Here is a 112,995-nt window from a genome sequence, read left to right on the forward strand (position 1 = left end):
GCCAGCTTCTTGAACGGAACGGCCCCGGTGACCCTCACCCGGACCACGCCCCGCCCCGCGCGGCCAGCGCGCTCGACGACCCGGTCGGGCATGTCCGCGGCCAGCACCACCCGTCGCCGGGGGGCGCCGGGGTCGGCCGCCAGCAGCGCCAGCGACTCCCCCGCGGCGGCGTACATCGCCTCGTACTCCGCCTCCTCCACGTCCTCGTCCGGGCCGGGGTCGGCCGCGAACGCGGTCAGCGGCACGCCCTCCAGCCGCCCCTCCTCCAGCAGGCGAGCCAGGGCGGGGATGGTGCTGGGCAGGAAGACGTACATGCGAGCGGCTCTCCAGGATGTGGGCTGAACACACCAAGTGTGCCAAACCCGGGGCTCAGGCCGCCCGCTCCCCGGGCACCGGGGGCGCGCCGTCGCCGTCCGGCGCCAGGAAGCGCTCCAGCTCCAGCCGCGTGGTGTCCACGTCGGTGTGCAGGATGCCGGTCATCCCGAGCTCCTCGGCCGTGCGGACGTTGTGCTCCAGGTCGTCGATGAACACGCAGTCCTCGGGCCGCAGGCCGATCCGCTCGCAGGTGTGCAGGTAGATGCGGTGCTCGGGCTTGCGCATCCCCACCTCGCCCGAGATGACCACCGCGTCGAAGGTGGTGTCGAAGTGCTCACGGGGATAGCAGTTGCCCCAGGAGTTCGACAGCAGGGCGGTCGCGGCCCCGGCGGTCCTGGCCTCGCGCAGGGCCTCGTACATGTCGTGCACGGGATCGAAATCGCAGAACATGCGGTCGATCAGCCCCTCGGCGACCACCGGACCGCCGTGGGTGCAGCGCAGCAGGGCCGCCAGCTCGCGCTCGAACGCGCAGGTGTCGATCTCGCCCCGCTCCAGGGCGTGCACGAGGTTCTCCCCCTCGACGCTGCCGTCGAAGTAGGGGCGCATGACCTCGTGGTAGTGCTCGACGTCGATGCGGTCGGCGTGCAGCCAGGCCCGGATGCCCACGGGCAGCGGCGGTGTGAGGACACCGCCCCAGTCGCAGATGACCCCTCGCCGGGTGCCGTCCATCCGATCCCCTCCTCCGGTCGTCGGTGACCTCTCCCCCAGACGCCCGCGGGTCGGGCGGGGAAGCGTTCTTCCCGTTCCCCGCCCGTTTCAACCCCCGGCGAAACCCGGCCGGTCAGGTGGTCAGCCCGGTACCGATCTCCACGTCGGCCGCGGGGATGTCCACCGGCAGCTTCCCGGAGGGCTTCACCTGTCCGGCGATGACCCGCGCGGCGGCGGCCCGCGACACGTCCACGGACGAGTACACCGCCACGAACGCCTCCGCCTCCGGGAAGGCCGCCAGGTCGTAGGGCGTGCCCTGGGACACCACGACCACCGGCAGCCCCTCGGCGCGCGCGGCCTGGACCAGGCCGCTCTGCTCCGAGGCCCCGCTGCCGCCCCCGGTGCCCACGACCACGGCGTCGGCCCCGCTCTCCACCACGTCGACGCCGGCCTCGGTGAGCGCGGCCGAGATCTGCTCCGCGCCCACGCCCTGGACGCGGACACCGCTGCCCTCGGCCAGGGGCAGCAGGTCGCCCTCGTTGCGCAGCAGGGTCGCGGAGGCGTCCGCCACGCGCTGGGCGGCCTCGGCGTGCCCGGGGTCCTCCAGGACCGCCGCGGCGCCCTGCGGGTCCACCGGTTCGGCCTCCAGGATCCCGCGCTTCTCCTTGAGCGCCAGGACGCGCAGCGCGGACTCGTCGATGCGCTCCTCGCTCAGGCGGCCCTGCTCGACCGCCTCGCGGATCGCGGACACCGCGGCGGCGGGGTCCGGCGGCATGAGCAGCTGGTCCACGCCCGCCTCCAGCACGCGCACGGCGATCTCGCCGTCGGCGTGGCGCTGGCGCACGCCCTCCATGTTGAGGGCGTCGGTGGTCACCACGCCGTCGTAGCCCAGTTCGCCGCGGAGGATGCCGTCGATCAGCTCCGGGGAGATGGTGGCGGGCTCGGGGTCCTCGCTCCCGTCCAGTTGCGGCATGAGCACGTGGGCGGTCATGACGGCGTCCACGTCCGCGTCGATGGCCGCCCGGAACGGCGGCAGGTGCTCGGCCTCCCACTGCTCGCGCGGCATGTCGATGACGGGCAGGCCGCTGTGGCTGTCCACGTCGGTGTCGCCGTGCCCGGGGAAGTGCTTGACCGTTGGCACCACACCGGCGCCGGAGTAGGCGCCCGACTCGGCGACGGCCATCTGCGCGACCAGGTCGGGGTCGGAGCCGAAGGAGCGGATGCCGATGACCGGGTTGCCGGGATCGGTGTTGACGTCGGCGTCGGGCGCGTAGTTGAGGTTGATGCCCAGGGCGGTGAGCTCCTCGGCGGTGGTGGAGGCGCGCAGCTCGGCCAGTTCGGTGTCGCGGGTGGCGCCGACGGCCATGGCGTCGGGGAAGCGGGTGCCCACGGGCAGCCGGGCCACCAGGCCCTGCTCCTGGTCGATCCCGACGAACAGCGGAACGCCCTGCCCCTGTTCGGCGGCCAGGTCCTGCACGCCCGCCGACATGGTGGCGATCTGCTCGGCGTCGGTGAGGTTGGCGTCGAAGTAGATGAGGCCGCCGGGCCGGTAGGCCTCGATCTGGGCGGCGTTCTCGGCGGCCGAGGTGCCCTGGGCGGTCAGGACGAGGAGCTGGCCGATCTTGTCGTCCAGGTCCATCTCGGAGAGCAGCCGGGGTGCGAGCACGGGCTCGAAGGGTTCGGCCTCGGCCGACGGCTGGGTTTCGCGGTCCTCCTGCGAGGAACCCACCTCCTCTGTGGTGCATGCGGTGGCGATCAGTGCGAGTCCCACGCAGGCCGGGGCCAGGGCGTGCGGAACGGACAGTTTCATGGCGGACTTCATCTCCGGCGAAATCGTGGGTTCGCCGCCGGAGAATACCCGTTGCGGCAGGCCCGGAGACGGAACCGCCGCCACGCGTGCCCGCGTGGCGGCGGTTCGGGGCTCCGTCGAGCGGTGTGCGCGGGTCCGGGTCCGCGCACCCTTCAGGCCCAGGTGAAGAGGGTGTCCCCCCGGTCGACCGACCCGCTGACCACCTCGCCCAGCGCGTCGGGCGAGGCGTCCAGGGCGACCACCGGGACCACCGACGGCCTCCCCTGCGCGGCCACCGAACCCGGCGACCAGCGCACCACCGGTGTGCCCGGCTCGACCCGGTCGCCCTCGGCGGCCAGGAGGGTGAACCCCTCCCCCGCCATCTGGACGGTGTCGATGCCCAGGTGGACGAGCACACCCCGGCGGTGGTCGGGCGCCATCACCACGAACGCGTGGTGGTGCAGCTTGACCAGGGTCCCCGCGATCGGGGACACGGCGTCCTGGACGCCCTCCTGCCCGCCCTCCTGGCCGGGCTCGGGGTGGACGGCGACCCCGGGGCCGACCATCGACTGGGAGAAGACGGGGTCGGGCACCGTTTCGAGGGACAGCGCCGTTCCGGGCACGGGGGAGAGTACGCGCAGCGTACCGATCACATCTGACATGGGGGGTGTCTTCCCTCCCTGGAGGGTTTGATCCTTCCTGGCGGGGCCTGTTAGAGCAGGTCCCGAATGTCGTCGGTGAGGACGTCGGCCTCGGGACCGACCACCACCTGGACGACGTTGCCCGAGATCAGCACGCCGTGGGCTCCGGAGGCCTGGAGGGCCTTCTCGTCCACGAGACCGGGGTCGGCCACCTCGGTGCGCAGCCGGGTGATGCAGGGCTCGATGTCCTCGATGTTGTCCGCGCCGCCCAGACCGGCGATGATCGCCGCTGCCTTGTCCGCCATGTGTCCTCCGTGTTCTGCCGTGGAACGGGGTGTACCCGAAACCTGAGGGCGAGCTTAGGGGCGGCGCACCGCGCGCACCAGGGTCGGGGGCCGGACGGGGTGTTGCGCTCCGCTCAGGAGGTCTGCGTGACCTTGTTCAGGCCGCGCGGGACGTCGGGGTTGTAGCCCAGGCGGCGGGCCAGGCGCTCGGTGAGCAGCTGGGCGGGGACGATGAGGTTCATCGGGGACACCCACTCGGGCACGTCGGGGACCGGCACGGACACGTCGCTGGCGGCGGCCAGGGCGTCGCCGCCGCCGAAGCCGAAGACCGGCGCCCCGGCGGAGCGGACGCGCTCGGCGAGGGAGACCGTGCCCTGGAGGGTCGGGCCGGTGGGCGCGGCCACCAGCAGGGCGGGGGTGCGCGGGTCCACCACGGCGATGGGTCCGTGCAGCAGGTCGGCGTAGGACAGGCCCATGGCGTGGAGGTAGCAGGCCTCCTTGAGCTTGAGTGCGGCCTCCAGCGCGGTGGAGAAGGCCAGACCGCGGCCGGAGATGACCGCTCCCTGCACGGCGACCATCCGCTCGACGATCTCCTCCAGGGCGTCCGAGGGCGCCGCGAGGGTCTCCTCGATGCCCTCGCAGACGCGGGTGAGGTCGCCGGGGTCCAGGTCGGCGCCCAGGCCCAGGGCCAGGACGGCGAGTGCGGCGAGCTGGGTGCTGTAGGTCTTGGTGGCGGGCACCGCGACCTCGCTCCCGGCCCGGGTGACCAGGGCGACGTCGGCCTCGCGGGCCAGCGGGGACTCCGCGCCGTTGGTGACGCCGACGGTGCGTGCGCCGCAGTCGGCGGCCCAGCGCATGGTCTCCACGATCTCCTCGGTCTTGCCCGACTGGGAGATCGCGACGGCCAGGACGTCGGACAGGTCGATCCGCGCCCCGTAGGTGGTGGCGATGGACGGCGAGCCCAGGGTGGCCAGGCGGCCGGTGTGCGCCTGGAGGAGGTAGCTGCCGTAGACCGCGGCGTTGTCGGAGGAGCCGCGGGCGATGAACAGCACGTGCCTGGTGCGGCGGCCCAGGGCCTCGATCTGGGGGCGCAGCGGCAGGAGTTCGGCGAAGGTGCGGCGCAGCGCCTCGGGCTGCTCGGCGATCTCGGAACGCATCACGCTCGTGGTGGTCATGGAGGGCCTTTCCTGTGGGTGGCGCGGGCGGTGGACGCGGCGGAGCGCGTGTCGGGCTGGCGGACGGCGGGCAGGGGTGTCGAGCGGGTGGAGCGGACTCCCGGACGGGCCCCCGGTCCGCCCCGATAACAGGTGCGAACCGCCTGCCCTTGGGTGGATTGACACGCGGTCGGAGCTGTGGTCTAGTCCGGACTATACCAGTCATGTCCGAATCGTCCCGGAGGTACCCGGACCGGGTGCGCCGGACACGCAGGGTCCGTCCGCGCTAAGGTCTGACGCCAACCCACCCGCCGACCGAGAAGGCCGCCCGCTCCATGTCGATCGACCCCAGCAACCCGCTGCCCAAGTACAGCCAACTGCGCGACCTGCTCCTGGACTGGATCACCGCGGCGGGGCTGGGCGTGGACGACATGATCCCCTCCGAGCGCGAGCTCAGCGCCACCTACGGGCTCTCGCGGATGACCGTCCGCCAGACCATCGACCTGCTGGTGGCCGAGGGGCGGCTGTACCGGGTCCCCGGCAAGGGGACCTTCATCGCCCGTCCCAAGATCGAGATGTCCCTGGTGCTGGCCTCCTTCAGCGAGGACATGCGCGCACGCGGCTTCGAACCGGGAGCCCGCGAGCTGATCCGCCAGGTCATCCCGGCGAGCGGGCACACCGCGCGCATGCTCGACATCGCGCCGGGCACGCTGGTGCACCACATCGAGCGCATGCGCACCGCCGACGACGAGCCGATGGCCGTGGAGCGCTCCAACATCCCCGCCGCCATGGTCCCGGGCCTGGAGGACTACGACCTCGCCGAACGGTCCCTCTACGAGGTGCTGGAAAACGAGTTCGACATCCTGTTGGATTCCGGGGAACAGACCATCGAGGCCGGGATCTGCGACTCGGCCGACTCCCGACTCCTCGGCCTGCCAGCTGGGAGCCCGGTGCTGGTGATGCAGCGCCGGAGCTTCGCCAACGGACAGTGCGTGGAACTGGCACTGTCCACCTACCGAGCCGACCGCTACCAGCTGCACTCCCGGCTGGACCCCCGGCGGCACGGCGACTGAAGTCCCGCGCCCACGAGGCGCGTGTCCGAGGAAGGACCCCCCATGAGTTCGGACCAGACCCCGACACCGACCGCGTCGCAGCCCCCGGGCGGCGCGGGCCGGTCCAAGCGCGGCTCGTCCACGCTCGCCGTCCTGCAAAGGCTCGGCCGCAGCCTGATGATGCCCATCGCGGTCCTGCCCGCCGCCGCGATCCTGCTCCGCCTGGGCCAGCCCGACCTGCTCGGCGCGGACGGCTTGGCCGGGCTTTCCGGGATGGGCTGGATGGAGCCGGTCGCGGGCGCCGTCGGCATGGCGGGCGACGCGGTCTTCCAGGCCCTGCCGCTGCTGTTCGCGATCGGTGTGGCGATCGGGTTCGCCAAGCGCGCCGACGGTTCGACGGCCCTGGCCGCGGTCGTGGGCTACCTGGTGTTCGACCGGGTTGCCACGTGGACGATGGTGACCTTCGACGGTGCCACGGGCGACCTGGGGTCGCGGCTGACCACGTACCCGCTGGCGGTGGACCCGGTGACCCGCCAGCCCGTCACCGATCCCGAGGCCGTCAACGCGGTCATGCCGGTGATCAACCACGCGGTGAAGAACCCGACCGACGTGCTCGGCGGCATCGCGGTGGGCCTGGTGGCGGCCGTGCTGTGGCAGCGCTACCACCGGATCAAGCTGCCGACCTGGCTGGGCTTCTTCGGCGGCCGCAGGTTCGTGCCGATCGTGACGGCGCTGGCCGGTCTGCTGATGGGCGTGGCCCTCGGCCTCATCTGGCCGGTCGTGGGCGGATGGATCCAGGACCTGGGCGAGGGCATCATCGGTGCGGGCGCGGTGGGAGCCGGAGCCTACGGGGTGATCAACCGCCTGCTGCTGCCGCTGGGCCTGCACCACGTGGTGAACTCGTTCATCTGGTTCGTGTCGGGCACCTACACCGCTCCCGACGGCACCGTGACGCACGGCGAGATCACCCGTTACTTCGCCGGAGATCCGGACGCGGGCGGCCTGCTGTCCGGGTTCTTCCCGGTGCTGATGTTCGGCCTGCCCGGCGCGGCGCTGGCGATGTGGCTGGCCACGCCCAAGGCCCGGCGGACGCAGATCGGTTCGATCATGATCCCCGCGGCGCTGACGGCGTTCGCGACGGGCATCACCGAGCCGGTGGAGTTCGCGTTCATCTTCGTGGCACCGGCGCTGTTCGCGGTGCACGTGGTGCTGACCGGCGTCTCGATGGCGGTGCTCAACGCGGTGGACGCCCAGTTGGGCTTCGGGTTCTCGGCGGGCCTGATCGACATGCTGTTGAACGCCACGAAGGACAACACCCAGGGGCTGGGGTTGATCCTGTTGCTGGGCCTGGTGTACTTCGCGGCCTACTTCGGGATCTTCTACCTGCTCATCACCCGCCTGAACCTGCCCACGCCGGGCCGCGAGCGCGACCCGGACGAGCCGGGCGAGACCGTGCGGGCGCACACCGAGACCAACACCGGCGAGGACCCGCCGGAGTCCGGAGGTCCATCGAAGGGCGGGACGGGTTCCTCCGGCTGATCCGCCGGGGCGTCCGCGGGCCCGCGGCCCGGAACCCGTGCACGGGTTTCGGGCCGCTCGTGTCAGGGCAGTCCGACGCACCAGACCGGATTCATCGACCTCCCGGGAGGTGGGCGATGTTCAGGAAGGACGTGGCGGAGGGCATCCACTGCGTGCGGGACGGGTACGTCAACTGGTTCATCGTCGAGGACGAAGGGCTGCTGACGATCGTCGACGCCGGGGTGGGCGGCTCGTGGGACTCCCTGCGGCGGGCCCTGATGCTGCTCGGGCGGCAGCCCCGGGACATCCGCGCCCTGGTACTGACGCACGGGCACTTCGACCACCTCGGGTTCGCGGAACGGATCCGGTCCGAGATGGGCGTTCCCGTCCACATACACGAGAACGACGTTCCGCTCACACGGCATCCCCGCCAGTACGGGCACGCGCGTGCCCGCACTCCCTACTTCCTGACGCAGGTGAAGGCCTTTCCGATGGTCGCCTCATTCGTGGGGCGGCGGGCGTGGTGGCCGAAGCCGGTCAGGGAGGTGCACCGCTTCCGTGACGGCGAACTGCCGGTGCCCGGGGCGCCGCGGGTCGTTCCCACCCCGGGTCACACACTCGGCCACTGCGCCCTGCACTTCCCGGACCGCGGAGCGGTCATCGCCGGCGACGCCGTGGTGACCCTCAACCCGTACCGGGGCACGTACGGACCGCAGATCGTGTCGGGAGCGGCGACCGCGGACGAGGAGCGCGCTCTGGCGTCGTTGGGCGCGATCGCGGACACGGGGGCGCGGACCGTGCTCGTGGGACACGGCGAGGAGTGGCGGGACGGCGCGGAGAGGATGGCCGAGTGCGCCCTTCGGCACGGCCCCTCCTGACACCGCGGCGGCGTCGCGGGGACGGTCGGCCCGCGCCCTAGAGGAGGCGTTCGGCCATCAGGCCCACGCCGATCACGATCATGGCCGCCCCCGAGAAGCGGCTGACGGCGCGCGCGGCGGCGGGGCGGGTTCCCAGCACCGTGCGGGCGAGCACGCCCACGCACAGGTAGACCGCCCCGCAGCTGGCCGTGTGCACCAGACCCAGGGTGCCGATCTGCGCGGCCATCGGCCACCCGCCCGCGGGGTCGGTGAACTGCGGCAGCAGGGCCAGGAACAGCAGCAGCGCCTTGGGGTTGAGACCGCTGACGCCGGTACCGGTCAGCACGCGCGAGCCCCAGGAGGAGGGCACCGCGGCTCCGCCCGCGCCGGGCACCGCCGGACGGGCCAAAGTGACCGCTCCGAGCCACACCAGGTAGGCGGCGCCCGCCAGGGTCAGGCCGGTGAGCACGGCCGGTGTGCTGGCCACCAGCGCCGCGACCCCGCCCGCGACGACCCCGGTGAGGGCGACGTAGCCCAGCAGCAGCCCGGACACCGCCGGGAGCACCGAGCGGTCCCTCAGCCCGGCGGAGATGGTGTAGGCCCAGTCCGCCCCCGGTACCAGGATCAGCAGGACCGACACCGTCCAGAACGCCGCGACCGAAGCCGGTTCCACGGCCACTCCTCTCCTCGAAACTCCTGCTCAGAGGGGAAGAGTAGCCATAAAACGCCCGAAAATGGTTCCACTTCTTGCGGCCGAAACCGCCGTTGGTGGAAGAATCTCCTCCATGGACAACGTCGACCGGAAGATTCTTGCCGAGCTCCAGGAGGACGGCCGTCTGAGCGTCACCGAACTGGCCCACCGCGTCGGGCTCAGCGTCTCCCCGTGCCACCGCAGACTGCGCGAACTCGAACGCGCCGGGGTGGTCAGCGGGTACCGCGCGGTCGTGGACGCCGAGGCGGTGGGGCTGGGCTTCCAGGCGCTGGTCTTCGTCACCATGCGCCAGGAGGACCGGGACACCGTCGCGGCCTTCGAGCGGGCGGTGGAGGACATCCCCCAGGTCGTCCAGGCCGAGCGCCTGTTCGGCGACCCCGACTACCTGTTGCGCGTGGTCAGCGCCGACCTGGCCGCCTTCCGCGTGCTCTACGACGAGTCCCTGGCCACCCTGCCCGGCGTCCAGCACCTGAGTTCGACGCTGGTGATGAAGCACGTCGTGCGGGAGCGGCCCCTGCCCGCCTGAGTCCGGGCGCCCGTGTCCGGGCGGCGGTCCGCGGCCGCCCGGGCGCGCCCGCGGAGCGGACGGCGAACGCGCTCGGGCGCGGCCCCCGTGGGAGCCGCGCCCGAGCGCGTCGTGTTCCGGCTGCCGCCGGGGCCTACCGCCCGCCTACTTGGCGGCCGGGTCGCCGTGGCACTTCTTGTACTTCTTGCCGGAGCCGCACGGGCAGGGCGCGTTGCGCGCGGTGCCGGAGTACTCGTCGGCCGTCTCGCTGTGGCGCTCGACGGTGCCGTCCTCACTCGGCGCGGAGTACTGGAGCCGGTTGGGCTGGCCCTCGCCGAAGCCGGGGACGACCACGTCCTCGGCGGGCTCGGCCTCCTCCACCGGGGAGGCGGCGTCCTGGACCTCCTCGTCCTCCTCCACAGCGGTCGCGACGGCGGTCGCGCTGGCGGAGCCGCCGACGGCTGCGGCGGTCCTGGCCGCGGCGGCCGTGGTGAGGGCGGGCTCCTCCTTCTTGCGGACCTGCACCTCGACGTTGAAGAGGTAGCCGACGGACTCCTCCTTGATGGCCTCCAGCATCTGCTGGAACATGTCGAATCCCTCGCGCTGGAACTCGATCAGCGGGTTGCGCTGCGCCATGGCGCGCAGCCCGATGCCCTCCTGGAGGTAGTCCATCTCGTAGAGGTGCTCACGCCACTTGCGGTCCATGACCTGGAGGATGACCCGGCGCTCGACCTCGCGCATGGCCTCCTCGCCCAGCTCGGCCTCGCGGGCCTCGTAGGCGGTGTTGGCGTCCTCCACCACGCGCTCCGAGATCACCTCGGTGGTCAGCGTGTGCAGGTCGCCGTTCTCCTCGATGAACTCGTCGACGGTGAAGCTGATCGGGTAGACCTGCTTGAACGCCCGCCAGAGCTTGTCGAGGTCCCAGTCGCTGGGGTCGCCGTTGGCGGTCTCCTCCACGACGTAGCCGCGCAGGACCTCCTCCAGCATGCTCATGACCTGGTCGCGCAGGTCCTGGCCCTCCAGGACCTTGCGGCGCTCGGCGTAGATGACCTTGCGCTGGCGGTTGAGGACCTCGTCGTACTTGAGGACGTTCTTGCGGATCTCGAAGTTCTGCGTCTCGACCTGGCCCTGCGCGGAGGCGATCGCCTTGCTGACCATGCCGGACTCGATGGGCTGGTCGTCCGGGATGTTCAGCTGGTTCATGAACGCCTCCAGACGGCTGCTGTTGAACAGGCGCAGCAGGTCGTCCTGGAGGGAGAGGTAGAAGCGGGAGATGCCGGGGTCCCCCTGGCGGCCGGAGCGGCCGCGGAGCTGGTTGTCGATGCGCCGCGACTCGTGGCGCTCGGTGCCGAGCACGTACAGGCCGCCGGCCTCGACGACCTTCTCGTGCTCCTCCTCGTAGTCGGCCTTGGCCTTCTCCAGCGCCTCGGGCCAGGCGGCCTCGTACTCCTCGGGGGTCTCCAGCGGGCTCAGAGCGCGGCCCTGGAGCTCCTCGTCGGCGAGGAAGTCGGGGTTGCCGCCCAGCATGATGTCGGTACCGCGACCGGCCATGTTGGTGGCGACGGTGACCGCGCCGAGCTTGCCCGCGCGGGCGATGATCGCGGCCTCACGGGCGTGGTTCTTGGCGTTGAGGACCTCGTGGGGCACGCCCTCGCGCTTGAGCATCCGGGACAGCAGCTCGGACTTCTCGACGCTGGTGGTGCCGACCAGGACCGGCTGCCCGGCCTCGTGGCGCTCGGCGATGTCCTCGGCGAGCGCCTGGAACTTGGCGTCCTCGTGCTTGTAGACGACGTCCTTGACGTCCTGACGGACCATCGGCTTGTTGGTGGGGATGGGCACCACGCCGACGTTGTAGGTCTGGGTGAACTCCGCCGCCTCGGTCTGGGCGGTACCGGTCATGCCGGCGAGCTTCTCGTAGAGGCGGAAGTAGTTCTGGAGGGTGACCTTGGCGAGAGTCTGGTTCTCGTCCTTGATCTTGACGCGCTCCTTGGCCTCGATGGCCTGGTGCATGCCCTCGTTGTAGCGGCGGCCCGCCAGGACGCGGCCGGTGAACTCGTCGACGATGAGGACCTCACCGTCCTTGACAATGTACTCCTTGTCCCGCTTGTACAGCTCCTTGGCCTTGAGCGAGTTGTTGAGGAAGCTGATGAGCGGGGTGTTGACGGCCTCGTAGAGGTTGTCGATGCCCAACCAGTCCTCGACCTTGGCCACGCCGGACTCGGTGATGCCGACGGTGCGCTTCTTCTCGTCGACCTCGTAGTCCTCCTCGCGCTTGAGGCGCGGGGCGATCTTGGCGAACTCGGCGTACCACCGGGAGTTCTGCTCCGAGGGGCCGCTGATGATCAGCGGGGTACGGGCCTCGTCGATGAGGATGGAGTCGACCTCGTCGACCAGGGCGAAGTAGTGCTCGCGCTGGACGGTGTCCTTGAGCGAGAGCGCCATGTTGTCGCGCAGGTAGTCGAAGCCGAACTCGTTGTTCGTGCCGTAGGTGATGTCGGCCTGGTAGGCGCTGCGGCGGTCGGCCGCGGTCATCTGCGGTCCGACGACGCCGACCTCGAGGCCGAGGAAGTGGTAGATGCGGCCCATGTTCTGGGCGTCGCGCTTGGCCAGGTAGTCGTTGGTCGTGATGACGTGGACGCCCTTGCCCGCGAGCGCGTTGAGGTAGACCGCGAGGGTGCCGGTCAGGGTCTTGCCCTCACCGGTCTTCATCTCGGCGATGTTGCCGAGGTGCAGCGCGGCGCCGCCCATGATCTGGACGTCGAAGTGGCGCTGGCCCAGGGTGCGCTTGGCCGCCTCCCGGACGGTGGCGAAGGCCTCGGGGAGCAGGTCGTCCAGGGACTCCCCGTCCTCGTAGCGCTCCTTGTACTCCCCGGTGAGGTCGCGCAACTCCTCGTCGGTGAGGTCGACGTAGTCTTCCTCGAGCGAGTTGACCTGGTCCTTCAGTTTGTTGAGTCGGCGCAGGATCTTTCCCTCACCCGCGCGCAGGAGCTTGTCGAGTATCCCTGGCACTTCCTATGCGCTCCTCGCAGATCGCGGTTGGCTCCACCCACGTGGAGTTCAGATCTAGGCCCGCTGACCGCTTTCCCGTGGCCGCGGAGGGCGGCGGGGGTTCCTGGGCCCTCGGCCCTACATCCTAGAGGACACGAACCCTACGCCCACCCTCTCAGGTGGAGCGGCCCGACCGCACGTTTCCCTGTGCGCAACGAAGAAAACCAACCGATATGTTCCCGCATGTCACAGACCTGACAGCGGGCTCGGAAGGTTTTTCGCGTCGCCCCGGTACCAGGGGGAATCGGATACCGGCGCGGACGGGGCGCCGGTCGCGTACGCCGACCGCCTCCACGCGCTTTCGGCCCGCCTCCCCACGCTTTCGGCGCGGGCACAGGTGGGTCCCGGCTTTCGTGGGTAGGCACGTGGTAGGAGTTCGCACCGCGGCCGAACGGCCGCGGACGGACCGGACGCGAACGTGTTCCCAGGGGGGATCACCATGCGAACGAACCGAGACAAGAAGGGCCGCGGGACACGGGACGGCGGGGGCCGCGAGGCGAGGGACCCGTCGGCGCCCTCCCCGCGTTCTCCCGACGACGTGGCCAAGGAGATCGTCGGGGAGTCGCCCGTCCTGCGGCGCGACCCCGTGGCCGACGACCCCGCGCTGGCCTGGGAGAAGGAGCATCCCGACGGCGACAGCCGTTTCGGGCGCATCCGGGGGTTCCAGCACCAGGGCGGCAGTCTCGCGCCGAGCAACAGCCATCGCGGGCGCGTGTCGTCGTGGGCGGCGGTCCTGCTGGCGTGCGCCGGGTTCGTCGTGGGCGGGGTCGGCGTCGCCATGGGGATGTCCGTGGTCCTGCTGGTGATCGCCGCGGTCCTGCTGGTGGCGGCGGCCGTGGTGGCCCTGGTCTTCGACCTGATGAGCGACGTCGTCCTCGACACGCCCCGGGCCGAGTCCGAGGAACCGCACGACACCCCGCTGCACCGGATCAAGCAGGAGGACGCCGAGCACCGGCCCGAGTAGGCGCGGGCCGACGGCCGGACCGGCGGAGACGGAGGCCGGGCACGGGGAGGAGAGCGCACACCGCCGCGGCGGGTCCGGATGGACCCGCCGCGGCTTCGTGCGGGGGGATCCGTCGAGGGCGGTCGCGGACGTCTAGGGTCTGTTTTTTGAACCGGTCTCAGCTTGTGGGGGTCGGTTCGGGCGCCCACGGGGTTCTGGAGGTGCCGGAGACGGGTTCGCGAGGAACGAGCGAACCCGTCTCCGGCACCGCTTGCCTGCTTCAACCCCATTCCCGTTCTCCGGGCGCCCGAACACGGACCGAAGCGAAGCGGAGGTCCAAAAAAACACTGCCTAGTCGACCAGTCGGAGGACGCCGTAGTTGAAGCCCTTGCGCCGGTAGACGACGCTCGGGGCGTCCTTGACCTCGTCGTGGAAGAGGTAGAAGTCGTGGCCCACGAGTTCCATCTCCATGAGCGCCTGGTCGATGCTCATGGGCTTGGCCCGGTGGAACTTCTCCCGGACGACGACGGGAGCGTCTCCCTGGGTGTCGAGTTCGACGAACTCGTCGGAGAACCTCCCGTCCACCTCGGTGCCGTTGACGTCCTCCTCGCCGCTGCGCCGCTGCGCGGGGGGAGCCTGCGTCGCGGTGGCGGTGGCGGACGAGGGCAGGTCTCCGGGGAGGCCGGCGGTGGCCGACGCGACGGAGACGGGGGCGTGGTTGCCCCGGTGGACCTTGCGCCGGTCCGCGGACTTGCGCAGGCGGGCCTCGATCTTGTCGAGGGCGAGGTCGAGGGCGCCGTACCGGTCCGAGGCGGCGGCCTCGCTGCGAATGACCGGACCGTTGGTCCGGATGGTCAGCTCAACCCGCTCGCAGACGTCGGCGAGCTTGGGGTTGCGCTCTTTGGACACCTCCACGTCGACGGTCATGCCCTTCTTCTCCCACTTGGAGAGCCTGTCGAGCTTGTTGTCGACGTGCTGACGGAACTTCTCACTCACACCGGTGCGTCGACCCTTGACGATGATGTCCATAGGACCCCCTTCATCGCGTGGCCGTCGGAAGACGACGGCCAGGCTGGCTCTGCGTCCCTTCCGCCGTCAGGGGGGCGGGAGGGGTGTCGCGCTAGCCCCCTTCCGCTGGTGCCCCTGTCCGGTAGGGGGCACGGCTCGGTTGGAGATGCGTATACCCACCAGCGGGGGTGTCATCACGCCTACCAGGGGCGTGATTGGCGGAGGCCGCCGCGGTGGAGGAAAGGACTGCCGGGACTGTTGGGACTGACGGGACGGATCGCCCCTCGATGAAACGCAGGTCGCCCGGGGCCACGGCGGGACGCACGCGGCGGGGACGCGGGGGGATCGTCTCCGGGGGTTCGCCGTTGGCGAACCCCCGGACGATGGGATGCCACCCGTCCGGCCGACCTGGTCTTCGTCCCCACATCCGCCTGCTGAGAGTGTCGCCGCTCTTGTACGCGACTACTGCTCTTCTCCCTGTCATGAGGGACATCTGGACCCTCCGCGGGGCAGGGCTTACCTCTAAGGCGCACCGTGATCGGTCGACGAAAAGTCGCCTTACGTGGGCCGTTTCGCCTGCGCCTGGCATCGGCTTGCCGGAGTGGCCCCCCGGTGTTCCCGGGAGCTCACAGACTCCGACGCAACCACGGACCCGGACGGGTGCCATACCGTGACCGTAACCTGTCCTGGCGAGGATGTCAGGTAGCAGCCACCCTCCCAACTCATCGGTAACTGCCTCAAACCCCTTCGTACATGGACTTTTCGCCTGTTCAGGAGGGTTCGTAAAACCTTCTTGCATCACCCGCCTCCTTCTCCCGGGAAGGACCTCCGCCGGAGTCGGGCAGGCGTTCGAGGAGGACCACCGCGCCCGCCACGGGAATCCCGCGGGCCCGCAGGGCGCGGGTCGCCTCGGCCACCGTGGCGCCCGTGGTGAGGACGTCGTCCACCACGACCGCGACTCCCCCGGCTTCCGGGCCGGACCGCGCGCCGGGGGCCCCGTCGAGGGCCCGGGGAAGCGGACGGTCCGCGACGAGGGTGCCCGCCCGGTTGGCCAGGCGCTCGGCCCTCCCCAGACCGGCCTGGCGCCTGGGACGGCTCCGATAGCGCAGCAGGGGCGCCAGCCGCCCGGCGCCCGCTCCGCCCGCCTGCGCCAGGCAGGCGCGCGCCAGCCGGGTGACCGGCGCCCGGGGGTCGCCCGGCGGGCCCCGCCCGGGCACGGGGACGAGCAGGGTGTCCGGGCGGGCCAGGCCGGACGCGGTGTGGGCGGCGGCCAGCCACCCGCCCAGGGGCGCGGCCAGGGCGTCCGCACGGCCCTCCTTGTAGGTGAGCAGCACCCCGCGGTGGCGCCCGGCGTAGGGTCCGACCGCCCAGACTGGCGGGCAGCCGGGCCTGGGCGCGCAGCGGTGGGGGCGGCGCCGCAGCGCGGTGAGGCAGTGCGCGCACAGTGGCCCCGAGGGGCCCGCGCACGCCGCGCAGGGCTGGGGCAGGAGCAGGTCGAGCAGCGCGCCGAGTATCCACCGCAGCACGCCCGTGGGATGTGTCCGTTCGTCCATACCTCAAGGTTGGGCGTCCGGAACAGCCTCCGCCAGCCCCTTCTCGGATCTGTGGACAACGCCCCCGAAGGCCTCCTCCGCGCCCCTCACCGGCTCCCGCTCCGGCCCCGGAACCGCGGTTCCGGCACCGGGAACGGCCCGGACCGACCGGTCGGCGCCCGGGCCGCGACCGGTGCCCGCGAACCTGCGGCCGTCACCCCGGCGTCGCGGCCGCGGTGCGAAGGCGGCACGGGAGGAGCCCCTCAAGGCACGGGGCCGGTCGGCACACGGACCGGCGGCGGCCATCCGGGCCGGTCCGCGCGGTCAGCGGATGATCGACACGATGCGGCAGCAGGCCCGGGCCAGGCCGGGGTCGCCCGAGAGGTCGCCCCCGGCCTCGGCCTCCTCGGGTTCGATCCCCCGCACGCACAGCCGCCAGGCGGTCTCGAAGTCCCAGCGCACGGCCGCCGCGGGCGGGCCGGAGTCCCCCATGGCGTCGGGGGCCAGCGACCACCCGGTCCCGGTGCGGGTGACGGTCCACTCGCCGCCGTCCGGGCCGTCCACGGCCACGCTCACCCGCGTTCCGGTCCGCGCCGGGGCGTCGCGCAGGGTGTGCGGCAGCGCGCGCATGAAGGTGTCCAGCACCAGGGAGCCCGCGGGCCCGGGGTCGGTGGCCCGCCCGGCGGCGTGCCGGATCTGCTGCCGGTGGGCCCAGTTCTCGGTGAGTTCACGGGCGCAGTCCAGCCAGACCGGCGCCGGGTCGGCGCCCGCCCAGGAGACGGCGACGCCCGGGGCGTGCGGGTCCGCTGAGCGCCAGAGCCGCGCGAGCTCGCGTCCGGTCATCTCCAGCGTCTGGACCAGCGCCTGCGGGCTGATCCTGGCGGTGGCCCGCACCCACTCCTGGTTGTTGCGGTGGATGAACGCCGCCAGCGGCTCCCCGGGCGCCGGAGCCGGGGCCGCGCGGTAGCGGTCGCGCATCCCCGCGATGCGCCAGTAGTCGTCGCCGAGCAGGTGGGCGGCCACGTCGCGCGCGCTCCACCCGGTCACGGCCTCGGCCTGCCACTCGTCGGGGGTGAGGCCGCGCAGGAGCGCGAGGAGGTCCTCCCGCTCCCCGGAGAAGTGGGGGCGTGCGTCGATCGGCGTACCCAGCCGCGTCAGGTCGTCCATGGCGCCACCCTTCCAGGCCTCCCCGCCGGGCGCACCCCTGTTTCGTCGCGGGCGCGGCCGGGGTCCGGCCGCGCCCGCGGCGCCTCAGCCCGGGAAGGCCGGTGAGCCGCCCTCCACGACGCTCTGCCAGTTCAGCGGGTCGCTGGACACCCAGATGTTGCCGTCGTCCGAACCGGCCACCAGGGGCTGGCCAGGGGCTCCGGAGACGGTCACCATGCTGGCGACGGGGGTTCCGGCGCTGGCGGGCGGCGTACCGCCGTCCAGCGACACCAGGAGGGCCTGGCTGGTACCGCCCTCGCGGGTGCCGAGCACGACCAGCTGATCGCCCGAGCGCCAGGAGATGTCGGTGACGTCCTCCAGCTCGCGGGCCAGGGTCACGAACGACTCGACGGAGACCTGACCGTCGGCGTCCTCCACCACGCGTCCCACCTGGAGCGAGCGGCGCCCATCCACCTCGGTCACCACCGCGGCGCGGGTGCCGTCCCGGGAGATCTGGAACTGCACCAGCGGCCTGTCGCGCAGGTCGGACACGTCCACGCGGACCACCTCGTGGCCGTCGCGCAGCAGCCACAGGTGCGTCGGGCCCGGGGAGGGCGGCGGCCCGTTGAGGTTGGGGCTCTCGGCGTCGGAGTCCTCCCGCGCCTCCTCGCCTTCCTCACCGTCCTCCTCGTCGACCTCCTCGACCACCCACAGGTCGCCGTTGACGTCCCAGGACAGCTCGGTGAAGACCCCGTCTGCCAGGACCTCCCGGACGGCGGCGCCCGGGGTGGCCTCGCTCGTGACGACCCTGCGGCCGCCCGTGGTGACCCCGGCGATGGTCTGCTCGTCCAGCGACACCGCGAACCTGCCCAGGGGGACCTCGCCCGATCCCAGGGGGCCGGGCACCGGCTCGCCGCTGCCGAAGGTGTCGGTGTCCCAGTCCGAGGCCGCCCACAGCTGGCCCTCGTGGGAGTAGTAGACGTGGACGCCGGGCGAGGTCGCGCCGGGGCTGACCTCCGACCAGTAGGTGCTGCCCGGTCGCGGCCGGTCGGCGCTCTCGCCCTCGGCCCCGGGGAAGTCCACCTCGTTGCCGTTCACCCGCAGCGTGAACTCCTGGATCTCCGGCAGCTGGCGCAGGGTCCAGGCGATCTGGGCGCCCATGCCGAACTCGTCGGCCTGGCCGGGGGCGGTCACGCTGACGGTCGCCCGGTCCTCGTCCACCTCCACCTCGGGATCGGCGTCCTCGGAGAAGGAGGAGTGCACGGAGGGGTCCAGCCAGGCGCTGGGGCCGCGGATGAGCCTGTGCAGCAGGCGCTTGGTGAGCTCGTCGTTGCTGACGGGCAGGTAGACCGGATCCGGGACCAGGGCGTTCTCGTCGGGGTTGAAGTAGTACAGGTTGAACGGGCGGTGGGTGCGCTCCAGGTCGAGCTGGCTGAGGACGAGCTCGTCCGGCAGGCTCTGGATGCGCCACTCGCCCTCGGGGTCCTCGTTCTCCCGGGCCAGGACGAAGGTCTCGTCGAGCAGGCGGCCGGAGTCGCCGGAGACGTACCTGCCGTCCTCGTCGATCGTGGCCACCAGTGAGCTGCGCATCCGCACGGTGGCGGTGAGCCCGTCTCCGCTGATCGTGGTGTCGAGGTCGACGGTGTCGTGGCCGGGGAAGACCTTGACCGTCCCGTCCGGGTTCCACGACTCGTCCGTGCTCGACAGCATGTAGCTGCGGGCGGCCTCGTAGTCCTGCTCGAAGCTGCCCATGTCCTTGAGGAAGTCGCTGACCAGGCCCTCCGGCGCCACGCCCTCCTGGGGTCCGGCGGGCAGCAGGCGCACGTAGCCGCCGTAGGGGTCGCCCTCGGACTCGTTGCCGTCGCTGGCCACGACAGGGCCGGTGGTGGGGACGGTCGCGCAGGCCGCCATGGACACGGCCGCCACGGCCGCGGCCAGGCAGGCGCGCGCGGCGCGGCCGAACCGGTGCGGTGTCCTCACAGCTTCTCCTCGCCCTCGCGCTGCTCGGCGCGGACGGCGGCCGCGCCCTCCTCCGTGGTGTCCGCGCCGTTCCTGGCCGGCACCTTCTCGGCGCGGACGGCGCCGTTGCCGTTCTCGCCCTTGTCGGCCTTGTCGGCGAAGGTGGTGTAGGTACGGCCCAGCGCGAACTCCGGCGGCACCAGCGGCAGGGGGGAGCCGCGCAGCTCGCTGCCGGAGCGGCGCGGCAGGGACAGGCGGAACTGGGAGCCCTGGCCGGGCTGTCCCCACGCCTGGAGCCAGCCGCCGTGCAGGGTGGCGTCCTCCTTGGCGATGGAGAGTCCGAGGCCGGTGCCGCCGGTGGTGCGCACCCGGGCCGGGTCGGCGCGCCAGAAGCGGTCGAAGCACAGGTGCTCCTCCCCCTCCTTGAGGCCCACCCCGTAGTCGCGCACGGCCACGGCGACCGCGTCGCGGTCGCACGCGGCGGTGACCACCACGTCACGGCCCTCGCTGTGCTCGATGGCGTTGACCACGAGGTTGCGCAGGATGCGGTTGATGCGGCGGCCGTCGTACTCGGCGGTGCAGGGGTCGGTGGGCAGGCGCAGCACGACCTTGATGCCGCGCCGCTCGGCGATCTGCTCGGCGTCGCCGACGGCCTTCATGACGGCGTCGCGGATGTCGAGCGACTCGGTGCCCAGGGTGGCGGCCCCGGCGTCGTGGCGGCTGATCTCCAGCAGGTCGGAGAGGAGTTCCTCGAACCGCTCCACCTGGCTCTGCAGCAGCTCCACCGAGCGGCGCATGGTGGGGTCGAGCTCCTCGCGCTCGTCGAAGAGCACGTCCCCGGCCATCTTGATGGTGGTCAGCGGGGTGCGCAGTTCGTGGGAGACGTCGGAGACGAACTGGCGCTGGAGCTTGGACAGCTCCTCCAGCTCCTGGATCTTCTCCTGGAGGTTGCCCGCCATGTCGTTGAAGGACAGGGCCAGCCGGGCGAGGTCGTCCTCGCCGTGCACGGCCATGCGTTCGGTGAGGTCGCCCGAGGAGAGGCGTTCGGCGGACTGGGCGGCCGAGCGGACGGGGCTGACCACCTGCCGGGTGATGACGAAGGCGATCAGGCCCAGGAGGATGACCAGCAGCACGCCCACCAGGCCGACCGTGCCCTGGACCAGGTCGAGGATCTGCTGCTCGTGCTGGAGCGGGAAGATGTAGTACAGCTCGTAGGCGCGCGTGAGCTGCGCGCCGACCACCAGCGCGGGCTCCTCACCCTGGTCGGTGGTGATGCGCGTGTACGTGTGGTACTGCTGCTCGTCCACCTCGGACTCGTGGACCTGGTTGATGAGCCGCTGCGGGACGCTGCCCTCGCCGGTGGCCCAGCCGACCTCGCCGCCCACCGAGGGCAGGATGACCACGCTGTACAGCCCGGTGTCGCCGCTGCGGCTGGTGAGCTCGTTGGCGAGGTTGTACATGAGCCGGTTGCGGTCGCCCGACTCGTTCTCCTGGAGTTCGGCCGACGCGTAGTTGAGCCCGGCGCGGTGGTCGGTGACGGCCGTGGAGATCTTGGCGTCGAGCAGGCCGCCGCGCACCTGGGAGATGAGCACGTATCCCAGGCCCACCATGACCACCAGGGACAGCACCAGGGTGGTGGAGATGACCCGCAGGTGCAGCGAGCGGCGCCAGTTGCTGTGGACGCCGCGCACCAGGGCGCGGGCGGCGCGCTGGGCGAGCGCGTAGGAGCGGGTGAGCCCGGTGCCGCCGTCGCGCCAGCGACCTCGGGCCGCGGGCGGCCCGGAGGGCGGGATCTGCGTGTCGGAGGCGGTCCCCCGCTCCTCCTCTGGTGTGGCTGCGGTCATGTGCGGCTCGGGAGGATCAGGCGGTTCCGGCCTTGTAGCCGACGCCGCGGACGGTCACGACGACCTCGGGGTGCTCCGGGTCCTTCTCGATCTTGGCGCGCAGGCGCTGGACGTGGACGTTGACCAGGCGGGTGTCGGCGGCGTGCCGGTAGCCCCAGACCTGCTCCAGGAGCACCTCGCGGGTGAAGACCTGGCGCGGCTTGCGGGCCAGGGCGACCAGGAGGTCGAACTCCAGCGGGGTGAGGCTGATCTGCTCGCCGTCGCGGCGCACGGCGTGCCCGGCGACGTCGATGGTGATGTCCCCGATCTGGAGCACCTCGGGCGCGGGCTCCTCGGTGCGGCGCAGGCGCACGCGGACGCGGGCGACGAGCTCCTTGGGCTTGAAGGGCTTGACGATGTAGTCGTCGGCGCCCGACTCCAGCCCGAGGACGATGTCGATGGTGTCGCTCTTGGCGGTGAGCATCACGATGGGCACGCCGGACTCGGCGCGGATCTGACGGCAGACGTCGATCCCGTCGGCGCCGGGGAGCATCAGGTCGAGGAGGACCAGGTCGGGCTTGGTCTCGCGGAAGGCCTCCAGGGCCTTGTCCCCGTCGTGCACGAACGAGGGCTCGAACCCCTCTCCACGCAGAACGATGCCCAGCATCTCAGCGAGGGCGAGGTCGTCGTCGACAACCAGTACACGTCCCTTCATCGGTGCGTCCGGCGCCGGGCGTCGGACCCGCGGGCGGGCGGGTACGGCGGCGCCTACTCCTCTCTCTGAAAACACTCAAGCGGCATGAACGTTCGGTGCGCCCCGAGACGCGGGGAACTGCTTCGTCCTCCCCCCACCTTGCCACCTTCGGGCGGGATCGGGAGAGTGGTCGGTGTTTTTCGGTCCGTGGGAACCGTTTCGGCCTGCGGCGCGTCGACCCTGGTGACCTGGCACGCGAACCTTCGCGACTCGGCCGGTTGGTAACAGAAAGCATACAAAAGGAATGAAGTGGGTCGGTTGCGCCCGCATAAGCCCGAACATCGCGGGCACCGGTGGAACCGGCGGGTAGGTTGGTTGACCAGAGGCCGAAAACCGCGGAAGCGTGCTCGCGCAGCGTAACCGAACCCCATGGAGGGCGGGGCAGATGACCCAGGAGGACGACCACCGGGACACGTCGGGGAACCCCCCGGACGGACCGGACGGCGGCGGGGCCCCCGAGGCCGCTCCCCCGCCCGCGTCCGGCGGATGGGCCGCCCCCGGTCAGGAGGGACCGTCCTCCGCCTCCTCCGCGCCCTCCGGTGCGGGTCCGGACTCCGCCCCGACCGGTCAGGCGCCCCAGGGGCAGCCGGGCTTCGCCCCTCCCGAGCAGGCTCCCGGGTACGGTCAACAGCACTACGGGCAGGCGCCCTCCGGGCAGCAGCCCGGATACGGACAGTACGGGCAGCACGCCTCCGGCCAGCAGCCGTCCCAGGGCGGCGGTTACGGACAGCAGCCCGCGTACGGGCAGCCGCCGGGTCACGGCCAGTACGGCCACGGCCAGCAGGCGCAGTGGCAGCAGTCCGGATACGGTCAGCAGCCGGGCTACGGACAGTACGGCCAGCAACCCGGTTACGGACAGCCCGGATACGGAGCACCGGCCGGATACGGCCAACAGCCCCCGTACGGGCAGCCGCGCGCGCCCAAGCCGGGCGTGGTCGCGCTCCGGCCCATGACGCTCGGGGACATCTACAACGGTGCGTTCAGCCTCATCCGCAACAACCCCAAGACCACCGTCGGCCTCACGCTGGTGGTCATGGCGGTCGCGAGCATCATCAGCTCGGTCGGCGCCGGCGCGTACCTGTCCGACTACGGGGCCTTCCTCGACCAGATGATGGCCGACCCCGCGTCGCTCGACCCCGACGACCCGCTCCCGTTCAGCGGCTGGTCCGTCGTCGCCAACTACGCCGGGACCCTGCTGACCCAGGCCGGGATCATCCTGGTCACCGGCCTGCTCACGGCCGTGGTCGGCATGGCGGTCCTCGGCCGCAAGCTCAGCCCGTCCGAGGCCTGGGCCGCCGTCAAGGACCGCATCGGGGCCGTCGTCGGGCTGGCGCTGCTGCAACTGCTGATCTTCTTCGCGCTCTCCATGGTCATCGTCGTGGTGGGGTTCGTCGGCCTGTTCCTGGGCGTCTTCGTGGCCGTCTCCAGCAGTCAGGGGCTGGGGGTCACCATCGTCATCGCCTCGGTGGTGCTGGGCATCATCGGCGGCATCGCCCTGATGGCGTGGATCTACATCCGCATCTACTTCGCCATGCCGATCGTGGTGCTCGAACGCGTCGGCGTGGGCGCGGCCCTCGCCCGCTCGTGGCGGCTGACGCAGGGCAGGTGGTGGCGGACCTTCGGCATCGCTCTGCTGGCCGTGATCCTGATGGGCTTCGTCAGCGGCCTGCTGAGCACGCCCTTCGGCGTCGTCTCCGCCGTCTTCATCCTCGTCGCGCCCGGCGCGACCTGGGCCGCGGTCGCCTCGGGCGCGGTCGTCTACGTGGGGACCGTCATCGCCTCCGCGATCACCACGCCCTTCACCGTGGGCGTGACCACCCTGCTCTACGTGGACGCCCGGATGCGCAGCGAGGGCCTGGACCTGAAGCTGCACCAGGTGGCCCAGGCGGGCTATGAGGCGGGCCCGGAGATCTACCTGCCGGAGCCGCGGACGTGAGTGCGCCCGCCGTCGGGGAGGTGACCCGCGAGGAGGGGCAGCGGCGTGCCGTCGAGGAGCTGAGCGACCCCCTGTACGGGGAACAGGAGCCCTCGCTGTGGGACCGCTTCCTCTCCTGGCTCGACGAGCTCCTCGGGGACCTGGTCTCCCGGGCGCCGGACGCCCTCGGCGGCTGGACGGTCCTCGGGCCGCTGCTGGTGGTCGTCGCGGTCCTGCTGGTCTGGCTGGTGTTCTGGCTGCGCCCGACCCGCGGCCGCCGCGCGGGCGCGCCCGTGCACGAGGGCGCGCCGCTGGACGCGGCCGACCACCGGGCCGCCGCCGACCGGCACGAGAGGGCCGGTGAGTTCGCGGCCGCCGTCACGGAGAGGCTGAGGGCCATCAGCGTGGACCTGGAGGAGCGGGCGATCATCACCCCGCGCGCGGGGCGCACCGCGACCGAGCTGGCCGCGGAGGCCTCCGCCGTGCTGACCGCCGAGGCCGAGGGGCTGAGCGAGGGCGCGCGGATCTTCAACGACGTGGCCTACGGCGACCGCCCGGCCACCGCCGACTCCGCGCGCCTCCTGCGCGAACTGGACACGCGGCTCAGGGCCGCCCGGCCCGTCGGGGAGGTGGGCCGATGACGGCCACCGCTCCCCCGGCCGCGCCCCCGCGCTCCCCCGTCCGCGCGCCCTCCCGGGAGGACTCGCGCGTCCTGCGGGTGTGGCGCTCGGTCCGGGTTCCGGCAGCCGTGGTGGCCGCGCTCGTCACGGTCTCGGTGCTGCTGTCGCTGGGCAGCGAGCAGTTCCCCACCGGCCACCTGGAGCCCGGTTCCATCGACCCGGACGGCACCCGGGCGCTGGTGAACGTGCTGGAGGAGGACCGCGACGTGCACGTGGTGCGCTCCTCCGCCGCCGCCGAGGAGGCCGTGGCCGACGCCGGGGACGACGCCGTGCTCGCCGTCTTCCTGGACCACCGCCTGCTCCCCGAGGAGCTGGAGTCCCTGGCCGCGCTCGACGTGGACACCGTCCTGGTGCAGCCGTCCACGCAGTCCCTGGAGGCGTTCGCCCCCGGGGTGACGATGACCGGCCGGGAGGAACCGGAGAGGTTCCCGAACCCGGAGACCCCCTACGTCCCCGGGTGCGGGCTGTCGGCCGCCGAGGCCGCGGGCGAGGCCTACCTCGCCGGTGAGCTGTACACGGCCGGGTCCGGCGCCCGGGCCGTGGGCTGCTACCCCGGCGGCAGCGGCGACGCCCTGGTCCGGGTGGAGCGGGACGGGTCCGCCACGACCGTGCTGGGCACCGGCAGGCCGCTGACCAACACCGCGCTCTCCGCCGGGGGCAACGCCGCGCTGGTGATGAACCTCCTGGCCGCCGAGGACGTGGTGTGGCTGCGCCCCGACCCGCCCCAGCAGGAGGGCGGCTCCGGGCTGTGGCAGCTGCTGCCGCTGGGTCTGCGCTGGTCGCTGGTTCCGCTGGTGGCCGCGCTGGCGCTGCTCGCCCTGTGGCGGGGACGCCGGATGGGCGCCCTGGTGCCCGAGTCGCTGCCCGTGGTGGTGCGCGCCTCGGAGACCACCGAGGGGCGTGCGGGGCTGTACCAGTCGCGCAGAGCCCGGGACCGGGCCGCGGCCGCGCTGCGGTCGGGGTTCCTGGACCGCGTCGCGCCCAAGCTCGGGCTGGGCGCGGACGCCGCGCCCGACGCGGTCGTGGCGGCGGTCGCCTCGCGGACCGGTGACGACCCCGCCCACCTGCGGGCCCTGCTCCACCCCGGGCACCCCGACCCGTACGCGGGCGACGACGACATGCTGGTCAGGCTCGCCGACGAACTCGACGAGCGCGCCCGGAGGCTCCGGTGACCCTGAGCCGAGGGGACCAGCGACCGACCACTGAGGTATCGAGAGAGGTAGACGGCACGTGAGCGCCTTCACACCCGAGGCACTGCCATCAGCCGACGAGGCGCGCGCGGCCCTGGTCACCCTGCGCCGCGAGGTGGCCAAGGCGGTCGTGGGCCAGGACGAGACGGTGACCGCGATGGTCGTGGCGCTGCTGTGCCGCGGCCACGTGCTGATGGAGGGCGTGCCCGGTGTCGCCAAGACGCTGCTGGTGCGCACCCTCGCGGCGGCGCTGTCCCTGGACCACAAGCGGGTGCAGTTCACCCCGGACCTGATGCCGGGCGACGTGACGGGTTCGCTGGTCTACGACCAGCACACCGCGAAGTTCGAGTTCATGGAGGGGCCGGTCTTCACCAACCTGCTGCTCGCGGACGAGATCAACCGGACCCCGCCCAAGACCCAGGCTTCGCTGCTGGAGGCGATGGAGGAGCGCCAGGTGACCGTGGAGGGCAGGCCGTCCGCGCTGCCCGACCCGTTCATGGTGGCCGCCACCCAGAACCCGGTGGAGTACGAGGGCACCTATCCGCTGCCCGAGGCCCAGCTGGACCGGTTCCTGCTCAAGGTGACCGTCCCGCTGCCCGAGCGGGCGGCCGAGGTGGAGATGCTGGGCCGCCACGCGGCCGGTTTCGACCCGGGCGACCTGGTCGCGGCCGGGGTCACCGCGGTGGCGGGCGCGGCGGAGCTGCGCGCGGCCCGGCTGGCCGTGGAGCGCGTGCGGGTGGCGCCCGAGGTCCTGGGCTACATCGTGGACCTGTGCCGGGCCACCCGGCAGTCGCCGTCCCTCCAGTTGGGCGCGTCCCCGCGCGGCGCCACGGCGCTGCTGCGCACCAGCCGGGCGTGGTCGTGGCTGTCGGGCCGCGACTACGTCACCCCCGACGACGTGAAGGCGCTGGCCAAGGGCACGCTGCGGCACCGGATCTCGCTGCGCCCCGAGGCCGAGCTGGAGGGTGCGACCACCGACGGAATCCTGGACGGTGTGCTCGCCTCCGTCCCGGTGCCGCGCTGATGGTGGTCACCGGCCGGGCGGTGCTGCTGGCGCTGGCGGCCACGGTCGCGGTGGCGCTGTCCGGTCTGATCGGAGCCGGGGCCGCGGCCGCGGCCCTGGGCGTGCTGGCGGCGCTGCTCGCCCTGGACGTCGTGCTGGCGGCGAGCCCCAAGGCGGTGCTGCTGTCCCGGGAGGGCGACACGTCGCTGCGCCTGGGCGACTCGGCGACGGTGTACGTGACCGTCGCCAACCCCACGCGGCGGGGGCTGCGGGGGTCGGTGCGCGACGCCTGGCCGCCGAGCTCGCACGCCGCGCCGCGCAGCCAGCCGCTGCGGGTACCGGCCGGGGAGCGGCGCCGGGTGAGGACCGTCCTGACCCCGACGCGGCGCGGCGACGCCCGGGCCGCGGGCGTGACCGTGCGCAGTCTGGGGCCGCTGGGGCTGGCGGGCAGGCAGCGGACGCTGCCCGCGCCGTGGACCGTGCGCACGCTGCCGCCCTTCCACAGCAGACGCCACCTGCCGGGCAAGCTGTCCCGCCTGCGCGAGCTGGAGGGGCAGCACACGGCGATGGTGCGCGGCCAGGGCAGCGAGTTCGACTCCCTGCGCGACTACGTGCCCGGCGACGACGTGCGCTCGATCGACTGGCGGGCTACGGCCCGCGGCGACGGGGTGGTGGTGCGCACGTGGCGGCCCGAGAGGGACCGGCGCATCCTCATCGTGCTGGACACCGGGCGCACGTCGGCCGGGCGGGTGGGCGACACCCCGCGCCTGGACCACGCCATGGACGCCGCGCTGCTGCTGGCCGCGCTGGCGGGCAGGGCGGGCGACCGGGTGGACTTCCTCGCCTACGACCGGCGCACGCGCGCGCAGGTGCGTTCGTCCGGCAAGGGCGGACAGCAGGTGGGCCGGATAGTGGAGGCCATGGCGCCGCTGGAGGCGGAGCTGGTGGAGTCCGACCCGGCGGGCCTGGTGGGGACCGTCCTGGGCACGCAGGGGCGGGCCCGGCGGCTGGTGGTGCTGCTGACCGACCTGAACGCGGCGTCGCTGGAGGAGGGGCTGCTGCCGAGGCTGCCCGTGCTCACCTCCCGGCACCTGCTGCTGGTCGCCGCGGTCAACGATCCGGCGGTGGAGCTGATGGCCGCAGAGCGGGGCAGCGCGGACGCGCTGTACCGGGCGGCCGCCGCGGAGCGGACGCTGGGCGAGCGGAGGCGGGTGACCGCCGAGCTGCGCCGGATGGGCGTGGAGGTGGTCGACGCCGACCCCGAGCACATCGCGCCCGCGTTGGCGGACGCCTACATCAACCTCAAGGCGCAGGGCAGGCTGTAGGCCCGGTCCTCCCGCCCTCACCGTCCGGGTGCCGCCCCATCGGGGCGGCGCCCGGACGTGCAGTATGGAGGGCATGGTTCCTCCCCCCGACGGCCATGGCAACGCCTCCACCGGCGCCGTCCACGGCCAACTGCTCCAAGTGCGCGACATCCACGGCGGCGTGACCCTCCACGCGCCCGCTCCCGCGCCGCCGCCTCTCGCCGACGTGTCCCTGGACCCGCCGCGCCCGGCGACGGCCGTACGGGGGCGTGAGGAGCTCCTGGAGGCCCTCGGCGGGGCGATGGAGGCCGGTGCGCCGGTTCCGCACGTGCTGACCGGGCCGGGCGGGTTCGGCAAGACCACGGTGGCGGCGGCGCTGGCCGAGCGTGCGCGGCGCGACGGGTGGACGGTGTTCTGGCTCCGGCCCGGGAGCGTGGCGTCGAGCATGGTCGAGGCCGCCGTGGAGGTGGGCGGCTCCCGGCAGGAGGCCGAACGGGTGAAGGGGGCTCGGCGCCAGGCGGCCCGGTGGGTGTGGCGGCATTTGGACGCGGCGGCGCGGCCGTGGCTGCTGGTGATCGACAACGCCGACCGGCCCGAGGAGCTGGACCCGGAGAACCGGCCCGGTGACCAGCTGGGGTGGATGCGGGCGAGTCCGGGCGGGTTCGTGCTGGTGACCAGCCGGGTGGACGACCCCGCGCAGTGGGCGCCCGCGCGGGTGCACCGGATCGGGGAGCTGGAGGGGTCGGCGGCGTCCGAGGCGCTGGCCGACCACGCGGGGGCGGGCGGTGCGGCCGGGCTCGCGGGCGCGGAGGAGCTGGCCCGGAGGTTGGGCGGGGTGCCGCTGGCGCTGTCGCTGGCCGGGCGGATCCTGGCCACGCACCGGGTGCTGTTCCCGGACGCGCACGCGCTGCTGGCGCGGCTCGACGAGGGCGTCGGGGCCCTGGACGAGCTGGCGGCGCCCTTCGTCACCGGTGGCGACGTCGAGCGCGGGCTGCTGTCGGGGGTGTGGGAGCTGTCCCTGCGCCTGGTGGAGGAGCGCGAGCCCCGGGCGGTGCCGCTGTTGAAGCTGCTGTCGATCTTCGGTGGGAAGGGCCGGGAGATCCCCCTGCGTCGGCTGCCCATGTCCAGGATGAGTGGTGATCCCCTCGGTTTCCTGGACGAGGCGGAGCTGGCGCGCGCCGTGAACTCCCTCGTCGTGCAGGGCCTGGTCACGGTGGTGACAGCCCACGGAGAGACCGTGCTGCGCCTCCACCCGCTGGTTTCGGAGACGGTACGCGCCGGGTTCACCACCTCCGAGCTTCCACTGTTGGAGAAGGCGGAGGAGCTGCTCACCTGGCAACAGGATCACGACCCCCTGGTCGAGCTGACCGCCTACACCAACATCATGAAGCTGCGCGCACGGCTTCGTTCGAAGGACTTGTCGGCGATCGAGGCCAATGCCGCGTCCATGGTGCGGGCATCCATGAGCGATACTGCACAGCTCAATCGCAGGCTCATCCATCTGGGCCTCACGGAGTGGGCCGGTGAAAGCGCGACACAGATGTGGAGAGACGCCGAAGAACTCCTCGGTCCCACGCACCCGCTCACGCTCAGAGCGAGGCACCACCGTGCCGAGGCCCAGATGAACCAGGGGCTCGTCGATGAGGCTGAGACCGAGTACCGTGCTCTGTTCGAGCTCAGCGGACTCCACCACGGCCCCGACCACGAGAACACCCTGGACGCGCGCTTCCAACTCGCCCTCATAGCGATCAGACGCGAGGAGTGGGGAACCGCGATGGAGGAGTTCCGTGCCGTGCTCGACGCCTGGCGCCGCGTATCCGGACCGGAGGACGCCAGGGCCCTGGCCGCGTGGGAGAACCTGGCCTACGCCGTGATGCGCAAGGGGGACCCGGTCAGCGCCGGACAGGAGTTCCGCGAGGTACGGCTGATCCGGGCGCGCACCATGGGAGAACGACATCCGCTGACCGCCCAGGCCGACTACTACCTGGGCCGCGCCGCCTTCGAGAGCGGTGACCTCAACGCCGCCCGGAGCTGGTTCGAGGCCTGCCTGAAGGTACGCGAGCAGGCGCTGGGCAGGGACCATCCCGACACCGAACGAACCCGGGAGTGGCGGGACCGGGCCGCACGGGGCGAGCAGCCGGAACCGGAACACTGACGGGCACGCGTTTTCCACCGGCGGCGACACGGGCCGCCATCGACGGCTCCCCCGGCTTACCGTGGAAACAAGGCGCACCACGCGACCGCCGACCTCGTGCTGCCCCGGAGACCATCCCGGGATGGTCAGTCCGCCGCCGCACCCAGCGAACGCACCAGGGCGGACCATTCCCCCCGACTGACCGCCAGGTTCCCGGACCGGGGTACCGAGGAGTCACGCACCCGCACGGAGTTCCCCGTGTGTCCGAACGCCACCTCCACGCAGTGGTGGCTCTCCGCGGAGCTGTGGCTGCTCTTGAACCAGCCCGGGCGGGCGGAGGCAGCCTCCAGACGCGCGCCCTCGAAACCGCTGTGGGAACTCTCGGACCAGTGGAGGGCGTCGGTCTGCATATCCCGGATGATGGCACGGCACCCGCCCACCGGAACAGCCAGTGACCTCAAGCGGCCAGAGAGCGGACGGCTCGGCGCGCGCGGCGGACCGTCCCAGTGCCCTCAGGCCACCGGGACGGCGGCGGGGGCGTTCTCCAGGTCTCCGGTCTCGCCCTCCTGGTAGGCCTTCTTCCCCACGGTGAACACGTAGACCAGGAACAGCGCCTCCGCCAGCACGCCGATGCCCAGCGCCACCGGGATCGGGATGACCCCGGCCGCGGCGTTGCCGGTCACCACGCCCTCGATGATCCCGGAGACGAACAGCACCGCCACCAGCCCCAGGGCCACCGCGATGGCGGCGCGCCCCTCCTCGCCCAGGGCGCGCATGCGGGTGCGGTCGCCGGGCGCGATGATCGTCCACCCCAGCTTGAGGCCCACCCCGCCCGCGACGAAGACGGCGGTCAGCTCCAGCAGTCCGTGCGGCAGCAGCAGACCGAAGAACACGTCGCCCTGGCCGTGGGCGAGCATGATCCCCGCGGCGACGCCCACGTTCACCGCGTTCATCAGCAGCACCGCCAGGGTCGGCAGCCCCAGGGCCACGCCGTAGATGATGGCCTGCGCCGACACCCACGCGTTGTTGGTCCACACCTGGGCGGCGAACGAGCCCCGGGGGTTCTCCATGTAGTAGTTCGCGAAGTCGTGGTCGACGTACTGGGCCATGAAGTCCGGCGTGCCCAGGGCGTGCAGCACGTCGGGCTCGGACACGATCCACAGGGCGGTGACCGCCGCGATCGCGACCATGCCCGCGCTGGTGCCGATCCACCACCACCGCAGCCGGTACAGCACCGCCGGGAAGACGCGGGTGAAGAACCCGCCGACGTCGCGCCACGCGGAGGCGTGCGCGCCGGTCACCGCGGAGCGGGCCCGGGCCACCAGCGCGGACAGCCTGCCCACCAGCGCCGGGTCCTGCCCGGAGGAGCGCACCACCGACAGGTGGGTGGACACCCGCTGGTAGAGCTCGACGAGTTCGTCGATCTCCTCACCGTCCAGCGAGCGGCGCCCGCGCACCAGTCGGTCCAGCCGTTCCCACTCCGGGGCGTGCGCCGCGGCGAACACGTCGATATCCACGCAAGGAACCCTATCCGTTTCGCGCGCGGCCCGGTTCTGGCACCGGTTCGCGGGCCTCCCGGCCCGCCCGTCCGGTGCTCGCTCCCGACTCCGCTGCGAACAGCCGTCCCGTGTGCCGGGTAATGTCGGGACGACGGTTTCAGACAGCCCCGAGGGAGCGAGTGCTGGTGTCCTATCCCGGCAACGGCGACGCCCGCGCCGACGTGTACGGCGTGACACCTCTGGTCACGGGTGACGCCGTGGTCCTGGACCTGCGTCCGGCCGGTTTCGCCACCAGGGCCGCGGCTCTGGCCATCGACGCCCTGGTCCAGGTCATCGCCCTGATCGCGCTGAGCGTCCTGGTCACCTGGATCGGCAGGGACCTGGACCCCGCGATCACCGCGGCCGTGTCGCTGTCGAGCGTGATCCTGATCCTGGTCGGCTACCCGGCCGTCTTCGAGACCGTCTCCCGGGGGCGCTCCCTGGGCAAGATGGCCCTGGGCCTGCGCGTGGTCGGCACCGACGGCTCCCCCGAGCGGTTCCGTCAGGCGCTGGGCCGGGCACTGGCCGCGTTCGTGGAGATCTGGCTGACGAGCGGCGTGGTCGCGCTGATCACGTCCATGATCAACCGCGACGGCCGCCGCGTGGGCGACTTCGTGGCCGGGACGATGGTGGTGGAGGAGCGCGGCGGCAGGCCGCGCGAGGAGGTCGTCCCGATGCCCCCGCACCTGGCGGCCTGGGCGTCCGGCACCGAGCTGTCGCGGCTGTCCCCGGAGACCGCGGCGGCGGCGCGCCAGTACGTGCTCCGGTACGGGGAGCTGGCCGAGCACACCCGCCACGAGATGGGCGTCCGGCTGGCCGACACGGTGGCCGCGCAGATCAGTCCGCCCCCGCCGCCGGGGACCACACCGCCCTACTTCCTGGCCGCGGTGCTCGCCGAGCGCCGGCGCCGCCACGAGGCGGCCGCCCAGCGCGCCCAGCCCGGGCACCCGCAGGGCGGCCCCCAGCAGCAGTGGTACGGACCGCACTCCTCCCGGTGAACCTGGACACGGAAAGACCCGATCCGGTCACTGTATGTTGTGCTCATGCCCCTCAAAGTTCGCGAGGCCATCAAACTGGTCGAAGCGGACGGCTGGTACCTGCACCGCACACGCGGCAGTCACCGCCACTTCGTCCATGACCAGAAACCCGGCGTGGTGACGATCGCTGGTAAGCCCGGTAACGACTTGCCGATCGGAACCGAGAGAAGCATCCTGAAGCAGGCGGGCATCACATGGAGGTAGGGATGAGCACGTTCGCGGTCATCATCGAGCGAGCCGAGGACGGTGGGTACGGAGCCTGGTCCCCCGACCTGCCCGGTTGCGTGGCTCTGGGGCAGACCGAAGCCGAGGCCTTGGCCGAGATGCATGAGGCTGTTCGCGGTCACCTGGAGGTGCTCCGTGAGCGCGGCGAGCCGGTTCCCGTTCCGGCGACGGTCGCCGCGACCACGCTGAGCGCGGCCTGAGGCGACCGGTCGGGCGTGGGACCGCCCGTCAGGCGTGCCAGGAGCGCAGGTAGGCCTCCTGCCCGGGGGTGAGCGCGTCGATGCGCACCCCCAGCGCGGCCAGTTCGAGCCGGGCCACCTCGGTGTCGGTCTCGGCGGGCACCTCCACCACGCCCGGCTCCAGGCCGGAGGCGTTGCGGGCCAGCCAGGCCGTGGTCAGGGCCTGCACGGCGAAGGACAGGTCCATCACGGCGGCCGGGTGCCCCTCGGCGGCGCCGAGGTTGACCAGGCGCCCCTCGGACAGCAGGAGCAGGCGGCGCCCGTCGGCCAGCACGTACTCGTCGGCCTGCTCGCGCACGCCCCGGTTGACCTCCACGGCCCGGCCCTCCAGGGCGTTCAGGTCGATCTCCAGGTCGAAGTGGCCGGAGTTGGCCAGGATCGCGCCGTCCTTCATCAGGTCCAGGTGCTCGGCGCGGACCACGTCGCGGTTGCCGGTGACGGTGACGAACACGTCCCCGGCGGGGGCCGCCTCCTCCATGGTGGTGACGGTGTAGCCCTGCATGACCGCGTCCAGGGCCTTGACCGGGTCGACCTCGGTGACGACCACGCGGGCGCCCATGCCGCGGGCGCGCTCGGCCAGGCCGCGCCCGCAGTAGCCGAACCCGGCGACCACGACCGTGCGCCCGGCGAGCAGCGCGTTGGTGGCCCGCAGGATGCCGTCGATGGTGGACTGGCCGGTGCCGTACCGGTTGTCGAACATGCGCTTGGTGGCGGTGTCGTTGACCGCGACCATGGGCAGCCGCAGTTCTCCCTCGGCGCTCATCCGGCGCAGCCGGATCACGCCGGTGGTGGTCTGCTCGCAGCCGCCCAGCACGCCGTCGAGGAGGTCGGGGCGGGCCAGGTGGGCCGTGTTGACCAGGTCGCACCCGTCGTCGAGCAGCAGGTGCGGCCGCGACTCCAGGACCGTGACCAGGTTCCGGTCATAGGCCGCCGGGTCCATTCCGGCCCAGGCGTGGACCGAAACCCCGTACTCGGTGACCAGGGCGGCGGCGGTGTCGTCCTGTGTGGACAGCGGATTGGACGCCGCCAGCCACACGCTCGCGCCGCCCGCGCGCAGGGCCCGCAGCAGGTTGGCGGTCTCGGCGGTCACGTGCAGGCACGCCGCCACGCGCAGGCCGTCCAGGGGGCGTTCGGCGGCGAAGCGCTCGCGCACGCTGCGCAGCACCGGCATGGAGCGCTCGGCCCAGTCCACGCGGCGGACCCCGGCCCCGGAGAGGCCGAGGTCCGCCACCTGGTGGGAGGGGAGTGTCATGTGCTGCCCGGCTCCTGCTCTCTTGGTCGGCTCGACCCCTGGGGGTTGCGTTCGAGCGCCCACGGGGTGCTGGAGGATTCGTAGGTGGGACTGCGAGGAACGAGCCGTCACACCGGAGAATCCGAAGGTTCCCGTGTTCGAGGCGCCCGAACAGGGAAGGGGCTCCGGCCGCAGGCCGTCCGTTGAGGGTGGTGGCGGGCGACGGGTGGGCGAAGCGGAGCGGAGCCCCGGGGAAACGCCGCCTAGTAGCGGTAGTGGTCGGGCTTGAAGGGACCCGTGACGTCCACGCCGATGTAGGCGGCCTGCTCCTTGGTGAGCTGGGTCAGCTTGACGCCGAGCGCGTCCAGGTGCAGCCGGGCGACCTTCTCGTCGAGGATCTTGGGCAGCGTGTAGACGTCGGTCGGGTACTCGTCGGGCTTGGTGAACAGCTCGATCTGCGCGATGACCTGGTTGGTGAAGCTGTTGGACATCACGAAGCTGGGGTGACCGGTGGCGTTGCCCAGGTTGAGCAGGCGGCCCTCGGAGAGCACCAGGACGGACTTGCCGTCGGGGAAGGTCCACTCGTGGACCTGCGGCTTGATCTCCTTCTTGACGACGCCGGGGACCCTGGCCAGGCCCGCCATGTCGATCTCGTTGTCGAAGTGGCCGACGTTGCCGACGATCGCCTGGTGCTTCATGCGGGTGATCTGGTCGGCCATGATCACGTTGAAGTTGCCGGTGGTGGTGATGAAGATGTCACCGGTCTCCAGGACGTCCTCCAGGAGCGTGACCTGGTAGCCGTCCATGGCCGCCTGGAGGGCGTTGATGGGGTCGATCTCGGTGACGATCACGCGGGCGCCCTGGCCGCGCAGGGCCTCGGCCGCGCCCTTGCCGACGTCGCCGTAACCGCACACCACCGCGACCTTGCCGCCGATGAGCACGTCGGTGGCGCGCATGATGCCGTCCGGCAGCGAGTGGCGGATGCCGTACTTGTTGTCGAACTTGCTCTTGGTGACCGAGTCGTTGACGTTGATCGCGGGGAAGGCCAGGGTGCCCTCGCGGCGCATCTCGTACAGGCGCAGGACACCGGTGGTGGTCTCCTCGGTGACGCCCTGGATCCGCTCGGCGATCTGGGTCCACTTGGTGTTGTCGCGCTCCAGGCTGGCGCTGAGCAGGCGCAGCACGACGCCCATCTCCTCGCTGTCGGCGCTGTCGGGGTCGGGGACCGCGCCCGCCTTCTCGTACTCGGCGCCCTTGTGGACGAGCATGGTGGCGTCGCCGCCGTCGTCCAGGATCATGTTGGGGCCCTCGGCGCCCGGCCAGGTCAGCGCCTGCTCGGTGCACCACCAGTACTCCTCCAGGGTCTCGCCCTTCCAGGCGAAGACCGGGACGCCCTTGGGGTCCTCGGCGGTGCCGTCGGGGCCGACGACGACCGCGGCGGCGGCGTGGTCCTGGGTGGAGAAGATGTTGCAGCTGACCCAGCGCACCTCGGCGCCCAGGGCGACCAGGGTCTCGATGAGGACCGCGGTCTGGACGGTCATGTGCAGCGAGCCCATGATGCGCGCGCCCCGGAGGGGCTTGCTCTCCCCGTACTCGGCGCGGGTGGCCATGAGGCCGGGCATCTCGTGCTCGGCGAGCCGGATCTCGTCGCGTCCGAAGGCGGCCAGGGAGAGATCGGCGACCTTGAAGTCGAAAGCCATGCGTTCCTCACTCGTGATGGTCGTGGCGCACTCGATTCTAGGGCCGCGACCGGGACTACCGTGCGAAATTGACATTTCACTGTCAGGTTCGCGCTCCCCAGTGGGGAGGTTCGGTTAGGGTCGCGTGCATGGCCGCCCTCGACGACGACCCGATCCCCGCCGACCTCCGGCCGCGCGGCCCCGTGCCCATCTCCGCGGCCGCCGAGCGCGTGGGCACCACCGCGCGGATGCTGCGCTACCGCGAGGGCTTGGGCCTGCTGCCCCGCACCCAGGAGCAGCCCACCGGGCGCGGGCACCGGCACCGCCGGTTCACGGAGGAGGACCTGCGCACGATCGCGGTGGGCCTGGAGCTGGAGCGCGAGTTCGACATCCCGCCCGCCGCGCTGGCCTTCGCCCTGCGGGTGCTGGCCGAGCCCGAGGTGCTGGCGCGGGTGCGCTCGCACGGGGAGCGGCTGGGCAGGCTCGCCGCGGCGCCCGCCCGTGCGCTGGACTTCGAGAAGCAGAAGGCGATGCGGCTGCTGCACGGCCGCCGCCCCTGAACACCCCCGGTTTACGCTCCGACGCGTCCGGTAGCGGCCACAGGTCGGGGCCCGTGACAGGTTTTGGCCAACTGTCCACTGGCTACGGAAGACACGTGGATACCCTACGTTGCGGTGCGGATCTGGACCGGGTGCCGGCCCTGGTGCGCGAGGAACTCATGGACGTCGACCGGCTGCGGGCCATCTGGGCCCAGCACCGGCAGAGCCAGCCCCGGCAGGCCCGGGACGCGGCCCGGCGCGAGCTGACCGGCCGCCGGGTGCGGGCGCTGGGCGGCGGGCCCGCCTTGGAGGAGCTGGTGGTCTCCGCCGCGGCGGACGGGGCCTCCGGGCGCCAGTTCACCGCCGCGTTCGTCCTGGAGCTGGCCGAGCGCGCCAGGAACCTGCCTGAGGACTGCCCCGCGCGCTCCCCCCAGCGCCCCGTGGACTCCGAGCAGGCGCTGCGGCTGGCGCGGGCCGCCTCGGTGCCCGCCCATCCGGTGGTGCGCGCCGCCCAGACCTACGCCGAGGGCGTGGCGGTGCTGGCCGAGCTGGACCCCGAGCGCCCCGAGGGCACGCACGCGTGGGCGCTGCCGTGGCTGCTGGCGTCCCTGGTGCTGCGGCGGGCGGACTTCCCGCCGCTGCTGCCCGACCCCCTGGCGCCGCCGTGGAGCGGACACGACGCCGACGAGCGCCTGGCCGGGATGGTCCGCCACTTCGCGCGCCTGGTGACCGGCACGCTGCTCGACGAGCTGAGCTGGACCCCCGAGCACGTCCCCGAACCCCGTTCCCCCGTGTCGCCGCTGGCGGCGGTGACGCGCCGCCGCGTCCTGGACTACGTGCGCTCGCGCCGCAGCTCGCTGGCCATGATCCTGCGGGCGCTGGACCCCGCGGCGCGCACGTCGGTGTACTCGGGCGGTTCGGACGACTCCGAGCCCGGGACCGCCTCGGAGGCGGTGGTGCGCAACCTGCTCACGCCGGGGGCCGCGCACTGGTGGACGGCGCTGGAGCTGACGGTGGGCGGGGCGTCCCTGTCGCTGTTCGTGGTGGTCCAGGAGGTGGGCCGCCCCCGGACGGGGGTGCTCGCGGTCACCGCGGACGCGCGCCTGACCACCCCGGAGGGGGAGCGCGACGCACTGGGCATGTCCGGCACCGACAGTGTGATCGTGATGCCCACGGACTGCGTGGACGACCGCTGGCCCCAGGTGCGCGACCTCGTGGACGAGGCCGTGTCCCGGGCCATGAACGAGCTCACCCGCGTCTGAGCGGTCGGTGCCGCCGGCGGCCGGGCGGTCAGCCGCTGATGGCCAGCAGGAGCAGGATCAGCAGCAGGATGACGATGGTGATGAGCACCGCCGGAATCACCCAGCTCTGCTGGAGCACCGAGTTCTGCTCGACGGGGCGCGGCATGGGCTGCTGCGCCCCGGTGCGGGCGTAGGTCTGGTTGGGGTTCATGCCCGTGAGCATGGGGTTGCCGCCCGCGTGCAGGCCGTGGGGCATGCCGGGCGGCGGGGGCGGGTAGACGGGGGCGCCCGGGCGGGGGTTGGACGTGCCCGGGTGGCCGGGGACCCCGGGCCTGGGGTTGGAGGTGCCGGGGTGGACGAAGCCGTGGCGGGGGTCGGAGCCCATGGGGTGCCCCGGCATGCCCGGACGGGGGTTGGAGGCGCCGGGCTGCGCGTACCCGGCGGCGCCCGCCTGCGGGCCGCTGTGCGGCTGCTGGGGGCCCGTGTGCGGCTGCTGCGGCCCGGTGTGCGGCCGGTAGGGCGTCTGGGCGCCGGTGAACAGGCCGGTCTGGGCGATCTGCTCGCCCTGCTTGACGGCGTCGTCGGTGGAGGGGCCGGAGGCCTCGGGGCCCTCGTGGCCCAGCAGGCGCATGAGGAGCGTCTGGGCGTTGGGCCGGTTGTCCGGGTTCTTGTCCAGGCAGGACTCGACGATGGGGCGCAGGGCCTCGTCCATGTCGGTCAGGTCCGGGGGCGCGCTGACCACGCGGTGGACGACCGCCGGGACGGTGTCGGAGCCGAACGGCGCCCGCCCGGTGGAGGCGAAGGCGATGACGCAGCCCCAGGCGAAGATGTCGCACTTGTCGGTGATGCCGCGGCCCTCGATCTGCTCGGGCGCCATGTAGGAGGGCGTGCCGACGATCGAGTTGGTCATGGTGGCGGTGCCGTCGTCGATCCGGGCGATGCCGAAGTCGATGACGCGGGGCCCGTCCGGGCCGATCAGCACGTTGCCGGGCTTGAAGTCGCGGTGGACGATGCCCGCCTTGTGGATGGCGACCAGGGCGGTGGCGGTGGTGATGGCGAGCCGCTGGAGGGTGGAGCCCTTCTGGGTGGTGCCCTTGGCGATGGTCTCCTGGAGGTCCTTGCCCGGCACGAACTCGCTGACCACGTAGGGCGGGTCGCCGTCGAGCCGGGCCTCGATGATCGCGGCGGTGCAGAAGGAGGCGACCTTCTGCGCCGCCCGGACCTCTTTCTCGAACCGCCTGCGCAGGTCGCTGTCGCGCGACCACTGGTCGTTGAGGACCTTGACCGCGTACTGCTCGCCGCCGGAGTCCTCGGCGAGGTAGACGATTCCCTGGCCGCCCTTGCCCAGCCGCCCTGTCACGCTGTACTCGCCGAACGAGGAGGGGTCGCTCGGCAGTAGCGGTTCGGGACCGGGCATCGGTGTCCTCCGGGAGATAGGGGTGAGGGGGCGCGCAGCACCAGGGTACGGGTTGCGGGGAACGCGGTGGTGCGTCCCGTCGTGCCCCGTTACCCCGGCGCAACCGTTATGACTGCTGGAACGCCCGGGGCGTTCCCGGTCTCACCCGATTTTTCGCGCCTCGTCGACCAGCAGGACCGGGATGCCGTCCCGGATGGGGTAGGCCAGGCCGCTCTCGTCGCAGACCAGCTCGTCGGTCTCGGGGTCGTGGCGCAGCGGGGCCTGGCTCTGCGGGCAGGCCAGGATCTCCAGCAGCCAGCCGTCGATCTTCGTGCTCATGTCCTCGTTCCTCTGCAATGGGGTGTCCCTCTGCCCCCATGATGCCTGGTCAGGCGCGGACGATGGCCAGGACCTCGTCGCGCAGACCGGCCATGGACGCCTCGTCGGGGGCCTCGACGTTGAGCCGCAGCAGCGGTTCGGTGTTGGAGGCGCGCACGTTGAACCACGACCCGTCGGGGAGGGAGACGGTCAGGCCGTCGAGTTCGTCGACGGTGACGCCGTCCCGCCCGGCGAAGGCCTCGCGTACCGCGGCCATCCGCCCGGGGGCGTCGGCGACCTCGGAGTTGACCTCGCCGGACCCGGCGTAGCGCGAGTAGGCCTCGGCGATCCGGGAGAGGGGGCGGTCGTCGTTGCCCAGCACCCGCAGGACGTGCATCGCGGCGAGCATACCGGTGTCGGCGCGCCAGAAGTCGCGGAAGTAGTAGTGGGCGGAGTGCTCCCCGCCGAAGATCGCGCCCGTCTCGGCCATGGTGGCCTTGATGAAGGAGTGCCCGACCCGGGTGCGGACGGGCTCGCCGCCGTTCTCGCGGACGATCTCGGGGACGGCCCGGGAGGTGATGAGGTTGTGGATGACCGTGGCGCCCGGCTCGCGCTCCAGTTCCTGGGCGGCCACCAGGGCGGTGACGGCCGAGGGCGGGACGGCGTCGCCGTTCTCGTCCACGACGAAGCATCGGTCGGCGTCGCCGTCGAAGGCCAGGCCGATGTCGGCTCCGGTCTCGCGGACCTTGGCCTGGAGGTCCACCAGGTTGTCGGGGTCCAGGGGGTTGGCCGGGTGGTTGGGGAAGGTGCCGTCCAGCTCGAAGTAGAGGGGGACGACCTCCAGCGGCAGGCCCTCCAGGACGGCGGGGACCGTGTGGCCGCCCATGCCGTTGCCCGCGTCCACCGCGACACTGAGCGGGCGGATGCCCGAGAGGTCGACCAGTTCGCGCAGGTAGTCCGCGTATCCGGCCAGCAGGTCGCGGTGGGTGACCGTCCCCGCGGGGCCGTCGTGGGCGGGCGCTCCCCCCTCCATAATCTCCTCGGCCAGGCGGCGGATGTCGTCCAGGCCGGTCTCGCCGCTGATGGGCGCGGCCCCGGCCCGGCACATCTTGATGCCGTTGTACTCGGCGGGGTTGTGGCTGGCGGTGAACATGGCGCCGGGCAGGTCCAGGTGGCCCGAGCCGTAGTAGAGCAGGTCGGTGGAGCCGAGTCCGGCGAAGACCACGTCCAGGCCCTGGCCGGTGACGCCCTCGGCGAAGGCGGTGGCGAGCTCGGGCGAGGAGGGGCGCATGTCGTGGGCGACCACCACGGCCTCACCGCCGACCACGCGGGCGAAGGCGGCTCCGATCGCCCGGGCGGTGTCGGCGTCGAAGGTGTCGGGGATCACGCCCCGCACGTCGTATGCCTTGAAGATGCTTGCGAGGTCAGCCACGTCTTCTCCGGCCAGGTCGGTCCTGCTTGGGTTCGGTCCCGCGCGGCCGGGCCGCGCGCGGTACAAAACTAGCAAGGCGTCCCCGCGAACCCCCGCACCACCGCCGGTTCGGGCCCGGGCCGGCTCCCCGCCGCGGCGGGGGCGGCGCCGTCTACCCGCCGGAGTGCCGGGGGGGCTGCTGTTCGCCGCGCCCCGGATCGGATCTGACCACGCGCAGGTGCCCCCGGCGCAGCGTCCCGGTCCCCTCGCCGATCTCGTCGGAGGGGTCCTTGCGGGCAGGCGGGCGGGCCGCCTCACGTACGGCGTCGGCGAGGGCCTCCAGGTCGTCGCTGCCCGGGCCGCCGCCCGTCGTCTCGACCGGGAGTCGGACGACCTCCCAGCCGCGCGGTGCCGTCAGCCGGTCGGCGTGCACGGCGCAGAGGTCGTAGCAGTGCGGTTCCACGTAGGCGGCGAGCGGGCCGAGGACGGCCGTCGAGTCCGCGTAGACGTACGTGAGCGTGAAGACGGCAGGCTGTCTGCAGGCGGTACGGGAGCAGCGTCGAACAGGGCTCACAGCGTTCGACTGTATGCCTTTACTGAGGGACACGCCAGCATCGTTCCATGAGCTGGCCCGTTCGCGCTCGTCGGCGGCCTCCGCGCGCCGCCCTCCCGGGGGTCGGCGCACCTCCTCCGGCCCGTCCCCCGCCGCCGTCCGGCGGCCCGCTCCCCGGGCGCGTGAGCGCTTTCGCCTCGGGAGGACTACGCGCGGGGCCCGTGATGGCTTAGTCTCGAAGTGTGCGACGAGTGCGCCTTTCCAGTGGCCAACCAGACCGAGTGCGGCGCCGGGACCGCCGCGGCCGAGGCATCCGCGGTCCTCTCGTGCCCTCTGACCTGCCGGTTTTCCGTAGCCGGGCGCAGGCCTTCGACGACCTTGTCCTGGACGCCGTCGAACGCCTCGAACGCCTGTGGGCGCGGGAGCTGGCCAATGTCGACTTCCTCGTGGAGGACGTCCCCCCGGTGGAACCCCACGGCCCCCTGACCGAGGCGATCCCCTTCTCCCGCCTGGAGACCGATCCCTCCGGCCGGGCCAAAATCGTGGTGTACCGGCGTCCGGTGGAGATCCGGACGAAGGATCCGGAGGAGATGGCCCTCCTCGTCCACGAGACGGTCGTCGAGGAGGTCGCCAACCTGCTCGGCGTGGAACCGGAGTCGGTGGACCCCGAGGGCTGACCGGCCCGGGGTGCGTCGGGGCGGCTAGGGGACGACCCCCACCATGCTGTCGCGTACCACCGGCAGCTCGGTCCGCACCGGCGCGGGCGTCACCGGCAGCACGCCCAGGCCGTCTCCGCCGCCGCGCAGCACGCGGGCGACGTGGACGGGCTCGGAGCCGTCCAGGACCTCCAGGCGGACCGCGTAGCCGTCCTCTGGCTCGGTGCCCGCGGGCGCCTGCCAGCCGTCGTCCCCGCCGAACACGGTGGTGGTCCCCGCGGCGACCCGCACGCGCACGGCGTCGCCCTGGGTGGCGTCGGCGCCGATGGGGGTGGCCATGAGCGTGGCGTCGCCCCCGACCGCGGTCAGGAGCAGCTCGGTGTCGGCGTCCTCGGGGACGTCGGGCAGGACCGCGGTGGTGTCCAGCGGGAAGCCGAGCGGCGGCACCGCGGAGGTGTAGGCCGCCTCGACCACCTCGACGTCGTCCCCCTCCCCGGTGACCGCCTCGGCGGCGACACCGGCGACCACGGGCGCGTCCGCCTCCACCACGACCGCGCCGGGCTCCCCGGCCAGGACGGTCTCCAGGCTGAGCCAGGCGGAGGCGGCCGGGGGCACGCTGAAGGTCAGCGGGTCGTCGGCGGTCCCGGTGCCCTGACCCTCCCCGTCCCGCCCGTCCTCCTGCGGCGCCTCCTCCGTCCCGTCCCGCGGGGCCGGGGTGACGGTGTGCACGCGCACCTGGACGGGCTCGTCGCCCGGCGCGGCCACGTGCAGGCGGCGACGGCCGTCGCCGCCGGGGACGCCGGGGACCACGTGCTCGCGCGCGGGCGCGGCCGTGGGCGGGACCCAGTCGGCGGTGCCGGAGGAGTGCTCCGCGAGCAGGGAGGCCGCGGCCCGCCCCGTGCTGGTGCGCACGTGGACCCCGACGGCGCTGGTTCCGCCGACCAGGTCGGTCAGGTCCAGTTCGGTCGCCGCCCCCGCGGGCAGGGCGATGCCCCTGCTCTCCTCGGAGGAGGAGGGGCCGCCCTCGGTGTAGACGTCCACGCTGACGGTGGCCCGGGAGTCCTCGGGGTTGGCCAGGTGCACGGTGAGCGCGTCGAGCCGCATGCCCTCGATGCCGTCGCCGCCGGGGAGGGCGAACCAGGTTCCGACGGAGGGTTCGAGGCAGCGGACCTCGGTGGCCGAGCTGTCGGAGAGGGTGGTCTGGGCGGCGTCGAGTCCGGAGGCCAGGGACCCCTGCGCGCGGACGGCGGTGGGGGCGCCGGTTCCGGCGGTGTCGGTGTTCCACACGCGGCCGGGCTCGGTCAGCTCCTCGCCGACGGTGCGGCCCCGGGTGCCGCCTGGGCTCCCCGTGTCCCCGCTGTCCCCGCCGGTTCCACCGGCCTCACCGTCCCCGGTGTCCTCGCCGCTCCCCGCGCCGTCCCCCTCGTCCTCGGGGGCCGCCGGGACCGTCTCGGCCCACAGCTCGCCCTCGTCGTCGCGGCTCACCCTCGGCGCGAACGCGGCCACGGAGCTGTCCCCCGACTCGTGCGGGGCGGGGCACACCCGCACCGCGTGGTCGGGCCGCACGCTCCCGGGCTCGGTGACGCCCAGCTCCGCGGTGATCGGCCCGGTCGCGAACGCGACGCCGAACAGCGCGGCCAGGGCCAGCGAGACCAGCCCGAACAGCGCGAACCGGTTCTCCACGATCAGTCGCACCGCCTGCTCCTCCCGTTCGGTACCGCACGCCCGGCGGGCCCGGTCGGCCCGGCCGTCCCGGCCGTCCCGGTGTCCTCGTCCGCCGCTGCCCGGCGCGTTCTCCTGCCCCGGTCAGCGACCACGGCGCCGCTCCCCCCTGCGCACGCCCCGGGTGCCCCGGCGGCGGCCCCCGCCCCGCACGGCGGACAGCGTGCCTGTGTCCTCCTCGGACGCGGAGCCGGGCGGGACGCCGCCCTCCGGCGCGTCCGCCGCGGCGTCCCCGTCCGCGCGCCCGCCGGGGTCCTCGCCGCCGGGCCGCGAGCGGCCGGGCCGGGCGCGTGCGCCCCGGCGCGAGGACGCCCGGGACCTCCCCGCGCGCCGCAGCCGCTCCGGCCGCCGCGGGCGGGGGGTGGGCGTGGCCTCGATCAGCCGCGTCTCCTCCTCGGTCCGCACACCCGGCGCGGCCAGGACGGCGACCACCGCGAGCAGGACCCCCTGCGTGAGCAGCCAGGCCGCGTGGACGTAGTCGGTGTGCCAGACGCGCAGTTCGCCGCCCTCCACGGGCAGCGCCCAGGCCTGGGTTCCGCTCCGGGTGGGGACGGGGTCCAGTTCGACGCCGTCCAGGCTGGCGCGCCAGCCGTTGTCGGCGGCCTCGGCCAGGGCGAGCCGCCGTCCGGTGCCGCCCTCGGGGACCGGGGCGCTCACCTCGTCCGCGTCCCCGCGCACCGCGAGGACCTCGGCTCCGACGCCGTCCTCGGAGACCACCCGCAGCGCGCCGGTGGGGGCGGCCAGCCGCCAGAGCGCGTAGTGCCGCGACAGCGACTGCCGCTCCAGCCCCGGTGTGCCGTCCAGGGTGTCGACCATGGTGACGTCGGCGGGCCCGCTGATCTCCGGGCGCGGGTAGAGCACGTACTGGATGCCGAGGTCGGCCAGGGTGTACATCTGGTCGCCGCCCTGGCCCACCGTGAGTTCGGCCACGGCCCGGTCCATCACCTCGCGGACCCCGCGCTCGGGCACGAGCTGCTCCTCGCCCAGGCGGGGTTCGCGTCCGCGCACGACCAGGTAGTCCACACCGCCCCCGCCGTCGGCGGTGACCACGAGGGTGCGCGGCCGGGTCTGCGCGCCGTCGGACCCGCCGCCCTCGACGGTCCCGGCCCCGACCAGCGCGCCGGGGACGACGGGTTCGGCGTGCGCGGTGACAGGCCCCCGCACGCCCTCCCACATCCACACGCCCGCGGCGCAGACGGGGGTCGCCAGGGCGAGCAGTCCCACCGCGAGGGCGAAGACCCGCCTCGGCCCGCCCAGGCGCACCATGTCACCGAAGGAGCGGGCGGCGGTCGCCGCCGACAGCAGCACCGCCGTGGCGGCGAAGGCCAGGGCCGCCCCGGGCCAGACCGGCGCCGGGGGGCCGCCGTAGTAGGGCTCGACGACCACCCGGCTGGTCAGGATGGCCAGGAGGATCCCGAACAGGGCGAGCGACCACCCCGCCGCGGCCAGCATCCGGTTGCGGAGCAGCAGCAGGGAGCACAGCGCGGCCACGGCGAACCCGGCCGTGACCCAGAACGGCGGCGTCCCGGGGCCGCCCGGCGAGAGCATGAGCAGCTCCTGCGGGGTGGCGCCCGGCGCCGACAGCTCGGGGCGGTGCAGTCCCGCCTCCAGCAGCCACAGGCTGGGGTGCAGGAGCAGTTCGAGCGTCCACGGCATCAGCAGCACGAGCGGGACGGACAGGCCCAGCGCGACGCTGACGTAGATCCGGCGGCCCAGGTGGCCGAAGGCGACGGCCACCAGCACGCCGGTGACCAGCGACAGGAGCCACACCATCGGCACGAACGCGGTGGCGACCGCCAGGACCAGGCCCACCCCCCAGGCCGCGCGGCGCGAGGGCTTGGGCGGCATCGACACCAGCCGCACCAGCAGCAGGCCCAGCACCGGCAGCAGGACGTGGACCAGGGCGGTGCCCAGTCGGCCCTGGGCGACCGCGCCGGTGGCCACGGGCAGCAGCGCGTAGGACGCGGCCGTCCACAGGCGTGCGGGGCGGAAGCCCAGCACCTCGCGGGCGAGCAGGTAGGCGGTCAGTCCGGACAGGGGCACGCAGCCCAGCAGGACGATCGTGACGGCCAGCCAGGGCTTGCCCAGGGTGAGCGTGGACAGCAGGGCGAGCAGTCCGACGTAGGGCGGGACGGGGTCGGCCGCGCCGAGTCCGCTGTCGGGGCTGCCGGACAGGTACAGGTTCCACAGGTCGCCCGCGCCGCCCGCGACCGGGGGCAGGGCGCCGCCCGCCAGGAGGTCGCCCAGGAGCAGGGAGCGCTCGGCGACGAGTGCCACCGCGGCCAGGGCCAGGACCATCAGCACCCCGGGCCGCAGGAGCACGCTGCGCACGAAGCCGGCCTTGTCCGTGGGGATCTCGTCCTCATCCTCGGCGGCGGGCGGAGCGGTGACGGCCTGGTGGCGGCCGGGGGTGTTGCGCACGGGCTCCCCGGACAGGATTCCGGTGAGCACGTCGTGGACCTGGCGCATGGCCACGCCGCGCGCCAGGAAGGGCCGGATGGCGCTGTAGGTGCGGCGGCGGTCGCGGCGGCGCCGGAAGCGGGCGCGCATCAGCCGGAGCGGCCGCAGGTAGACCAGGGTGATCGCGGCGGCCTCGTCCAGGGCGTTGGCGGGCTGCTTGATGAGCAGGTACCCCGCCACGCGCAGCAGCGAGGCCACGGAGTTGCGCAGCAGCGCGGCCACCATGCCGCCCACGGGCAGGTTGGCCAGCAGCACGAAGACGGCGTGGCGGCGGTCCACGCGGCGCGGGTGGTTGCGGGTGGCGGAGATGGGCCGCCGGCGGCGGGCGGAGGCCTCGGCGTGGTAGGCGACCGCGTCGGTGACGAGCACGGCGCGCAGTCCTGCGCCGCCCACCCGCCAGCAGAAGTCGATGTCGTCGCGGAACAGCGGCAGGGAGGGGTCGAAGCCGCCGAGGCGGTCCCACACGTCGCGGCGCACGAGCATGCCCGCGCTGGAGACCGCCAGGACCTGGCGTGTGCCGTCGTGCTGGCCGTGGTCGAACTCGCGCTGTTCCAGGCCGGTCTCGCGGCGGCCCGCGCCGTCGATGGTCACGCCGGCCTCCACCAGGAGGCGGCGGTCGAACCAGTCGCGCAGCTTGGGGCCCAGGACGGCGGCGCGGGGATCCTGGTCGGCGGCGTCCAGCAGGTGGGCGAGGGCGTCGCGGTCCGGGGTGAGGTCGTCGTGGATCAGCCAGATCCACTCGGTGGCGTCCTCGTCGAAGCCGCGTACGGCGCTGGTGGAGCGCGGCAGTTCCAGGGCGGCGCGGACGGCGTCGCCGTACCCGGTGTCGGCGGGCAGCTCCACGACGGCGTCGGCGGGCAGGAACCGGGCCAGGACCTCGGCGCTGTCGTCGGTGCTGCCGGTGTCGGCGGCGACGGCCCGCTGCACGGGCCAGGACTGGCCGCGCAGCGCCTGCATCGTCTCGGGCAGCCAGCGGGCGCCGTCGTGGGAGACGATGACCGCGGTGACGACGTGTCGGGCGAAATCCTGGTCAGGCACGGCTGTGGTGGGTTCTCTCCGGGAGGGGGCGCGGCCCCGATCGGGTCCGCGGGTCCGGCCGGGCGGGGCCGACGGGCGCGACCGCGCTCCGGACGCGGCCCGCGCGCGGGACGTCACGGCCGACCGCGGCCCTCGTGACCTCGTCGGGGCCGGACACGGCCCGCGCGGGACATCACCCTACGCCACTCGACACCATTACGGGCCTATTCGTCACACGCCGCTGCGGTCGGCCATATCGGAGCATTCCCACCACGACGGGGAGGGCCTATTCGAACACACATCCGAATACGGCCCGGCATATCCGGGCATTGCCACCCCCGACCGCGCCGCGGACACAATCGCCGCGCACCCGGGAAGGGGCCGAACATGAAAAACGCGCGCCCGGGCTCGCGGCCCGGACGCGCGTCTCACACGCGGCCCTAGAGCATCTCCGCCAGGAAATCGAAATCTCCCCCGGCGGCTTTCTTCAGCCTGCGGCGCTCGCGTTCGGAGAGTCCCCCCCAGATGCCGAAGCGCTCATCGTGCTCCAGCGCGTATTCCAGGCACTCCGCACGTACCTCGCACGACTGGCAGACCTTCTTGGCTTCCCGGGTCGAGCCGCCCTTCTCGGGGAAGAACGCCTCCGGGTCGGTCTGCGCGCACAGGGCACGCTCCTGCCAGCCCAGATCCTCATCCGAGCCGTGCGCCAGCGGGATGACCTCGCTCATGCGCACCTCCTGTTGCCCCCCATAGATGTCCCCGGCCCTTTTCGTCCCCCGGGCCGGGTGGAATCCCACCTTGAAATTACACGTGGGTCGCTTGCTGAGAGTCAAGCGCCCTGCGTGGTAATCCACTGAATATCATGTAACGAACCGCCAACGGCAGTCCGGTGATGTCCGTTCTGCGGATTACCACGCAATTCACGACCTTCCGAGGCGGTGGGGAGCGCGGGCCGACGGAGCCGGGTCAGCGCTTGTCCTCGCCGCCGTACCACCCCTGCTGGTCACCGGTTCCGCCCTGTCCCTGCTGGTCAGAGCCGTATCCGGTGCCCGCTCCGTACTGACCCCCGTACGATCCCCCGCCCTGGCCGGGCGTCTGGTTGCCGTTGTTCTCACCGGAGTTAAAGAAAGGATCAAGTTTGCCGTCGGCCGGGGTGTCCTGGGCCTGCTGCCCCTGGTCAGCGCCCTGGTACCAGCCGTACTGGATCGCGTCCTGGGCGGCCTGCTCACCGGAGGCGGGCTGCTGCTCGGTGCCCTGCGGGGCGTACTGGGAGGGGTCGTAGGCGTACTCGCCGGGCTGGCCGTAGGCGGCCTGCTGCCCGGAGGCGTCGGTCCCGTACTGCTGACCGTACGACTGCTGGGCGCCCGTGCCGTACTGCTGCTGCACGGCCGGGTCCGCGGCGTACTGCTGGCCGTAGGCCTGCTGGGCCGGGTCCGCTCCGTACTGCTGGCCGTACTGCTGCGAGGCGTCGTAGCCCTGCTGGACGGGCTGCTGCCCGGAGGCGTCGGTCCCGTACTGCTGACCGTAGGACTGCTGGGCGCCCGTGCCGTACTGCTGCTGCACGGCCGGGTCCGCGGCGTACTGCTGCCCGGAGGCGTCGGTGCCGTACTGCTGGCCGTAGGACTGCTGCGCGCCGGTCCCGTACTGCTGCTGGACAGCCGGATCCGCGGCGTACTGCTGGGCCGGGTCGGTCCCGTACTGCTGGCCGTAGGCCTGCTGCGCGGGGTCCGCGCCGTAGGGCTGGGCGGCGCTCTGGGTCGGGTCGGCGGGCTGGCCCGGGTAGGCCGGCTGGGCGAAGGACTGCTGCGCGCCGGTGGCGGGCGGGAACTGCTGCGGGTAGGCGTTCTGCGGCTGCACCACCCTGGGGACCAGGGTCGGGTCGTTGAAGGCCTTGAGCGCCGCGAAGCCGAAGATGCCGAGCACCGCGCCCTGGGCGACGGTCCCCAGCATCCGGGCGAAGCCGTGGCCGATGTTGATCGCGTCGATGAAGCCGCAGATCACCGTGATCAGGCAGAAGAGCAGGCCCACACCGGTGACGATCATCGCGGTCAGCACGACCGGGGAGGCGCCCGCCCTGGTCCTGTCGCTGGTCAGCACGAGGGCCACCGCGACGGCGACCAGGATCGTGATGGTCACACCGAAGAAGTTGGCGGAGCCCGCGTCGTACATGGCCGTGGCGAAGGACGTCTCCGAGCGCCAGCCGCTGGACCGGACGATGACCTGGATGAGCCCGGAGAGCATGAGCACGCCCGCGGCTGCAAGCAGGACCCAGGCCGCCGGAAGGCGCAGACGTTCTAGCGTTTCGTTCTTCAAGAGAGGTTCCCCATCTACTGCTGCTTCGCCGTCGGGTCGTTGGGAACGGCGTCGGGCTGTCACGTGTGGATCGGCCGCGTCCGGGCATGGATGTGGGGACACCGGGCGGGGCCGAGGAGTGGGATGGCGACCGCAGCCACGGAGTTCACGGACCTCCGATACCGGAACGGTCACGCACGGATCGTGCCCACGGCGGGGCAGACGACCCATACACGCCCCCAGACTGCCAGACTTGGACGCATGCGGATAGTCGTACCGGCTGGCGGTATCGGCGGCGCGCGGTTCCTCCGCGGCCTCAGGGCGGCGCTCGGAACCGTGGCGTCGGCCACCGAAGAGCACACCACAGACAGCAGCGTCACCGTCATCGGCAACACCGGTGACGACATCACCCTGTTCGGGCTGAGAATCTGTCCGGACCTGGACACGGTGATGTACACCCTCGGCGGGGGGATCAACGAGGAGCAGGGCTGGGGCCGGACCGACGAGTCCTTCACCGTCAAGGAGGAGCTCGCCGCCTACGGGATGAAGCCCACCTGGTTCGGCCTGGGCGACCGCGACACCGCCACGCACATCGTGCGGACGCAGATGCTCGCCGCCGGGTTCCCCCTCTCGGCGGTCACCGAGGCGCTGTGCGACCGCTGGCGGCCGGGCGTGCGGCTGCTGCCGATGACCGACGACCAGGTCGAGACGCACGTGGTCGTCGACGACGGCGAGGGGCGCCGGGCCATCCACTTCCAGGAGTGGTGGATCCGACACCGCGCGGCGCTGCCCGCCGAACAGATCGTCAGCGTCGGCGCCGAGACGGCCAAGCCCGCGCCCGGTGTGCTGGAGGCGATCGCCGAGGCCGACGCCGTGATCCTGCCCCCGTCCAACCCGGTGGTCAGCGTGGGCTCCGTCCTGGGCGTCCCGGGGATCCGCGAGGCCATGGCGGCCAAGACCGTGGTGGGCGTCTCCCCCATCATCGGCGGCGCGCCGGTGCGCGGCATGGCCGACGCCTGCCTGGCCGCGATCGGGGTGGAGACCAGCGCGGGCGCGGTCGCCGCGCACCTGGGCGCCGACCTGCTGGACGGCTGGCTGGTGGACGAGGCCGACGCGGGCACCGAGGTGGAGGGGATCGAGGTGCGCTCGCGTCCCCTGTACATGAGCGACCCCGCCGCCACCGAGGCGCTCGCGCGTGCGGCCGTGGACCTGGCCGTGGAGCTGGCGCAGAAGCGGGGAGACGGCGAGTGAGCACCGGACTGAGCGTGCGCGGGCTCGGCGGCATCCCCGAGGTGCGGTCGGGCGACGACCTGTCGGCCCTGGTCGCCGAGGCGGTGGCCGCCTCAGGGACCGCGCTGGCCGACGGGGACATCCTCGTGGTCACCTCCAAGGTCGTGAGCAAGGCCGAGGGCCGCGCCCGCCGCATGGACCGGGAGGAGGCCGTCGCCTCCGAGACCGTCCGGGTGGTGGCCCGTACGGGCAGGACCGGGATCATGCAGACCCGGCAGGGGCTGGTCATGGCCGCCGCGGGGGTGGACGCCTCCAACGTCGAGCCCGGAACCGTGCTGCTGCTGCCCGAGGACTCCGACGCCTCCGCCCGCGCGCTGCGCGCCGGGCTGCGCGAGCGCCTGGGCGTGAACGTCGGCGTGATCGTGTCCGACACCTTCGGGCGGCCGTGGCGGGTCGGGCAGACCGACGTGGCCATCGGCGCCGCCGGGCTGTCGGTCGTGCAGGACCTGCGCGGCACCGCCGACACCCACGGCAACCTCATGGAGGCGACCGTCAACGCGGTGGCCGACGAGATCGCCGGGGCGGGCGAGCTGGTCAAGGGCAAGACGAACCGGGTGCCGGTCGCGGTGGTCAGCGGCCTGGGCGGCCTGGTCACCGAGGAGGACGGCCCGGGGGCGGCGGCGCTGATCCGCCCGCCCGACGCCGACCTGTTCCGGTACGGGTCGCGGGACGTGGTCCACGCCCGGCGGACGGTGCGCTCGTTCACCGACGCGCCGGTGGACCCGGAGCTGGTGCGGCGGGCCGTGGCCGCGGCGGTGACGGCCCCCGCGCCCCACCACACCACGCCGTGGCGCTTCGTGCTGGTGGAGTCGGCGCACACGCGCAAGCGGCTGCTGGACGCGATGCTCGCGGCGTGGGTGGCGGACCTGCGCGGCGACGGGTTCAGCGAGGAGCAGATCGCCCGGCGCACACGGCGCGGCGACGTGCTGCGCGGCGCGCCGTACCTGGTGGTGCCCTTCCTGGTGGCCGACGGGGCCCACCCCTACCCGGACGCGCGCCGGGCCGACGCCGAGCGGTCGATGTTCCTGGTGGCGATGGGCGCCGGGGTGCAGAACCTGCTGGTGGGGCTGGCCGTGGAGGGGCTGGGGTCGGCCTGGGTCTCCTCGACCATGTTCTGCGCGGACGTGGTGCGCGAGGTGCTGGAGGTGCCCGAGGAGTGGCAGCCGATGGGCGCGGTGGCCGTGGGGTACGCGGCCGAGGCGCCCGGCGAGAGGCCGCCGCGCGACCCGGAGGACTTCGTCGCCGTGCGCTGACCCGCTGACCCGCTGACGCGGTGGTCGCCGGGGCCCGTCCCCCGGCGACCGGCGCGTCAGGGCGACCGGCGGGCCCGGCAGCGCCATGCTGGTGCGTGCGGGGGTCGGCGGGGAGGTGCGGGGTGTCCGTCGAGGGGTACGTGGTCGCCACGCTGGTGATCGTGGTCGCGGTGATCTGCGGTCGACTGGTCGCGGGGCGGCTGCGGGTGCCGGGGGCGGTCGTGCTGGTGCTGCTGGGCATGGCCCTGGGGCTGGTGCCCTGGCTGCACTCGCTGTCGATCTCCCCCCAGGTCATCCTGCTGGTGTTCCTGCCCCCGCTGATCTACAACGCCGCCTTCTTCTCCTCGCCCAAGGACATGCGCGAGCTGGCGCGCCCCATCATGGTGATGGCGGTGGGGGTGACGCTGCTGACGGCGTTCGGCCTGGCGGGGATCGTCTACCTGCTGATGCCGTCGGTGGGGTGGCCCGCGGCGATCGCCCTGGGCGCCGCCGTCGCGCCGACCGACGCCGTGGCGGCGTCGGCGATCCTCAAGCGGGTGGGCACCCCTCGCCGGGTGCTGACCCTCCTGGAGGGCGAGTCCCTCATCAACGACGGGGTCGCGCTGACCCTGTTCAGCCTGGCCGTGACCGCCATGGCGCACCCGCTCACGCCCCAGGAGGGCCTGGTCGAACTGGTGAAGGTCGTGGCGGGCGGCCTGGTCTGCGGCGCCGCGGTGGCCCTGGCGGTGTCGTGGTCGCGGACCCGTATGCGGGATCCGTCCCTCCAGCTGATGGTCGTGCTGGTCACGCCGTTCGCGGCCTACATCCCGGCGGAGATGGCGGGGTTCTCCGGGGTGCTGGCGGCGGTGGTCGCCGGGTTCTACCTGGGCACGCGCGGCGAGGGGCTGCTGCCGCCGCGGGTGCGGGTGAACGGGCAGACGATCTGGGGCGCCCTCGTGGGGCTGCTGGAGTCGATGCTGTTCGTGGTGCTGGGGTTGCAGCTGGACTCGGTGGTCACGGCGGTGCGGGACCAGTTCGCCTTCCTGGACCTGGTGTGGGTGGCGCTGGCGACGACGGCCACGGCGGTCGCCCTGCGCATGGGGCTGATGCTGGTGGTGATCCCGCTGCACCGGATCCCGCCGTTCTCGAAGCTGGAGGGCGCCGACCTGCGGGAGCGGCTGGTCATCGGGTGGAGCGGGATGCGCGGGGCGGTGTCGCTGGCGATCGCCCTGTCCCTGCCCGCGACGCTGGGCGGTGAGCCGTTCACCGAGCGGGGCGCGCTGGTGTTCGTGGCGGGGGTCGTGGTGCTCGGGACGCTGGTGGGGCAGGGGATGACGCTGCCGCTGCTGCTGCGCAAGCTGGGCATGGCGCGTGAGGGCGCGCGGCGGATGGAGTTCCTGCGGGCGGACGAGCAGATGAGCTGCGCGGCGCTGAGCAAGGTGGACGAGCTGCTGCGGGAGGGCGAGGTGGACGACCGCACCGCCGACTCGCTGCGCGCGGTGTACACGCGGCGCGTCTCGCAGGTGCGGGGGCTGATGGACGCCGAGGACGGGCGGGCGCGTGAACGGGTGGACAGCGGCAGGGCCGTGCACGCGCAGATCACGCAGGCGCGCAGGGACGCGCTGGTGTCGATGTACCGGGAGGGCGACATCGACCACGCCGTGTTCCAGGAGATGAGCCGGGACCTGGACATCCGGGACACGGGGGCGGGTCCGTACGGCTCGTGAGTCGCGGGGCGGCCGGGCGCGGGACCGCGGGTCCCGTGAGGCCCGGAACGGCCGGGGCCTGGCCCGCCTTCTCCGTGAAGACAGGTGCCCGCCGGGACCGTCCCGCACGCCGCGTGTGAATGTGTGGGAACCGGAGCCAGCGGGGCGCGAACGTCCGCGCGGGCGCGCACGGACCGTGACGAACGGTACGCGAGGCGGTCGTCTCTCCTGGTACTGAAGGGGCCCCTGAGACCTGGGAAAGGCACTGAGGCCACCAGAAAAACTACAAACTTTCCTTACCGTTTTCGTTGACGCAGCCGCGTGACAACTTTAAAGTTTCCTAACAATTAGCGGCTCACAGAGCCCCTTCGTCACCCCCGCTCGACGACAGGAGCAACCCCCGATGCCCGAACACCGCCTCAGGAAAGCCCCCCGAGCCGCGAAGGCCGCGCTGACCGGCGCCCTCGCCCTCCTGACCGCCGGACTCCTCGCCGGTTTCAGCCAGCTCTCCCCCGCTCCCACCGAGGTCGAGACCGTGTCCGACAGCGACTCCGCCCGGGTCCAGCAGACCGGCCAGTGGCTCACCGGGTACTGGCACAACTTCGACAACGGCTCCACCGTGATGCCGCTGTCGGAGGTCCCCTCCGAGTACAACCTGGTGGCCGTCGCCTTCGCCGACAACCACCCCACCCTCGACGGCGGGGTCACGTTCAACCTGGCCAGCCAGGAGCTGAACGGCTACACCGACCAGCAGTTCCGCGACGACATCGCGGCCGTCCAGGCCCAGGGCCGCAAGGTCGTCATCTCCGTGGGCGGCGAGCTCGGCCACGTGAGCGTCACCAACGCCACCCAGGCGAACAACTTCGCCGACACCGTGTACCAGCTGATGCAGGACTACGGCTTCGACGGGGTCGACATCGACCTGGAGCACGGCATCAACGCGCAGTACATGTCCCAGGCCCTGCGCGACCTGAGCGGCCGGGCCGGATCGGACCTGATCATCACGATGGCGCCGCAGACCATCGACTTCCAGAGCCCCGACCGGGAGTACTACAAGCTCGCCTCGGACATCTCCGACATCCTCACCATCGTCAACATGCAGTACTACAACTCCGGCTCGATGCTGGGGTGTGACGACCAGGTGTACCACCAGGGCACCCCGGACTTCGTCGCCGCGCTGGCCTGCATCCAGCTGGAGATGGGGCTGAGCCCGGACCAGGTGGGCCTCGGGCTGCCCGCCGTGCAGTCCGCCGCCGGAGGCGGGTACATGGCGCCCAGCCAGATCGTGCGCGCCCTGGACTGCCTGGAGGCCGGGACCAACTGCGGGTCCTTCTCCCCCGCCACCCCGTACGGCCCCATCGGCGGTGTGATGACCTGGTCCGTCAACTGGGACGCCACCAGCGGCTACGCCTTCGCCGAGACCATCTCGGCGCGCCTGGCCACCGGCCCCGGCGACGGCGGCGGGCCCACCGAGGAACCGACCGAGCAGCCCACCGAGCAGCCCGGCGACTGCACCGCCGCTGCCTGGACGGCCGACAGCACCTACACCGGCGGCGACGTGGTCTCCCACGGGGGCTCGGAGTACCGCGCCCAGTGGTGGACCCGCGGCGAGGAGCCGGGCACCACCGGCGAGTGGGGCGTCTGGAGGCTCGTCGGCACCTGCTGATCCGAGGCCGCGTGGGAGGGCCCCCGCCCCTTCCGCCACACGCGGCTCCCCGGCGGCCCGTCACACACTCCCCACAGGTGACGGGCCGCCGCCCCCCTGGAGGAGGGGGCGGAGCGCCGTCCCCCGGCGCTTCGCCCCCTCCTCCGACCTCTAGACCAGCGGCAGCGAGGGGCGCCGGACGCTGGGGGCCACGCCGTCGCTGGCCTCGGCCGCGCGCTGGCGCTCCTGCGGCACCGGACCGTAGGTCGTGGTGCGCTGGCGGACGGGGCGGCCCGTCGGCTCGACCAGGGCGCGGATGTCGCTGATGGTCTTGAACGACCCCTGCCCCGACCCGGCCATCCGGCTGATGGTCTCCTCCATCAGGGTGCCGCCGACGTCGTTCACCCCGCCCGAGAGCAGCTGGCGGCAGGTGTCCTCGGCGAGCTTGACCCACGAGCACTGGATGTTGTCGATGTGCCCGTGCAGCAGCAGGCGGGCCAGGGCGTGCACGGCGCGGTTCTCCCGGACGGTCGGCCCGGTGCGGGCCAGCCCGGCCAGGTAGATGGGCGCGTTGGTGTGCACGAACGGCAGCAGGACGAACTCGGTGAACCCCCGGCGGCCGTTGCGCTCCACCGACCGCTCCTGGAGGGAGCGCAGCAGTTTGATGTGCGCCACCCAGTGCCTGGGCGAGTCCACGTGCCCGTACATCATCGTGGACGTGGTGGGGATGCCCAGGTCGTGGGCGGACGTGATGACGTCGATCCACTCGGCCGCGGGCAGCTTGCCCTTGGTGAGGATCCAGCGGACCTCGTCGTCGAGGATCTCAGCGGCGGTGCCCGGCACGGAGCCGAGCCCGGCCTCGCGGGCGCGCAGCAGCCACTCGCGGACCGGCAGGTTGGTGCGCGCCGCCCCGTTGACCACCTCCATCGGGCTGAACGCGTGGACGTGCATGTCCGGGACGCGCTCGCGCACGGCGGCGGCGATGTCGAAGTAGGCGGTGCCCGGCAGGTCCGGGTGGATGCCGCCCTGCATGCACACCTCGGTCGCCCCGGCCTTCCATGCCTCCTCGGCGCGGTCGGCGACCTGCTCCAGGGAGAGCGTGTAGGCGTCGGCGTCGGTGCGGCGCTGGGCGAACGCGCAGAAGCGGCAACCGGTGTAGCAGACGTTGGTGAAGTTGATGTTCCTGGTCACGACGTAGGTGACGTCGTCGCCGACCGCGTCGCGGCGCACCCGGTCGGCCAGGTCGGTCAGCGCCTCCAGTTCGGCCCCGTCGGCGTGCAGCAGGGCGAGCGCCTCGTCGTCGGACAGCCCCGCCGGGTCGGACTCGGCGCTGCGCAGGGCCGCCGCGACGTCGGGGTCGAACCTGCGCGGCACGGCCCCCTCGCGGTCCACGCCCGAGCGCAGCTCGTCCCAGTCACCGTAGACGGCGTCGAAGTCGCCGCGGCGGTCGGTCGTGCGCCCCTCCGCATCGATCCCCGTGTGCAGGTCGGTGCGGCCGGAGGAGACCAGCACCGCCTCGGGCTCCTGCCAGGGACGGCCCACCACGGGCGCGTCCTCGCGCGCCAGACCGGTCTCGGGGTCGGCGAGGGCGGCCACGTGCCCGGCCACGCGCGGGTCCAGCCAGGGCTCCCCGGCCAGGACGTACTCGGGGTAGACGGTGAGCCGCTCGCGCAGGGCGAAGCCGTGGGCGGCGGTGCGCGCGGCCAGGTCGTCGATCTGCGGCCAGGGCCGCTCCGGGTTGACGTGGTCGGGGGTGAGCGGGGAGACGCCGCCCCAGTCGTCGATGCCCGCGCGCAGCATCAGACCGTACTCGTCCACGCCCCCGTGCTCGGCGCCGATGAGGTTGGGCGGCGCCTGCACGTGCGCCCTGGGCCCCATGACCAGGCGGGTGACGGCGATGGCGGCGGCCATCTCCTCGCGTTCGGCGTCGGGCCGGTGCATCATCGCGGTCGCGGGCTTGGCCCGGAAGTTCTGCACGATGACCTCCTGGACGCCGCCGTAGCGCCGGGAGGCGCCGCGCATCGCGAAGATCGACTCGGCGCGCTCGGCGGTGTTCTCACCGATGCCCAGGAGGATGCCGGTGGTGAAGGGGACGCTGGAGCGCCCGGCGTCCTCCAGCACGCGCAGCCGCACCGCCGGGTCCTTGTCCGGGCTGCCGTAGTGGGCCTGGCCCTTCTCGGTGAACAGCCGGGTGGAGGTGGTCTCCAGCATCATCCCCATGGACGGGGCGACGGGCTTGAGGCGTTGGAGGTCGGCCCAGGTGAGCACGCCCGGGTTCAGGTGCGGAAGCAGGCCGGTCTCCTCCAGCACCATGATGGCCATGGCCCGCACGTAGGACAGGGTGTCGTCGTAGCCGTGGGCGTTGAGCCACTCGGCGGCCTGCTTCCAGCGGTCCTCGGGCCGGTCGCCGAGTGTGAACAGGGCCTCCTTGCAGCCCATCTGGGCGCCCCGCCGGGCGATGTCCAGGACCTCGTCGGGCGACAGGAACGGGGCGTCGAGGCGGCCCGGCACCGTGGCGAACGTGCAGTAGTGGCAGCGGTCGCGGCACAGGCGGGTCAGGGGGACGAACACCTTGCGGCTGTAGGTGACGACCCCGGGGCGGCCCGCGGCCTCCAGCCCGGCGTCGCGCACCCTTCCGGCGTGTTCGAGGAGGACGTCCAGGTCCTCGCCCCTGGCGTGCAGGAGCACCTCTGCCTCGGTGACGTCGAGGGTCTTGCCGTCCCGGGCGCGGGCCAGGGCCCTGCGCATGGCGGACGGGGTCGGGGAGGGGACGGGGGCCGGGTCGTTCGCACCACTCATAGGGCGCAACCCTACGCCCCGCTCCTCGCGCGCGTGCGGACGCACCACCGGTGGCGCCGCATGTGTGCGGTGCGTCACCGCCGTGTTCCGCCGCTGGTCGGGGGTGCGGGAGGGGCCTCGGTGGCGTGGTGGGGCCTGTGAATCAGTTGTGCACGCTGGGGCCGCTGGTCCGGGGCGTCCACGGGGGCCGGAGGGTGCGCGGGCGGCGTAGGGTCGGCACGTACGGGAGGGAGGCCACGTGCTGAGTCGGCTGCGCAGTAGCCCGTGGGCGCGGTTGGCGCTGTTGCTGGTGGTGTGCGTGTGCGTGGGGCTGGCCCTGCGCGCGAACTGGGAACAGGCCCGGGACGCCGCGGCGGCGCTGCCCCTGTGGGTGCTGCCCGCGGCGGTGCTGACGGGCATGGCGGGGCTCACCGCGCAGATGCTCGCCTGGCGCGCGCTGCTGGCCGGGATGGGCTCCCCCCTGCCCCGCCGCACGGCGGCCCGCGTCATGTTCGTGGGGCAGCTCGGCAAGTACCTGCCGGGTTCGGTGTGGGCCTTCGTGGCCCAGGTCGAGCTGGCCCGGGACTGGAACGTGCCGCGCACACGCGGTGCGGCGGCGACCCTGCTCGCGGTGGGTGTGACGGTCGCGGCCGGGCTGGCGGTCGCGGCGGTGGCCCTGCCGCTGTCGTCGGCGGAGGCGGCCCGCCGCTGGTGGTGGGCGCTGGCGCTGGCACCCGTGCTGCTCGCCGCGCTGCACCCGCGCGTGGTCGGCTGGGGAATCCGGCTGGCGGCCCGCCCCTTCGCCCGGTTCCGCGAGGTCGCCGAGGCCGGGCCCCTGGACGTGTGCGGGCGGTCCATGGCCGCGGCCGTGGGGTGGACCCTGGTGGCCTGGGTGCCCCTGGGCCTGCACGTGTGGCTGCTGACCTGGGCGGTGGGCGGCGAGGCGCTGCGGTCGCTCGGACCGGCGGTGGGCGCCTACGCGCTGGCGTGGACGCTGGGGCTGCTGGTGGTGTTCGCCCCGGCGGGCCTGGGGGTGCGCGAGGCGGTGCTGGTGGTGGCGCTGGCGCCGGTGGTGGACGCCGGGGCCGCACTGGTGGTGGCGGTGCTGTCGCGGCTGGTGATGACCGTGGCGGACGTGGCCTGGGCGGGGCTGTCGGTGCTGCTGTCCCGGCGGGCCGTGCCGGGGCCGGAGGCCGTGCCCGGACCGCGTCCCTGAGGAGGGCCCCGTCCCGTCGGCGGCGCCGGAATCAGGCGGGCCGGGACCGGCGTCTCGGAAGCGCCGAAGCGGAGGCGGCGGCCGGGCACCGGCGTCGAGGGGGCGGGGGCAGCGGCGCGGGAACGACCGGCAAGAGCACTCAGCGTGAGAGTGACGGTCCGGCCCGCGGAAGCGGCGGTCGGGGCCCTCGCGGTCCGGAGGGTGACGAGCGGCGCACCCGGAACGCCGGACGGTCCGCGAACCCTCCCGCCGGGTTCGGGCTAGTAGGAGTGTGAGACCGCCCCCGCCAGAACACGAATCGATGGAATCCCCCATGCCCCGTGCCGTATCCCGGGCCGCCGGAGCCGAGGACGCGGAGACCGACGCGACCGTCATCATGCTGTCGTTGGAGGAGCCGACGCGCTTCGGAGAGGTCTTCCGCCGCCACGCGCCCGCCCTGCACCGCTACGCCGCCCGGCGGCTGGGCGGACCGGACGCCGATGACGTGGTGGCCGAGACCTTCCACATCGCCTTCCGCAAGCGCGACCGCTACGATCCGGCCCACCCGGACGCCCGCCCCTGGCTGTGGCGGATCGCCGCCAACCTGGTGCGCCGCCACCACCGCACCGAGACGCGCCACTACCGGGCCCTGGCCCGGACCGGTGTCGACCCCGTCCTGGAGGGCTTCGCCGACCGGGTGTCCGCGCGGGTGGACGCGCAGTCGGCGTCCAAGCCCCTGGCCGCCGCGCTGGCCGGGCTGTCCGCCCGTGACCGCGACGTCCTCCTGCTCGTCGCCTGGGGCGACCTGACCTACGAGGAGGTCGCCTCCGTACTCAGCGTTCCGGTGGGCACCGTCCGCTCCCGGCTGCACCGCGCCCGCAAGCGCGTGCGCGCCGCTCTGCGCGCCGCCACGCCCCTGAAGGAGGACTCCCGGTGAACGAGCTCGACCACCTGCGCCGCATGCGGGCCGAGGTCCGCGAACCCGCCCCCGAGGAGCTGACCCTGCGCACGGGCTGGCGGCCCGGTGACGGCAGGCCGCCGTCCCGCCCCCGCCCGGTGTCCCTGCTGCCCCTGACCCTGTCCGGAGCAGCCGTGCTCGTGGCCGCCGCCGTGTTCGCCTTCCTCGTCCTGGGCCCTGTCGGCGACCCGGAGCCGGACTCGGTCGCGGTGGGCCCCGGCCCCGGTTCCTCCGAGGGGCCCGGGGACACCCCCGACGTGATGGAGGTCATGGGTCCCGTCATCGAGGCCGCACGCTCCCAGGAGGCCGACGGCGGAGCCTGGTACGTACGCACCGTCCGCGGCAGCTCCCGGAGCGCGGGCTCCGGGGAGGACCGGTACGGGATCTACGGGCTCCAGACCTGGGAGACGTGGACGGTCATGGAGGGGGGGACCACCACGGACCGGGTGGTGTCGACCGACTGGTCCCTGCTGCGGCAGGAGGACCGGGACGCCTGGGAACGCGACGGCCGCCCCACCTACTGGCCCACGGACCACGAGGCCCAGGGCGGGGAGGTCCCTCCGGACGTGTCCGGACTCGGTTCCGCCGACGAGAGCCAAGGCGTGGCGTACGCCCTCGGCACGGAGGTGGTGACGTTCGAGGAGCTCCAGGCCCTGTCCCCGGACCCGGAGGAGCTGTCGGAGCTGCTGCTGTTGTCCCCCTCCGAGGGGGCTACGGTGGACGAGAACATGGGGGCCATCGCGCTCATGCTGGAGTACCCGTTCCCGCCCGAGGTGCGGGCGGGCGTGTACACCGTGCTCGCGCGGCTCCCCGGGGCCCGTCCCCTGGAAGGTGTGACCGACGTGTCGGGACGGCCCGCCGTCGGCCTGGCCTACCACGCCGGATCGGGGGAGTCGGGTGCGTACGAGCAGCGCCTCCTCTTCGACCCGGCAACGGGCGCTCTGCTGTCCGACGAGCTGGTCGTGCTGGAGCCCGCCGCCTCGGACACCGCCTGGCTCGGACCCGGAGACGTGGTCAGCTACCGGCTCCACGAGTCCATGGGCTGGACCGACGAACAGCCCGAGTGACCGCGCGGGCCCCGGGTTCCCCGCCGCTCGGGCCCGGGGCCGCTCCGCGTCCTCCCCGGCGTACGGGATCAGGCCCCGAGCAGCCGTTCGGTGTAGGCCCGCCAGTACGGCTCGGCCTCCACCGGGCGGACCCCGGCGCGCAGCCGCTCGGGCTCCCCCGGCGCGTAGAACTCCCCCAGCGCGCGGGCCAGGTCGGCGGCGTCGCCCGGCGCGCACAGCAGGCCGTCGACCCCCTCGCGCACGTGGTCGGGGAGGGTTCCGGCGCGGGTGGCCACCACCGGAATCCCGTGCTCGTGCGCCAGCCACACGTTCTGGGTGGCGGTGGCGGTGCGGTAGGGCAGCACCACCGCGTCGGCCGAGGCGAACAGCTCCGGCAGCTCACCGGCGGGGACGTACCCGTCCCGCAGCCGCACCCGGTCGGCGATCCCCAGCCCGGCGGCCAGTTCCTCCAGCTCCGCCGTGCCGCCCCAGAACTCCCCGGCCACGGTGAGCGTCACGTCCTCGGGCGCACCGTCGGCCAGGGCGCGCAGCAGCAGGTCCACCCCCTTGTAGGGGCGGACGATGCCCAGGAACAGCAGGTGCCGCCGCTCCCCCGGCGCCGGGGCCGCCGCGCCGCCGGTCTCGGGCAGGTGTGGTGGCATCTGGGCGACCACGGGCCGCCGCGCCCCGGGTCCCCTGAGCCCCTCGGCCAGGCGCGCCTGCTCGGGCGAGTGGGCGACCACGCCGTCCACCCGCCGCAGCAGGGCCCGCACGAGGGAAACGTCCACGGCGCGGCGCTCGTGGGGCAGCACGTTGTGGCACAGCGCCACCACCCGCGCGCCCCCGGAACGCCGTACGGAGCGCACCCCGGCGAGGACGCCGAGGTAGGCGGGCACCTGCACCGGGGAGAACAGGGTGAGCACCACCAGATCGGCCTCGCGGGCCAGGCGCCGCCCGGTCCGCCACCACCCGTCCGGCCGGTACCAGGCCAGCTCGTGGCGGGTGCCGGGGTGGGGTTCGCCCTCGGGGTCCTCGATGGTCTGCCGGCCGGGGTAGAGGGCGGCCGGGTACTGCGCCCGCCAGGACTCCACGGCCGTGGGGTGGCCCAGCGCGCTCAGCCGGTGCGCCAGCTCGGTGGTGTGCCGGGCGCCGCCGCCCTTGTAGGGGTGGGCGGGCCCGATCAGGGCCACCCGCACCGCCGGGCTCACGCGCTGTCCCTGGAGCGCACGATGAGGTCGGCCAGCAGGGCGATCGCCGCGATGATCAGCCCCGTCATGAGGATCATGACGGTGTTGTTGGGGATGTAGAGCGGGTTGCGCACCTGGTCGAAGACGAACTTGGCGGCGCCGACCCCCAGCAGCACCAGGGCGGGCGGCATGAGCACCTTGAGCGGGTTGAAGTACATCACCATGCGCAGCACCTGGAGGATGTAGCGGTAGGCGTCGCCCACGAAGTGGAACTTGGACGTGCCCGCGCGCTTGGCGTACTCGATCGGCACGTACCTGACCGGGTGCTGGTTGGACAGGAAGGCCAGCGTGATGGTGGTGACGCAGGAGAACCCGGGCGGCAGCAGCCGCAGGTAGGGGCGGGCGACCTCGCGGCGGAACACGCGCAGCCCCGAGTTGAGGTCGGGGATGCGGGTGTTGGTGAGGCGTTCGGCGATCTTGCGGATGACCCACTTGGCGGGCACCCGCAGGGCCTTGTGGCTGCCCATCTCCTGGGTGCGCGCGCCCACGACCTGGTCGGTCCCGGGGTCCTCCTCCAGCATGCGGACCAGCTCGGGGATGCGCTCGTTGGGGTAGCTCATGTCGGCGTCGGTCCACACGACGAACTCGCCGCGGGCCCGCTGGCTGCCGATCCGGCGGACGGTGCCCGCCCCGCCGTTGTGCCCGAACGCGATGACGCGCATGTGCGGGTACACGGGCTCCACGTCGCGCAGCCGGGCCAGGGTGGCGTCGGTGGAGGCGTCGTCCACGGCCAGCAGCTCGTAGGAGTACCCGGAGGCGTCCATGGCGCCGCAGATCCGTTTGACCTCGTCGACGACGTGGTCCTCCTCGTTGTAGCAGGGGAGCACGATGGTGACGCGGACCGGCTGGTCCTCGCCGTGCTGCCTGGGTGCGTCGTCGCTTCTGTGGCTCATGGGTTCTTCTTCGGCGGGGTGGGGTGGGTTCGGGAGGGGCCGGGCCGGGCGCTCATCCCCCGTCGGGGAACACGGACACCCACACGTTTCCCCTGAAGGCCCAGGAACCGGTCGGCGGTTCCATGAGGGTACTCGGGTCCATCCGGGCGTTCACGTGGAAGGGTCTCTCGGGCTCGGCCTCGCCGCCCGTGAGGTCCTCCAGGACCTGCCAGTCGGAGGCGGCGAGCACGGCGTCGCGGTCGCGCTCGTGGATCTCGGAGACCACGCGGTCCACGTCGCCGGGGGTCGGCTCGTCCATGGACGCGGTGGGCACCCCGCAGACGTTGCGCAGCAGCGGCATGTAGTTCCCGGCCATGTCGGAGTCGACCACGACCACCGAGGCGTCCTCCGACAGCGCCGCGCAGAGCCGGTGCGTGGCGGCGACGCTGCCGACGTCCTGTCTGTACCCCATGATCCCGGCGGCCGCCGTGGCCGCGGTGGGGACGAGCAGCGCCACCGAGGCGCTGGCGGCGACCACGACGGGGAGGGCGCGGGCCGCCGGAGTGCTCCGGCCGGAGTGGGCTGCGACGGCGCAGTAGCGGGTGAGCCAGGCCAGGAACCAGACGGCGAACAGGATGAACGCCGGGATGACCAGGGCGATCAGCCGTCTGCTGGCCCAGGGGTGGTCGGGGGTGATGGCGGGGCGCAGCAGGGTGGTGCCGACCGTCCACACCAACAGCATGGCGGGCAGCAGCCACTGGAGGTCGCGGCGCTGGAAGAGGCGGCGCAGCACGTGGGCGACGCCGAGCGAGGCGAACAGGACCGTGGCCAGGCCCACGTACCAGCCCACCCAGTACAGGCTCATGTCGTAGTAGGTGCGGCTGCCCTCCACGGGCAGGCCCTCGCGCTGCTGGACGTAGGCGACCCAGCCGTCGGTGAAGTCGCTGCCGTGCCCGTAGTCCGGCCACAGCAGGGGGCGGACGGCGAACAGCGCCATGGCCAGCAGGGCGAGCGCGGCCACCGCGTCGGGCAGCCGGCGCACGCGTTCCACGCGCGGGACGCCGTGGCGCCACAGGGCGGCGGTGGCCGCGACGGTGACGGCGATGACGACGGCGCTGATGAGGAGCAGGGGGTTGAGGGAGTCGGAGAGGTACTCCAGGTAGGGCAGGGACAGCCCGTACCCGGCGTACAGGCCCAGCCCCGCGCCCGCGGCCAGCCCGCCCAGCAGCGGCAGGGCCTGCCCCCGGCGGGCGAGCAGCAGCAGACCGACGAACCCGACCACGGGCAGCAGGTCGCGGATCGCGTCGATGCGCACCACCAGCCCCAGACCGAACGCCAGTCCCGCCACGGCGGCCAGCGTGTGCGCGGACGACCACCGGTCGGTGATCCGGGTCCGCCGCGCGAGCGCGTCGTAGGCCAGGACCAGGCCGCCCAACAGCAGGATCTGGGTGACCGGCTCGCTGTAGGTGAAGCGGCTGACCCACTGCTGGGGCAGGCACACGGCCAGGACCAGGGCGGCCAGGGGCGCCCACCGGATCCCGACCAGGCGCGCGGTGAGCCCGGCGAAGGTGAGCACGCCCAGCGCGCCCAGGACCGGCGTCGTGACGAGCATCCCGTCGAGCCCGCCCAGCCAGTAGCCGATGGAGGTCACCAGGGGCGCACCTGCCATGAACTGCGGCCAGATGACGTCGCCGCGCTGGTAGTGGGCCAGGCTCTGGTAGCTGAGCGAGGGGTCGTCGCCCGCGATGAGCTCGCGCTGCTGCGGGATGGGCAGGAACCCGTTCTCGGCGATCCACGCCGTGTACATGGCGTAGGAGGCCGGGTCGCGGCGGATGACCAGGGCCTCGGCGTGGTAGGCGATCTGCACGGCGGCGAAGGCGACCGTGATCAGCAAGACGAGGACGACCGGCCACCAGGGCGCGTCCTCCTGGTCGGGCGGGTCGGGGATGAGCCGGGGCACCAGGAGGCAGGCCGCGAGCACGGCGGGCGTTCCGAGGACGGCTGCCGTCAGCGGGGTGAGGGAACCCAGGGCCAGGAGGGGGAAGGCCACCAGGAGCCAGGCCGAGACGGCGATCGCGGGGAGCGCGGTGGCACGGGCGAGGAACCGTCCGGGGAGCAAGCGCATGGGGCAACTCTGACAGCTCCCCGGCACCAACGCACACCCGTGGCGGCCCGCGCGGGGGTCCGCGCGGAGCCCCCGTGACGCCCTAGAGTGGCGGTCATGTCCGAAACTCCCGCGCAGCTGTGGCGCGCCCTGGTCTCCGACGACCCGTCCCGACCGTTCGTGACCTCCTACGACGCCTCGGGCGGCCGGGTGGAGCTGTCGCGCGCCACCTTCGACAACTGGGTGTCCAAGACCGCGAACATGCTGGTGGACGGCCTGGGGGCCCAGCCGGACGACCGGGTGGTGCTCGCCCTGCCGGTGCACTGGCAGTCACTGGTGTGGCTGGTCTCGTGCTGGTCGGTGGGGGCCGTGGCGGAGTTCGCGCGGCCCGGCGCGGACCTGCCCGAGGGCGCCCAGGTCGCCGTGGCCGACGCCGACCGCCTGGAGGCCGCCCTGGACAGCGGCGCCGAGGAGGTGGTGGGCACGTCCCTGCACCCGCTGGGGCTGCCGCTGGCCGAGGTGCCGCCCATGGTGCTCGACTACTCGGTGGAGGTGCGCGGACACGGCGACCACTTCTCGCCCTACCCCGTGGACCCCGGGGCGCCCGCGCTGCGCGGTTCCGGCGTCCGGACCGGCGCGGAGCTGACCGCCGAGGCCCGCGACCGGGCGCGGCTGTGGGAGCTGGACGCCGAGGACCGGGTCGCGCTGTTCGCCGAACCCGACGCCCCGCTGACCCTGCTCGGGGAGGGTGCGGAGCTGCTGCTGGCCCCGGTGGCGGCGGGCGCGCCGCTCGTCCTGACGCCACTGGCCTCCGCGGGCCCGGACGAGGTGCTGCGCAGAACCGGCATGGAGAAGGTCACCGTGGCGTTCCGCGGGGCGGAGGGGGCCGGTGGCGCCGCGCTGCCGGACGGGGCGCCCTTCCGGACGGTGGGGCTCTCCTAGGGGACGCGTCCCGAGGGCCCCGCTCCCTTCCCTTCTCCGTGACGCCTCCATGTCGGCTGCGGGCCGACACGCCTGGTCAGCCCGCAGCCCGACCGCTGTCCGTCGGCAGCGGAGCGTCCGGGAACCCCGCGGACCGGGGGCCCGGCGCGGCCGTTCACCCCTCGCGGTAGTAGGCGTCGAGCACGGTGCGCTCGCGCGTGGCCTCGTCGTAGGTGTAGACCTCGCGGCCCTCGACGAACACGCGCAGGGCGCGGCTCATCACGTCCAGCGGGTCGCCCGACCACACGACCACGTCGGCGTCCAGGCCCGGCTTGAGGGAGCCGACCCGGTCGGAGATGCCCATGATCTCGGCGGGGTTGACCGTGAGGGCGCGGATCGCCGAGCGCGGGTCCATGCCCTCCTTGACGCACAGGGTGGCCTGGTGGACCAGGAACTCGATCGGGACGACCGGGTGGTCGGTGGTCAGGGCGACCTTGACGCCCGCCCGGTCGAGGATGCCGGGGTTGGCCAGGGTCTTGTTGTTGACCTCCACCTTGGAGCGGCTGGTCATGAGCGGGCCGGTGATGACGGGGATGCCGCGCTCGGCGATCTCGTCGGCCAGCAGGTGGCCCTCGGTGCAGTGGTTGATGATCAACCGGTAGCCGAACTCGTCGGACAGGCGCATCGCGGTGTGGATGTCGTCGGCGCGGTGCGTGTGCTGGCACCACGGGAGTTCGCCGTCCAGGACCCGGACCAGCACCTCCAGGGTGGTGTCCCGCTCGAACGGGGTGCCCTCCGAGGCCGCGTGCTCGCGCCTGGCCCGGTAGTCCTGGGCCCTGGTGAAGGCGTCGCGGATGACGGCGGCCACGCCCTGGCGGGTGGAGGGCAGCTTGTCCTTGTTGCCGTAGACCCGCTTGGGGTTCTCGCCCAGGGCGCTCTTGACGCTGGCCGGGTGCCGGATCAGGCGGTCCTCCATGCTGCGGCCCCAGCACTTGATCGCCACGGTCTGGCCGCCGATGGGGTTGCCCGAACCGGGCTTGACGACCGAGCTGGTGACGCCTCCGGACAGGGCGTCGGCGAAGCCGCGGTCGGCGGGGTTGATGGCGTCCAGCGCGCGCATGCGGGCGCCGTTGGGGTCGGTCATCTCGTTGGTGTCGTCACCGGCCCAGCCGACGCCCTCCTCGTCGATGCCGATGTGGCCGTGGGCCTCCACGAAGCCGGGGAGCACCCACTTGCCGGAGGCGTCGACGACGGTGGCCCCCTCGGGGACCGTGACGTCGGCACCGACGGCGGCGATCCGGCCGTCGGAGATGAGGACGGTGCCCCCGTCGATGGGGTCTCCGTCGACGGGGACGACGTATCCGGATGTGATCGCGATATCCATGGCGGGCAACCTAGCCCATCACGGGGCGTATCCCCAAGCCCCGCGGGGCTCGGGCGGGCGGCCCGCTACCCCGCCGGCCAGCGGGCGGTGAGCAGCGCCGACCCCGGCGTGAGTTCCTCGGTCGCGGCCTCGATGGCGTCGCGCACCGTGGTGCAGCGGCCCACCTGCTCGGGTTCGGCGGTCAGGTCCCCGCCCTGGGCCGCGAACGCGTAGACCATGCTGGGGCGGTCGGCGAACTCCATCAGGCGGAAGGCGCCGCCCAGGCCGGGGTGGTTCGGGGTCTGCTCGGGGATGACGCCCATGGCGACGATGCCCGCCTCGATCAGGTCGGCGAGGAAGTCGCGCTGTGCGTTGAGGACGGCGGCCCCGCCCTGCGGGCGCTGGAGGGCCGACTCGTTGAGGACCACCCGCAGCACGGGCCCCTCCGTGCCGGTCATCGAGGCCCGGTGGGCCATCTCCTCCTCCACCATCTCCTCGACCTCGTCCGGGGACAGGTCCGGGTGGCGCGGGCGCAGCACGGCGCGCGAGTACTCGCGGGTGCGCAGGAACGCCGGGACCGCCATGGGCTGGTACTCCCACAGGTGGGTGGCGTGGACGCCCAGCTCGCGCTGGTCGCCGAACTCGTTGGGGAAGGCCTCGGCCTGGAGGGTGATCGCCCAGGCGTCCACGAGCTGGTGTTCGGCGCCCAGGGCGGTGTCCACCCGTTCGACCAGCGAGCGGGCCGGCCTGCAGTGCGCGCTCTCCACCTCGCGGAGCTTGTCGTCGGTCACCCCCACCGTCGCGGCGAGTTCGGCGCGTGAGAGCCCCCTGTCGGAGCGCGCGCGCAGTACCCTCGCGGCGAAGGGGAGCCACATCGCGGACGGCAGTGCGGTGTTCAATCCACTTCCCTCCCTCCAGCGCCGGGCGGGGACTCGCCCCCGGCACACCGCCGGCACCCCGCCCCGTCCTCTTCCGACCTTCTCCCGTGCCGGGGTCGCCGGTCAAGCGACCGGACGGGTACGGCGATCCGTGACAAGTCATCGGGGCGTCGCGGCGGGGCGGCCGGAGCGGCCGCGGGGGCGGACCGTGGTCGCGCCATGACGGAAAGCCAACCCGCTGACGAGGGCACTTCCCCCGGCCGAGTAGCCTGTGTGCCGCCCAGCCGCGATCCTCATTCCCGGAAGTGAACCGATGAAGCTTCTGCCCCTCCCGGCGACAGCCCTCCTGGCCTGCACCGCCCTTCTCGCCGCCTCCGCCTGCGCCAACGGCGCCGCAGCCCCGGCCGACCAGGGCGGATCGGAGGGCGGTGGCACGCCGGAGGAGACTACCTCCGAGCAGACCGGCAGCCCCGCCGAGGTGGACGTCACCGGAGTCGAGGGCGCCACGCTGCACACCAGCGAGGGCGACATCGAACTGGAGCTCTTCCCCGAGGAGGCGCCCGTCACGGTGGCCAACTTCGTGGGCCTGGCCGAGGGCGAGGGCGTGCCCAACCCGGCGACGGGCGAGGCCGCGTTCTACGACGGCACCGTGTTCCACCGGGTGATCGACGACTTCATGATCCAGGGCGGCGACCCGCAGGGCACCGGCCAGGGCGGCCCGGGCTACACCTTCGAGGACGAGTTCGACTCCGGCCGCGAGTTCTCCGAGCCGGGCGTGCTGGCCATGGCCAACCGAGGCCCGGACACCAACGGCTCGCAGTTCTTCATCACCGTCGCGCCCACCCCGCACCTGAACGGCATGCACACGATCTTCGGGCACGTCGCGGACGAGGAGTCCATGGAGGTGGTGAACGGCATCGCCAACGCCGAGACCGACATGAACGACCGTCCCGCCCAGGACGTGACCATCGAGTCCGTCACCGTGCACCGCGCGGAGTAGCCGGCCCGTGTCCGGGGCCGCCGCGTCCTCCTAGCGGCGTCTGGCGCGGGCGGCCCTGGCCCGCTCCACGGCCGGTCCGATGGCCCGCCCCAGCGCCGCCACGTCCTCCCGGGTGGAGGCGCGGCCCAGCGACAGGCGCAGACTGCTGAGCGCGGTCCCGGCGTCGGCGCCCATCTCCAGCAGCACGTGGCTGGGCTGGGCCACCCCCGCCGAGCAGGCCGAGCCGGTCGAGCAGGAGATGCCCTTGGCGTCCAGGAGCATGAGCAGCGCGTCCCCCTCGCAGCCGGGGAAGGAGATGTGCGAGATCCCCGGCAGCCTGCGCGCGGGGTCGCCGTTGACGACCGCGTCGGGGACCGCGTCGCGGACCCGCTCCTCCAGCTCGTCGCGCAGGTCCGACAGGTGCTTGGCGTGCTCCTCGCGTTCGGCGACCGCAAGATGGACGGCCGTGGCCAGTCCGCGCAGCAGCGGCGGGGACAGGGTGCCCGAGCGGATGTCGCGCTCCTGGCCGCCGCCGTGCAGGACCGGCACCGGGGCAAGGCCGCGCGCGACCAGCAGCGCGCCCGCGCCCACCGGGCCGCCGAGCTTGTGGCCGCTGACCGTCAGCGCGCTCACCCCGCTCCCGGCGAAGTCGACCGGTTCCACGCCCACGGCCTGGACGGCGTCGGTGTGGAAGGGGATGCCGTACTCGGCGGCGACAGCGGCCAGCTCCCGGACCGGCTGCACCGTGCCCACCTCGTTGTTGGCCCACATGACCGACACGAGCGCGACCGCACCGGGGCCGGAGCCGCCCTCGATCGTCTCCCGCAGGACCCCGGGGTCCACCCGGCCCAGCGCGTCCACGGGCACCTTCTCGTGCACGGCCCCCTGGTGCTCGGCCATCCAGTGCGCGGGGTCGAGGGCGGCGTGGTGCTCGACGGCACTGGTGAGAATCCTGGGCCTGCGGGCGTCCGGCGTGTTGCGCGCCCAGTACAGGCCCTTGACGGCGATGTTGTCCGACTCGGTGCCGCCCCCGGTGAAGACCACCTCGTGCGGGGTCGAGCCGAGCGCCCCGGCAAGGCGCTCGCGCGCCTCCTCCACCGTGCGGCGCGCGGCGCGCCCGTGGCCGTGCAGGGACGACGGGTTCCCGAGGGCGCCGAGCTCGGCCGCGACCTCGGCGGCGACCTCGGGGCGCACGTCGGTCGTGGCAGCGTGATCCAGATACACCATGGCCTGACAAGGATACGTCCGTCCCGGGTCGTCCTGCCTCTCCGGGCCCGTGGCCGCACGCGCCGCCGGGCCGACCGCCGGACCGGCCGCCGCCCCCTCCGACGCGTCGTCCACAGGCGGGAAGGCGTTCCCCTGCGGCCGCGCCGCTCCCGATAACCTTGTGTCATGCCTGAGTCCGCGTCCTCGCAGCCCGTCCAGTCCGGCCAGAACCCCGGCACCGCACCGTCCCCGAGCCCGGCCGGGGCCGCCGACGGGCACTGGCCCGCGCCCACGGCCGAGCGGCCGGTGCGCGCCCGGCTGTCACTGCCGGGGTCCAAGTCCATGACCAACCGCGCGCTGGTCCTGGCCGCCCTGTCGGAGACGCCGTGCCTGGTGCGCCGCCCGCTGGTCAGCCGGGACAGCGAGCTGATGGCGGGCTCCCTGCGCGCCCTGGGTGTGGGGATCACCACCGAGGGGGAGGACATGGCGGTCACCCCCGCCCCGCTGCGCGGTCCGGCCTCCGTCGACGTCGGCAACGCGGGCACGGTGATGCGGTTCGTGCCGCCGGTGGCTGCCCTGGCCTCGGGCACGGTGGAGTTCGACGGCGACCCGCGCGCCCGCGAGCGGCCCGTGGGCGAGCTGCTGGCCGCCCTGCGCGCCCTGGGCGCCGACATCGACGACGGCGGCCGCGGCGCGCTGCCGATGGCCGTGCACGGCACCGGCGCCGTGCGCGGCGGCGAGGTGACCCTCGACGCGTCCGGCTCCTCCCAGTTCGTGTCGGCGCTGCTCCTGAGCGGCGCCCGCTTCACCGAGGGCGTGCACGTGCGCCACTCCGGTCCCCCCGTGCCCTCCCAGCCGCACCTGGACATGACCGTGGAGATGCTGCGCGCGGCCGGGGTCACCGTGTCCACCGCCGACAACTCCTGGAGGGTCGAGCCCGGACCGGTCAAGGTCTCCGACATCACCGTGGAGCCCGACCTGTCCAACGCCGCGCCCTTCCTGGCCGCCGCCCTGGTCACCGGGGGCGAGGTGACGATCGAGGGGTGGCCGGAGCACACCACCCAGCCCGGCGACGAGCTGCGTTCGCTGTTCACCCGGATGGGCGGCGAGGTCTCCCGCTCGCCCGAGGGGCTGCTCACCCTGCGCGGCACCGGCCGGATACTGGGCATCGACGCCGACCTGCGCGACGTGGGCGAGCTCACGCCCACCGTGGCCGCCGTGGCCGCGCTCGCCACGACCCCCTCCCGGCTGACCGGCATCGCGCACCTGCGCCGCCACGAGACCGACCGCATCGCCGCGCTGGCCGCCGAGATCAACCGGCTGGGCGGCGACGCCGAGGAGCTGCCCGACGGGCTGCTCATCAACCCGCGCCCGATGCGCGCCGGGGTGTTCCACTCCTACGACGACCACCGGATGGCCACCTCGGGAGCGGTGATCGGGCTCGCGGTGCCCGGGGTGGAGGTGGAGAACATCGCCACCACGCGCAAGACCCTGCCCGACTTCCCGGGCCTGTGGGCGGAGGCCCTGGCATGAGCCGCACGCGGGGCGGGGGACGCCACCTGGACGAGGACGACATCCGCGTGCGCGCCCGGGGCGGTTCGCGCCCCCGCACCCGCAACCGGCCCAAGCACGAGAACGCCGTGGAGGGCCTGGTCACCGCCGTGGACCGGGGCCGGTACCGCTGCCTGGTCAACGGCGTTCCCGTCGTGGCGATGAAGGCACGCGAGCTGGGCCGCGGCTCGATCGTGGTCGGCGACCGCGTCGACGTGGTCGGCGACCTTTCCGGCAGACCGGACACCCTGGCCCGCGTCGTGCGGGTCAGGGAGCGGGCTTCCGTGCTCAGACGCACGGCCGACGACACCGACCCGGTCGAGCGGGTGATCGTGGCCAACGCCGACCAGCTGGCGATCGTCTGCGCCCTGGCCGACCCCGCGCCGCAGCCGCGCTTCGTGGACCGCTGCCTGGTCGCCGCCTACGACGCCGGGCTCTCCCCCCTGCTGTGCCTGACCAAGGCCGACCTGGCCTCCCCGGACGAGCTGGTGCGGGTGTACGCGCCCCTGGGCGTGCCCTACGAGGTGCTCGACCCCGAAAGCGGCCTGGACGGCCTGCGCGCCCGTCTGGCCGACCGCACCACCGTGCTCGTGGGTTCCTCCGGGGTGGGCAAGTCCACCCTGGTCAACCGGCTCGTCCCCGGCACCGACCGGGCCGTGGGCCACGTCAACGCCGTCACCGGACGAGGCCGCCACACCTCCACGTCCGCCGCCGCGCTGCCCTTCGAGGGCGGCTGGCTGATCGACACCCCGGGCGTGCGCAGCTTCGGCCTGGCCCACATCGACCCCGAGGACATCGTCGAGGGCTTCGCGGACCTGGCCGAGGCCGCCGAGGACTGCCCCGCCGGGTGCTCACACCAGCCCGACGCCCCCGACTGCGCGATCCAGGCCGCGCTGGAGCGGGGAGAACTCGACCCGGACCGCGTGGCCTCCCTGCGCCGCCTGCTCACCAGCCGCGAGGGGGACACCGGGGAGGTCGCGAACACCGACGAGAACGAGTCCTGACCGGCACCACCCCCTGTTTTCCCGGAGGAACCCCCCATGGACGACGACAGACGTGTGAGCGCGGTGACCGTCGCGGGAGCCACCAGCGCCCTCCTCGTGACAGCGGCGGTGCTCCTGGACATATGGATGGGGAACGGCGGGCCGGACCTGACGGTCCTCGCCTACGCGCTCCTCGGGCTCGCCGTCGTCGCGCTCGCCTGGCAGACGGTCCTCCTCGTACGGCCCCTCCGGCGTCGGGGCGCCCCGGGAAAGCACTCCGTCGAACGGGGCGAGTAGTCCGGGGCGTCAGCGCCGGTGTGCGTCCACCGGCCCGGCGGCATCGATGACGTGCGCGCGGCCCCAGGCGCCGAGCGGGGCCAGGGCCTCGTTCAGGGACTCCCCCACCGCGGTGAGCGAGTACTCGACCCGGGGCGGCACCTCGCCGAAGTCCTCCCGGTGCACGATCCCGTCCTCCTCCAGCTCGCGCAGGTGCGAGGCCAGGACCTTCTCGGTGACGCCGTCGAGCATCCGGCGCAGCTCGCCGAAGCGGCGCGGCTCCTCGTCCAGCGCCCACAGGATCAGCACCTTCCACCTGCCGCCGATGACGTCCATCGCCGCGTCGATGCCGCAGTGGTACGCGCCGGGCCTCCGTACGCCGACCATCGCCCCGTCCTCCCACCAGCACACTTACCCCGGAGTGCGCACGCACTTCGAAGTGCGTACTTGTCGGGGCCCTGACGGGCGACGAGCCTAGTCCACATGAACGCACACGACACCGAGAAGCCCCGCGTCGCCCTGCTCGGGCTCGGGGACATGGGCACCGCCCTCGCCCGTGCCTGGCTCGCCGCCGGGTACCCGCTGACCGTCTGGAACCGGACCCCGTCCCGGGCCGAGCCGCTGGCCCGGGAGGGCGCCGACGTCGCCGCGACGGCGGCCGGGGCGGTGGCCTCCGCCCGCCTGGTGGTGGCCTGCCTGCTCGACGACGACTCCGTGGGCGCGGCGCTGGCCGACGCCGACCTGGCGGACCGGGACCTGTTCAACCTCACCACCGGGACGCCGGACCAGGCGCGTGCCCGCGCGGGGTGGGCGCGCGGGCGCGGCGCCCGCTTCGTCAGCGGCGGCGTCATGGCCGTTCCGCCGATGATCGGCGCCCCCGGCTCGGGCGGGTACGTGTTCTACAGCGGTTCCGAGGAGGCCTTCGCCGAGCACGAGGCGGCCCTGTCCGCCGTGGCCGAGACCGTGTTCGTCGGCGGGGACGCCGGGCTGGCCGACCTGCACGACGTGGCCCTGCTCAGCGCGATGAGCGGCATGTTCGCCGGGGTCGCGCACGCCTTCGCCCTGGTCCGAGGCGAGGACGTACCGCTGAAGGGGTTCGCGTCCCTGCTGGCGGACTGGCTGGGCGCGATGACCATCGGCGTCCACACCGCCGCGGAGCAGTTGGAGAGCGGCGACTACACCAGGGGCGTCGTGTCCAACCTCGCCATGCAGGTGAGGGGGAACCGGACCCTGCTGCGCACCGCCGAGGAGCAGGGGGTGAGCGCCGAACTCCTCGCGCCGTACGCGGAGCTGATGGAGCGCCGCCTCGCCGGGGGCCACGCGGACGAGGACGGCACGGGGGTGGTGGACCTGCTCGCCGCGCCCCGCCGCTGAACGCGGTCGGGCCGCGCCCACCGGGCAGCCGCACCGGCTTCCACCGACTGCGGCCGCCCGGGTCAGACCTCCACGGTCCCGCCGCAGCGCCAGTACCGGGTGCGGTCGCGCTCCATGAACCCCTCGTCGACCAGGCCGCGGCGCAGCACCGCCACGTTCGCGCTGAACCCGCTCAGGACGGCGTTGACCTCGGCCTCGCTGTAGCGCACCCCCGGTTCGAAGGCCCGGGCGACCTGGTCGAGCAGGACCAGCCGGGCGGTGCGGCGGACCGGGATCGCGGTGATCCGCCCGTCGGCCATGCAGGCGCGCAGCACCTCACGGCGCTCGCTCTCCGTCAGCGGACCCTCCACCACGGCGCCATCCCCTCAGCGGCCGACCGTCAGCATCCCGTGCACGACCGTCTCGACCCTGCGCGCGGCCTCGTCGGGGTCGATGGGCTGCAACGAGTAGGACACCGTCAGGCGCAGGGCGACGTCGGCCGCGACCTCGGCGGCGGAGTCGGCCAACTCCGGGTAGCGCTCCCCCAGCAGGGCGGTGATGCGCTCGCCCAGGACGTCCAGCAGCGGTTCGGCGCGCGTGGTGAGCACCGGCAGGAGCCCGTGGTCCCCGGTCACCACCGCGCGCAGCAGCGGGTTGTCGCGGGCGGACAGCAGCACCAGGCGCGTGGCCCGGCTCACCGCGTGCGGCGGGTCCTCGCCCTCCTCGTCCAAGAGGCGCACCACCCGGTCCAGCAGCGCGTTCACCTCGCGCACCACGACGGCCTGGAGCAGGCCCTCCTTGCTGCCGAACACGTTGTACAGGGTCTGGCGCGACACCCGGGCGACCGCCGCGATGTCGGCCATGCGCCGGTCGGACCAGCCGCCCGAGACGACCTCGGCGTAGGCGGCGTCCAGCAACCGCTCCCGCGCCGAGGTGCCCTCGGCGCGCCCCTGTCGGTTCGCGGTGTCCATACTCCCCATCCTCGCATCCGCCGCCGCGGACGACACCCCTGACGCTCCCCTCCACCGGGCCGCCGTTCCCGCGGACCAGGGCTGCCGGGAACTAACACTCTGGTCACGCGCGAGCGCCCCTTTGGCCATGTTCGTGCCCGTGAGGGTAGCGTTACCGGTCATGGTGTCCTTTGACGATGATCTGCGGCTGGCCCACGTGCTCGCCGACGCTGCCGACGACATCGCGCTCAAGCGCTTCCGGGCGCTTGACCTCGTCGTCGACACCAAACCCGACTTCACCCACGTCACCGAGGCCGACCGGATGGTGGAGGAGACGCTGCGCGGCGTGCTCTCCCGCGCCCGGCCCCGCGACGCCGTGGTGGGCGAGGAGTACGGCAAGACGGGCAACAGCAACCGGGTGTGGGTCATCGACCCCATCGACGGCACCGCGAACTACGTCCGCGGCGTCCCGGTGTGGGCGACCCTGATCGCCCTGCTGGAGGGGGACCGCCCCGTGGTGGGCGTGGTCTCGGCACCGGCGCTGTACCGCCGCTGGTGGGCCTCCAAGGGCGGCGGCGCCTGGCAGGGCCGCAGCCTGTCCAAGGCCTCGCGCTGCCACGTGTCCAAGGTGTCGGAGCTGTCGGAGGCCTCGCTGAGCTTCTCCTCGCTGACCGGCTGGGAGAAGCAGGACCGCCTCGACTCCTTCCTCGGCCTGACCCGCTCGGTCTGGCGCACCCGCGCCTACGGCGACTTCTGGTCGCACGTGATGGTCGCCGAGGGCGTCGTGGACATCTCCGCCGAGCCCGAGCTGTCGCTGTGGGACGCCGCGCCGCTGCCCGTCATCCTGGAGGAGGCGGGCGGACGGGCCACCAACCTGCGCGGCGAGGGCTTCGAGGACGGCGGCCCCCTGGTGTGCACCAACGGGGAGCTCCACGACCAGGTGCTGACCTGGCTCAACGGCGGCCCCACCCCGCTGCGCCGCGCCTGACCCCCCACCCCGCCCACGACAACGGGTACACACGCCACCACCGTACGTAGTAACGTGCGGTGGTGTGCTGACCACGACACCCCTGCGGGCCGTCCTGTGCGCGGCCGCGGTCCTGCTGGCCACCGCCTGCGGCGGCGGCCACGGGCACAGTCCCGAACAGCTGCGCGAGATGATCGCCGACACCGTGCGCTCCTCCGTGCGGGGCGAGGGCCCCGGCCTGGGCGTCCCCGACACCGCGTTCGACCCCGCCAGGTACCTGTGCGTGCCAGCCGTGGACGACCGGACCGCCCGCCTCTGGCGCACCGAGGCGCCGCGCACGGCCGCGGACGGCCCCGTCGGACTGGGTGTCCTGGCGCCGGAGGGCGCGGACACCGACTCGGTGACCGTCTCCGTCATCGGGCCCCGCGGCGGCACCGCCGCCACCGAGGCGCCGGTCTCCCCCGGCGAGTGGACCCGCGTGCGCTACCCCGACGACTTCGAGGGCGCCGGGGACCACCCCTCCGCCGGGGCGCACACGGTGGTCTGGACGGACACCGGCTCCGGGACGCCGCTCACCTGCGACGGCTTCGAGGCGGTCTGAGGCTCCGGCCGCGCGGCGACCCCGCCCGCCCCTCTCCCCTGTGCCCAGCCCGAAACGGCAGTCCGGAATTCGCGCTGTCGGGCTGAACCGAAACCGTCCCCTTCCACGATGAGTCAGGTGAAACCCCGCCACCCCCGCGGGTATCCCGCCGCCGCCGTCGCGGCGTCCGGATCTCACAGACATCACGGGAAGGGGCCGAATGCTGCGTTCCCTCACAGCCGGGATCGTGCTGGCCTTCGCCGGTTCACGGGCCAACGTGGCCCGGACCATCCTGTCCTGCGCGGGCATCGTCGTCGGTGTCGGCGCGCTGATCCTCGTGGTCAGCGCCAGCGACTTCGGACAGCGCTTCGCCACCGCCTACAGCGAGGCCAACGCGGGCCGCCCGGCGACCATGGAGGTCACCGTGCAGGGCCGGGTCACCGACCGCGCCGCCTTCGAACAGGACCTGGTCCGGGCGGGCGGCCAGGACATCTCGATCTACCACAGGCCCTCCCAGGTCCCCTCGATCCGCTCCGGCGGCTCTCCCCTGCCCGACGTGGAGTTCCTCGGCGTGGACCCCAGCCTGGGCGACATCCGGCGGATGAACCTGGCCGAGGGCCGCTGGTTCACCGAGGCCGACACCGAGTCGCTGGCCCCGGTCATGGTCGTCAACGAGGAACTCGCCGGCGCGCTGGGCGACCTCACCCGCGTCCAGGTCGGCACCGACCGGTGGACGGACGTGCGCGTCATCGGCGTCCTGGAGGGCTCCGCGCTGGACATGGGCTGGTACAGCGCCTACCTGCTGCGCGCCCCCGCCTCCGAGGAGCTGCTCTTCGGGACCTCCACCGGCGCACAGGAGCAGGAGGAGTCGGCCGACCCGTTCCTCATGGGCGACATGACCACCTACCAGGTGCGGATCGACCCGGACGACCCCGCGGCGCGGGACCCGTGGGGCGAGGTCTTCTCCGAGCGCCTGGCGTCGGTGTCCTGGCGCTGGGGCGTGGAGGAGCGGGACGCCGTCATGGCCTACCGCACGGACTACGCCGAGGAGGTCGGCGAAGTCATCACCTACATGTCCTGGGGCCTGACCGGCATCGCCGCCGTCACCCTCACCACCGGCCTGCTGGGCGTGCTCAACGTGGGACTGGTCACGGTGCGCGAGCGGCGCCGCGAGCTGGCCACCTACCGCGCCCTGGGCGCGAGCCGGTTCACCCTGTTCGTGGCGGTGGTCATGGAGTCGGTCGTGGTGTCCCTGGTGGCCGGGCTCATCGCGCTGGCCGCCTGCTGGGCCCTGCTGGCCGCCGTCGGCGCGGTGCTGGGCGGCTTCGTGCCGCTGCCCGCCGACGTCCCCCTCGTCATCCCCGCGTCCGGAGTACTCGTCGGCCTGGGCAGCGCCGCCCTCGTCGGGATGCTGGCCGGGATCATCCCCGCGATGCGGGCGCTGCGCGCGTCCGTGGTCGCCGGACTCCGGGAATAGGAGACATCACGTGAAGAAGTGGATCATCATCGGCGCGGTCCTGGTCCTCGTGGGAGGACTGACCGGGGCCGGCTACCTCCTGGTGTCCCGCCTGGGCGGCCCTGGCGCCGGAGAGGACGCCGGTATGCAGGAGGCCGCCCTGGACGTGGGCGGGGCCCCGGTCGAGGTGGTGCTGGGCGAGGTCAGCTCCGTGCTGGTGCTGGACGCCGTCGTCCGGGCCGAGCCCGGCGAGCCGGTCGAGGCCCGCAACGGGGGCACGGTCTCCCACCTGTGGGTGGGCGAGGGCGCCGAGGTCGGCCAGGGCGCCCCGGTGGTCAACGTGAAGGTGCCCGCCCGGGGCGAGCCCGTCGTCGGGGAGGACGGCCGGGTCCCCGACGCCCTCACGACCGAGGAGGTCACCCTGTACGCGCCCGCCGCCGGAACGGTGTCGGGGCTGGAGGACGTCATGGTCGGCGACGTGCTGGAGCCCGGCGCGGTGGTGGCCACGGTCGCCCCCGAGGAGTTCCGCGCCGTCGCGTCGATCCCGCCCAACGACCTCTACCGGTTCTACGAGGACCCCCGGGACATCCTGCTCCAGATCGACCAGGGGCCGCCCGCCGCCGCGTGCGAGTTCCTGTCCCTGGGCACGGCCGAGGGCGGCGCCCCCGTCCCGGAGGAAGGGGGCGGCGAGGGCGCCGAGGACGTCGGCGGCGGTGGCGGCGGGGCCGAACTGGCCTGCCGCGTGCCCGCCGACCTGGAGGTCTTCGAGGGCGTCCAGGGACAGCTGTCGGTCAGCACCGGCACGGCCACGAACGCGCTCGTCGTCCCCGTGACCGCGGTGCGCGGCACCGCCGGGTCGGGCGAGGTCGTGGTGGTGGGCGAGGACGGCACCGAGGAGACCCGCGAGGTGGTGCTGGGCGTCTCCGACGGGTCGTCCGTGGAGGTCACCGAGGGGCTGAGCATCGGTGAGACGGTCCTGGACCCGATCCCGCTCGACCCCCGGTTCGACGTGCCCGGCGCGCACGACCCCGAGGACGGGTTCGCCGAGGAGGGTGAGGGCTAGATGTCCGTCGACGCACCGGCCCCCGAGGCCGCGCCGCGCCACGCCCGCCCGGCGCCCCTGCTGGACGTGGCGGGGATGACCCGGCACTTCACGGTGTCGGGGGCCCGGATCGACGTGCTGCGCGACTGCACGTTCCGGGTGGGGCGGGGCGAGGTGGTGGCGATCGTCGGCCAGTCCGGCTCGGGCAAGTCCACCCTGCTCAACGTGCTGGGCCTGCTCGACCGGCCCAGCGGCGGCACGTACACGTTCGACGGCGTGGACACCACCCGCCTGGGCGAGGGCCCGAGGTCGCGTCTGCGCGGCGAGGGGATCGGCTTCGTGTTCCAGCAGTTCCACCTGCTGGAGCGGCGGACCGCCCTGGCCAACGTCGGCGTGCCGATGGTGCTCGGCGGCGTGCCGCTGCTGCGCCGTCGGGCTCGGGCCCGAGAACTGCTGGAGGCCGTGGGGCTGGGGCACCGGCTGCACTCGCAGCCGCACCAGCTCTCCGGCGGTGAGCAGCAGCGTGTGGCACTGGCGCGGGCGCTGAGCCGGGAACCCGCCCTGATCCTCGCCGACGAGCCCACGGGCGCCCTGGACGCCGCCAGCAGCACCATGATCATGGACCAGCTGCTGGAGCAGGCCCGGCTCCGCGACGCGGCGGTGGTCGTGGTGACCCACGACCCCAAGGTGGCCGAGCGGGCCGACCGGGTGGTCGAACTCGTGGAGGGCCGCACCCGCTGAGCGCGCGCCGCCCGGGAGACCGGGCGGCGCACCGGCTCTCGGGCACACGAAAAACGCCGGGCGCTAAATGCGCCCGGCGTTTTGCTGGTAGCGGGGACAGGATTTGAACCTGCGACCTCTGGGTTATGAGCCCAGCGAGCTACCGAACTGCTCCACCCCGCGTCGTGATCTCTATTTTAGGGGGTTTGGCCCCGGGTGGCAAATCGGTTTTCTTTGCGTTTCCGCGTGGAAAACCGGTGGAGACCCCACCCTGCGGTAGTCGGTTTCCCGACCGCCTTCGGCAATCCTACCAGCGCTTGCGCCCTGGTCCGACCACCCGGACTTCCCCGGGGAAGCCCGTCCTCCGTTCCCCTCCGCGAAAGGAAGGAGCCGGAAAACCGACGGACCCGGGATTTCTCCCGGGTCCGGGTCTGGTAGCGGGGACAGGATTTGAACCTGCGACCTCTGGGTTATGAGCCCAGCGAGCTACCGAACTGCTCCACCCCGCGTCGTTGTGTCTACACAGTAGCGCGCCCTGAACCAAAACCCAAATCGGCGGACCGGGACGCGTCAGCGGGCCCCGGACCCCCTTCGCGGGAGCCGCTTCCCCTGTCCCCGGGGACACGCGCACGGGGAGCGCGGAGGCCCCCGGACACGGCCTCCCGGGAACGCCGAGGGGGCGGGGGTCCGAGGACCCCCGCCCCCTCACGGAGCGGTCACCGCCGGAAGGCGGGGCTCAGTTCTCGTCCAGCTGCTGCTGGATGTCCTCCAGCGCCTCACGCAGGCGGTCGTTGGCCTCCTCGTTGGACTGCTGGGCCTCCTCCCAGGCCTCGACGGCCTCGTTGAGGGACTCGGTGAGGTCCTGGTTGCCCCCGCCGCCGTCTCCGCCGCCGCCACCGGCCTCGGACTCCTCCTCGGGAGTCTGCTCGGCGCCCTCCTCGGGTGCCGTGCCCTCTCCGTCGAAGAGGTTGCTGAGCGCGTCCGGCAGGCTGTTGCCGATGGCCACCTCGTCACCGAAGCCGACCATGACCTGCTGGAGCAGCGGGAAGGAGGCGGCTCCGCCGCCGCCCGCCTGCACGTACAGCGGCTCGACGTAGAGCAGGCCCCCGGCGAACGGCAGCGTGAGCAGGTTGCCCCGCGTCACCTCCGCGTTGGACTGCTCCAACGGCAGCAGCACCTCGCGGACGTCGGCGTCGGCGTCGAAGGCGTTCTGCACCTGCCCCGGACCGAGGATCACCGTGCTCCGCGGCAGCTCCAACAGCTTGAGCTGGCCGTAGTCCTCCGAGCGCGGATCGCTGTCCACCGCCATGAAGGCCGCCAGGTTCTCACGGCCGCGCGGCACGAACGTGCTGGTCAGCGAGAAGGTGGACTCCTCGTCCGGGTACTGGATGGTCTGCCTGTAGGGCGGTTCGGGAGCATCGGTCTCGCTGGTCGGGTCGCTGGGGACCGACCAGAAGTCCTGACCGCCGTAGTAGGCGGCGGCGTCCGTCACGTGGTACTCGCGCATGATCTGGCGCTGCACCTTGAACAGGTCGTCCGGGTAGCGCAGGTGGTCGATGAGCTCCTCGCTCATCTGGTCCCTGCTGACCACGGTCCCGGGGAAAGCGTCCATCCAGGTCTGGAGGACCGGGTCCGCCTCGTCCCACGCGTACAGGGTGACCGTGCCGTCGTAGGCGTCGACGGTGGCCTTCACCGAGTTGCGGATGTAGTTGACCTCGTTGCCCGGCAGCGCGCCCACCTGCTGGGCCGAGCCGTCGGTGAAGGTGTCGGTCACCGCCTGGGTGAAGTCGATCCGGTTGGCGTACGGGTAGCCGTCGGACGTGGTGTAGGCGTCCACGACCCACACGACCCGGCCGTCGACGACCGCCGGGTAGGGGCGGCTGTCCGTGGTCAGGTACGGGGCCACCTTCTCCACGCGCTCCACCGGGTCGCGCTCGTAGATGATGCGCGAGTCGTTGGTGATGGCGCTGTTGAGCAGGATGTTGGGTTCCTGGTACTTGATCGCGTACAGGATCCGGTCGAAGAAGCTGGCCAGCTGGACGCCGCCGTCACCGTCGTAGCGGTTGTAGGCCTGCGAGTCGCTGCCCTCCTCACCGCCCCCGGTGCCCTCGCCGCCCTCGCCGCCGCCCTGGCCCCCGCCCTCGGCGGGCGCCTCCTCGGCGGTCTGCTCCGCGGCCTCCTGGTCCGCGTCGGCCGGGGCGCGGGCCTCGTCCGGGCTCGGGGAGACCTCGGCCTCGACGGCGTCCTCCGGGGTCGGGACGTCGCCCGTCTCCTCCTCTGCGTCGAGGGGGTAGTCGTACTCCTCCTCGGCCTGCACGATCGCGTACTCGGCGCCCTCGCGGCCGTAGTAGATGCGCGGCTCGTACTCGCCGACGACGTCGCTGAGCTCACCGCGCGGAGGGATGTTGTACTCGGTGAAGACCGGGCGTCCCTCGGCGTCGATCTGGGTTCCCGCGGCGGCGACCATGCCGTAGCCGTGGGTGTAGATCAGGTGCCGGTTGAGCCAGTTGTCCTGGTCGGCGGGCGGCCCGTCCAGCTCGCGGACGGCCACGATCGTGTCGATCAGGTTGCCCTCGGAGTCCGGGTAGCGGTCGACCTCCAGGACCTCGGGGAACTGGTAGAAGCCGCGGACCTGCTGCATCTGCTGGAAGGTCTGCGAGACGACGGAGGGGTCGACCAGGCGCACGGTGGTGTCCTGGGACTCCTCCACCAGGTCCTGGGCGCTGAGCTCGGTGGTGGCGTCGTAGGCCTCCACCTCGGCGTCGTCGATGCCGTAGGCCTGGCGCGTGTACTCGATGTTGCGCTCGATGTAGGGGCTCTCCAGGCGCTGCTCGTTGGGCGCGACCTGGAAGCGCTGGACGATCTCGGGGTAGGCCACGCCGACCAGCACCGCGGACAGCACCAGCAGTCCGAGGCTGGCCATGGGCACCATGATGTTCTTGAAGTAGATGTTGGCGAAGAACAGCACGGCGCAGATGACCGAGATGACCGTGAGGATGAGCAGCGCGGTCTTGACCGCGTTCACGTCGGTGTACGAGGCGCCGAAGGTGTAGCCGCGCTCGGAGAAGACCAGGCCGTAGCGGTCCAGCCAGTAGGAACCGCCGCGCAGCAGCACGAACAGACCCAGCAGCACCGACAGGTGCACGCGGGCCGAGGGGGTGGCGCGCTGGCCGGAGTCGTTCTGGAGGCGGACCCCGCCGTACAGGTAGTGCACGATCACCGCGGCGATGAACGCCAGGATGACCGCCGCGTACAGGTAGCCGAGCAGGATGCGCAGGAACGGGTAGGTGAACGCGAAGAAGGCCACGTCCATGCCGAACTCGGGGTCGTTCACCCCGAAGTCGGTGCTGTTCACGAACTGGAGGTAGGACCGCCAGTCACCGCTGGCCGCGGCTCCGGCCAGCAGCGCGAGGGCGCCCACGGCGATCCAGAAGAACAGCTTGCGGTGCGGGTCGATGGACTGCCGGTAGCGGTCCAGGCCCTGCTGCTCCAGGCTCATCGGTCGGATGCCGGGCCGGGAGCGGTAGGCGAAGAAGACGCTGGCGCCGACGATGACGGCCATCACCAGTCCGGCGACGGCGAACAGCAGCACGCGGGTCCACAGTTCGGTCAGGAAGACCGAGGTGTAGCCGACGGACTCGAACCACTTGAAGTCGGTCCAGAAGTTCGCGGCGAGCATCAGCCCCGCGATGATGACGACCACGGTCGCCGCGACTGGCGCGAGCAACCTTGATCGGCGAGGCATACGCGCAGGTGGTGCGCCGGGCGATCGGAAGCTCACGCCTCCCCCTCGTTCTGGCTTGGTAGGTGCGTATGGGTGCGCGTGTGGCGCTCTGTTACTGAAAACTTAATCGGTGGCCCCCGGGTTCCCGAAACGGCCCTCGTCCGGGTGACAAGGCTGCATCGTTGCTGTATCGGAGTCGCATCCGGAAGGCCACGTGGCGACCCTACTGTCCGAAAACAGGGGCGTCGCGCTTCCCGCATCGGTCACTATGGAAACGTGTCGAACATTCGCGAAGCCGTCATGGACCTCGAACGCCACGCAGCCGAGCAGGGCTGGGACCGGCCGCTGGGCCTGTACGCCCTGGTGCCGACCGCGGAGCTGCTGCGGGCGGAGCCCGCGCTGGCCGGTCTGCTGGGCATCGACTCCCCCGCCGACCCCGACGAGCTGACCCCCGTCGAGCAGGAACAGCTGCCCGCCGACGTCCCGCTGGAGGAGGCGCTGGGCCGCATCCTGTGGCCGGAGGGCGTGGCCGGGTGCGCGCTGGTGATGGAGCGCCTGGTGGTCAAGGGCACGGACGAGACCCTGGCCCCGGACGAGCAGCCGGGCTCCTCCGGCCGCGAGACCGAGGAGATCCGCATGGTCGCCGGCGTGCTGCGCGACGGCTCGCGGCACTGCGCGATGCGCATGCGCAGCCACGACAGCGAGTCCGAGGTGCTCAACGGGGCGGACCTCATCCCGGCGCTGACCTCCGCACTGGCGCTGACCCTGGACCTGGACGAGGAGTCCGGACAGGACTGATCCGGGCCCGCGGACCCCGGGCGCGCGCCCGCGCGAGGCGGGGTGCGCGCCCGGGGCTCCCTCCGTCGCGGGTGTCCGGGCACGGACCGGAGCCCGGTACGGGCGCCGCGCCCCTACTCGCAGCGCGGCAGCTCGCCCTCGCCGGTGCGGATGGTCTCCAGCGCCCCGACCGCGTCGTCGAGGGTCTCCACCCGGACCACCTCCAGTTCGCCGTAGGCGGCCGACTGGGAGACCTGGGAGCAGCTCTCGGCGGCCACGAGGAAGTACTCGGCGCCGTCGCGCTGGGCGCTGACCATCTTCTGCGGGATGCCGCTGATCCCGCCCACCCGGCCGTCGGCGGTGATGGTGCCCGAACCGGCCACGTCCGCGCCGCCGGTGAGGCCCTCCTCGCTGAGCCGGTCCATGATCCCGAGCGCGAACATCATGCCCGCGCTGGGCCCGCCGATGTCGCCGATCGTGATCTCCACGTCCACGGGGAAGTCGGTCTCGTCGGCGATGAGCACGCCGATCGCCGCGCCGCCGGAGTCGCCCTCCTCGCTGGCGACCTCCACCTCCACGGTCTCGCCGTCGCGCTCCAGGGTGAGACCGACCGGGTCGCCGGGCTCGCGGTCGCCGACCATCTCCACGACCGCGCCGCTGCCGGCGGGGACGTCGGGGTCGCCGCCCCGGGTGGGCACCGGCTCGCCGTCCACGGCCACGACGGCGTCGCCCGCCTCCACCACGCCGTGCGCGGGCATGCCCTCGACGGTGCCGCTGACCACGGGGACCGCCTCGTACTCCATGCCGAGCTGTGTGAGCGCGGCGGCGGTGGCGTCGGTCTGCGAGTCGTTCATCTGCACCGTCTGGCGCTCGGTGACCTCCTCGGGCGTGCGCCCGGCGGGGAAGAGCAGCTCCTCGGGCAGGACCGCCTGGGTGGGCGAGAGCCAGGCGGTGACGACGGTGAGGAAGTCGAGCCGGTGCTGGGGTCCGCCCGCGTACTGCACGGTCACCATGGACAGGGCGCCGTCGTGCTCGTAGCTCTCGGCGCCCTCGATCTCGATGACCGGCCCCCGGTCGGTCTGCCCGACCGTGTTCACGGTCAGGCCCGGCGCGGCGACCAGGTAGGGCACGGGCAGGTAGAGGCTGCCGATCCCGAGCCCCACGAGGAGGACGAGCGCGACAACGAGGGTCATGGCACGACGGAGCATGCCCCCAGCCTATTGCCGCGTCCGGACCGGCGGGGGTCCGCCCTCCCTCCGGCCCGCCCGGCCGCCGTGGGCGGTCAGGAGGCGGTCAGGGGGCGCCCACCCACTCGCTGCGGCCGTCCTCGAAGTCCTGCTGCTTCCAGATGGGCACCTGGGCCTTGAGGTCGTCGATGAGGCGGCGGCAGGCCTCGAAGGCCTCCTGACGGTGCGCGGCCGCCGCGGCCACGACCACCGCGACGTCGCCGATCTCCAACTGGCCGACCCGGTGCGTCGCGGCCATCCGCACCACGGGGCGGCCCGGGACGGAGGTGTCGCTGAGGACCTTCTCCATGACGACGCGCAGCTGGGCCTCCACCGTCGGGTGGGCGGAGTAGGCCAGGCGGGCGACGTCGCGGCCGTGGTCGTGGTCGCGGACGGTGCCGACGAAGACCGCGGTGCCGCCCGCGCGCGGGTCGGAGACCGCGGCGAGGACCTCGTCCACCGACAGGGGGGTGTCGCGTACTGACGCGAGAGTGATCTCTTCCACGTCATGACCGTATCAACCGGATGTTCCCCCATGTGGGGACACGGGTGCGCGTTCCGACGCACGCGCAGGTGCTCCGGAGACGGCCGGGTTTGGGCGGATCCGTGCCTCACGCCCCCTTGCGCCTGCGCAGGTGGCGGATGGCGGCGGCGGTGCCGATGGCCGCCGCGGCTGCTCCGGCGGCGCCCGCCGCGGTGATGGTGACCTCCTTGCGGCCCAGGCTGCGGCCGACCAGGGCGGGCCTGCCGCTGCGCGACTCCAGGAGGGCGGACAGGGCGGACTCGTTGTCGTGGGCGGGCTTCCACCCGGCCTCGCGCAGCACCGCGCAGTCCACCACGCACGGGTAGACGAGGAACTTCAGCTCGCCCTCGGCCGCCGGGGTGATCCGGGCCTGGTGGAGGCGGCGGACGGCGCCGAAGGCCAGGTTGGCGGGCACCTCGAAGTGCTTCATCCCGGCGACGGACTCCACCTCGTCCTGGGTGAGGGAGCCCTCGCTGGCCACGGCGACCACGCCCTCGGGTCCGTCCACCCCGTGCAGGGCGCAGAAGGCCAGGGCGCTGGCCAGGTCGTCCTCGTGGCAGAACTGCCAGTGCTGTTCGTGCCCCTTGACGGTGAGCAGGCGCGGGGCGGAGAAGTGGCGGCTGAGGAGGGTGTCGAGTCCGGGCCCCACCAGCGGGGCGGGGCGCACGACGGTGACGGTGAGGCTGGGGTGGGCCCGGCGGGCGCGTTCGGCCAGGGCCTCGATCTCGGCGAAGTCGCCCATGAGCCCCTCGCTGTTGTCGGACACGCGCGGGGCGTTCTCCGCCAGGGGCACGGGGCTGTCGGGGGCGGCGCCGTAGACCACGGTGCTGGTGACCAGGATGACGCGGGGGACCCCCGAGGCCGCGGCGGCGGTCAGGACCGTCTGGGCAGCGCGGATGTTGTGCGCGCGGCGCCGGGCGGGCCGGGTCTCCAGGGAGCGGTCGTCGGCGGTGTGCACGAGCACGTCGACCCCGCCGAGCCGTGAGACCAGCCCGGGGTCGCACACGTCGGCGACGCGCCAGGTGACGCCGCGCAGGTCGGCGAGTTCGGCGTCGATGGCGACGACCTCGCGCAGGCGGGCGGAACTCTCCGGCGCGGCCAGGCGTTGCACGAGGAGCCGGCCCACCCCGGAGGCGGCACCGGTGACAGCGACCACCGTGCCCGCTCCCTCGGAGGGGCTGTGCTCTGGGCGAACCTGGCTGCTTTCGGTATTCACTCCGGGCGACTCCCAGCTAACGTGACAGTGGAGACCAAACCTAATCCTGCCTGAGGTCTGATTGTGAGCGACCTGCCATTCGGTTTCAGCATGCCGAACGATCCCGATGACGAGTCCGGACGCCGTTCTGGCGACTCCGGCTCGGGTGCCGGCAGCGGCGGCCCGGGCGGAGGAGGATCCGGAACGCCGGACGGCTTCCCGTTCGGCGACCCGCAGCAGATGGCCAACATGCTGCGTCAGTTCGCCGACATGATGTCGGCCCAACCCGGTCCCGGACCCGGAGGCGACCAGAAGTCGTCGTCCGGGGTGAACTGGGACATGGCCAAGGACGTCGCGCGCCAGACGGTCGCCCAGGAGGGCGACCCGAGCGTTCCGGCGTCCGACTACGCCAGGGTCGAGGAGGCCCTGCGCCTGGCCGACCTGTGGCTCGACCAGGCTACCGACCTGCCGTCGGGCGTCCACACCACCCAGGCCTGGAGCCGGTCGGAGTGGATCGAGCGGACGATGGACTCGTGGGTGCAGCTGTGCGACCCGCTGACCAGCAAGACCGTCCGGTCGATGGGGCAGAACCTGCCCGAGGAGATGCAGTCCGTGGCCGGTCCGCTGCTGGGCATGATCCAGCAGATGGGCAGCATGATGGTCGGCCGCCAGGCCGGCCAGGCCGTGGGCGAGCTGTCCCGCGAGGTGGTCGGCACCGCCGACATCGGGCTGCCCCTGGCCGGTGAGGGCCGTGCGGCGCTGCTGCCCTCCGGCGTGGCGCGCTTCAGCGAGGGCCTGGAGGTCCCCGAGGACGAGGTGCGCCTTTACCTGGCCGCCCGCGAGGCCGCCGTGCACCGGCTGTACTCGCACGTGCCGTGGCTGCGCTCGCACGTGTCCCGGCTGGTCAACGAGTACGCGGACGGGATGTCCTTCGACATCAGCGGTCTGGAGGACCGGCTCGGTGAGATCGACCTCACCAACCCCGAGGCGCTCCAGGAGGCCCTGGGCGGTGTCGGGGGCGAGGGGCTGTTCCAGCCCGAGGACACCCCGCAGCAGAAGGCTGCGCTGGCCCGGCTGGAGACCACCCTGGCGCTGATCGAGGGCTGGGTGGCCACCGTGGTCTCGTCCGCGGTGTCCGGCCGTCTGCCGCAGGCGGACGCCCTGGCCGAGGCCACCCGGCGCCGCCGGGCGACCGGCGGTCCCGCCGAGCACACGTTCGCCGCCCTGGTCGGCCTGGAGCTGCGCCCGCGCCGTCTGCGCGAGGCGTCCGCGCTGTGGTCGGCCCTGGAGGAGGCGCGCGGCGTGGAGGGCCGGGACGCGGTCTGGGAGCACCCGGACCTGATGCCCACCGGCGACGACCTGGACGATCCCGAGGGCTTCGTGCGCGGGGGCGGTGACGGGTTCGGCGACGCCGACTTCGACATCTCCTCCCTGACCGGGGACGCCCCCGGCCGGAAGGCGGGGACCGACGGGGACGCGTCCGCGGAGGGCTCTTCCGGTGAGGGCGCCTCCGGCGCCGACCGGGACGGCGACGGGGACGACGACCGGGAAGAGGGCGCGTAGGTGTCGCTGCACGCGGACGCCCGGGCGGTGCTGGGCGCGTGGACCGCGCCCGACGCCCGGCAGGAGGAGCTGCGCCGCTCCTACCTGGACCACCTGGAGGCGTACGGGGACGGGATGTGGCGCTCCTGCCTGCCCGGCCACGTGACGGCCAGCACGGCGATCATCTCCGCCGACGGCTCGCGGGCGGTGCTCACCCTGCACCGGATCCACCGTATCTGGTTGCAGACCGGCGGGCACTGCGAGCCGGAGGACGCCACCCTGGGCGCGGCGGCGCTGCGCGAGGCCACCGAGGAGTCGGGCATCCGGGGTCTGACCCTGCTGCCCGAGCCCGTCGGGCTGGACCGCCACGCGGTGCCCTGCGGGGGCGGCAGCTTCCACCTGGACGTGCAGTACGCGGCCCTCGCCCCAGAGGACGCGGTGCTGGTGCGCGACCCCGACGAGTCGGCCGACCTCGGCTGGTTCCCGGTGGACGACCTGCCCGAGCCCTCCGACGAGGTGTGCCGTTCGCTGGTGCGCGCCGCCGCCGAGGCGGTGGGCCGCCGCCTGCGTTCGTCCGCCCCTCACCCGGGCACGGACCCGGGCACGCGCTGACGCCCGTCTCGGGCACCCGTCGGCCGCGGCGGCGCGGCCGGCACCCGCAGACCCGGGCCACGGGCACGCGCTGACGCGCGTCCCCGCCGTCCCGTGGCACGCGAACGGCCCCGCCGGACGGCGGGGCCGTTCGCTTCGGGTCAGCCGCAGTTGGTGGCGTAGCGCTCGGTGGCCTGGTTGCCGATGAGCCCCCGCCAGTCGACGCAGGAGCCGCTGGCGTACACGTACACCGGACCGGCGTAGTAGCTGTACTCGCCCGTGTCCGACACGAAGGAGCCGCCGTCCCCCGCCCGGCGCAGGCCCGCGCTCATCGGCATGGCGAAGCCGTCGCTGTCGGCGCTGCGGACGGTGACCACGCAGTTGTAGCCGTTGGAGCTGTTGTAGGTCAGGAACACGGTTCCCAGGTCGAAGCGGATCGGGGCCGAGTTGACCACCGAGTAGCCTGAGCCGCAGGCGCCGTTGTAGGCGGCGGCGCTGGCCGGGGAGGCGGTGACGACGCCGGCGGCCAGGAGCGTCAGGGTCGCGGCGGCGGTGGCCAGGGTCTTCTTGAGTGTCCTCATGGGGGTGGGTGTCCGTTCCGGTTCGGTGGGGCCCGTGGCCCGCGTGACCGCAGAAAAATACCCCGGAACGCACGGAAAGAGGAGAGCGCTAAGGGCGAAAAGGGCCTTTTGTCCCTGTCCGCATCGGTGACGGCGCCCACCCCTCCGGCGCGCGGCCGGACTCACTCGTCGAAGGCGACCTCTGCGGCGTCGAGCTCCTCCTCGTCCTCCCCGGCTCCGCAGGGGTCGTCGGACTCGGCTCGGGAGGCGGCGCTGAAGCCCTCCAGGTAACCGCGGGCCCGCTCGGCCTTGGGGTAGCGGCGCACCAGGTCCCAGAACTCCCGGCCGTGGTGCGGGATGAACAGGTGCGCGAGTTCGTGGATGAGCACGTAGTCCACGACCCAGGAGGGCATTCCGGCGACGCGGCGGGAGATGCGGATCGTGCGGGTCTCGGGGGTGCACGACCCCCAGCGCGAGTTCTGGTTGTCCACCCAGCGCACGCTCTCGGGGAGTTCGGTGCCGTCCAGGTAGCGGCGGGCCAGTTCGAGCGCGCGCTCGTGGAGTTCGGCGTCGCCGGGGTTGCGGCGCCCCTCGCGGGCCTCGAGTCGTTGCAGCATGCGGCCCACCCAGCGCTTTTCCTCTGCGCGGGAGAACGTCGCGGGCACGAGGACGACCGTGGTGTCCCCGTCCCTGTAGGCCGACACCGTGCGTCGGCGACGAGGACTGCGTCGTACCTCGACTTTGGTGTTCGAGGGCACGAAGTTTACGGTAGCCCAGCGAGGCGCTCCAGGACAGGTGTGTCCTGTCCTGTTATGTCGCCGATCTCGTGTCTGTCCCGACTCCCGGAGCGTAACCGGAAAACACGGCACGGTAGCACATTCCGCCCTGACCAGGGTCGTTTTTCGGCTGTGTGACGGACCACGGCGGGGTCCGCCGGGGCGTTCCGGTGCTCTTTCGGATACAAAAAAGAGACCGGACGGTGACCCCGGGAGGAGCCCCGCCCGGCCCGTGGTCAGCTCAGGGCGCCGCGCGTCCCGTCACGTCAACACAGACGTGACCACGCGATTTCCGTGAGCGCCTGTTCGGCACGGCGCTCCTCGCGCTGGCGGGCGCGCAGCTGGCGGGCGGTGAGCCTTCTGCCCTGCTGTTCACGCGTCTCGACGTCGGTCCGCTCGACCACGCGCATGAGTTCCATCATCATCATCTGTCTTCGTCCTTCGTGTCCGCGGGGGTGGGGTGAGGTTGTGACTGGAACGGTCAGGCCGCGACCGGAGCGGGGTTCTTCCGGGGGCGGCCCCTGGGGCGCTTGCGCGCCACGACCTGTCCGGAGACGAGCAGCTGCCCGCCCCAGACGCCCCAGGGCTCACCGCGCTCCAGGGCGTCGGCCAGGCACTGCTCCCGCACGGGGCACGCGCCGCAGACGGCCTTGGCCGCCTCGACGTCGGCGGGCGCCTCGGCGAAGAACAGGTCGGGCTCCAGGCGGCAGGGAACTTCGGTGTCGCCCAGCCAGGGCGTTTCCAGGACCGACGCAAGCATCGGTGCCCTCCAAGATCTTTGATCGTTTCGTACAACGCGGTCGGTGACTGGTCACCGGAACCGGTCCGGTGGGGGACCTGGACTTGCGATGCCGCCGCCCTCTCCCTCGTCCCTGGGGGACGGGGAGCTGGCGAAGATACAAAGAAAGCCGCGGCCCCTGTCGGGGTCCGCGGCCACGGTCGAAACTCTCGGCCTGTCCTGCTCTAGGCCGGAATCCTCCGTGGACACTCCCCCGATGCGCCATACGGGCGCTGGGTAGCTTCTGCTGCGTGCTTCGTCTGGCGCTTGCCGCGATCAAGGGCGAGCCCGGACTCGACGGACACACCACTGCCGTCGCCGAGGACGGTCCGCTCGACCTGGGACACCATCAGCGGGGAACGGGATCCGTGGACCCCGGTGCCGCCGTTGCCGACGGTGGTCCCGCCGTAGACGGCGAGGACATCCGTGTGACCGCCCAGGAGGTTGCCCTGAACAGCGGACGGGGACAGCTGACGCGACGGCATGGCGAAGCCGGTGACGAAGCCTGTGGTCTCCGTGATGCTGGTCATTGGATCGGGCACCTCCTTCACTGTCGGGCGACGGGATCTTGCACCCGCGCCGGGAGCGGTCATTGCGACGGGGTACACACTATGGGCTGGCGCAGAAAGAGAGCAACCCATTTTTGACCTGCGGAAACGTCCGCATCCGGTCAGGGGTTCGCGGGAATGCCGCGGCGTCCGGAGGCGTTGCCCTTGGGCATCCCCCGAGCGCCCTGCCGGCACCCCGCCCACCGAGACGACGGGGCCCCGGTCACGGTGCGCGCCGTGACCGGGGCCTGTTCACGTCCGCGGGTCCGGAGGGGCACCGCCTAGAACGGTTCCGGAAGGGTGTCGGACCAGCCCTCGGCGTCGACCACCCGGATCAGCCCCTCCTGCACCACCGAGCACACGAGTTCCCCCTCGCGGGTGTAGACCAGCCCGCGCGCCAGACCGCGGGCGCCCTGGGCGGTCGGCGCCTCCTGCGCGTACAGCAGCCACTCGTCGGCGCGGAACGGCCGGTGGAACCACATCGCGTGGTCCAGGCTGGCCATGGAGATCCCCGCGAAGGAGCGGCCGTGGCGCAGCAGCACGGTGTCCAGCAGGGTCATGTCCGAGGCGTAGGTCATCAGGCACACGTGGGTGAGGCGGTCGTCGGGCAGCTTGCCGTCCACCTTGAGCCACACCGGGTTGGTGGCGGTGCGCAGCCGCGGATCGCGCTCGGCCTCGTAGGACAGCGGTCCCACCGGGCGCAGCTCGATGGGGTGCCAGCGCACGAACCCCGGCACGCGCCCGAAGGCCTCCCGCAGGCGCTCGCGCGTGCTCGGCAGCTCCTCCGGCGGCGGGACGTCGGGCATCGGGATCCGGTGGTCCAGGCCCGGCTCCTCCTTGTGGAAGGAGGCCGACAGGGTGAAGATCGGCTTGCCGTGCTGGATGGCCACCACCCGCCGGGTGGTGAAGGAGCGGCCGTCCCGGACGCGGTCCACCTCGTAGACGATGGGCACCGAGGGGTCGCCGGGGCGTATGAAGTACGCGTGCAGGGAGTGCACGTGGCGTTCGGCGGGGACGGTGCGCCCCGCCGCGACCAGCGCCTGGCCCGCGACCTGGCCGCCGAACACCCGCTGGGGGCCCTCCTCGGGGCTGCTGCCCCGGAAGATGTCGTCCTCGATCCGCTCCAGGTCCAGCACGGTCAGCAGGTCGGCGAGGGACTGTCCCCGCGCCTGCGCGTCGGCGCTCTCACTCATCCGCCGCTTCCTCCCCGTCGTCCTCGGTCCGGCCGTCGGCGACGTCCGCCGGGTCCGCTCCGGCCACCAGCGCCAGTACCGCCTCACCGTAGCGATCGAGCTTGACCGCGCCGACACCGGACACGGCCGCGAGCTGGGTGAGGCTGCCGGGCTCCTGCTCGGCGACGGCCTGGAGGGTGGCGTCGGTGAAGATCACGTAGGCGGGCACCTTCTGCTCCTGCGCGCACGCGCGGCGCCAGTCGCGCAGCCGCTCCAGCAGGGCCTCGTCGTAGCTGGAGGGGCAGTCCAGGCAGCGGCCCAGCTTGCGCTCGGCCGCGTCGGTGAGGGTGGCCGAGCACACCCGGCAGCGGGTCACGCCGCCCTTGCGGCGCTCGGCGCGCCGGGAGGCGGTGGACGGGGAGGCGGGGCGCAGACCGTCGAGGAAGCGGGAGGGCTTGCGGGTCTTCCTGCCGCCGGGCGAGCGGGCCAGAGACCACGACATCGCCAGGTGCTCGCGGGCCCGCGTGACCCCCACGTAGAACAGGCGGCGCTCCTCCTCCACCTGCTCGTCGGTCTCGGCGTAGATGATCGGCATCATGCCCTCGGTGAGGCCGACCAGGAAGACGGCGTCCCACTCCAGGCCCTTGGCCGCGTGCAGGGAGGCGATGGTGACGCCCTCGAAGCCGGGCGCGTGCTCGGTGGCCATGCGCACGTCGAGCTCGTCCACGAGGTCGGCCATGGTCACCGGCGCGCCGTCGGGGCGCGGCGCGGCGGCCATGTCCTCGGCCAGCTGGGCCAGCGCGGACAGCGACTCCCAGCGTTCACGGGCCTGGCGCCCCTCGGGCGCGCTCTCGGTCAGGCCGAGCTGTCCGAGGAGCTGGCGGACGGTGCGCACCAGGGGCTCGGCCTCCTCCCCCGCCGCCCCGTGCCGGGCGCCGCGCAGGGTGTGCACGGCCTGCTTGATCTCGGGGCGCTCGAAGAATCGGGTGGTCCCGCGCATCGTGAACGGCACGCCCTCGTCGGTCAGCGCCTGCTCGTAGGAGGCCGACTGGCCGTTGGTGCGCACGAGCACCGCGATCTCGCTGGCCGGGGTGCCGCCCTCCAGCAGGACGCTGATCTTGCGGGCGACCCCGGTGGCCTCGGCGGGCTCGTCGTCGTACTCCTGGTACATGGGGTCGGGGCCGTCGGGGCGCTGGGCCTGGAGGGTCAGGTGCTGGGCGGAGGTCGTGCCGCGCGCGTGGGCGATGACGTGGTTGGCCACCCGCACGACCTGGGGGGTGGAGCGGTAGTCGCGGACCAGCTGGACCACGGTGGCGTGGGGGTAGCGGGTGCCGAACCCGGTCAGGTAGCCGGGGGTGGCCCCGGCGAAGGAGTAGATGGTCTGGCTGGGGTCGCCGACCACGCACAGGTCGTCGCGGTCGCCCAGCCAGGCATCCAGGAGCAGGCGCTGGAGCGGGTTGACGTCCTGGAACTCGTCGACGACGAAGTACCGGTACTGCTCGCGCACGCGCTGGGCGATGGCCGGGTACTCGGTGATCATGCCGGCGGTGAGTTCGAGCATGGACTCGAAGTCGAGGAGGTTGTGCTCGCGGCGCAGGTCCTCGTAGGCCTCGAAGACCCGGGCCACCTCGCCCGCGGGCATCGGGGGCTGGCGGCCCGCCTTGACCACGGCCTTGTCGTAGTCGGTGGGGCGCACCTGGGTGACCTTGGACCACTCGATCTCACCGGCCAGGTCGCGCAGGCCGTTGCGGTCGGGCTGGAGGCCCACCGAGTGGGCGGCGCGGGAGACCACCGGGAGCTTGCTCTCGATGAGGGTGGGCTTCTCCCCGCCCACGACCTGGGGCCAGAAGAAGGAGAGCTGGCGCAGGGCGGCGGCGTGGAAGGTGCGGGCCTGCACGCGGGGGGCGCCCAGGGCGCGCAGCCTGCCGCGCATCTCCCCGGCGGCGCGCGCGGTGAAGGTGACCGCGAGGACCTGCTGCTCGGCGACCACACCGCTGGAGACCGCGTACGCGATGCGGTGGGTGATGGCCCGGGTCTTGCCCGTTCCGGCACCGGCCAGGATGCACACGGGGCCGCGCAGCGCGCGTGCGGCCTGGGTCTGCTCCGGGTCCAGTCCCTCCAGGACGCGGTCGGGATCCATGGTGCTCCTGCGTAGGGTCGGGGTGGATGGGGTCCCAGTCTCTCAAGTATCGGCCGTGACGGGGAGCGGATCGGACCCCGCGCCCGCCGCCGGGGCCGCGTGAGGCACATCAGACATTCCAGAACCAGTTGGTCCTGTGAGGCGTCCCACGTTGTGTCGCGCGGTCCCGGGAAGCGGTCCGGACCCCTCGGTGTTGAGATGACCGGACCGATCCATCGACCGTAGACGAAAGAAGGACGTGAGCGACATGACGAGCGCGGCGACCGAACAGTTCACGATGTACACCACCCCCTGGTGCGGGTACTGCAAGCGGCTCAAGAGCCAGCTCGCCCGCGAGGGGATCACCGGTCGTGAGGTGAACATCGAGGAGCACCCGGAGGCCGCCGAACTGGTCATGAAGGCCAACAACGGCAACCAGACGGTTCCGACGCTGGTCTTCAGTGACGGCGCGGCGATGACCAACCCGTCGCTCGCTCAGGTGAAGCAGAAACTGGCCGAGCTGTCGTAGGACGGTACGCGGGCCGCAGGGCCACGCCCCCCGGGGCGGGTCCCGCGGCCCGCACCGCGGGGCCCGCCTTCGGCGGTGCACCTCCGACGGCGCTCGGGTCACGAAGGGCTCGGACGATGACGACGGGGAGTGTGGAGTTGGGGGAGGACATGAGGCCTCATGACATTGCGGTCGCCGACACGGTGGACACCGGTGTGGTCCGCCGCACCCCGGCCGGATGGCGGGTGGGCGGCGGTGAGGAGGTGCCCGACCTGGTGAGCGCGATGGTCCTGGCGGACCTGCTGACCGGCGAGTCGGGGGCCCGGACCCCGCGTTCCCAGGCGCCCGGCCGGGCCCCGGAGGGCGCTTCGGAGGTGGAGCGGCTGCGGCACACCATCGCGCAGCTGGAGCACGCGCTGCAGTCGCGCGTGGTGGTGGAGCAGGCGATCGGGGTCCTGGCGGAGCGGCACACGATGGCGCCCCGCGAGGCCTTCGAGCGGCTGCGCTCCTCGGCGCGCTCGCGCGGGCGCAAGGTGGCCGACCTGGCGCGGGACGTGGTGGAGAGCAGCACGAGCCCCCTCACCGTGCTGCCCGACGAACTGGGCGCCTCCCCCGGTTCGCGCTAGCGCGGCGACGGGCCGGGCGGGGCCCCGCGCGAAACCCCGAGGCCCCGGCCCCGCCCCGGGCGCGGCGTCCCCGCGCCCGGCGCCGACCCCGCGGGCGGCGGCTTCCGTCCGCCGCGGGACCGGTCGGGTCGGCCGGTCCGGGGTCACCAGCCGCCGGGGAGCTCCGCGCCGTACCAGTGCTCGATGAGGGTGCGGGCGATCGAGACCCGCCCCGGCAGCAGGATCTCCTGCGCGTGCACGGCCTCGGCCAGTTCGGGGCGGGTGAACCACCGGGTGACGCCGATCTCGTCGTCGGTGCGCTCGGTCTCGCCCACGGCCCGCGCGGTGTAGCCCACCATCAGGCTGCGCGGGAAGGGCCAGGGCTGCGAGGACAGGTAGCGCGGGCGCTCGACCACGATCCCCGCCTCCTCGGCGACCTCGCGGACCACGGCCTGCTCCAGCGACTCCCCCGCGTCCACGAACCCGGCCAGCACAGAGAAGCGGCGGGCGTCCCAGTTGGGGTTGTTGCCGAGCAGCATCTCCTCGCGGCCGTCGCGCTCGCGGTGCACCAGCATGATCACCGCCGGGTCCATCCGGGGGTACTGCTCGGTGCCCTCCCGCTCGCACACGCGCACGTGCCCGGCCGCGGCCGCGGTGGTGCGGGAGCCGCAGCGAGGGCAGAAGCCGTGGGTGGCGTTCCAGTTCGCGAGGGCGACGGCGCGGGTCATCAGACCGGTGTCGCGGTCGCCCAGCAGCGCGCCGATCTCGCGCAGGGAGGCCGGGGCGGTCCGTTCGGTGGCGGCGAGCTCCCGGCCGGAGCGGACCGCGAAGTAGGCGTCCCGGCCGTCGGTGCCCAGCAGGTAGCGCTCGCCCTCGGGCGCCTCGTCCGGGGGTACCAGGACGAGTTCGGGGTCGTCCCCGGTGGTGATCAGGGCCCGGGACTGCTTGGCCATGACCGCCCGCCAGCCGTGGGCGACGGGGTCCCCGCCCTCCAGGACGAGCACCCGGGTGCCGGGGGCGGCCCACGCCTCGGCCAGCCACTCCCCGTCCAGGCGCCGGTGCGCGGCGGGGTCGACGGAGAAGCGTGAGAGGGAGGGAGTCGCGTCGGCGTCCATGGGTCCTTCCGGGTCGGCGGGCCGCCTGGCGGGGCCCGTGTCCACAACGTGCATAACACCGGTCGGGGCCGCGCGCATCCTGGCGCGGCCCCCGTGCGCGGCGGATCCCCCGCGGGCGGGGGCGGGCCCGTGTGCGGGGCGGGCCCCGGCGCCGCGCGGTCGCGGCTCAGACGACGCCGCCGAGTTCCTCCCACAGGTACGCGGCGCTCTCGGCGCCCTTGAGCAGCAGGGGGACCTCCACCTTCTCGTTGGGGGCGTGGATGCGGTCCTCGTCCAGGCCGACGGCGAGGAAGACCAGCGGCGCCCCGAGGATGTCGGCGATGTCGGCCTCGGGGCCGCTGCCTCCCTCGCGGGTGAACAGGACCTGGGTGCCGAAGGCGCGCTCCATGGCCGAGCGGGCCGCCTTCAGCGCGGTGGAGGACAGGTCGGAGGCGCAGGCGCGCACGCCCGGCCCGCCGAACTCCGTCTCGGCGCGCAGGCCCTCGGGGACGGCGGCCTCGACGTGGGCGCGGACGCGGTCCTGCACGTGCAGCGGGTCCTGGCCGGGGACCAGGCGGAAGCTGACCTTGGCGTGCGCGGAGCGCGGGACGATGGTCTTGCCGCCCGAGCCGGTGTGGCCGCCCCACATGCCGTTGATCTCGGCGGTCGGGCGCAGCCAGATCCGCTCCAGCGTGCTGTAGCCCTTCTCGCCCCAGGCGGCGGTGGAGGCGGCGGTGGCCAGCCACTCGCGCTCGTCGAAGGGCAGCCGGGCGATGAGTTCGCGCTCCTCCCGGCTGGCCTCGACCACCCCGTCGTAGAAGCCGGGGACCGCCACCCGGCCGTCCTCGTCGTGCAGGCCGGACAGCAGGTCGCTCATGGCCTTGAGCGGGTTGGGCACGGCGCCGCCGAAGGAGCCGCTGTGCAGGTCGCGCTCGGGGCCGTACAGGCTGATCTCCACGTCGGTGAGGCCGCGCATGCCCACGCACATGGACGGGGTGTCGGCCGCCCACATGGTGGTGTCGGAGATGACGACGACGTCGCAGGCCAGACGGTCGCGGTTGGCGCGCATCAGGTCGGCGAAGTGGACCGAGCCCGACTCCTCCTCTCCCTCCACGAGCAGCTTGATCGTGACGGGCGGGGCGTCGGCGCCGGAGGCGGCCAGGGCGGCGCGCACGCCGAGGGCGTGGAAGAGCACCTGCCCCTTGTCGTCGGAGGCCCCGCGCGCGAACAGGGAGGTGCCGCGCTCGGTGGGCACGAACGGGTCGGTCTCCCACTCCTGGACCGGGTCGACGGGCTGGACGTCGTGGTGTCCGTAGACGAGCACCGTGGGGGCGTCGGGGTCGGCGGCGGGCCACTCGGCGAACACGGCGGGCAGGCCGGGGGTCTGCCACACCTCGACGGTGGGGAAGCCGGTCGCGGTGAGGTGGTCGGCGAGCCACCGGGCGGAGCGGACCACGTCGGGGTGGTGCGCGGGGTCGGCGGAGATGGAGGGGATCGCCAGCCACTCCTTGAGGGAGGAGACGAACTCGTCCCGGTGTGCCTCGATGTGGGCGCGTACGTCCATGGGACCGTCCTTGCTCGACGTCGTTGTCGGGAACGAGCCTAGGACCTGCGCGAACCGCCCCGGAACGCGGGCCGGGGGCCTCGCGGACCCGTCGCGGGCCCGGTCCCGGTGCGGTCCCGGTTCGATCCGGGGGGGCTCGGGAGCCCGGCCGCCCGGGCGGCGGAGCCGCGGGGGTCGGGGAACTCTTCGGCTCGCGGGACACTCGAAGGTGCAAGGGCGGGACGCGCCCGCCCGCCGACGAGAGGAATGCACGTGGACACCGTTCCCGCCACCGCGGTCGCCGAGAGGTTCGGCCGCCTCTTCGACACGCTGGACACCGACCGCGACGGGGCCATCACCTGGGACGACTACCAGCGCCTGGTCGACCGCTACACGAAGGGGTACGCGCTGGACCTGAGCGACCGCCGGGCCCAGGCCGTCCACGCCTCCTACCAGATGCTCTGGCTGGAGCTGCTCCGCCACGGCTCGCCCGCGCAGGCGCGCCTGGACCGGGAGGCGTTCGTCGCGGCGATGCACGCGGCCTCCGAGGACCGGAGCCGGTTCAACATGACCGAGGGCGTGGCCGAGGCGGTCTTCGACCTCCTCGACACCGACGACGGCGGGTCGATCAGCGAGGCGGAGTACGTCAGGTACGCCGAGGTCCTGGGGGCCTCCTCCTCCGACGCCCTGGAGCGGTTCAGGACCCTGGACACCGACGGCGACGGATTCATCGGCCGCGCGGAGTTCGTCCTGTCGGCCCGGGAGTACCTCTTCGGCGAGGACTCCGCCGCCCCGGGCGGGTTCGTCTTCGGCGTGATCTGAGCCCTCCCGCCGGTCCCGCGCGCGGTTCCTCCGGCGCGCGGGACCGGCGGCGGCGTCCGGGTCAGTAGTGGCCCCGGGCGCCCAGCACCGTGATCTCTTCGTCCGTCACGACGTAGACCAGGCGGTGTTCGCCGGTGATGCGGCGTGACCAGCGGTTCGGCCCCAGATGTTTGAGCGGCTCGGGTTTGCCCGTTCCCGCGAAGGGGTCCCGGAGGGCTTCCTCGATGAGCTTGCGGACTTTCCTCGCCGTGCGGCGGTCGTTCTCCACCCACCACATGAGGTCGTCTCAGCCTTCGGCGTGGAAGGCCAGTTTCCTCACCCGCCCTCCTCCAGCATCCGGTCGATGTCGTCGAGGCTGGCGCTCATGACGTCGCGCCCGGCGTCGACGTCGTCGCTGCGGCGCCGGATGTCCTCCGGGGTGGGGTCGGCGACACGGGTGACCCGCACGGGGTGGAGGGTGATGGTTCCGTTGCCCGCCTTCTCCACCTCGTAGTACTCGCTGGTCGCGACCTTCTCACCGAGTGTCACCCGGCCTCTGCTGCCGGTTCTGACGAGTTCCATCGCCCGACCCCCTGTTCGTTGTGGGTAATGCCCACAATACCCGAGTGGGAGATCGCCACACCTGTCGGGGACCGGCTACCGGCGGGTGCCGGGGCCTGTGGACGGCCGGAGGCGTCCACGGGCCCGCGACCGGCCGGGGTCAGCTGCCGGTGGCCTCGCGCCAGGCGTCGAGGTACTCGGGCAGGTTGGCGTCGATGTCGTCCCAGTCGGGCTCGAAGACCTCCACGCCCTCCATGAGCGCCTCCAGCTCCTCGGCGCCCTCGCCCTCCACCGGGACGTCGGTGCGGGCCGGGAAGCCCCCGGCGACCGGGACGACCTGCTCCTGGGCGGCCTCGGAGAGCAGGAAGTCCAGGAGGGCGCGGCCGTGGTCGGCCTGGGGCGCGCCCTCGACCAGCCCGGCGGTGTAGGGCAGGGCGAAGGTGGTCGGCTGGCCTCCCTCGGTGGCGGGGAACCAGATGCCGAGGTTGGGCATGGTACGGGTCTGGGCGAAGTTCATCTGGACGTCGCCGTTGGCGACCAGCAGCTCGCCCTTGTCCACCTTGGGGCCGAGCGCGCCGGTGGAGGAGGACGGGCCGACGTTGTTGGCCTGGAGCTCACCGAGGTAGTCCATGGCGGGCTCCAGCCCGCCGAAGTCGTGCATGGTCTGGATGAGCACGGCCGTGCCGTCGCCCGCCACGCCCGGCGTGGAGTACTGGAGGCGGCCCTCGAAGCGGGGGTCGAGCAGGTCCTCCCACGTGGCGGGCGGCTCCTCCAGTTCCTCGGTGTTGTAGGTGAGGCAGAAGTAGTTGTCGACGATCGTGGTCCACCTCCCGTCGGGGTCCTTGGTCTCGACGTGCTCGGAGCCCTGCGGCTCGTACTCCTGGAGCAGGCCCATGCCGTCGGCCTGCTGGATGAAGGGCGGCAGGGTGATGATGACGTCGGCCTGGGGGTTGGCGGTCTCGCGCCCGGCGCGCTGGACGATCTCGCCCGAGCCCCCCTCGACGTACTGGACGGTGACCCCGGTCTCGGCCTCGAAGTCGGCGAAGACCTGGTCGAGCCAGCCGGTGCCCTCCTCGTTGCGCAGACCGTCGGCGGTGTAGACGGTGACGGTGTCGGCGGGGTCGGAGGCGGCGCAGGAGGTCAGGGCTCCGGCGAGGGCGAACGCGGCGGTGGCGGCGGACACGCGTGCGGCGGTCGTGCGGACGGCGGACATGGCGGGCCTTCCTGGGAGAAGAGGTCAGCGGTAGGCGGCGCGGGTGCGCACGCGGGACAGCAGCAGCAGGACGGCCAGGGTGGTGGCCATCAGGACGATGGCCGAGGCCGCCCCGGAGAAGAGGGCGCCCCGGTCGGTGGCGGCGTAGATCTGGACCGGCAGCGGCATCCAGCTGGGCGGATAGAGCATCATCGTGGCGCTCAGCTCGCCCATGGACAGGGCGAAGCAGAGCCCGGCGGCGGCGCTGAGCGAGGGCAGCAGCAGGGGCAGCCGCACCTGGAACAGCACCCGCGCCGGGCGGGCGCCGAGGGAGGCGGCCACCTGGGCGTAGGCCGGGTCGAGCCGGTCCAGGGCGGCGGAGACCGACTGGTGGGCGAAGGCCGTCACCAGCACGGTGTGCGCGATGATCACGATGGTCTGGGTGCCGTTGAGCAGCACGGGCGGTTGGCTGAAGGCCACCAGCAGGGCCAGTCCGACGACCACCGTGGGGACCGCGACGGGCAGCATGAAGAGGGCGTCGAGGACGGCCCTGCCGCGTCGGCGCAGCGCGTGCGCGGTCAGCGCGGACCAGGTCCCGGCGACCAGGGCCAGGACGCTGGCGGTGGCCGCGGTGACCACGCTGACGCGCAGCGCCTCCAGGGTGGAACCCCGGGACAGCCCGGCGAAGTTGCCCAGGGTGGGCCCCGAGGGCAGGACGCCGCTCCAGTTGGTGGACACCGACGCGGTGACGATGACGCCGAGCGGGAGCAGGAACAGGGGCAGGACGAGCGCGGCGAACAGCGCCCACACGACCCAGCGGGCGGGTCGGCTATGCACGAGCACGGCGGCCTCCGGAGGGTGCGCGCAGCCGTGCGGTGGCCGCGCGGTAGACGAGGTAGAGGGAGACCGACAGGGCCGCGTTGACCGTGGCCACGACGCAGGCGGTGGTGTAGTCGGCCTCCAGGATCGCCGCGCTGTAGACGAGCATCGGCAGGGTCACCACGTCCTTGGCCCCGGTGAACAGGACGATCGCGAACTCGTTGAGGCACAGCACCAGCACGAGCGCGCCTCCGGCGGCGAGCGCGGGCAGGGCCTCGGGCAGGATGACGGCCCGCACGATCCTGAGGGGGCGGGCCCCCAGGGAGGAGGCGACCTCGATCTGCGCGGTGTCGAGCTGGGCGAACGCGGCGAGCAGCGGCCGCATGACGAACGGCGTGAAGTAGGTGATCTCCGCCAGGATCACGCCCCAGGGCGTGGCGAGGAAGCTGATCGGCCCGGTCTCGGCGCCGGTGACCTCCGTCCACGCGCCGTTGGCCACGCCCACGGTGCCGTAGAGGAACAGCAGCGCGAGGGTGATGAGGAAGGACGGGAAGGACAGGTAGGTGTCGATGAACCGGGCGGTGGCCCCGCTGCCGGGGAAGGGCACGAACGCCACGACCAGGGCGAGGAGGAAGCCCAGGACCAGGCAGCCCAGGGTGGCGGTGACCGCGATGAACACGGTGGTGACCAGCGCGGACCGGAAGGACTCCGAGCCCAGGACGTCGGCGTGGTGGGCGAGGGTGAGCCCGCCCCCGGGCGCGGTGACCGACTCCAGCGCGACGAGCAGGAGCGGGTACAGGAACACCAGGGCGAGCAGCACCACGGGCGGCACGGCCCACACCCACACGGGCAGGGTGCGGGGCGCCCGGGCCGGGGCGTCCCCGCCCGCGGGGGGCGCGGACGCGGTGCCCGCCGGGGTCGGCGCGGTCCGGACGTTCACGGGGTCTCCTCCTCCGGCAGCAGGACGGCGTCCCGGCGGGCGAAGCCGAGCGTGACCGCCGCACCGGTCTCGGGCGGGGTGCGCATCTCCCGGAGTTCGGCGGTGACGGGGACGCCGTCCACCAGGGCGGTGACCCGGTGGACGGAGCCGCGCCACTGGACGTCGGTGACCCGGCCCTCCAGGGTGTGCTCGCCCTCGCCGAGGGTGAGCCGGTGGGGGCGCAGGCACACGCGCAGCCCGTCGCCGTCGCCGGTGCCGGGCGGCAGGTCGGCGGGGTCGGCCTCCAGGGCGATGCCGCAGCAGTGCACGCGCCCGTCGGCCAGGCGCGCGGGCAGCAGGTTGGCTCCGCCGACGAAGCGCGCGGTGAACGGCGTCCGGGGGCGCTGGTAGAGGCGCTGGGGCGTGTCGCAGTCGCGCAGCCGGGCCCGGTCCAGGACCGCCACCCGGTCGGCCAGGGTGAGCGCCTCGCTCTGGTCGTGGGTGACGTACAGGATCGTGACGTCGGGCAGTTCGCGGTGCAGGCGGGCCAGCTCGGCGAGCATGTCCGAGCGCAGCTGGGCGTCGAGCGCGGACAGCGGCTCGTCCAGCAGCAGCACGCCGGGGCGGATGGCCAGGGCGCGGGCGATGGCCACCCGCTGCTGCTGTCCGCCGGACAGCTCGCGCGGGTGGCGGCGCGCGTAGTCCCCCATCCCGGTCATGGCCAGCGCCTCGGCGACCCGTCCGGCGATCTCGCGGCGGGGCACGCCCTGAGCCCTCAGCCCGAAGGCGACGTTCTGGTCCACCCGCATGTGGGGGAAGAGGGCGTAGCTCTGCACGACCATGCCCACGCCCCGCAGGTGCGGCGGCAGGCCGGTGACGTCGCGTCCGCCGAGCAGGACGCGCCCGGAGGCGGGGCGGACGAACCCGGCGACGGCGCGCAGCGCGGTGGTCTTGCCCGAGCCGGAGGGGCCCAGCAGCGCCATGAACTCGCCGGGTTCGACGGTGAGGTCGAGGTCGTCCAGGACCACGGTCTCCCCGTAGGCGACGCTGACGTGTTCGAAGCGGATGCCCACGTCTCAGCCCTCCCGCGCGGCGAGCAGACCGGGCAGGTCCGCCACGCCGTCCAGGACGTGGGTGGCCCCGGCCGCGCGCAGGGCCTCGTCGTCGTGGGCGCCGGTGCGGACCCCCGCGGCCACCGAGGCCCCCGCGCTCAGTCCGCTGCGGATGTCGGAGGCGGTGTCGCCGACGACGGCGACGGCGGCCACGGAGGAGATCCGCGCGCGCAGGGCGGCGGTGAGCACCATGTCCGGGTGGGGGCGTCCGCGCCCGCCCGCGTCGGCGGGGCACAGGACGAGGTCGGCGGCCTCCCGCCAGCCCAGGGCGCGCAGGATGCGCTCCTGGGTGTCGCGGGAGAAGCCGGTGGTCAGCGCGGTCGTGCGGCCCTGGGCGCGCAGCTCGCGCAGGGTGTCCTCGGCTCCGGGCAGGGGCGCGCAGCGGCCCTCGTCCACCAGGCGGGCGTAGGCCCGCTCGAAGGCGCGGTTGGCCTCTTGGGCTCGGTCCTCGTCGCCGCACAGGTGGCGGAATACGGTGATCTTGGACTCGCCCATGGTGGCGCGCACGTACGCGGTGGCCTCGGGGGTGTGGTCGGGCAGGGCCGCCTCGAAGGCCGCCTCGACGAGGCCGTCGTCGGCGACGGTGGTGCCCGCCATGTCCAGGACGACGAGTTCGACGGGCGGGGCGGGGACGGTGGTGGGGTGCATGGCTACCAGCCCAGTTCGTTGGCGGTGGTCTCGGCGATGGCCGGGGAGCAGGTCATCCCGCGTCCGCCCGGTCCGGTGACCAGCCAGGCGTCGGGGCCCACGGGGGCGCGGTGGACGACCCGGGAGGGGTCGGCGCACTGGGCGTAGACGCCCGCCCAGCGCTGGCGGATCGGGGGCAGCGGTCGGCCCAGGAGGCGGCCGGCGACCCCGGCGAGGTGCTCGTAGGGGTCCTCGGCGGTGTCGAAGGAGAAGGGCGCGTCGTACTCGTGGGTGTCGCCGATGGTCAGGGAGCCGTCGGCGCGCTGGACCATGAGCAGCTGCATGCGGTGGTCGCGCGCGGTGGGCGGCTGGGGCTGGGCCTCGTTGAGGGCGTCCAGCTCGGGGCCCCGGTAGGCGGGGTAGTAGCGGAAGCTGTCGCCGTCGGCGACGGAGGTGGTGAGGGTCTCGCCCAGGGGCTCGGTCTGGGCCATCTGGAGGCGGACGCGGCGCACGGGCAGGTCGGGGACGAGTTCGCGGACCAGGCCGCCGAGCCAGGCGCCGGTGCACAGGACCACGGCGTCGCCCCGGTGGACCTGCCCGTGGTCGTCGCGGACGGCGCCCGGTCCGGCCAGGTCGCGGACCTCACGCCCGGTCAGGAGGGTGTAGCGGCCGCTGCGGACGAGTTCGGCCTGGAGGGCGGCCTGGGCGGTGCGGGGTTCGACCTGGGCGTCGCTGCGGCACCACAGGGCGCCGAGGTGGTCGCCGCGCAGGGCCGGGTTGACCTCGCGGGTCCGCTCGGGGCTGAGGAGTTCGTAGCCGCGCTCGGCGGCGTCGCCGCCCCGGGCCGCCGCCTCGGCCACGGCCAGCTCGTGGCCGGTGGTGGCGACGGTGAGGGATCCGGAGGCCCGGAAGCCCAGGGCGGGGACGCGCTCGGCGATCTCCTGCCACAGGACGCGGGCCCGGCGGGCGGCCTCCAGTTCGGGGCCGGGGGCGCGTCCGCCGACCCAGACGAGGCCGAAGTTGCGGACGGAGGCGCCGCGGGCGGCCGCCTCCCGTTCGAGGTGGACGACCTCGTGGCCTCGGGAGACGGCGTGCCAGGCGTGCATGGTGCCGAGGACTCCGGCACCGACGATGATCACTCGCATGCTTCGAGGTTCGCCGGTGCGGATGGAGGCGACCGAGCGCGGCGGGGACGCCCCGGTGAACCGGGGCCAAACTTTGGACCAGACCCGTTATCATTCCGATATAAAGCTGCCCGGCGGGCGGGGCCGCGCTCCGGCACCCGCCGACGGACGCCCCTACTCGCGCCCGTCCCCGGCCAGGTGGACGCTGAAGCTGAACCGGTCGCCCCGGTAGAGCGAGCGCACCCGTTCGAAGGGGCCGCCCTTCTCGTCCCGGGAGACGCGGTGGATGAGCAGCATCGGCAGCGCCGGAGGGGTGCCGATGAGCAGGGCCTCGCGCGGGGCGGCCAGCACGGTCTCCAGGCGCTCGTCGGCGTCGCCGAACGTGATGCCGACCCTGTCGGCGAGGTAGCCGTAGAAGGTGGAGTCCGGGTCGAAGTCCACGTCCAGGCGGGGCACGCGCGCCACCGCGATGTAGGTGGACTCCAGCCCCACCCGCTCGTCGTCGGCCAGCAGCACCCGCTCCAGGTGCCAGACCGGCTCGCCCGGGCTCAGGTGCAGCTCCTCGGCCAGCCGGGGCGGGCAGGGCCAGCTGCGCAGGTCGATGAGGGAGCGGCCCGGCCGCAGCCCCTGGCGGCGCACGCCCTCGGTGTAGCTGGCCAGGGACAGGGGCTGCTCCAGCTTGGGACCGGCCACCACCGTCCCGCGCCCCCGGCGGCTGAGCCTGCCCTCCAGCAGGAGGTCGCGCAGCGCCTGGCGGACCGTCTCGCGGGCCGCGCCGAAGCGCTCGGCCAGCTCTCGCTCGGTGGGCAGCGGCTGGCCCACCGTCAGACCGGACACCAGCTCGGTGAGCTGTATCCGGACCGCGTAGTACTTGGGGACGCGCCCGTGCTCGGGGACGCCCGCGCGCACGGGGGCGCCGCTGTCCTGGGGGATTCCTGGGATCGACACGCGGGTCATTGTCCACCACACCGGTGAACGGACGGCGACCCGCGGTGGTGGCGGAGCTCTCACCCGGGTTCGGGGACGGCGTCGATGAGCGCGGCCAGCCCCTCGGCGTCGAGCAGGTCCGCGGGGCGCACGGTCAGCCCGGCCCGCACGTAGTGGAAGGCGGCGCTCACCTCCTCCAGGGCGACCCCGGCCAGATCGGCCCAGGCCAGCCGGTAGGCGGCCAGCTGCACGCCCACGGCGCGGCGCTCGGGGCCGTTGCCGGGCGGACTCCCGGTCTTCCAGTCCACCACGTCGTAGCGGCCGGAGGCGGGGTCGTGGAAGACCGCGTCCATGCGCCCCCGCACGAGCCGGTCGCCGATGACCGTCTCGAAGGGCACCTCCACCTCGACGGGCACGCGCGGGCCCCACTCGCTCTCCTCGAAGCGGCTCTGGAGGTCGGCGAGGTCCTCGTCCCGGCCCGCCGTCTCGTCGGCGGCGCCGGGCAGCTCGTCCAGCAGGGCGGCGTGCTGGCCGAACCGCTGCTCCAGCCAGGCGTGGAACGCGGTGCCCCGGCGCGTGTGCGGCGCGGGCGGCCGCGGCAGCGGCCTGCGGATCTGCCGGGCCAGGGCGGAGGGGTCGCGGGCCAGCCACACCATGGACGACACCGACAGGTGCGCGGGCAGCTCGACCTGGACCGTGCCGTCCCCGGACCCCGGCCCCTCGGCGCGGCGGTGGGCGAGCAGCAGCTCGGTGTCGCGCTCCCAGCCCCCGATGCGGCGGCGCAGCCCGGGCGGCGGCGCGGCCTCCTCGGCGGGGTCCGCCTCCCCCGCGAGCAGGCGGGCGCGGGCGCGCTCGACCAGGGCCGCCCCCTCGGCGATCTGGGCGCGGCGGTCGCGCGGCCGGTCCGGTTCGGCGCCCTCCTCCGGGGGGACGGAGGCGTCGTCCTCCGGCGGCGGCCACACGGCCGTGCCGTCGTCCTCCTCCTCGTAGGGGTTGTCGTCGGGGTCGGGCCTGGGCTCCCAGTGCGCGACCTCCCCGGCGCCGTCCTCGCAGGCGAGGCGGATCTCCTCCAGGAACGGGGAGGGGCCGCGCTCGCTCGCGGCGTCGGTCCCCCACCAGTGGCCGGTGCACAGCAGGGCGAAGGAGGCGCGGGTGACGGCGACGTAGGCCAGCCGCCGCTCCTCCAGCAGGTGGCGCTCCCGTTCGGCCTCCTTGAACGCGTCGATGCCCTTCTTGTCCACCGCCAGGAGCTCGGGCAGGTTCTGGCGGTCGCCGCGCAGCCGGTAGGGCAGCAGGTGCTCGCCCTTGATCCACATGTCGCCCTCGGACAGGCTCGTGGGGAACAGCGGGGCGTACTTGCCGCCGCTGACGCCGGGCACGACCACCACGGGCCACTGGAGCCCCTTGGAGGCGTGCACGGTCATGAGCTTGACGGTGTCGCTCCCGCCGACGCGCTCGCCGGGGGCCAGGCCGCTCTCCCGTTCGGACGCGGCACGCAGGTAGCTGAGGAAGCTGCCGAGGGTGGGGTCCTCACTGCTCCCGGCGAAACGGACGGCGTGGTCGACGAAGGCGTCCAGGTCGGCGCGTGCGGACAGGGGGTCGCGGCCGCTGCGGGCGCCCACCTCGATGTCCAGGCCGAGCATCCGCTCGGTCTCGGTGACCAGGTCGGGCAGCGGCTGGCCCACGAGCTTGCGCAGGGAGCGCAGCTCCTCGGCGAGGCGGCCCAGGCGCTCGTAGGCGGTCGCGGAGTACTTCCCGGCGGGGCCGGGGTCGTCCACCGCGTCCACCAGGCTGCCGCTCTCGGCGGTCAGGTCCAGGACCGTGCGGCGCAGGATGTCGTCCTCGGCGCTTCCGTCGGGCTCGGGCGCGGTGAGGTCGCGCCGGGTCTGGCGGGCCAGCTCGGCCGCGCGGGCCCCGAGGGCGGCCAGGTCGCGCGGGCCGATCCGCCAGCGCGGCCCGGTGAGGATGCGCGCGAGCTCGTTGCCCGCGGAGGCGTCGTGGACCACGCGCAGGGTGGCGATGATGTCGCGGACCTCGGGCACCATCATGAGCCCGCCCAGGCCGACCACCTCCACCGGGATGTCCAGCGCCTCCAGGGCCTCCCGGATCGCCGGGAACTGCGAGCGCTTGCGGCACAGCACGGCGACGTCGCCGGGGCTGACGCCGCCGTCCGCGGCGCCGCCCGACTCCCCGGGCGGCCAGGGCAGCCCGTCGGGGGCGGTCGCGGCGCTGCCCGCCCGGCCGGGGGCGGCGCGCAGGTAGCCGGCGACCTGCTCCGCGATCCACCGCGCCTCCTCCCGCTGCCCGATGAACAGACCGGTCCGGACGGTGCCGCGGCCGCGCCGGGCCGGGCCGGGGTAGAGCACGGGCACCTCGGCGCTCTCGGCGCGCAGCGGCTCGGAGATGTGCTTGGCCACCTCCAGGACCCTCTCGCCGTTGCGGAAGCTGGTGGCCAGGCGGCGCACGGACGCGGCCCGGCCCGGGGCGGCCGGGAAGTCGTTGGGGAAGTTGGCGAGGTTGGCGGCGATGGCCCCGCGCCAGCCGTAGATGGACTGGCAGGGGTCCCCGACGGCGGTCACCGCGTGGCCCTCTCCGAAGAGGGCGCGCAGCAGCACGAGCTGGGCGTGGCTGGTGTCCTGGTACTCGTCCAGCAGCACCACGCGGAACCGGCCCCGCTCGATGAGGCCGACCTCCGGGTGGTTCTGGGCGATGCGCGCGGCCAGGGACACCTGGTCGCCGAAGTCCATGGCCTCGCGCACGTGCTTGGCGTGCTCGTAGCCCTCCACGAGCGGCAGGAGCTGTTCGCGGCGCAGCTGGGCGTTGAGCAGGTTGCGGGTGGGCACCGCGGGTTTGCGCGGCAGGGCCTCGACGGCCGCGCGCAGCCACCGGCCGATGCCGCGCACCTGCTCGGTGGTGGTGAGGTGGTCCGCGATCTGCCCGGACAGCTCCAGGACCCGGCGGGTGACGGTGTCGGCCCCGACCGTGATCAGGTCCATGGGGCCGTCGTACTCACCGACCACGCGGGCGGCGATCTGCCAGGCCTGCCCCTCGCTGAGCAGCCGGGATGTGGGCTCGACGGCCTCGCGCAGGGCGTGATCGGCGACGATGCGCCCGGCGTAGGCGTTGTAGGTGGACACGGTGGGCTCGCCGTCGAGCAGCTCCTCGGGCAGCTGTTCGGTGGCGCGCAGCTGCTCCAGGCGTTTGCGCACGCGCTCGGCCAGCTCGGCGGTGGCCTTGCGGGTGAAGGTCAGGCCGAGGATCTGCTCGGGGCGCACGTGGCCGTTGGCGACCAGCCACACCACGCGCGAGGCCATGGTCTCGCTCTTGCCCGACCCGGCGCCCGCGATGACCACGCCCGGCTCCAGCGGGGCGCTGATGACCTCGGACTGCTCGGCGGTGGGCTCGGGCTGGCCGAGGAGGCGGGCGAGTTCCGGGGGCGAGAAGCGGGGACGGGGTCCGGGTTCGGGTTCGGGGCGGGGGCGGGACGGGGAGCTGCGGGGGTGGGGGTGGGTTTCAGACATGTCTGCCCTCGTCCTGAACCGGGCAGCAGGCGCGCACTGCGCACGACCTGCATCCCTTGTTGCGTGTCGCGGTGAAGCGGGACCCGCCCATGCCGGTGGCGACCTCGCGCACCAGCGTCCCGGCCCATCCGGGGTCGGGGTCCTCGCTCAGGGGCGGCTGGGGTTGCTCCCGGGCCTTCTGGATCTTCTCGCCGACCTGCACGAGCGCGGCGCCGCCCGGCTCGGTGAGGCCGAGCTTGGCGAAGGCGCCCTTGAGCACGGCCATCTGGTAGACGCCGAGCTGGGGGTGGCGGGCCAGGTCGTCGGCCTTGTTCTTGCCGGTCTTGATGTCCACGACCACGGCCCTGCCCCGGTCGTCGCGTTCGAGGCGGTCCACGCGGCCGGTGATCTCGATGCCGCCCACGTCCACCCGGAAGCCCTCCTCGGTGACGACGAGTTCGCGGTCGTTGGCCGCCTCCCAGTCCACGAGCTTGCGGACCATCGTGTCGGCCCGGTCGCGCTGGGCCCTGGCCTGCCAGGGGCCGCCGAAGTCCAGGTCGGCCCAGATCTCGTCCATGCGCCCGCTGATCTCGTCGGGGGTGCTGCCCTGGGCGACCAGGACGGCGACGGCGTGCACGACGGTGCCCAGGGCCGAGGCGGAGTCGCCGGAGGAGGCCCCGGCGGCGCGTTCGAGGAGCCAGCGCAGCTGGCAGTTGGTGAAGCTCTCCACCTGGGAGGGCGAGACGCGGATGGTGTCCTCCGGCTCCGCGAGGGGTCGGTCGTCGGTGAAGGGGGTGAGCGCGTACCACTCCGCGGGGTCGGCTCCGCGCACGCCCTCCTCGGCCAGGCGGGCCAGGTGGGTGGCGGCGGCCTCGCGCAGCGGTTCGGGAGCCTCGGGGTCGGTGACCACCGAGCGCAGGTCGGCGACGAGCGAGGGCAGGGACAGCCAGCGCAGGCCGGTGCTGACGGGTTCGGGCTCGCCCACGCCCATCTCGGTCAGGAAGCGCGAGGGCCGCTCGTCGGTGTCCTCCCCTCCCACGGCGGTCACCACCAGGGTGCGGCGGGCGCGGGTGAGGGCCACGTAGAACAGGCGGCGCTCCTCGTCCAGGAGCTTGGAGGCCAGGGCCGCCCCGGAGGAGTCGGCGGAGTGCACGTCGGTGTCGACGAGTTCCTCCACGCCGAGCAGGGAGCCGCGCAGGCGCAGGTCGGGCCAGTCGCCCTCCTGGGCTCCGGCGACCACGACCAGGCCCCACTCCAGCCCCTTGGAGCGGTGGGCGGTGAGGATGCGCACCGCCTCGCCCTCGGG

The 112,995-nt window shown here is 73.3% G+C and carries 100 protein-coding genes, 2 tRNA genes and 1 pseudogene (2 of these 103 only partly in view); 41 read left to right on the forward strand and 62 right to left on the reverse strand.

Features of this window, described 5'->3' with window-relative positions; all coding sequences use genetic code 11:
• From ACSTA4_RS23710 to ACSTA4_RS23735, 6 genes and pseudogenes are all read right to left on the reverse strand, one after another.
• Window positions 1-314, reverse strand: the 5' portion of a protein-coding gene (locus tag ACSTA4_RS23710; protein ID WP_416023154.1) for a DUF6912 family protein. The gene continues 154 nt to the left of window position 1, outside the view; the window shows 314 of its 468 coding nt (coding positions 1-314); the start codon lies at window positions 312-314; its stop codon lies beyond the left edge, outside the window.
• Between the two features lie 55 nt (window positions 315-369).
• The gene (locus ACSTA4_RS23715) at window positions 370-1,044 is read right to left on the reverse strand and encodes an HAD family hydrolase (RefSeq protein ID WP_444961079.1); all 675 of its coding nucleotides are present in this window, start codon (window positions 1,042-1,044) and stop codon (window positions 370-372) included.
• 112 nt (window positions 1,045-1,156) lie between these two features.
• Complete coding sequence (locus tag ACSTA4_RS23720; protein WP_444961080.1) at window positions 1,157-2,833, reverse strand: glycoside hydrolase family 3 protein; 1,677 nt, start codon at window positions 2,831-2,833, stop codon at window positions 1,157-1,159.
• Between the two features lie 152 nt (window positions 2,834-2,985).
• Window positions 2,986-3,474, reverse strand: a complete 489-nt coding sequence (locus ACSTA4_RS23725; RefSeq protein WP_212642989.1) for a PTS sugar transporter subunit IIA — start codon at window positions 3,472-3,474, stop codon at window positions 2,986-2,988.
• Between the two features lie 50 nt (window positions 3,475-3,524).
• Window positions 3,525-3,770, reverse strand: a pseudogene (locus ACSTA4_RS23730) (glucose PTS transporter subunit EIIB); the annotation flags it as partial.
• A gap of 101 nt (window positions 3,771-3,871) precedes the next feature.
• Window positions 3,872-4,912, reverse strand: a complete 1,041-nt coding sequence (locus ACSTA4_RS23735) for an SIS domain-containing protein (RefSeq protein ID WP_248771862.1) — start codon at window positions 4,910-4,912, stop codon at window positions 3,872-3,874.
• A gap of 314 nt (window positions 4,913-5,226) precedes the next feature.
• Between ACSTA4_RS23735 and ACSTA4_RS23740 the strand changes: the two genes are divergently transcribed.
• The 3 genes from ACSTA4_RS23740 to ACSTA4_RS23750 all read left to right on the forward strand — a co-directional run bounded on the left by ACSTA4_RS23740 (window position 5,227) and on the right by ACSTA4_RS23750 (window position 8,339).
• A complete protein-coding gene (locus ACSTA4_RS23740) occupies window positions 5,227-5,964 on the forward strand; it encodes a GntR family transcriptional regulator (protein ID WP_013154738.1) in 738 nt (245 codons plus the stop codon).
• A gap of 42 nt (window positions 5,965-6,006) precedes the next feature.
• A complete protein-coding gene (locus ACSTA4_RS23745; RefSeq protein WP_444961081.1) occupies window positions 6,007-7,482 on the forward strand; it encodes a PTS transporter subunit EIIC in 1,476 nt (491 codons plus the stop codon).
• Between the two features lie 116 nt (window positions 7,483-7,598).
• On the forward strand, window positions 7,599-8,339 hold the full coding sequence (locus ACSTA4_RS23750) for an MBL fold metallo-hydrolase (protein WP_444961082.1): 741 nt from the start codon (window positions 7,599-7,601) through the stop codon (window positions 8,337-8,339).
• Window positions 8,340-8,376: 37 nt separating this feature from the next.
• On the opposite strand, the gene ACSTA4_RS23755 is transcribed toward ACSTA4_RS23750, so the two are convergent.
• A complete protein-coding gene (locus ACSTA4_RS23755) occupies window positions 8,377-8,991 on the reverse strand; it encodes a LysE family translocator (protein WP_444961083.1) in 615 nt (204 codons plus the stop codon).
• 112 nt (window positions 8,992-9,103) lie between these two features.
• Between ACSTA4_RS23755 and ACSTA4_RS23760 the strand changes: the two genes are divergently transcribed.
• A complete protein-coding gene (locus ACSTA4_RS23760) occupies window positions 9,104-9,556 on the forward strand; it encodes an Lrp/AsnC family transcriptional regulator (RefSeq protein WP_013154742.1) in 453 nt (150 codons plus the stop codon).
• Between the two features lie 144 nt (window positions 9,557-9,700).
• On the opposite strand, the gene secA is transcribed toward ACSTA4_RS23760, so the two are convergent.
• Complete coding sequence (secA, locus tag ACSTA4_RS23765) at window positions 9,701-12,544, reverse strand: preprotein translocase subunit SecA (protein WP_444961084.1); 2,844 nt, start codon at window positions 12,542-12,544, stop codon at window positions 9,701-9,703.
• 478 nt (window positions 12,545-13,022) lie between these two features.
• On the opposite strand from secA, the gene ACSTA4_RS23770 reads away from it, so the two are divergent.
• Window positions 13,023-13,547, forward strand: coding sequence for a hypothetical protein (locus ACSTA4_RS23770; RefSeq protein WP_444961085.1), 525 nt, complete (start codon window positions 13,023-13,025; stop codon window positions 13,545-13,547).
• 330 nt (window positions 13,548-13,877) lie between these two features.
• Here the strand turns inward: ACSTA4_RS23770 and hpf are convergent, their stop codons facing one another.
• From hpf to mtrA, 6 genes are all read right to left on the reverse strand, one after another.
• On the reverse strand, window positions 13,878-14,555 hold the full coding sequence (gene hpf / locus ACSTA4_RS23775; protein WP_444961086.1) for a ribosome hibernation-promoting factor, HPF/YfiA family: 678 nt from the start codon (window positions 14,553-14,555) through the stop codon (window positions 13,878-13,880).
• A 749-nt stretch (window positions 14,556-15,304) separates the two neighbouring features.
• Complete coding sequence (locus ACSTA4_RS23780) at window positions 15,305-16,087, reverse strand: ComF family protein (RefSeq protein ID WP_444961087.1); 783 nt, start codon at window positions 16,085-16,087, stop codon at window positions 15,305-15,307.
• Between the two features lie 303 nt (window positions 16,088-16,390).
• The gene (locus ACSTA4_RS23785; RefSeq protein WP_444961088.1) at window positions 16,391-17,233 is read right to left on the reverse strand and encodes a maleylpyruvate isomerase family mycothiol-dependent enzyme; all 843 of its coding nucleotides are present in this window, start codon (window positions 17,231-17,233) and stop codon (window positions 16,391-16,393) included.
• A gap of 84 nt (window positions 17,234-17,317) precedes the next feature.
• Complete coding sequence (locus ACSTA4_RS23790; RefSeq protein ID WP_444961089.1) at window positions 17,318-19,192, reverse strand: LpqB family beta-propeller domain-containing protein; 1,875 nt, start codon at window positions 19,190-19,192, stop codon at window positions 17,318-17,320.
• Window positions 19,189-21,015: an MtrAB system histidine kinase MtrB gene (gene mtrB / locus ACSTA4_RS23795; RefSeq protein WP_444961090.1), complete on the reverse strand. Its 1,827-nt coding sequence runs from the start codon at window positions 21,013-21,015 to the stop codon at window positions 19,189-19,191. The genes ACSTA4_RS23790 and mtrB overlap by 4 nt, the downstream gene beginning before the upstream one ends.
• A 16-nt stretch (window positions 21,016-21,031) precedes the next feature.
• Window positions 21,032-21,709 (reverse strand): MtrAB system response regulator MtrA, encoded by a 678-nt coding sequence (gene mtrA / locus ACSTA4_RS23800; protein ID WP_013154750.1) that lies wholly within the window; start codon window positions 21,707-21,709, stop codon window positions 21,032-21,034.
• A 424-nt stretch (window positions 21,710-22,133) separates the two neighbouring features.
• Here mtrA and ACSTA4_RS23805 point away from each other — a divergent pair, with 424 nt between their 5' ends.
• The 6 genes from ACSTA4_RS23805 to ACSTA4_RS23830 all read left to right on the forward strand — a co-directional run bounded on the left by ACSTA4_RS23805 (window position 22,134) and on the right by ACSTA4_RS23830 (window position 29,995).
• Window positions 22,134-23,684, forward strand: coding sequence for a glycerophosphoryl diester phosphodiesterase membrane domain-containing protein (locus ACSTA4_RS23805; RefSeq protein WP_444961091.1), 1,551 nt, complete (start codon window positions 22,134-22,136; stop codon window positions 23,682-23,684).
• A complete protein-coding gene (locus tag ACSTA4_RS23810; protein WP_248771873.1) occupies window positions 23,681-24,304 on the forward strand; it encodes a DUF4129 domain-containing protein in 624 nt (207 codons plus the stop codon). The genes ACSTA4_RS23805 and ACSTA4_RS23810 overlap by 4 nt, the downstream gene beginning before the upstream one ends.
• Complete coding sequence (locus ACSTA4_RS23815) at window positions 24,301-25,515, forward strand: DUF4350 domain-containing protein (RefSeq protein WP_444961092.1); 1,215 nt, start codon at window positions 24,301-24,303, stop codon at window positions 25,513-25,515. Before ACSTA4_RS23810 ends, ACSTA4_RS23815 begins: the two co-directional genes overlap by 4 nt.
• 58 nt (window positions 25,516-25,573) lie before the next feature.
• Window positions 25,574-26,557, forward strand: coding sequence for an AAA family ATPase (locus ACSTA4_RS23820; RefSeq protein ID WP_444961093.1), 984 nt, complete (start codon window positions 25,574-25,576; stop codon window positions 26,555-26,557).
• Complete coding sequence (locus ACSTA4_RS23825) at window positions 26,557-27,861, forward strand: DUF58 domain-containing protein (RefSeq protein WP_416023162.1); 1,305 nt, start codon at window positions 26,557-26,559, stop codon at window positions 27,859-27,861. Before ACSTA4_RS23820 ends, ACSTA4_RS23825 begins: the two co-directional genes overlap by 1 nt.
• Window positions 27,862-27,925: 64 nt before the next feature.
• Entirely contained in the window at window positions 27,926-29,995 is a 2,070-nt protein-coding gene (locus ACSTA4_RS23830; RefSeq protein ID WP_444961094.1) for a tetratricopeptide repeat protein, read from the forward strand.
• A gap of 125 nt (window positions 29,996-30,120) precedes the next feature.
• Here the strand turns inward: ACSTA4_RS23830 and ACSTA4_RS23835 are convergent, their stop codons facing one another.
• On the reverse strand, window positions 30,121-30,384 hold the full coding sequence (locus tag ACSTA4_RS23835) for a DUF397 domain-containing protein (RefSeq protein ID WP_444961095.1): 264 nt from the start codon (window positions 30,382-30,384) through the stop codon (window positions 30,121-30,123).
• Window positions 30,385-30,486: 102 nt separating this feature from the next.
• Entirely contained in the window at window positions 30,487-31,491 is a 1,005-nt protein-coding gene (locus tag ACSTA4_RS23840) for a stage II sporulation protein M (protein ID WP_212642972.1), read from the reverse strand.
• 161 nt (window positions 31,492-31,652) lie between these two features.
• Between ACSTA4_RS23840 and ACSTA4_RS23845 the strand changes: the two genes are divergently transcribed.
• From ACSTA4_RS23845 to ACSTA4_RS23855, 3 genes are read left to right on the forward strand one after another with little or no spacing between them, the layout of a single operon-like run.
• Complete coding sequence (locus tag ACSTA4_RS23845; protein WP_444961096.1) at window positions 31,653-32,510, forward strand: RDD family protein; 858 nt, start codon at window positions 31,653-31,655, stop codon at window positions 32,508-32,510.
• Window positions 32,511-32,555: 45 nt separating this feature from the next.
• On the forward strand, window positions 32,556-32,753 hold the full coding sequence (locus ACSTA4_RS23850; RefSeq protein WP_444961097.1) for a type II toxin-antitoxin system HicA family toxin: 198 nt from the start codon (window positions 32,556-32,558) through the stop codon (window positions 32,751-32,753).
• A gap of 2 nt (window positions 32,754-32,755) precedes the next feature.
• On the forward strand, window positions 32,756-32,974 hold the full coding sequence (locus ACSTA4_RS23855) for a type II toxin-antitoxin system HicB family antitoxin (RefSeq protein WP_444961098.1): 219 nt from the start codon (window positions 32,756-32,758) through the stop codon (window positions 32,972-32,974).
• Between the two features lie 28 nt (window positions 32,975-33,002).
• Here the strand turns inward: ACSTA4_RS23855 and ahcY (ACSTA4_RS23860) are convergent, their stop codons facing one another.
• Window positions 33,003-34,265, reverse strand: coding sequence for an adenosylhomocysteinase (gene ahcY, locus ACSTA4_RS23860; RefSeq protein WP_248771880.1), 1,263 nt, complete (start codon window positions 34,263-34,265; stop codon window positions 33,003-33,005).
• 242 nt (window positions 34,266-34,507) lie between these two features.
• Complete coding sequence (gene ahcY / locus ACSTA4_RS23865; protein WP_444961099.1) at window positions 34,508-35,944, reverse strand: adenosylhomocysteinase; 1,437 nt, start codon at window positions 35,942-35,944, stop codon at window positions 34,508-34,510.
• A gap of 128 nt (window positions 35,945-36,072) precedes the next feature.
• Here ahcY (ACSTA4_RS23865) and ACSTA4_RS23870 point away from each other — a divergent pair, with 128 nt between their 5' ends.
• Together ACSTA4_RS23870 and ACSTA4_RS23875 are read left to right on the forward strand one after the other, a co-directional pair.
• A complete protein-coding gene (locus ACSTA4_RS23870; protein ID WP_248771882.1) occupies window positions 36,073-36,483 on the forward strand; it encodes a MerR family transcriptional regulator in 411 nt (136 codons plus the stop codon).
• Between the two features lie 95 nt (window positions 36,484-36,578).
• Window positions 36,579-37,724: a hypothetical protein gene (locus ACSTA4_RS23875; protein ID WP_248771883.1), complete on the forward strand. Its 1,146-nt coding sequence runs from the start codon at window positions 36,579-36,581 to the stop codon at window positions 37,722-37,724.
• 28 nt (window positions 37,725-37,752) lie between these two features.
• Here the strand turns inward: ACSTA4_RS23875 and ACSTA4_RS23880 are convergent, their stop codons facing one another.
• From ACSTA4_RS23880 to ACSTA4_RS23895, 4 genes are all read right to left on the reverse strand, one after another.
• Entirely contained in the window at window positions 37,753-39,120 is a 1,368-nt protein-coding gene (locus tag ACSTA4_RS23880) for a protein kinase domain-containing protein (RefSeq protein ID WP_444961100.1), read from the reverse strand.
• Between the two features lie 141 nt (window positions 39,121-39,261).
• Complete coding sequence (locus ACSTA4_RS23885; RefSeq protein ID WP_013154764.1) at window positions 39,262-39,438, reverse strand: Trm112 family protein; 177 nt, start codon at window positions 39,436-39,438, stop codon at window positions 39,262-39,264.
• Between the two features lie 49 nt (window positions 39,439-39,487).
• Window positions 39,488-40,849, reverse strand: coding sequence for a phosphomannomutase/phosphoglucomutase (locus ACSTA4_RS23890; protein ID WP_444961101.1), 1,362 nt, complete (start codon window positions 40,847-40,849; stop codon window positions 39,488-39,490).
• 151 nt (window positions 40,850-41,000) lie between these two features.
• A complete protein-coding gene (locus tag ACSTA4_RS23895; protein WP_026338144.1) occupies window positions 41,001-41,402 on the reverse strand; it encodes a DUF3499 domain-containing protein in 402 nt (133 codons plus the stop codon).
• Between the two features lie 260 nt (window positions 41,403-41,662).
• Between ACSTA4_RS23895 and ACSTA4_RS23900 the strand changes: the two genes are divergently transcribed.
• The gene (locus ACSTA4_RS23900; protein ID WP_444961102.1) at window positions 41,663-42,058 is read left to right on the forward strand and encodes a metallopeptidase family protein; all 396 of its coding nucleotides are present in this window, start codon (window positions 41,663-41,665) and stop codon (window positions 42,056-42,058) included.
• Between the two features lie 24 nt (window positions 42,059-42,082).
• Here the strand turns inward: ACSTA4_RS23900 and ACSTA4_RS23905 are convergent, their stop codons facing one another.
• The 4 genes from ACSTA4_RS23905 to ACSTA4_RS23920 form a co-directional block, all read right to left on the reverse strand.
• Window positions 42,083-43,732, reverse strand: a complete 1,650-nt coding sequence (locus tag ACSTA4_RS23905) for a DUF5719 family protein (RefSeq protein WP_444961103.1) — start codon at window positions 43,730-43,732, stop codon at window positions 42,083-42,085.
• 111 nt (window positions 43,733-43,843) lie between these two features.
• Complete coding sequence (locus tag ACSTA4_RS23910) at window positions 43,844-47,257, reverse strand: glycosyltransferase (RefSeq protein ID WP_444961104.1); 3,414 nt, start codon at window positions 47,255-47,257, stop codon at window positions 43,844-43,846.
• Window positions 47,258-47,676: 419 nt separating this feature from the next.
• A complete protein-coding gene (locus tag ACSTA4_RS23915; protein ID WP_013154770.1) occupies window positions 47,677-47,964 on the reverse strand; it encodes a WhiB family transcriptional regulator in 288 nt (95 codons plus the stop codon).
• Window positions 47,965-48,202: 238 nt separating this feature from the next.
• On the reverse strand, window positions 48,203-49,549 hold the full coding sequence (locus ACSTA4_RS23920) for a hypothetical protein (RefSeq protein ID WP_268742202.1): 1,347 nt from the start codon (window positions 49,547-49,549) through the stop codon (window positions 48,203-48,205).
• A 240-nt stretch (window positions 49,550-49,789) separates the two neighbouring features.
• Here ACSTA4_RS23920 and cofD point away from each other — a divergent pair, with 240 nt between their 5' ends.
• The 4 genes from cofD to ACSTA4_RS23940 all read left to right on the forward strand — a co-directional run bounded on the left by cofD (window position 49,790) and on the right by ACSTA4_RS23940 (window position 55,422).
• Window positions 49,790-50,779, forward strand: coding sequence for a 2-phospho-L-lactate transferase (cofD, locus tag ACSTA4_RS23925; RefSeq protein ID WP_444961105.1), 990 nt, complete (start codon window positions 49,790-49,792; stop codon window positions 50,777-50,779).
• Window positions 50,776-52,071 (forward strand): coenzyme F420-0:L-glutamate ligase, encoded by a 1,296-nt coding sequence (locus ACSTA4_RS23930; RefSeq protein WP_444961106.1) that lies wholly within the window; start codon window positions 50,776-50,778, stop codon window positions 52,069-52,071. Before cofD ends, ACSTA4_RS23930 begins: the two co-directional genes overlap by 4 nt.
• Before the next feature lie 122 nt (window positions 52,072-52,193).
• Window positions 52,194-53,777: a Na+/H+ antiporter gene (locus tag ACSTA4_RS23935; RefSeq protein WP_444961107.1), complete on the forward strand. Its 1,584-nt coding sequence runs from the start codon at window positions 52,194-52,196 to the stop codon at window positions 53,775-53,777.
• A gap of 382 nt (window positions 53,778-54,159) precedes the next feature.
• Complete coding sequence (locus tag ACSTA4_RS23940; RefSeq protein WP_444961108.1) at window positions 54,160-55,422, forward strand: glycosyl hydrolase family 18 protein; 1,263 nt, start codon at window positions 54,160-54,162, stop codon at window positions 55,420-55,422.
• 150 nt (window positions 55,423-55,572) lie between these two features.
• Here the strand turns inward: ACSTA4_RS23940 and ACSTA4_RS23945 are convergent, their stop codons facing one another.
• The gene (locus ACSTA4_RS23945; RefSeq protein ID WP_444961109.1) at window positions 55,573-58,200 is read right to left on the reverse strand and encodes a bifunctional FO biosynthesis protein CofGH; all 2,628 of its coding nucleotides are present in this window, start codon (window positions 58,198-58,200) and stop codon (window positions 55,573-55,575) included.
• A gap of 238 nt (window positions 58,201-58,438) precedes the next feature.
• Here ACSTA4_RS23945 and ACSTA4_RS23950 point away from each other — a divergent pair, with 238 nt between their 5' ends.
• The 3 genes from ACSTA4_RS23950 (at window position 58,439) to ACSTA4_RS23960 (ending at window position 61,399) form a co-directional block, all read left to right on the forward strand.
• A complete protein-coding gene (locus tag ACSTA4_RS23950) occupies window positions 58,439-59,395 on the forward strand; it encodes a lysylphosphatidylglycerol synthase domain-containing protein (protein ID WP_444961110.1) in 957 nt (318 codons plus the stop codon).
• Between the two features lie 313 nt (window positions 59,396-59,708).
• On the forward strand, window positions 59,709-60,311 hold the full coding sequence (locus ACSTA4_RS23955) for an RNA polymerase sigma factor (RefSeq protein WP_444961111.1): 603 nt from the start codon (window positions 59,709-59,711) through the stop codon (window positions 60,309-60,311).
• Window positions 60,308-61,399: a CU044_5270 family protein gene (locus tag ACSTA4_RS23960; RefSeq protein WP_444961112.1), complete on the forward strand. Its 1,092-nt coding sequence runs from the start codon at window positions 60,308-60,310 to the stop codon at window positions 61,397-61,399. The genes ACSTA4_RS23955 and ACSTA4_RS23960 overlap by 4 nt, the downstream gene beginning before the upstream one ends.
• Before the next feature lie 68 nt (window positions 61,400-61,467).
• Here ACSTA4_RS23960 and ACSTA4_RS23965 read toward each other — a convergent pair whose 3' ends face one another.
• Genes ACSTA4_RS23965 through ACSTA4_RS23975 form a run of 3 tightly spaced genes read right to left on the reverse strand, consistent with a single transcriptional unit; the run spans window position 61,468 to window position 65,622 of the window.
• Window positions 61,468-62,586: a glycosyltransferase family 4 protein gene (locus ACSTA4_RS23965; protein ID WP_444961113.1), complete on the reverse strand. Its 1,119-nt coding sequence runs from the start codon at window positions 62,584-62,586 to the stop codon at window positions 61,468-61,470.
• The gene (locus ACSTA4_RS23970) at window positions 62,583-63,518 is read right to left on the reverse strand and encodes a glycosyltransferase family 2 protein (RefSeq protein ID WP_444961114.1); all 936 of its coding nucleotides are present in this window, start codon (window positions 63,516-63,518) and stop codon (window positions 62,583-62,585) included. The genes ACSTA4_RS23965 and ACSTA4_RS23970 overlap by 4 nt, the downstream gene beginning before the upstream one ends.
• 52 nt (window positions 63,519-63,570) lie before the next feature.
• On the reverse strand, window positions 63,571-65,622 hold the full coding sequence (locus tag ACSTA4_RS23975) for a hypothetical protein (protein ID WP_444961115.1): 2,052 nt from the start codon (window positions 65,620-65,622) through the stop codon (window positions 63,571-63,573).
• A 96-nt stretch (window positions 65,623-65,718) separates the two neighbouring features.
• Between ACSTA4_RS23975 and ACSTA4_RS23980 the strand changes: the two genes are divergently transcribed.
• The gene (locus tag ACSTA4_RS23980) at window positions 65,719-66,543 is read left to right on the forward strand and encodes a TIGR03089 family protein (RefSeq protein WP_444961116.1); all 825 of its coding nucleotides are present in this window, start codon (window positions 65,719-65,721) and stop codon (window positions 66,541-66,543) included.
• 154 nt (window positions 66,544-66,697) lie between these two features.
• On the opposite strand, the gene ACSTA4_RS23985 is transcribed toward ACSTA4_RS23980, so the two are convergent.
• Together ACSTA4_RS23985 and ACSTA4_RS23990 are read right to left on the reverse strand one after the other, a co-directional pair.
• Entirely contained in the window at window positions 66,698-67,906 is a 1,209-nt protein-coding gene (locus ACSTA4_RS23985; RefSeq protein ID WP_444961117.1) for an amidohydrolase, read from the reverse strand.
• Window positions 67,907-67,971: 65 nt separating this feature from the next.
• Window positions 67,972-68,784, reverse strand: a complete 813-nt coding sequence (locus tag ACSTA4_RS23990; RefSeq protein WP_274974598.1) for a helix-turn-helix domain-containing protein — start codon at window positions 68,782-68,784, stop codon at window positions 67,972-67,974.
• 292 nt (window positions 68,785-69,076) lie between these two features.
• On the opposite strand from ACSTA4_RS23990, the gene ACSTA4_RS23995 reads away from it, so the two are divergent.
• Window positions 69,077-69,763, forward strand: coding sequence for a peptidylprolyl isomerase (locus tag ACSTA4_RS23995; protein WP_444961118.1), 687 nt, complete (start codon window positions 69,077-69,079; stop codon window positions 69,761-69,763).
• A 30-nt stretch (window positions 69,764-69,793) separates the two neighbouring features.
• Here the strand turns inward: ACSTA4_RS23995 and ACSTA4_RS24000 are convergent, their stop codons facing one another.
• Window positions 69,794-70,969, reverse strand: a complete 1,176-nt coding sequence (locus tag ACSTA4_RS24000) for a cysteine desulfurase family protein (RefSeq protein ID WP_444961119.1) — start codon at window positions 70,967-70,969, stop codon at window positions 69,794-69,796.
• Between the two features lie 165 nt (window positions 70,970-71,134).
• Between ACSTA4_RS24000 and aroA the strand changes: the two genes are divergently transcribed.
• Genes aroA through ACSTA4_RS24015 form a run of 3 tightly spaced genes read left to right on the forward strand, consistent with a single transcriptional unit; the run spans window position 71,135 to window position 73,779 of the window.
• The gene (gene aroA, locus ACSTA4_RS24005) at window positions 71,135-72,481 is read left to right on the forward strand and encodes a 3-phosphoshikimate 1-carboxyvinyltransferase (RefSeq protein ID WP_444961120.1); all 1,347 of its coding nucleotides are present in this window, start codon (window positions 71,135-71,137) and stop codon (window positions 72,479-72,481) included.
• Entirely contained in the window at window positions 72,478-73,503 is a 1,026-nt protein-coding gene (gene rsgA, locus ACSTA4_RS24010) for a ribosome small subunit-dependent GTPase A (RefSeq protein ID WP_212642946.1), read from the forward strand. Before aroA ends, rsgA begins: the two co-directional genes overlap by 4 nt.
• A 36-nt stretch (window positions 73,504-73,539) precedes the next feature.
• Window positions 73,540-73,779, forward strand: coding sequence for a hypothetical protein (locus tag ACSTA4_RS24015; protein ID WP_444961121.1), 240 nt, complete (start codon window positions 73,540-73,542; stop codon window positions 73,777-73,779).
• 9 nt (window positions 73,780-73,788) lie between these two features.
• On the opposite strand, the gene ACSTA4_RS24020 is transcribed toward ACSTA4_RS24015, so the two are convergent.
• Entirely contained in the window at window positions 73,789-74,145 is a 357-nt protein-coding gene (locus ACSTA4_RS24020) for a winged helix-turn-helix transcriptional regulator (protein WP_212642944.1), read from the reverse strand.
• Window positions 74,146-74,241: 96 nt separating this feature from the next.
• On the opposite strand from ACSTA4_RS24020, the gene ACSTA4_RS24025 reads away from it, so the two are divergent.
• Window positions 74,242-75,132, forward strand: a complete 891-nt coding sequence (locus ACSTA4_RS24025; protein WP_444961122.1) for an NAD(P)-dependent oxidoreductase — start codon at window positions 74,242-74,244, stop codon at window positions 75,130-75,132.
• A gap of 62 nt (window positions 75,133-75,194) precedes the next feature.
• On the opposite strand, the gene ACSTA4_RS24030 is transcribed toward ACSTA4_RS24025, so the two are convergent.
• Both ACSTA4_RS24030 and ACSTA4_RS24035 read right to left on the reverse strand, forming a co-directional pair.
• Entirely contained in the window at window positions 75,195-75,485 is a 291-nt protein-coding gene (locus ACSTA4_RS24030) for a DUF2087 domain-containing protein (RefSeq protein ID WP_019608133.1), read from the reverse strand.
• 12 nt (window positions 75,486-75,497) lie between these two features.
• Window positions 75,498-76,082 carry a TetR/AcrR family transcriptional regulator gene (locus tag ACSTA4_RS24035; protein ID WP_047867405.1) on the reverse strand — a complete coding sequence of 195 codons (585 nt, stop codon included), beginning with the start codon at window positions 76,080-76,082 and terminating at the stop codon, window positions 75,498-75,500.
• A gap of 160 nt (window positions 76,083-76,242) precedes the next feature.
• Between ACSTA4_RS24035 and hisN the strand changes: the two genes are divergently transcribed.
• From hisN to ACSTA4_RS24060, 5 genes are all read left to right on the forward strand, one after another.
• Window positions 76,243-77,049 (forward strand): histidinol-phosphatase, encoded by an 807-nt coding sequence (hisN, locus tag ACSTA4_RS24040; RefSeq protein ID WP_444961123.1) that lies wholly within the window; start codon window positions 76,243-76,245, stop codon window positions 77,047-77,049.
• Window positions 77,050-77,113: 64 nt separating this feature from the next.
• The gene (locus ACSTA4_RS24045; RefSeq protein WP_444961124.1) at window positions 77,114-77,629 is read left to right on the forward strand and encodes a hypothetical protein; all 516 of its coding nucleotides are present in this window, start codon (window positions 77,114-77,116) and stop codon (window positions 77,627-77,629) included.
• Window positions 77,630-77,828: 199 nt separating this feature from the next.
• Window positions 77,829-79,085 (forward strand): ABC transporter permease, encoded by a 1,257-nt coding sequence (locus tag ACSTA4_RS24050; RefSeq protein ID WP_444961125.1) that lies wholly within the window; start codon window positions 77,829-77,831, stop codon window positions 79,083-79,085.
• A gap of 10 nt (window positions 79,086-79,095) precedes the next feature.
• A complete protein-coding gene (locus ACSTA4_RS24055; protein WP_444961126.1) occupies window positions 79,096-80,127 on the forward strand; it encodes an HlyD family efflux transporter periplasmic adaptor subunit in 1,032 nt (343 codons plus the stop codon).
• Window positions 80,128-80,847, forward strand: a complete 720-nt coding sequence (locus ACSTA4_RS24060) for an ABC transporter ATP-binding protein (RefSeq protein WP_019608139.1) — start codon at window positions 80,128-80,130, stop codon at window positions 80,845-80,847. It begins immediately after the preceding gene.
• An 85-nt stretch (window positions 80,848-80,932) separates the two neighbouring features.
• On the opposite strand, the gene ACSTA4_RS24065 is transcribed toward ACSTA4_RS24060, so the two are convergent.
• The 3 genes from ACSTA4_RS24065 to ACSTA4_RS24075 form a co-directional block, all read right to left on the reverse strand.
• A tRNA-Met gene (locus tag ACSTA4_RS24065) sits at window positions 80,933-81,009 on the reverse strand.
• 249 nt (window positions 81,010-81,258) lie between these two features.
• Window positions 81,259-81,335: transfer RNA gene (locus ACSTA4_RS24070), tRNA-Met, on the reverse strand.
• 227 nt (window positions 81,336-81,562) lie between these two features.
• Window positions 81,563-84,529, reverse strand: a complete 2,967-nt coding sequence (locus tag ACSTA4_RS24075; RefSeq protein WP_444964257.1) for a UPF0182 family membrane protein — start codon at window positions 84,527-84,529, stop codon at window positions 81,563-81,565.
• 297 nt (window positions 84,530-84,826) lie between these two features.
• Here ACSTA4_RS24075 and ACSTA4_RS24080 point away from each other — a divergent pair, with 297 nt between their 5' ends.
• Window positions 84,827-85,348 carry a PPA1309 family protein gene (locus ACSTA4_RS24080; RefSeq protein ID WP_013154801.1) on the forward strand — a complete coding sequence of 174 codons (522 nt, stop codon included), beginning with the start codon at window positions 84,827-84,829 and terminating at the stop codon, window positions 85,346-85,348.
• Window positions 85,349-85,461: 113 nt separating this feature from the next.
• Here the strand turns inward: ACSTA4_RS24080 and ACSTA4_RS24085 are convergent, their stop codons facing one another.
• The 3 genes from ACSTA4_RS24085 to ACSTA4_RS24095 form a co-directional block, all read right to left on the reverse strand.
• The gene (locus ACSTA4_RS24085) at window positions 85,462-86,520 is read right to left on the reverse strand and encodes a PDZ domain-containing protein (protein ID WP_416024085.1); all 1,059 of its coding nucleotides are present in this window, start codon (window positions 86,518-86,520) and stop codon (window positions 85,462-85,464) included.
• 100 nt (window positions 86,521-86,620) lie between these two features.
• Window positions 86,621-87,058, reverse strand: coding sequence for a molybdenum cofactor biosynthesis protein MoaE (locus tag ACSTA4_RS24090; protein WP_212642936.1), 438 nt, complete (start codon window positions 87,056-87,058; stop codon window positions 86,621-86,623).
• A 106-nt stretch (window positions 87,059-87,164) separates the two neighbouring features.
• Entirely contained in the window at window positions 87,165-88,232 is a 1,068-nt protein-coding gene (locus ACSTA4_RS24095) for an NAD-dependent epimerase/dehydratase family protein (protein ID WP_248771904.1), read from the reverse strand.
• A 123-nt stretch (window positions 88,233-88,355) separates the two neighbouring features.
• Between ACSTA4_RS24095 and ACSTA4_RS24100 the strand changes: the two genes are divergently transcribed.
• Complete coding sequence (locus tag ACSTA4_RS24100; protein WP_444961127.1) at window positions 88,356-89,834, forward strand: zinc-dependent metalloprotease; 1,479 nt, start codon at window positions 88,356-88,358, stop codon at window positions 89,832-89,834.
• Window positions 89,835-90,425 carry an NUDIX hydrolase gene (locus ACSTA4_RS24105; protein ID WP_444961128.1) on the forward strand — a complete coding sequence of 197 codons (591 nt, stop codon included), beginning with the start codon at window positions 89,835-89,837 and terminating at the stop codon, window positions 90,423-90,425. It begins immediately after the preceding gene.
• A 140-nt stretch (window positions 90,426-90,565) separates the two neighbouring features.
• Here the strand turns inward: ACSTA4_RS24105 and ACSTA4_RS24110 are convergent, their stop codons facing one another.
• From ACSTA4_RS24110 to ACSTA4_RS24140, 7 genes are all read right to left on the reverse strand, one after another.
• A complete protein-coding gene (locus tag ACSTA4_RS24110; RefSeq protein WP_248771907.1) occupies window positions 90,566-90,985 on the reverse strand; it encodes a spore-associated protein A in 420 nt (139 codons plus the stop codon).
• 161 nt (window positions 90,986-91,146) lie between these two features.
• Complete coding sequence (locus tag ACSTA4_RS24115) at window positions 91,147-91,722, reverse strand: M48 metallopeptidase family protein (RefSeq protein ID WP_444961129.1); 576 nt, start codon at window positions 91,720-91,722, stop codon at window positions 91,147-91,149.
• Window positions 91,723-92,006: 284 nt separating this feature from the next.
• Window positions 92,007-92,168 carry a hypothetical protein gene (locus ACSTA4_RS24120; RefSeq protein WP_248771909.1) on the reverse strand — a complete coding sequence of 54 codons (162 nt, stop codon included), beginning with the start codon at window positions 92,166-92,168 and terminating at the stop codon, window positions 92,007-92,009.
• Between the two features lie 53 nt (window positions 92,169-92,221).
• Complete coding sequence (locus ACSTA4_RS24125; protein ID WP_013154809.1) at window positions 92,222-92,500, reverse strand: WhiB family transcriptional regulator; 279 nt, start codon at window positions 92,498-92,500, stop codon at window positions 92,222-92,224.
• A gap of 203 nt (window positions 92,501-92,703) precedes the next feature.
• Window positions 92,704-93,048, reverse strand: a complete 345-nt coding sequence (locus ACSTA4_RS24130; RefSeq protein ID WP_444961130.1) for a hypothetical protein — start codon at window positions 93,046-93,048, stop codon at window positions 92,704-92,706.
• Between the two features lie 299 nt (window positions 93,049-93,347).
• The gene (gene tesB, locus ACSTA4_RS24135) at window positions 93,348-94,259 is read right to left on the reverse strand and encodes an acyl-CoA thioesterase II (RefSeq protein WP_212642928.1); all 912 of its coding nucleotides are present in this window, start codon (window positions 94,257-94,259) and stop codon (window positions 93,348-93,350) included.
• The gene (locus tag ACSTA4_RS24140) at window positions 94,252-96,378 is read right to left on the reverse strand and encodes an ATP-dependent DNA helicase UvrD2 (protein ID WP_444961131.1); all 2,127 of its coding nucleotides are present in this window, start codon (window positions 96,376-96,378) and stop codon (window positions 94,252-94,254) included. Before ACSTA4_RS24140 ends, tesB begins: the two co-directional genes overlap by 8 nt.
• A 247-nt stretch (window positions 96,379-96,625) precedes the next feature.
• On the opposite strand from ACSTA4_RS24140, the gene ACSTA4_RS24145 reads away from it, so the two are divergent.
• Both ACSTA4_RS24145 and ACSTA4_RS24150 read left to right on the forward strand, forming a co-directional pair.
• A complete protein-coding gene (locus ACSTA4_RS24145; protein WP_019608149.1) occupies window positions 96,626-96,886 on the forward strand; it encodes a mycoredoxin in 261 nt (86 codons plus the stop codon).
• Window positions 96,887-97,035: 149 nt separating this feature from the next.
• On the forward strand, window positions 97,036-97,491 hold the full coding sequence (locus ACSTA4_RS24150; RefSeq protein WP_212642926.1) for an ANTAR domain-containing protein: 456 nt from the start codon (window positions 97,036-97,038) through the stop codon (window positions 97,489-97,491).
• Between the two features lie 143 nt (window positions 97,492-97,634).
• On the opposite strand, the gene nudC is transcribed toward ACSTA4_RS24150, so the two are convergent.
• A complete protein-coding gene (nudC, locus tag ACSTA4_RS24155) occupies window positions 97,635-98,585 on the reverse strand; it encodes an NAD(+) diphosphatase (protein WP_416023231.1) in 951 nt (316 codons plus the stop codon).
• Between the two features lie 166 nt (window positions 98,586-98,751).
• Window positions 98,752-100,128, reverse strand: coding sequence for a dipeptidase (locus ACSTA4_RS24160; protein WP_444961132.1), 1,377 nt, complete (start codon window positions 100,126-100,128; stop codon window positions 98,752-98,754).
• Between the two features lie 246 nt (window positions 100,129-100,374).
• Between ACSTA4_RS24160 and ACSTA4_RS24165 the strand changes: the two genes are divergently transcribed.
• The gene (locus tag ACSTA4_RS24165) at window positions 100,375-100,929 is read left to right on the forward strand and encodes an EF-hand domain-containing protein (protein ID WP_444961133.1); all 555 of its coding nucleotides are present in this window, start codon (window positions 100,375-100,377) and stop codon (window positions 100,927-100,929) included.
• 61 nt (window positions 100,930-100,990) lie between these two features.
• On the opposite strand, the gene ACSTA4_RS24170 is transcribed toward ACSTA4_RS24165, so the two are convergent.
• From ACSTA4_RS24170 to ACSTA4_RS24220, 11 genes are all read right to left on the reverse strand, one after another.
• Window positions 100,991-101,206: a Txe/YoeB family addiction module toxin gene (locus ACSTA4_RS24170; protein ID WP_444961134.1), complete on the reverse strand. Its 216-nt coding sequence runs from the start codon at window positions 101,204-101,206 to the stop codon at window positions 100,991-100,993.
• Between the two features lie 38 nt (window positions 101,207-101,244).
• Window positions 101,245-101,490, reverse strand: a complete 246-nt coding sequence (locus ACSTA4_RS24175) for a hypothetical protein (protein WP_444961135.1) — start codon at window positions 101,488-101,490, stop codon at window positions 101,245-101,247.
• 139 nt (window positions 101,491-101,629) lie between these two features.
• Window positions 101,630-102,682, reverse strand: coding sequence for a 2-aminoethylphosphonate ABC transporter substrate-binding protein (locus ACSTA4_RS24180; protein WP_444961136.1), 1,053 nt, complete (start codon window positions 102,680-102,682; stop codon window positions 101,630-101,632).
• Window positions 102,683-102,706: 24 nt separating this feature from the next.
• The gene (locus ACSTA4_RS24185) at window positions 102,707-103,504 is read right to left on the reverse strand and encodes an ABC transporter permease (protein ID WP_444961137.1); all 798 of its coding nucleotides are present in this window, start codon (window positions 103,502-103,504) and stop codon (window positions 102,707-102,709) included.
• A complete protein-coding gene (locus ACSTA4_RS24190) occupies window positions 103,491-104,420 on the reverse strand; it encodes a 2-aminoethylphosphonate ABC transporter permease subunit (RefSeq protein WP_416023238.1) in 930 nt (309 codons plus the stop codon). Before ACSTA4_RS24190 ends, ACSTA4_RS24185 begins: the two co-directional genes overlap by 14 nt.
• Complete coding sequence (locus ACSTA4_RS24195) at window positions 104,417-105,472, reverse strand: ABC transporter ATP-binding protein (protein WP_444961138.1); 1,056 nt, start codon at window positions 105,470-105,472, stop codon at window positions 104,417-104,419. The genes ACSTA4_RS24190 and ACSTA4_RS24195 overlap by 4 nt, the downstream gene beginning before the upstream one ends.
• A 3-nt stretch (window positions 105,473-105,475) precedes the next feature.
• The gene (locus ACSTA4_RS24200; RefSeq protein ID WP_444961139.1) at window positions 105,476-106,159 is read right to left on the reverse strand and encodes a phosphonatase-like hydrolase; all 684 of its coding nucleotides are present in this window, start codon (window positions 106,157-106,159) and stop codon (window positions 105,476-105,478) included.
• Window positions 106,160-106,161: 2 nt separating this feature from the next.
• The gene (locus ACSTA4_RS24205; RefSeq protein ID WP_444964258.1) at window positions 106,162-107,277 is read right to left on the reverse strand and encodes a TIGR03364 family FAD-dependent oxidoreductase; all 1,116 of its coding nucleotides are present in this window, start codon (window positions 107,275-107,277) and stop codon (window positions 106,162-106,164) included.
• A 159-nt stretch (window positions 107,278-107,436) separates the two neighbouring features.
• The gene (locus ACSTA4_RS24210) at window positions 107,437-108,219 is read right to left on the reverse strand and encodes a GntR family transcriptional regulator (protein WP_248771920.1); all 783 of its coding nucleotides are present in this window, start codon (window positions 108,217-108,219) and stop codon (window positions 107,437-107,439) included.
• A 50-nt stretch (window positions 108,220-108,269) separates the two neighbouring features.
• Entirely contained in the window at window positions 108,270-111,710 is a 3,441-nt protein-coding gene (locus ACSTA4_RS24215; protein ID WP_444961140.1) for an ATP-dependent helicase, read from the reverse strand.
• Window positions 111,703-112,995 carry the end of an ATP-dependent helicase gene (locus tag ACSTA4_RS24220; RefSeq protein ID WP_444964259.1) on the reverse strand. Its footprint extends 1,890 nt past the window's final position, so 1,293 of the gene's 3,183 nt are visible here — the last part of the coding sequence; its start codon lies beyond the right edge, outside the window; it ends in the stop codon at window positions 111,703-111,705. The genes ACSTA4_RS24215 and ACSTA4_RS24220 overlap by 8 nt, the downstream gene beginning before the upstream one ends.

The organism is Nocardiopsis sp. M1B1 (assembly GCF_052466615.1).

What these genes read in the sequence shown, in the direction of transcription:
- ACSTA4_RS24200 (WP_444961139.1), bottom strand. Translation starts at nt 106,159, where the DNA reads ATGCACCCCACCACCGTCCCCGCCCCGCCCGTCGAACTCGTCGTCCTG.
- ACSTA4_RS23715 (WP_444961079.1), bottom strand. Translation starts at nt 1,044, where the DNA reads ATGGACGGCACCCGGCGAGGGGTCATCTGCGACTGGGGCGGTGTCCTC.
- ACSTA4_RS23980 (WP_444961116.1), top strand. Translation starts at nt 65,719, where the DNA reads ATGTCCGAAACTCCCGCGCAGCTGTGGCGCGCCCTGGTCTCCGACGAC.
- ACSTA4_RS23815 (WP_444961092.1), top strand. Translation starts at nt 24,301, where the DNA reads ATGACGGCCACCGCTCCCCCGGCCGCGCCCCCGCGCTCCCCCGTCCGC.
- nudC (WP_416023231.1), bottom strand. Translation starts at nt 98,585, where the DNA reads ATGGACGCCGACGCGACTCCCTCCCTCTCACGCTTCTCCGTCGACCCC.
- ACSTA4_RS23835 (WP_444961095.1), bottom strand. Translation starts at nt 30,384, where the DNA reads ATGCAGACCGACGCCCTCCACTGGTCCGAGAGTTCCCACAGCGGTTTC.
- ACSTA4_RS24020 (WP_212642944.1), bottom strand. Translation starts at nt 74,145, where the DNA reads ATGGTCGGCGTACGGAGGCCCGGCGCGTACCACTGCGGCATCGACGCG.
- ACSTA4_RS24000 (WP_444961119.1), bottom strand. Translation starts at nt 70,969, where the DNA reads ATGGTGTATCTGGATCACGCTGCCACGACCGACGTGCGCCCCGAGGTC.
- ACSTA4_RS23740 (WP_013154738.1), top strand. Translation starts at nt 5,227, where the DNA reads ATGTCGATCGACCCCAGCAACCCGCTGCCCAAGTACAGCCAACTGCGC.
- ACSTA4_RS24120 (WP_248771909.1), bottom strand. Translation starts at nt 92,168, where the DNA reads ATGATGATGATGGAACTCATGCGCGTGGTCGAGCGGACCGACGTCGAG.
- ACSTA4_RS23750 (WP_444961082.1), top strand. Translation starts at nt 7,599, where the DNA reads ATGTTCAGGAAGGACGTGGCGGAGGGCATCCACTGCGTGCGGGACGGG.
- ACSTA4_RS24215 (WP_444961140.1), bottom strand. Translation starts at nt 111,710, where the DNA reads ATGTCTGAAACCCACCCCCACCCCCGCAGCTCCCCGTCCCGCCCCCGC.
- ACSTA4_RS23985 (WP_444961117.1), bottom strand. Translation starts at nt 67,906, where the DNA reads ATGGATATCGCGATCACATCCGGATACGTCGTCCCCGTCGACGGAGAC.
- ACSTA4_RS24015 (WP_444961121.1), top strand. Translation starts at nt 73,540, where the DNA reads ATGGACGACGACAGACGTGTGAGCGCGGTGACCGTCGCGGGAGCCACC.
- ACSTA4_RS23780 (WP_444961087.1), bottom strand. Translation starts at nt 16,087, where the DNA reads ATGGACGAACGGACACATCCCACGGGCGTGCTGCGGTGGATACTCGGC.
- ACSTA4_RS24050 (WP_444961125.1), top strand. Translation starts at nt 77,829, where the DNA reads ATGCTGCGTTCCCTCACAGCCGGGATCGTGCTGGCCTTCGCCGGTTCA.
- mtrB (WP_444961090.1), bottom strand. Translation starts at nt 21,015, where the DNA reads ATGACCGCAGCCACACCAGAGGAGGAGCGGGGGACCGCCTCCGACACG.
- ACSTA4_RS24150 (WP_212642926.1), top strand. Translation starts at nt 97,036, where the DNA reads ATGAGGCCTCATGACATTGCGGTCGCCGACACGGTGGACACCGGTGTG.
- ACSTA4_RS24165 (WP_444961133.1), top strand. Translation starts at nt 100,375, where the DNA reads ATGCACGTGGACACCGTTCCCGCCACCGCGGTCGCCGAGAGGTTCGGC.
- ahcY (WP_444961099.1), bottom strand. Translation starts at nt 35,944, where the DNA reads ATGGCTTTCGACTTCAAGGTCGCCGATCTCTCCCTGGCCGCCTTCGGA.
- ACSTA4_RS23940 (WP_444961108.1), top strand. Translation starts at nt 54,160, where the DNA reads ATGCCCGAACACCGCCTCAGGAAAGCCCCCCGAGCCGCGAAGGCCGCG.
- ACSTA4_RS23745 (WP_444961081.1), top strand. Translation starts at nt 6,007, where the DNA reads ATGAGTTCGGACCAGACCCCGACACCGACCGCGTCGCAGCCCCCGGGC.
- ACSTA4_RS24170 (WP_444961134.1), bottom strand. Translation starts at nt 101,206, where the DNA reads ATGTGGTGGGTGGAGAACGACCGCCGCACGGCGAGGAAAGTCCGCAAG.
- ACSTA4_RS24085 (WP_416024085.1), bottom strand. Translation starts at nt 86,520, where the DNA reads ATGACCCTCGTTGTCGCGCTCGTCCTCCTCGTGGGGCTCGGGATCGGC.
- ACSTA4_RS23955 (WP_444961111.1), top strand. Translation starts at nt 59,709, where the DNA reads ATGCCCCGTGCCGTATCCCGGGCCGCCGGAGCCGAGGACGCGGAGACC.
- ACSTA4_RS23830 (WP_444961094.1), top strand. Translation starts at nt 27,926, where the DNA reads ATGGAGGGCATGGTTCCTCCCCCCGACGGCCATGGCAACGCCTCCACC.
- ACSTA4_RS23825 (WP_416023162.1), top strand. Translation starts at nt 26,557, where the DNA reads ATGGTGGTCACCGGCCGGGCGGTGCTGCTGGCGCTGGCGGCCACGGTC.
- cofD (WP_444961105.1), top strand. Translation starts at nt 49,790, where the DNA reads ATGCGGATAGTCGTACCGGCTGGCGGTATCGGCGGCGCGCGGTTCCTC.
- ACSTA4_RS23735 (WP_248771862.1), bottom strand. Translation starts at nt 4,912, where the DNA reads ATGACCACCACGAGCGTGATGCGTTCCGAGATCGCCGAGCAGCCCGAG.
- hisN (WP_444961123.1), top strand. Translation starts at nt 76,243, where the DNA reads ATGGTGTCCTTTGACGATGATCTGCGGCTGGCCCACGTGCTCGCCGAC.
- ACSTA4_RS24125 (WP_013154809.1), bottom strand. Translation starts at nt 92,500, where the DNA reads ATGCTTGCGTCGGTCCTGGAAACGCCCTGGCTGGGCGACACCGAAGTT.
- hpf (WP_444961086.1), bottom strand. Translation starts at nt 14,555, where the DNA reads ATGGACATCATCGTCAAGGGTCGACGCACCGGTGTGAGTGAGAAGTTC.
- ACSTA4_RS24130 (WP_444961130.1), bottom strand. Translation starts at nt 93,048, where the DNA reads ATGACCAGCATCACGGAGACCACAGGCTTCGTCACCGGCTTCGCCATG.
- ACSTA4_RS23770 (WP_444961085.1), top strand. Translation starts at nt 13,023, where the DNA reads ATGCGAACGAACCGAGACAAGAAGGGCCGCGGGACACGGGACGGCGGG.
- ahcY (WP_248771880.1), bottom strand. Translation starts at nt 34,265, where the DNA reads ATGACACTCCCCTCCCACCAGGTGGCGGACCTCGGCCTCTCCGGGGCC.
- ACSTA4_RS24175 (WP_444961135.1), bottom strand. Translation starts at nt 101,490, where the DNA reads ATGGAACTCGTCAGAACCGGCAGCAGAGGCCGGGTGACACTCGGTGAG.
- ACSTA4_RS24140 (WP_444961131.1), bottom strand. Translation starts at nt 96,378, where the DNA reads ATGGATCCCGACCGCGTCCTGGAGGGACTGGACCCGGAGCAGACCCAG.
- mtrA (WP_013154750.1), bottom strand. Translation starts at nt 21,709, where the DNA reads ATGAAGGGACGTGTACTGGTTGTCGACGACGACCTCGCCCTCGCTGAG.
- ACSTA4_RS23945 (WP_444961109.1), bottom strand. Translation starts at nt 58,200, where the DNA reads ATGAGTGGTGCGAACGACCCGGCCCCCGTCCCCTCCCCGACCCCGTCC.
- ACSTA4_RS23785 (WP_444961088.1), bottom strand. Translation starts at nt 17,233, where the DNA reads ATGGACGACCTGACGCGGCTGGGTACGCCGATCGACGCACGCCCCCAC.
- ACSTA4_RS24025 (WP_444961122.1), top strand. Translation starts at nt 74,242, where the DNA reads ATGAACGCACACGACACCGAGAAGCCCCGCGTCGCCCTGCTCGGGCTC.
- ACSTA4_RS23915 (WP_013154770.1), bottom strand. Translation starts at nt 47,964, where the DNA reads ATGAGCGAGGTCATCCCGCTGGCGCACGGCTCGGATGAGGATCTGGGC.
- ACSTA4_RS23720 (WP_444961080.1), bottom strand. Translation starts at nt 2,833, where the DNA reads ATGAAACTGTCCGTTCCGCACGCCCTGGCCCCGGCCTGCGTGGGACTC.
- ACSTA4_RS24160 (WP_444961132.1), bottom strand. Translation starts at nt 100,128, where the DNA reads ATGGACGTACGCGCCCACATCGAGGCACACCGGGACGAGTTCGTCTCC.
- ACSTA4_RS24180 (WP_444961136.1), bottom strand. Translation starts at nt 102,682, where the DNA reads ATGTCCGCCGTCCGCACGACCGCCGCACGCGTGTCCGCCGCCACCGCC.
- ACSTA4_RS23760 (WP_013154742.1), top strand. Translation starts at nt 9,104, where the DNA reads ATGGACAACGTCGACCGGAAGATTCTTGCCGAGCTCCAGGAGGACGGC.
- ACSTA4_RS24145 (WP_019608149.1), top strand. Translation starts at nt 96,626, where the DNA reads ATGACGAGCGCGGCGACCGAACAGTTCACGATGTACACCACCCCCTGG.
- ACSTA4_RS24210 (WP_248771920.1), bottom strand. Translation starts at nt 108,219, where the DNA reads ATGACCCGCGTGTCGATCCCAGGAATCCCCCAGGACAGCGGCGCCCCC.
- ACSTA4_RS23885 (WP_013154764.1), bottom strand. Translation starts at nt 39,438, where the DNA reads ATGAGCACGAAGATCGACGGCTGGCTGCTGGAGATCCTGGCCTGCCCG.
- ACSTA4_RS23880 (WP_444961100.1), bottom strand. Translation starts at nt 39,120, where the DNA reads ATGCCCGGTCCCGAACCGCTACTGCCGAGCGACCCCTCCTCGTTCGGC.
- ACSTA4_RS23855 (WP_444961098.1), top strand. Translation starts at nt 32,756, where the DNA reads ATGAGCACGTTCGCGGTCATCATCGAGCGAGCCGAGGACGGTGGGTAC.
- tesB (WP_212642928.1), bottom strand. Translation starts at nt 94,259, where the DNA reads ATGAGTGAGAGCGCCGACGCGCAGGCGCGGGGACAGTCCCTCGCCGAC.
- ACSTA4_RS24060 (WP_019608139.1), top strand. Translation starts at nt 80,128, where the DNA reads ATGTCCGTCGACGCACCGGCCCCCGAGGCCGCGCCGCGCCACGCCCGC.
- ACSTA4_RS24035 (WP_047867405.1), bottom strand. Translation starts at nt 76,082, where the DNA reads ATGGACACCGCGAACCGACAGGGGCGCGCCGAGGGCACCTCGGCGCGG.
- ACSTA4_RS23870 (WP_248771882.1), top strand. Translation starts at nt 36,073, where the DNA reads ATGGCCGCCCTCGACGACGACCCGATCCCCGCCGACCTCCGGCCGCGC.
- ACSTA4_RS23970 (WP_444961114.1), bottom strand. Translation starts at nt 63,518, where the DNA reads ATGAGCCACAGAAGCGACGACGCACCCAGGCAGCACGGCGAGGACCAG.
- ACSTA4_RS23995 (WP_444961118.1), top strand. Translation starts at nt 69,077, where the DNA reads ATGAAGCTTCTGCCCCTCCCGGCGACAGCCCTCCTGGCCTGCACCGCC.
- ACSTA4_RS23975 (WP_444961115.1), bottom strand. Translation starts at nt 65,622, where the DNA reads ATGCGCTTGCTCCCCGGACGGTTCCTCGCCCGTGCCACCGCGCTCCCC.
- ACSTA4_RS23725 (WP_212642989.1), bottom strand. Translation starts at nt 3,474, where the DNA reads ATGTCAGATGTGATCGGTACGCTGCGCGTACTCTCCCCCGTGCCCGGA.
- ACSTA4_RS23850 (WP_444961097.1), top strand. Translation starts at nt 32,556, where the DNA reads ATGCCCCTCAAAGTTCGCGAGGCCATCAAACTGGTCGAAGCGGACGGC.
- aroA (WP_444961120.1), top strand. Translation starts at nt 71,135, where the DNA reads ATGCCTGAGTCCGCGTCCTCGCAGCCCGTCCAGTCCGGCCAGAACCCC.
- ACSTA4_RS23805 (WP_444961091.1), top strand. Translation starts at nt 22,134, where the DNA reads ATGACCCAGGAGGACGACCACCGGGACACGTCGGGGAACCCCCCGGAC.
- ACSTA4_RS24110 (WP_248771907.1), bottom strand. Translation starts at nt 90,985, where the DNA reads ATGAGGACACTCAAGAAGACCCTGGCCACCGCCGCCGCGACCCTGACG.
- rsgA (WP_212642946.1), top strand. Translation starts at nt 72,478, where the DNA reads ATGAGCCGCACGCGGGGCGGGGGACGCCACCTGGACGAGGACGACATC.